Here is a 108,828-nt window from a genome sequence, read left to right as displayed (position 1 = left end):
GGTAAGGCGCAGCTCTCTCGATTGGACCCGCCGTCCTGCCGTACCGTTGCACCAGGATCGGGAACGGCCCCGGAGCCCGCCTCGTGAGCCGGGCTCCGCGACGGGCTCAGCGGCCCGACAGCAGCGGCGACCAAGTCGGGTCGGACGCGTAGGCGGGCGTCGGGACCGGCTGCTCCACCTTGCCGGTGATGTCGACCATGAACAGCTTGCCGCCGCCCTGGCCGCCCGGATCGCGGAAGAACAGCACGTACTGGCCGTTCGGCGCGAAGGTCGGGCCCTCGTTGTGGAAGCCCTCGGTGAGCACGCGCTCGCCCGAGCCGTCGGGCTTCGAGACGCAGATGGCGAAGCCGCCGTTGCGCTGGCGGGTATAGGCGATCAGGTCGCCGCGGGGCGAGAAGGCCGGCTGCGAGGCCGAGCCGGGGCCGAAGGTGATCCGGTGCGGGTTCGAGCCGTCCGCCCCCATCACGTAGACCTGCTGGGAGCCGCCGCGGTCGGACTCGAAGGCGATCTGCGACCCGTCCGGCGAGTAGGTCGGCGAGGTGTCGATCGCCATGCCGTTGGTGATCGAGCGCTGGGCCTTCGAGGCGAGGTCCATCGTGACGATGTCGGCGTTGCCGCCCTGCTGGACGCTCATCACGATCTTGCGGCCGTCCGGCGAGAAGCGCGGGCTCGCGCTCATCGAATCGACGTTGCCGAGCGCCTGGCGGGAGCCGGTCTCCAGGTTGATCATCTGCACCCGCGGCTGGTGGCCGGTGGCCTGGGCCATGAAGGCGATGTCCTGCGTGGCCGGCGAGTAGCGCGGGGCCACGATCGACATCTCGCCGGTGGTGATCGCCCGGACATTGGCGCCGTCCTGGTCCATGACCATCAGGCGCTTGCGGCGGTTCTCCTTGGGGCCGGTCTCGTCCACGAAGGCGATGCGGCTGTCGAACCAGGGCCCGAGGCCGGTGATCTTGGTGTAGACCCCGTCGGCGATCAGGTGGCCGGTGCGCCGGACGTTGGCGGCGTCGGTGCCGTATTGCTGGCCGGTCATCTGCTGGCCGTTGGTCACGTCCCAGAGCCGGAACTCGACCTTGACCCGGCCGCCCTCGCGGACGACCCGGCCGGTGACGAGGCCCTGCACGCCGGTGGCGCGCCACTTCTCGAAGTTCGGCGCGGCGTCGAAGTTCGGCTGCTCGGGGAAGCGGGCGTGGTCGAGCGGCGTGAAGTAGCCGGAGCGGCGCAGGTCGTTGGTGACCACGCCGGAGACGAGGCCCGCGAGGCTCGGGTCGCCGCCGAAATCCGCGATGGCGATGGGCATCGGCTGGAAGTTGCCGCCGCCGATGCGCAGCTGCAGCTGCGCCTGGGCCGGCCCCGCCAGGAGGCCCGTCAGCATCACGAGGAGCGCGAGCAGGCGCGCGGCATAGGACGTCGGGAGGCGCCCGACGGAGGGGAGGTGCAGCATGGTGGGTCGGATCCGAGTGACGATCAGACGGGAACGCGGGAGCGGCGGGACACTGGCTGGAAGACCTCAGGTCGCCGTGAACTCGAACTCCGCGTTGATGGCCTTCCAGTCGTTGTAGTACGGCGCGTAGGTGGCCGGAATGTTGTACGGCGCGCAGCGGCGGACCGCCCGGAGCGCGGCCTGCGCGATCGACTGGTCGACCGCGCTCGCCCCGCCGCGCATGATCCGCGGCTCCGTGCTGAGCGAGCCGTTCGGGTTCAGCCGGATGTCGAGAACCGGCAGGACCACGCCCTGGGCCGCGCCGGGGGGCGCCGAGTAGCAGCGCTCGATCTGCTGCTGGAGCAGGCCGACCAGGGCGTCGCGCAGCGACGGCGACAGGCGCTGCGCGTTGCCGGTCGCGGCGCCGAGCGCCGCCACCTTCTGCACCGCGTGGCCTGTGGCGCCGGTCGACTGCGACGGCGCCTTCGAGGCGAGCATCGAGCGGATGTCGCCGGCGTTGAACTTGTCGGCGAGTTCGGCCTGCTTGCGCGCCTTGGCCTCGGCATCGGCCTTGGCCTTCGCGTCCGCCATGGCCTTGGCCTTGGCCTTCGCGGCGGCCTCGGCTTTGGCGGCGGCCTCCGCCTTCGCGGCCTCGGCTCTCGCCTTGGCGGCGGCCTCGGCCTTCTCGCGCTCGGCTTCGGCCTTGGCCTCCGCGATCTCCTTCTGGCGCTCGGCTTCCGCCTCGGCCTTGGCCTTCGCGTCAGCGGCCTTCTTGGCCGCTTCCTTGGCCGCTTCGGCCTTCTTCGCGGCGGCGGCCTTCTGGGCGGCCGCCGCGGCCTCGGCTTCCTGCTTCTCGATCAGCTTCTCGAGCTGCTCGCGCTTCTCGGCCTCGGCCTTCGCGACCGCCTCGGCCTTGGCCTTCGCCTCGGCCTTGGCGGCGGCAGCCTTCTCCGCGGCGGCCTTCTCGGCCGCCTTCTCTGCTGCCTTCTCAGCCGCCTTGGCGGCGGCCTTCTCGGCGTCGCGCTTCTCCTGCGCGGCCTTCTCCGCCGCCTTGGCGGCCTGGGCCGCCTCCTGCGGATCGGGCTCGGCGCGCAGCGGCATCTCGTCCGCGTTGGCGAGCTTCATCTCGGCCGTGCGGGTCGGGGCGGTCGGCGCGTCCTGCTTGGAATTCTCGGGCTCGCGGTCCTCGAACTTCTCGGCCTTGCGGTCGGCCCGCGAGGTGGCGTTCGGCATCGGCTTGTCGGCCTGACGCTCGCCCTTTGTGATCTCGGAGAACTGGTTCTCGGTGATCACCTCGACGGGCACGCCCTCCTGGGCCTCCGGCAGGGCCGGGGCCGCGACGCTGACCAGCGCCAGCGCGAGGAGCGCGACGTGGGTGCCGGCGGAGATCCAGACACCCGGTTCCTTGCGGTCGAAGCGGAACTCCACGGGACGGCCCTACTGATGCTCAGGCTCGGTGACGAGGGCGACCTTCTTGAAGCCGCCGCCGGTCACGATCGCCATCACCTGCGCCACGCGGCCGTAATCGACCCGCTTGTCGCCGCGCACGAAGACGCGCTCCTCGGTTCCGGTCTTGGCGGTCTCCATGAGCTTCGGCACGATCGAGTCGTCGGTGAGCTCGTCCTCGCCGAGGAAGACCTGGCCGGTCTGGCGGATCGACAGGGTGATCGGCTTCACGTCGGAATTGAGCGGCGAGGCCTTGGATTGCGGGAGGTCGAGGGGCACGCCCACGGTCATCATCGGCGCCGCGACCATGAAGATGATCAGGAGCACGAGCACGACGTCGATGAACGGCGTCATGTTGATCTCGTTGATGGGTCCGCCGCGGCGGCCCCGGCGCCGGCGGCGCTTGCCGCCCTGCGATGCGCCCGCTGCCATGCCCATGGATCGGTCTCCTCTGGATCAGCCGGTTCAGGCGGCGAGCGGCAGCCGCTCGTCGATCTGGCGGGAGAGGATGGCGGAGAACTCGTCGGCGAAGCTCTCCAGCCGCGACTGCGCCTTGGAGACCTCGGCCTGGAGCTTGTTGTAGGCGAGCACCGCCGGGATCGCGGCGAACAGACCGATCGCGGTGGCGAACAGCGCCTCGGCGATGCCGGGGGCGACGACCGCGAGGGAGGTGTTCTTCGAGGCCGCGATCGAGGTGAACGCGGTCATGATGCCCCAGACGGTGCCGAACAGGCCGATATACGGGCCGGCCGAGCCGATCGAGGCGAGGAACAGCAGGCGCGACTCGAGCCGCTCGACCTCGCGGTGGATGGTGACGTCGAGCTGCTTCTCGATGCGCTGCGACAGCGACTGGATCTGCCGGCCGGAGCCCTCGAAGCTGCGCTTCCACTCCCGCATGGCGGCGACGAAGACGGCGGCGAGGCCCGTGGCCGGCCGGTCGTTGAACGAGCGGAACAGCTCCTCCAGGGAGCGGCCGGACCAGAACGCGTCCTCGAACGCGTCCATCTCGGCCTTGGTCCGGCGGAACAGCAGCGTCTTGTCGACGATGATCGACCAGCACCAGATCGAGGCGCTGAGCAGCCCGATCATCACGATCTTCACGACGAAGTGGGCCTGCAGGAACAGGCCGAGCAGCGTCATGTCGGCGACAGGCGCGGCCTGCATCGCGTCGGCTGGGTTCATCCGTCGAGGTCTCCTGCTCCGGATCGCGATGCGCCGGGCGAGGCCCGCGTCCGCCGGATCCGTGAGCGATATCAAGGCTGTCGCCCGCGAATCTGTCGAAAGTAAGGGCCGTCGACGGCCCCCGCGCCCCGCCGTGGCATCGCCTCCGTTAAGGGCGCGGCAGGGTTAAGGATCGGTTTCGATCCGGGCGATCCTGAGGCATGTGCCGCCGTCCGACGGGCCGTCCGGGCTGGACCTGCCGAAAGCGCCTCCCGTATGGTCGCGGCCCACGGCGCCGAGTCGACAGCCCTGAGATACGCAGGACGCGCATGACCCTCCCCGTTCCCAGCCTGCCCGATCTGCTGCCCACCGGCCCGGCCCGGTTCCTGGGCTGGTCCATGATCGCCGACCCGATGTTGGCCGGCTTCCTGGCGCGCGCCGGATTCGACGCCGTCCTGCTGGATCAGCAGCACGGCACCTACGACTACAAGACGTCGTGTGCGGCGATCACCGAGGTCGCCCTGGCCGGCAAATCGACCCTGGTGCGCGTGCCGGTGGGCGACTTCGCCATGGTCTCGCGGATGCTCGACGCGGGCGCCGCCGGCGTCGTGGCGCCGATGATCAACACCGTCGCGGATGCCGAGGCCCTGGCCGCGGCCGCGAAATTCCCGCCGGTCGGGCAGCGGAGCTGGGGACCGGACCGGGCCATGTGGCTTTCGGGGCTCCGGAACGGCGCGGACTACCTCGCGGGCGCCAACGATCGGGCGCTCACGATCGCCATGTGCGAGACCGAGGCGGGGATCGCCGACCTGGAGGCGATCCTCGCCGTGCCGGGCATCGACGGCGTCCTGGTCGGCCCCGCCGACCTGTCGATCGCCCTGTCCAAGGGGGCGGCCATCGACCCGCTGGGATCGGCGGTCACGGCGGCCCTCGGGGAGATCGCGCGCAAGACCCGGGCGGCGGGCAAGATCCCCTGCGCCTTCGCGCCGTCGCCGGCGCGCGCCCGGGAGATGGTCGGGATGGGCTACCAGCTCGTCTCGGTCGAGTACGACGCGCTGACCATCGTCAACGCCTTCGCGCGGGTGCTCTGCGAGGCCGACCCGGCGCGGGCCGGCTGAGGTCTAGGCGGCCTCGCCGGGCGCGAGCCGCCGCCGCAGCGCGTCCGGGAGGCGGACGGCGCGGCCGTCCCGCACGCAGGCGACCGTGACCTCCGCGGAGACCAGCACTTCGTCGCCCCGTCGGACATCCTGGGCGAGCTGCATCGACGCGCCGCGCAGGGCGCGCGTGCGGGTCACGACGGTGAGCAGGTCGTCCATCCGGGCCGGCCGGAGGAAATCGAGGCTCATGCGCCGCACCACGAAGACGAGGCCGCGTGCGTCGCGGTGCAGGTCCGACTGGTCGCCGGCGAGTTCCCGCAGCAATTCGGTGCGGCCGCGCTCGAGGAAGCGCAGGTAGCTGGCGTGGTAGACGAAGCCGGAGAAGTCTGTGTCCTCGTAGTAGACGCGCACGCCCATCCGGTGGGGCGGGGCACCGTCCTCCGCGGGTCCGTCACTGGCGGGCTCGATCGCGCTCATGCGCCCCTTTAGCGACGGGCGGTGCGACGGCGCAACACGACGAGGGCCGCCCTGGGGCGGCCCTCGCGCAGATCACGCCATGCGCGGCGCTCAGCCGCCGATGCGGGCCGCGAGGCTCGCCGAGTGGGCGTGCTCGTCGGCGATGTAGGGGAGGGCCTCGGTGGCGAACTTGCGGCCCTGGGCGTTGTCGCCCTGCTTGGCGTAGGCGTCGTAGAGCGCCAGGGTGCGGGCGTCCGAGCGGGCCTGCTGGTCGATGTAGGTCCGGTCGAAGGCCCGGCCGTTCGGGGCCGCCTGGAGCTGCGCCAGACGCGCCTGGCCGCGCTCGCCGAGGGCCACGCGGCGGCCCGGCTCGGCCGGGCTGTTGTCGACGATGCCGACCGCGCCGAGGGCGCCGCCGACGATGCCGGTGCCGATGTTGGCGGCCACCGTCACCGGCGCGAGCACGAGGCCGACCGGGTTGCTCAGGTCGGTGCGGATCCCCTGGTTGTCGGAGACCACCGAGCCGTTGCGGGTCAGGGAGGTGTTCGGCGGCAGCAGCGCGTCGGTGGTCGCCTTGCGCTCGACGAGGACGCGGTTGGCGTAGTTGCGGACCCGGGGGTTGCGCGACCGCTGGAGGGCGATCCGGCTCGCCTCGATGCTGGCGGCGTCCGAACGCAGCGCCTCGGCCCGGAAGGCGGGCGTCTCGGTCGCGGCGGCGCCGACGCCGTCCTGATTGGCGAAGGGCAGCACGCGGATCGGCAGGGCGTCCTGCGCGAAGGCGGGCGCCGAGATGGCGGCGACGGACAGGCCGAGCACGGCGAGCGTGAGTGTCTTCATGGCGGAAGTTTATCCCTGACGTTGTTCTTGAGATCGCGAAGATCTGCCGCGATCGGAGGGCAGGACCCTGATCGGGACAGCCTTGCCGGCGCCGAGCGGACCCGGCGCGGTCGCCTCCCCAACTGTCGCGTTTCGGCGCTGTTCCACGCGATCCGGCAGTTTTTACACTTACGTGATCGACGAGATCCCCTCCTAAGCTTGGCAATATTGTTCCGAGACGATCGACAAAACGGCTGTTACGGCAGCGACTTGCCGAGATCGCGACGCGGAACTCACCCGGCTGCCGCGCGCAGCATCGCGCGTTCCGCGCATGTGCCCGGTGAAATGCTGGTCCGAATTCAATGCATGGAGACGCGTTGACCGGTCCTCAGGGCTGTCCGTCACCGAAGAAGCCGAACTGCCCGGGCGTCTCGCGCTTCGGTTCCGGCATCTGCATGTGCCGGTAGGCGTGCCGGGTGAGGACGCGTCCGCGGGGTGTGCGCTGCACGAAGCCGCGCTGGATCAGGTAGGGCTCGATGATGTCCTCGATCGCGTCCCGCGGCTCCGACAGCGCCGCCCCGATCGTCTCGATCCCCACCGGCCCGCCCCCGAACGAGCGCGCGATCAGGCTCAGGTACTTGCGGTCCATCACGTCGAGACCCGCCCCGTCCACGTCCAAGAGCTGCAGCGCCCGGTCGGCGATCGCCCGCGTCACCGTCTCGGCCTCCGCCACCACCGCGAAGTCCCGCACCCGCCGCAAGAGCCGCCCCGCGATCCGCGGCGTGCCCCGCGCCCGCCGGGCGATCTCGTTGGCGCCCTCCGCCGACATGCCCAGGCCCAGCACCCGCGCGCCGCGCGCCACGATCTGCTCCAGCTCGTCGATCTCGTAGAATTCCAGCCGGATCGGGATGCCGAACCGGTCGCGCAGCGGCGTCGTCAGCAGCCCCGCCCGCGTCGTGGCGCCAACGAGCGTGAACTTCGGCAGCTCGATCTTGACCGAGCGCGCCGCCGGGCCCTCGCCGATGATCAGGTCGAGCTGGTAATCCTCCATGGCCGGGTAGAGGATCTCCTCGACCGCCGGGTTGAGCCGGTGGATCTCGTCGATGAACAGGACGTCGCGCTCTTCCAGGTTGGTGAGCTGGGCGGCCAGGTCGCCGGCCTTGGCGATCACCGGCCCGGAGGTCGAGCGGAAGTTCACGCCGAGTTCGCGCGCCACGATCTGCGCCAGCGTGGTCTTGCCGAGCCCGGGCGGCCCGACGAACAGCACGTGGTCGAGCGCCTGCCCGGTCTTCCTCGCCGCCTCGATGAACACCTGCATGTTCGCCCGCGCCGCCCGCTGGCCGATGAACTCGGCAAGGCTCAGGGGGCGGATCGTCTGATCGACGTCCTCGGTGCGCTTCTCCGGTGTCAGGAGCGCGTTGGTCGGAGGCTTCGACTTGCTCATGAACCCTGCTTCGTGGACCGTGCCGCGGCCCGCGATGGGCGGTCTCGCAGGACGGCTGGGCACCGGCGCGTCCGGTTTTGTTCTTCCTTACCCGTGAAAGCCGGGAAGTCTAAGCGCCGCGGCCGGGCAAGGTGGCCAAGTGTCGTGGCCAGGTGTCGTGGCCAGGTGTCGTGGCCGGGCGTCAGCCCGTGTGGCGCCACCGGCGATGTGAGCGAGCGCACGGGCCGTCGCGATCGACGCAACCGGGATGCAACCGAACCGCCGGCCCGCGCATTCCTGGACCAAACCTCCAAGCATGGCCGCAGGGCGCTTCTCCCCGATGAAACTCCGTACGATCGCTGCCGCCGCAGCCGGCACCGTCATGCTCGCCGTTCCGCTCGCGGCCCAGGCCGCCAACGGCCCAGCCGAGACCAAGGTCGCCGAGGCCAACCCGCAGGTTCATCCCGTCTCGGCGGAGCGGGAGGACGACGTCACATGCAGCCGGGCGCGCCGCCGTCTGTGGATCGAGGGCGAGGGCTGGGTGGTCCGGCGGATCACCACCTGCCGCTGACCGGTGCGCACCAGGGGGCCGATCGGCTGGGCATGACGGGACCGTTACGCACTCTGCGCGACTGGAGACGCGGAACGGCCAATGATCCGGTCTGTTGGCCCCGCACCCGGCGCGCCCCGCGCCCGCCGACACCCCTCGGAGCCGGACCCATGGCCAACCGGACGATCGTGACCCTGCTCGCTCTGGCGGCGGCGGCGCCCGCGTCGGCGCAGACCTTCCGGAGCGCCGATCCCTACGCTCCGGTCGCCTACGCGCCCGGCTACGCCGCCGATCCGGGCTTTGCCGGCGAGTTCGTGCGGGGCACCTATATCGGCGCCCCGCTGACCCGCGTGCCGCGCCCGACCCAGATCGTGCCCACGCCCTGGAGCTACGGCACCTACGGCGTCCCGACGGTGACCGGCATCCAGGCTGCTCCGGCGGCCGAGCCGACCCTGACGGTGATCAACGCCGCCCCCTACGGCCGCCGCGGCGCGCGCGCCGTCGGGGCCGACCCGGTCGCGGGGGCCCGGGTCATCGCGGTTCAGGTTCCCCGGCGCTGAGCGCCGCGAACCACGCCGCGTAGGGCGTGTTGCGGACGAGGTGCCGGTTGAGGTCGGGCGCGCCGTCCGTCCACCAGACCGGCCCGCGCTCGCCGAGTCCGACCTTCGCCGCATCGACCTCGGCCCTGGCGGCGGCGAGCGCCTCCGCGGCGCCGGTCTCGCCCGCGCGCTCGGCCCGCTTGGCCTCCTTCACGCCCCGGCGCGCCGCCATCAGGCGCTGCACCAGCGCGGCCCGACAGGTTTCCGACAGGTCGGGATTCGCGCGGCGCCACAGACGCGCCCGGACAACGATATAGCGCCGATCCGGAGTGGTAATGGCCACGCTCATACCGGGGTTCAGCTCCGTTGGGGGGCGGTTAAGCCTTCCAGCTTACACCGCGGATATCGGGTGCGGGTCACGCCATGCAGATCGTCATCGTCGACTCGAGCCGCGTCGTGCTGCAGATCATAGCCTCCCTGATCGAGCCGCGCGGCCACGCGGTGCACCCGTTCACGGATTCGGAGCGAGCGCTGGAGTTCCTGGCGGCGACGCCCGCGGTCCGAGTGCTCATCACCAGCCTGGAAGTGCGGCCGCTCTGCGGGCTCGAGCTCTGCTGGTCGGCCCGGCTCCTCGCCGAATCCCGCGGGCCGCTGCACGTCATCACCATGTCGTCGGCCCGCAACGTCCGCAGCCTGGCCGAGGCCCTCGACAGCGGCGCCGACGACTTCATCGAGAAGCCGCCGAGCGCCGAGGAGCTGAACGCGCGCCTGCGCGCGGCCGAGCGCCTGACCACCATGCAGGAGGAGCTGATCCGCCTCGCCGAGACGGACCCGCTGACCGGCTCCTACAATCGGCGCGCCTTCTTCAAGCGCGCGCGGGCCGCCGCGGCGCGAGACCCGAGGCCGGGCGCCGTCTCGGCGATCCTCCTCGACATCGATCACTTCAAGCGCATCAACGACGAGCACGGGCACGATGTCGGCGACGTGGCGATCAAGGCCGTGGCCGAGCTGATCGCCGGTGCCGGGATCGCGGGACGCCTCGGCGGCGAGGAATTCGCCGTCATCCTGCCCGGCCGCGGGCTCGCGGAGGCCGTGGCGCAGGCCGAGCGCCTGCGCGCCGACGTCCAGGCCCTGCGGATCCACGGGGCGCGGGGTCCGATCGCGCTGAGCTGCAGCTTCGGCGTCAGCACGTGGCACGACGGCGACAGCGTCGAGGCCCTGGTCAAGCGGGCCGATGTCGCGCTCTACGCGGCGAAGGGCGGCGGCCGGAACCGGGTGGTGCCGGATCAGAGCGAGGGTATCCGCGCCGTCGCGGGCTGAACCGGACCGCCCGTCCCGGATCGGCACAGTCCGTCGAGCGGTGTCCCACCGTCGTCCCAGATCGGCGCATTGATTCGCCGAGTATCCGTTTCTGGGGATCGATTCGGCCAATATAAAGCTTAATATTCGCGAGTTGTTGCTGGAACGGATCTTGGAACTTCGCCTTCGATCCCGGCCGCCTGTATCAAGCCGGGAGAGAGAGGTGCGAGGTCATGAGTACGGCCGTTGGCGTCCTGATCCTGGATGAGCCGGAGGACCTGAGCGCGACGGTTCGCGCCACCCTCGAGCACATGCCCGAATTCCACACCATCGGCGAGGCCGATCTCGACCGCGCCGACGCCGGCAGCAGCGTCGCCCTGGTCTTCCTCGACGAGATCCGGCTGGCCGACGGGATCGCCCGCATCGTCGCCCTGAAGGAGCGCCAGCCGGCGCTGCGCACGCTGGTCGCCTTCGGCGCGCTGACGGCGGACGACCTCCGCGCCCTGCTGGCGGCGGGCGCCGACGCCTTCGTGGCGCGCTCCAAGTCGCCGCGGGACCTCGGCGCGGCGCTGCTCGCCCTGGCGGAAGGCTCGGACGTGCTGGTCCCGCCGGAGCAGCCGGTGGCGATGCCGCCGGAGGCCGGCGAGAGCCTCGGGCTGACGCCCCGCGAGGCCGAGGTGCTGCGCTTCCTGAGTTCCGGGTTCAGCAACAAAGAGGTCGCGCGGCGGCTGGCGCTCAGCGTGCGCACGGTGGAGACCCACCGGCTCAACCTGCGGCGCAAGACCCAGACCGGCCGGCTCAAGGACCTCGTCTCGCTGGCCCGCCAGCTCGGCCTGGCCCCCGTGGTCGATTCCAGCGATCAGGTTCGGCGCGGCACCGACAACCGGTCCTCGGGCAACGACAACCAGTCCCGGCACTGAGAGGGGGATCGGGCGGTCTCGGCGAGACCGCCCCCCTAAGCGGCCGCGGCCGCCTTCCGGGCTCCGGACGCGCGCTTGGCCGCCGTCCCGCTCTTGGACCGCTCTAGCGCCTTCGCCCCGCGTTTCCGCGCGCCCGCCGGCTTGACCCGACCTCCGGCCTTGACGGCGTCCTCGGCGGCGGAGAGGCGCGCCTGCAGAAGTCCCAGCACCGCCGCCTCCTCGGGCCGCAGGCTCGACAGATCCTCGCTCAGCTCCGATTCGACCGCGTCCTTCACCTGCAGGAGCAGGCCGCCCTCCAGGTAGCAGTCGAGGATCTGCGGGTGGATGTAGCACTTGCGGCAGATCGTCGGCGTGTTGCCGAGGCGGCCCGCGACGTTCTCGATGGCCGCGCGGATGTTGCGCTTGGCCCCGGCCTCGCTGTCGAAGCTCTCGAACTCCCGCAGCGCCAGCGCCGCCAGCACCGTGCCGGCCCAGGTCCGAAAATCCTTGGCGGTGAAGTCCTCGCCGGTGATCTCGCGCAGGTACGCGTTCACGTCCGAGGAGGTGACGTCGCGCTGGGTGCCGTCCGGGTCGAGATACTGGAACAGCTCCTGGCCCGGCAGGTCCTGGCAGGCCTTGACGATCCGGGCGACCCGCCGGTCCTTTAGCGACACGTCCCAGGTCTTGCCGCTCTTGCCCTTGAACCGGAACGACAGGGCCGAACCCTCGATCCGGACATGGGGATCGCGCAGGGTCGTCAGGCCGTAGCTCTTGTTAGTCCGCGCGTAATCGTCGTTGCCGACGCGGATCAGCGTGGTCTCCAGCAGGTGGACCACGGTGGCCAGCACCTTGTCGCGGGGCAAGCCCGGCCGCCTCATATCGGCGTCGACGCGCCGGCGGATGCCCGGCAGCGCGTCCGCGAAGGCCATGATCCGCGAGAACTTGTTGGCCTCCCGCGCCTGCCGGAAGTCCGGGTGGTAGCGGTACTGCTTGCGCCCCTTGGCGTCGCGGCCCGTCGCCTGGACGTGGCCGTTGCGGCGGGGGCAGATCCAGACATCCGTGTAGGCCGGCGGGATCGCGAGGCCGCGGATGCGGGCCAGCACGGCCCTGTCGCGCACCGGCGCGCCCTTCGCGTCGCAGTAGCGGAAGCCGGTGCCGCTGCGGCGGCGGGTCAGCCCGGGCCGGCCGTCATCGACGTAGACGAGCCCGGCCTCCTCGGCCGCGGCGCGGAGGTCTCCGCCGCTCTCCGCCGTCTCGACGCACGCCATGAACAGCCCCTCCCATCGACGCCGCCGGGCTGCCTCGCCCGGCGAGAAGGCCTTGGACAACCGGCGGCACGGGATCGCCGTTCCGGGCCTGCACATCCGTCGCAGGACGGGCCCCGCCGCCGTGCTAGAGGGGACGGATGCAGTCCGATGCCGAACCCGGGAACCTGCCCGTTCCGATGCGCCGCCTGGTCTTCGTGGTGACCGAGGACTGGTTCTTCGCCTCGCATTTCCTTCCGATGGCCCGCGCCGCCGTCGGCATGGGTCTCTCGGTCGCGGTGGTGACGCGGGTCCGCCTCCACCGGGCCGCCATCGAGGCGACCGGCGCGCAGGTCGTCAACCTGGAGGCCGAGCGGGCGAGCCTCAACCCGATGGCCGCGGGCTACGCGGCCGGGCAGCTCGCCGCGATCCTGAAGGCGCTGAAGACCGACATCGTCCACTGCATCGCCCTGCGCGGCATCCTGGTCGGCGGCACGGCCGCCGCCATGGCGGGCATCCCGTCCCGCGTCTTCGCCCTGACCGGCCTCGGCCTCGTCGGCGCCCGGAGCGACCGCCTCGGCCGGGCGGCGCGCCTCGCCCTGCGGGCGCTGATCCGGGGGCCGCTGGCCTCGTCGCGGACGCGCTTCCTCTTCGAGAACCCCGACGACGCCCTGGCCCTGGGCCTGGACCCGCTCGACCGGTCGGTGACCGTGGTGGGCGGCGCCGGCGTCGATCCCGCGATCCTCGTCCCGCAGCCGCTGCCGCCGATGCCGCCGCTGCGGGTGGCCGTCGTCGCCCGGATGCTGTGGTCGAAGGGGATCGACGTCGCCGTCGAGGCCGTTCGCCTCGCCCGGAGCCAGGGCGCGCCGGTGGAGCTGGCGCTGTACGGCGCGCCGGACCCGTCGAACCGGCGGGCGATCGGCGCCGACACCCTGCGCGCCTGGAGCCGCGACGGCATCGTCTGGCACGGGCCGACGACCGACGTCGCGGGGGTCTGGGCCGGCCACCACGTCGCCTGCCTGCCCTCGCGCGGCGGGGAGGGCCTGCCGCGGACGCTGCTGGAGGCCGCCGCCTGCGGCCGGGCGCTGGTCGCGTCCGACGTCCCGGGCTGCCGCAGCCTCGTGCGCGACGGCGTCGAGGGCCTGCTCGTTCCCCCGGACGACGCGCCGGCCCTGGCCGCCGCCCTGGCGCGCCTGAGCGGCGATGCCGGTCTCGTCGCCGGCCTGGGCGCGGCCGCGCGGGCGCGGATCGAGACCGGGGGCTTCACCGAGACGGCGGTGACCGACCAAGTCCGCGCCGTGTGGCGCGACCTGCTGGAGGCCTGACCGTGCGCGCACCGGACGATCCCGCCGGCTTCATCCGCGCCAACACCCGCCTGCTGCCCGTCCCCCACGCGCCCGAGATCCGCCTGCACGTCGCCGACGAGGCGACCGATCTCTGGCAGCGGACCGAGGAGGAGTTGCAGGCGATCGGGCTGCCGCCGCCGTTCTGGGCGTTCGCCTGGGCGGGCGGCCAGGCGCTCGCCCGCTACGTCCTCGACAACCCGGACGTCGCGGACGGCGCGCGCGCGGTGGATTTCGCCTCGGGGTCCGGCCTCGTCGCGATCGCGGCGGCCCGCGCCGGGGCGCGCCACGTCGTCGCCAGCGACCTCGACCCCTTCGCCGTCGCGGCGATCGGGCTGAACGCCGCGGCCAACGGCGTCGGCGACCGCGTCGCCGCGATCGCCGACGATCTCCTCGCCACGGATCCCCGGGCCGATCTCGTCCTGGCGGCCGACGTGTTCTACGAGCGCGACCTCGCCGAGGCCGTGACCGCCTGGCTCGTTCGCCTGCAGGCGCGCGGCGTCACCGTGCTGATCGGCGATCCGGGCCGCACCTACCTTCCGCGGGACCGCCTCGACTGCCTCGCGACCTACGAGGTTCCGGTCTCGCGCGCGCTGGAGGATTCCGAGATCAAGCGCAGCCACGTCTGGCGGCTCCGCGGATGACGGATCCGCCGAGACGGTCCTGCCGGACCGCCGCCCGCGCGGCCGCGCCGAGGCTTTATCCGGCGCGGGAATGCGTTACCGTCGAATCGACCCGCGTCGCGTGCCGCGCATGCGCCAGGGTGTTCGGAGTCCCGGATCAGGGCGTGCTGCGGCGGAAGGTTTCGTGGTGAGTGTCGAGTCGAGTGTGAAGCCCAGCCGTGCCCGCGTCGTCGCCTTCTCGGGCAGCGCCAAGCGACCCTCGCGCACCCGCATCCTGGTCGAGGCCCTCGGCGCCGAACTCGGTCGCCTGCGCGGGATCGACCTCGCCGTGTACGACCTGATGGATGCCGGCCCGGGCCTCGGCGCGACGCAGCGGGACGACCTCTCGGCGCCCGCCGCGCGCCTCGTCGAGGCGATCGAGGCGGCGGACGCGCTGATCGTCGGGACGCCTGTCTACCAGGGCGGCTATGCCGGGCTGTTCAAACACGTCTTCGACTTCGTCGACCCGGCCCGGATGATCGGCATGCCGGTGGCGCTGACCGCGACGGGCGGGGGCCTGCGCCACGCCCTGGTGGTCGAGCACGGGCTCCGACCCCTGTTCGGCTTCTTCGCGGCCCACGTCGCGCCGACCTCGGTCTATGCCGGGTCCGACGACCTGGTGGACGGCCGCATCGTCGACGAGACCGTGGCGATCCGGCTGCGCGCCGCGGCCGCGGAACTCGCAGCCCTGCTCGACGTGTCGCGGACGGCCTCGTCCGGCGCATCCGGCTGACGGGAGACTCCCCCGGCCTGAGGCGGGCCCTAGATCGGAGGGGGACCACGCTCTTCCGCGAGGGATCATGTCAGGCTCTCCGCTCACGGCCGGCAAGGCGCCGACCGCGCTGCCCGCCACCTACGTCACGGCATCCGGACTGCCGCGCTACCACCCGGTCTCGCAGGCGCTGCACTGGCTGAACGCCGCCCTCGTCCTGGCGGTGCTGCCGCTCGCCTGGGTCGCGATCAGCCTGCCGCCGACACCCGCCAAGGGCAGCATGTTCGTGCTGCACAAGTCGGTCGGCCTGACGATCCTGGCGATCGTGGTCGTGCGCATCCTCTGGCGGATGATCCGGCCCGCGCCGCCGGACCCGCATGCGCCCCGGCTCCTGACGCTGATCGGGCGCGTCAACCACTTCCTGCTCTACGCGATCTTCCTGATCATGCCGATCAGCGGCTACCTGCTGAGCGCGCTGTCCGGGCGCGACACGCCGTACTTCTGGCTGTTCACGATCCCGGGACTGCCGAAGGACGACGCGACGCAGAAGATCTTCGAGTCGATCCACGTGTTCGGCCAGTGGCTCGTCTACGCCCTGGTCCTGCTGCACGTCGCCGGCACGGCGTGGCACTTGGTGATCCGCCGCGACGGTCTTCTGGAGCGGATGCTGCCGGTCCAGGACGGGCGCGGCTCGTCGCGCTGACGCGCCCGTCATCGAGCGCGCGGCCGTCGTCGCGCGGTGCGCTCAATCGACGCGGCGCAGGACGAAGGTGGTGCCGACCTCGGGATCGCGCCGCCACCGGCCGTCGCCGCTCGGGACGAGGTCGATGCTGTGGCCGCGCTTGGCGGTCAGCGTCATCCGTCCCTTCGCGTAGCGCCAGCGCACCGGATCGAACACCTCCAGGCCGCTGTCGTGGCAGCCGGGGACGATGTGCACGCCGCCGCCGACCCCGTCGAGGTTGATCCGGCAGGTATCGCGCTGCTGGAAGCGGTCGAGGGCGTAGAGCCCCGGCGCCGGCCCCGCCGAGGCGGTCGCGGCCGAGGCGGTCGGCGGCGGCTGCAGCTCGGCCGGCACCGGGGCCGCGGTCTGGAGCGGGGAGGGGGCCGGGCTCGCCGGATCCGCCGGCGCGGTCTCGGGCGCGGCGGCCGCGTCGGCCGGCCGCATCGCGACGATGTCGAGGGGAACGAGACTGTAGCGCTCGCCGCCCTCGGCCTGGGCGACGAGGCTGCGCTGGTCCGGCCGCTTGGCGAAATCGAGGACCGGGCGGACGTTGCGGTCAACGAGGCGGACGGCCCCGTCGACGAAGAGCCAGCCGGCGACCCCGTTCAGGACCGGCAGGGCCCTCCGGCATCCCGCCGGGAAGCGCAGCCGCTGCCCCGCCTCGCCGCTGTCGAGCACCAGCGTCATGACGCAGCGGCGGTTGGTGCCGTCCCGCGACAGGTCCCAGGTTCCCGGCACCTGCCCGAGCTTCTCGGGGAGGCTCGGCGGCGCGGTCGGAGCCGGGGGCGCCGCGAGCGTCTCCGCGGCCGGCGGAGGGGACGGCGGTGCGGCCTCGTCTGTGGCGGCGGGCACGTCCTGGGCGGCGGCCGGTCGGACGATCGCGGCGGTCGCGATCAGCGCCGATGCGGCCAGCAGGGCGGCCCGAGCCTGTCTCACGCGGTCGGTCTCCAGGGTGTCTCGGCGACGGGGGTCAGCGGACCCCGTCCCTCGAACCACGAGACGACGTTGTCGACCACGAGCTGGGCCATCGCCGCGCGGGTGTGCTCGGAGGCCGACCCGACATGCGGCAGCAGCACCGTGTTGTCGAGGGCGGCGAGATCCGCGGGCACGTGCGGCTCGTTCTCGAAGACGTCGAGGCCGGCGCCGAGGATCGTGCCCGCCTTCAGCGCCGCGGTCAGCGCCGCCTCGTCGACCAGGGTGCCCCGGGCGACGTTGATCAGGATGCCCTCGGGACCGAGCGCCTCCAGCACGGCCGCGTCCACGAGGTTGCGCGTGTCGGCGCCGCCGGGCGCCACCACGATGAGGATGTGGACCGCGCGGGCGAGGCCGATCAACGTATCGTGATACGTGTAGGGTATGTCGGCCTGCCGGCTGCGGCCGTGGTAGTCGATCGCGACGCCGAAGCTCTCCAGGCGGTGGGCGATCGCCCGCCCGATCCGGCCGAGACCGAGGATGCCGACCCGTCGCCCGCGCAGCGATGCCGTGAGCGGGAAGGGCGCCTTGGGCCAGTGGCCGTCCCGCAGGTAGCGGTCGGCCTGGGGGATCCGCCGCAGCGTGGCGAGGGTGAGGCCGAGGGCGAGGTCGGCGACCTCGTCGGTGAGGACGTCCGGCGTGTTGGTGACGACGATGCCGCGCCGCTGCGCCCCCGCGGCGTCGACGGCGTCGTAGCCCACGCCGAAATTCGCGATCAGCTCGAGGTTCGGCAGCCGGTCCATCAGCGCCCCGTCCACCCCGCCGCCGACGCAGAGCGCCCGGATCCGCGGGCCGATCTCGGCGAGCAGGGCCTCCGGGTTCGCGGCCTCCGCCAGCCGGTGGACCCCGTACCGCCCCGCGAAGGCCTTCTCCACCAACGGGTGCATCTTCCGGAGCAACAGGATCTCGACCGGGGCCTCAGCCATCGTTCACTCCCACGTTCGGCCGCGCGTCGGTGTCGGCCGCCTCCCCCGTCCCGGCATAGAGCCTGTGCGGGGTGGGGCGCCAGCGCGCAGGAGTGGCCGGCGGTGACAACCGCGCGGATCAGCCGGGCGGCCGTTCGGCCGGCACAGGGCTCGCCTCTTTCGAAAACCGCGCGCGATGCCTACTAAGGACCACGCATCATCGCGAGAGTTCTGCACCGACCCCAATCGCCGAAGACGAAGACCGATGACCAGCCCGCGCACCCTCTACGACAAGATCTGGGACGACCACGTCGTCGATGTCCAGCCGGACGGCTCCAGCCTCCTCTACATCGACCGGCACCTCGTCCACGAAGTGACGAGCCCGCAAGCCTTCGAGGGTCTTCGCGTGGCCGGCCGCAAGGTGCGCCATCCGGAGAAGACGTTGGCCGTCGTGGACCACAACGTCCAGACCTCGGACCGCTCGCAGGGCATCGAGGATCCCGAGAGCCGCACGCAGCTCGAGGCGCTCGCCGAGAACGTGCGAGACTTCGGCATCGAGTTCTACGACGCCCTCGACCGCCGCCAGGGCATCGTCCACATCATCGGCCCGGAGCAGGGCTTCACGCTGCCCGGCCAGACGATCGTGTGCGGCGATTCGCACACCTCGACGCACGGCGCCTTCGGGGCGCTGGCCCACGGCATCGGCACCTCGGAGGTCGAGCACGTGCTCGCCACCCAGACCTTGGTGCAGCGCAAGGCCAGGAACATGCGCGTCTCCGTCGATGGCACGCTGCCGCCCGGCGTGACCGCGAAGGACATCATCCTGGCGATCATCGGCGAGATCGGGACCGCCGGCGGCACCGGCCACGTCATCGAGTATGCCGGCGAGGCGATCCGCGCGCTCTCGATGGAGGGCCGGATGACGATCTGCAACATGTCGATCGAGGGCGGTGCCCGCGCCGGCATGGTCGCCCCCGACGCGACGACCTTCGCCTACGTGAAGGACCGCCCGAAGGCGCCGAAGGGCGCGGCCTTCGACGCGGCCCGCCGCTACTGGGAGAGCCTCGTCACCGACGCCGGCGCGCATTTCGACCGCGAGGTGCGTCTCGACGCGGCCAACCTGCCGCCGATCGTCAGCTGGGGCACGAGCCCCGAGGACGTGATCTCGATCCAGGGCCGCGTGCCGGACCCGTCCGAGATCGCCGACGAGAACAAGCGGCAGTCGAAGGAGAAGGCGCTCGCCTACATGGGCCTGACGCCGGGCACCCGGATCACCGACATCACCCTGGACCGGATCTTCATCGGCTCCTGCACCAACGGCCGCATCGAGGATCTGCGCGAGGTCGCGCGGGTCGTCGGCGACCGGAAGGTGCACGAGGGCGTCTCGGCGATGATCGTGCCGGGCTCCGGCCTCGTGAAGGCGCAGGCCGAGGCCGAGGGTCTCGACAAGATCCTGAAGGCGGCGGGCTTCGACTGGCGCGAGCCGGGCTGCTCGATGTGTCTCGGCATGAACCCGGACAAGCTGCGTCCGGGCGAGCGCTGCGCCTCGACGTCGAACCGCAATTTCGAGGGCCGCCAGGGTCCCCGCGGACGCACGCACCTCGTCTCTCCGGCCATGGCGGCGGCCGCGGCGGTCACCGGACACTTCGTCGACATCCGGGAGTGGCCGCAGGGCTGAAATCGCGATTGACGCCGGCGGCTCCGTTGCCTAAACGGAGCCGTCGCCGGCCGATGGCCGACGGCGAGCCCAGGTGGCGGAATTGGTAGACGCGCTGGTTTCAGGTACCAGTCTCGCGAGAGGTGAAGGTTCGAGTCCTTTCCTGGGCACCAAATGCCTGACAGCAGCCCGCCAACGCATTGGCGGGCTTTGTTGTTTCTGGGGTGCGGGATCCGCGGACCGAGGATGCGGGCGCCCGCCGCGACTCTCGGGCTTTCAAATCCCGACCCACTGTCCGCGTATCGGTCGCCCCGTTCGACCGACCGGCCCCGGCGCTGTGCCGCCGTTTCCTCAGATGTGGCGAGCCATGCGATCACGGGGCGGCGAGGAGGCACGGCGGTAGGAGTGGTCGTCCGGGCCTCAGGGGGCACCGTTCGACCTGGAGACCGGAACCGCGCTGCCATCCCGCGCGTAGACGAGGTCTCGACATTCCCCCAGCGAGATCACCTCGAACCGCCCGGCTCCGGCCGCGGCGGTTTTTTCGTGCCCCGCGCTGCGACAGCGCCGTGCTCGCGGCGGCGTGACGTCCCTTCGGGGATCCACGCAAACCCGCCGGCACGGCCGCGCCGGCTTCTCCCGATCACGCTGCGGTGACGCGCCGGTAGCTCGCCGCGAAAGCCTGGGCTTCCTCGTGCGTCAGGTCGGTGACCACCAGCCCCGGCGCGTAGACCGTCCAGCGGCCGTCGTTGTCCTCCGATATACGGATCTCGACCACCGCGGACCTCCTCGATTGCGAGTGGAAGCTCACCGCTACTCTCGCGAATTGTTGTCGGGGCGCAATACCTCTTAAGGTGCTGGGGTTTCCTCTGGCACGGAGACGCGGCAGCGTCCGCGGAAGCGCGTACCCCCGGCACGGGCTGCCCCGCGTGACCGCTACAGCCAGCGCTCGTCGAGATCCGTGGCGTTCCTGTCCGCGACGGGCTGCGTCTCGTCACCCTCGGCGAATACCACCACGTCGTCCGGCCCGACGTCGCGGGTCGCGTAGAAATCCCAGCGCCGGTGGATCACGCGCGGGCCGCCGAAGATCCGGTAGGCGTTCCAGTACCGGTCGTCCCGGAAGCCGACATAGTGGACGCAGCGGGTCGCCATCGGCTCACCGGAGGCGGGCCATCAGCCGGGCCAGGCGCGGCCGCAGCGGCAGCGACAGCCGGTAGGCCAGCTCGGCGACCGGCAGAATCGGCCGGACACCGAGGACGCGCAGGTCGACCAGGCGGCCGAGCCAGCGCCAGCCGGGCAGTGTCCGCCAGAGGCGCGCGAACGCGGCGGCGCCGGAGATCAGCTGCCCGTCCGCGGTCCGGACATGGAAGCGGCGCAGGGCCCGGGCTCGGTCGAGATCCGCGCCGAGCGCCGACTCGGGCGCGCCGGAGCCGACATCGACGAAGGCGAGCCGGTCCGCGCCGGCGCACCGGCGATACTGGTCGATCTCGGCGCGGCACAGCGGGCAGCCGCCGTCGTAGTAGACGCTGAGCCGCCCGTCGGAGCGATCCTCGGCCATGGCCGCGCCGGTGCTTAGGGGCTCAGTTCGCGGGCGGGCTCAGGACGAGCTTGCCCTTGAAGGGCGCGTCGGCGTTGCGCGTGCTGGTGCACGCGTACTCCTCCTGGCCGGCCTTCATCGTCCGCAGGCGCAGCGTGCCCCTGCCGTTCTGCTTGACCGTGTAGCCCTTCTCGCTGGCGACATGCACGAGGTCGCCGTCGGCGTGCAGCACGAGGCCGTTCTCGAACTGCCCGGGCGCGGTGATCGTCACCGGCGCGTCGGCGCTGCTCACGATCTTCAGCGCGACGTTGGTGTCGGCCGGAAGCTTGAGCTCGGCCGGGTCGCAGACCGGCTTGCCGTCCTTCAGGCTGATCGTCAGCTCCACGGGCGGCATCGCGTCGGTGGCGGGCGGCGGCAGGGGCTTGCCCTGAGCCAGGACCGGCCCTGCGGCCAGGACAGCGGAGAGAGCCAGGAGCGTCGCCGGTCCGCGCGCGAGTGTCAGCATGTCGATACGTCCGGATTGGAGGGGCAGCGCGCTCCGCCGAGCACACCGCCGGGAAAGGCGGCTCGGTCCGCGACGTTCCCGGGCGCAACGCCGCACCCGGTCGGATGCGAGCGATCCCGGTCGCGGCGGGAAGTTGCCCGCGGCCGCGGGCCCGGAAGCCGGGCCAGCCGGCATATCCCGGGCGCGTCGCGCGGTATAAGGACCCGCTTCGGTTTTCGGCGAGGTCGATTCGCGTGCGGTCCGGTACAAGGCTCTCCGAGCGCTGGTTCACGCTGGCGCTCTGGCTCGTCGCGCTGGTCTTCGCGTGGTTCCTGATCGGGCTCGGCTCGCTGGTCGTCGGCGATCTGCCGCAGGTTGAGCACCGCTACACTCTCGACCAGTTCCTCGACACCGACCAGGGCACGGCGTCGGCAGAGGCCCTCAAGCAGATCCGCCGGGAGCAGGACGACAACCGTCGGACGGTCGAGCAGGACCAGCTCGCCCTCGAGGCTGCGCAGGCCGCCTCCGAGGGCGCGCGCGAGACCTTCGCCAACTGGCTGAAGACCCGCGACGCCACGCAGCGGGTCGACCAAGATCCCGGGCTCATCGCGCGCACGCAGCAGCTCGATGCGCTGAAGGCCGCCGAGCGCACCATCGAGGAGCGGCTCGCGGCCCTGGCGCGGACGGGGCTCGACCTGTCGGAGCGTGAGGCGGCGCAGCTGCGCGTGGACACCGACCTGCGGGCCGCCGCGCAGACGCGCCTCGACGCGGCCGAGCGCGGCCAGGAGCTGCGCGTCTTCGGCTATCGCCTCGCCCTGACGCTGCCGCTGCTGGCCCTCGCCGGATGGCTCCTGCTCACGCGCCGCCGCACCCGCAACTGGCCCTTCGTGTGGGGCTTCGCCTTCGCGGCGGCCTTCGCGTTCTTCGTCGAGCTCGTGCCCTACATGCCGAGCTACGGCGGCTACGTGCAGTACGGCGTCGGCGTGATCGTCACCCTGGTCGCGGGCCGGGCGGCGATCAACGCGCTGCACGCCTACCGCGCCCGGCAGGCCGTGGTGGAGGCGCGCCCGGACGCCGAGCGGCGGACCGAGATCGCCACCGACCAGGCCCTGGCGCGCCTCGCCAAGAAGGCGTGCCCGGGCTGCGAGCGGCCAATCGCCCTCGACGACGCGAGCACGAATTTCTGCCCCCATTGCGGGCTCGGCATCTTCGCGCACTGCCCGTCCTGCGCGCAGCGCAAGAGCACCTTCGAGCGCTTCTGCCGGGCCTGCGGCACCCGGAGCCCGGATCTCGCGAGCGAGGCGCCCTGAGGCCGCCCGGGCACGCGGGCACGCCTCAGGCGTTGTCGCCCCGGATCGCCGCGATGACCGCGTCGGTGACCTGACGGGTCGTCGCCGTGCCGCCGAGGTCCGGCGTGTGCAGGTTCGGATCCGCGGTGACCCGCTCGACCGCGCGCATCAGCCGGTCGGCCGCCGGCTTCTCGCCGAGGTGATCCAGCATCTGGCACGCCGTCCAGAAGGTCGCGACCGGGTTGGCGATACCCTTGCCGGCGATGTCGAAGGCCGAGCCGTGGATCGGCTCGAACATCGACGGGTAGGTCCGCTCCGGGTTGATGTTGGCGGTCGGCGCGATGCCGAGCGACCCGGCGAGCGCCGCCGCGAGGTCCGACAGGATGTCCGCGTGCAGGTTCGTCGCCACGATCGTGTCGAGGGTCTCGGGCTTCGTCACCATGCGCATCGTCATGGCGTCGACCAGCATCTTGTCCCAGGTCACGTCCGGGAAGTCCTTCGCGACCGCGGCGGCGATCTCGTCCCACATCACCATGGCGTGGCGCTGGGCGTTGGACTTGGTGACCACGGTGAGCAGCTTGCGCGGACGGGAGCGGGCGAGCTCGAACGCGTAGCGGATGATCCGGTCGACCCCCGAGCGGGTCATCATCGAGACGTCGGTGGCGACCTCGTTGGGATGGCCCTGGTGGACCCGTCCGCCGACGCCGGCATACTCGCCCTCCGAGTTCTCCCGCACGATCACCCAGTCGAGCTCCGGACCCGAGACGTTGCGCAGCGGGCTGGTGATGCCCGGCAGGATCCGGGTCGGACGGACGTTGGCGTACTGGTCGAAGGGCTGGCAGATCGCGAGCCGCAGGCCCCAGAGGGTGATGTGGTCGGGCACGTCCGGCGCCCCGACCGCGCCGAAGAAGATCGCGTCGTGGTTCCGGATCTGGTCGCGGCCGTCGGCCGGCATCATCGCGCCGTGCCTCTTGTAGTAGTCCGATCCCCAATCGAAATGGTCGAACTGGAAAGCGAAGGAGCCGGTCTTCTCGGCCAGCGCATCGAGCACCTCGATGCCGGCGGCGATGACCTCGACGCCGATGCCGTCCGCGGGGATGGCCGCGATGGTGTAGGTCTTCGTCATGGGTGTCTTCTCGTGTGTCTTCGGTGGCGAGACGAGAAAGCGAGCGCGTGACGGTGGGCGCGGGCTCCGTGTCCGGATCGGGACGTGTAACGTTTTGTGACACTGTGCAGTTTCGCGTTGCCGTGCCGCCGGCCGCCCCTATGCTCGCCCCATGCACGAGGGCACCACCATCGCCATCGTCGAGGACGATCCCGACATCCGCGCCCTGCTCGCCGGCTACCTGGAGGGCGAGGGGTTCCGCGCCGTCGCCCTCGACGGCGGCGCGGCCCTCGACCGCCTGATCGCGGCGGGCCCCGCGCCCGACCTCGTCGTCCTCGACTGGATGCTGCCCGGCGAGGACGGCCTCTCCATCTGCCGCCGCCTCCGCGACGCCGGTGGCCCGCCCGTCGTGATGCTGACCGCCAAGGACGAGGACATCGACCGGGTCCTCGGCCTGGAGATGGGCGCCGACGACTACGTCTCGAAGCCGTTCAACCCGCGGGTCCTGCTGGCCCGGATCCGCGCGGTCCTGCGACGGGCCCACGGCGTCGGCGGCCAGCCGGCCGCGGCCGCCTCCGAGCGTCTCAGTGTCGCCGACCTCGTCGTCGATCTCGCGGCCCGCACGGTGATCACCGGCGATCCCGCCGCCGAGATCCCGCTGACCAGCGCCGAGTACGACCTGCTCCACTGCTTCGTCACCCGGCCGCAGCGGGTGCTCTCGCGCGACCAGCTCCTCGACTGGACCCGGGGCCGGACCGCCGACGCCTTCGACCGCACCATCGACGTCCAGGTCAGCCGCCTGCGGCACAAGCTCGACGCCTCGGGCAGTCAGGCCGCGTCCCTGCTCAAGACCGTGCGCAATGCCGGCTACATCCTGGCCGCCCCGGTCCGCTCCGGAACGCCGTGATGGGCCGCGTCGGGCTCCTCGGGCGCATCATGCTGCTCCTGCTCGGCGCCCTCTCCCTGCTCGTCCTCGCCACCGTGGCCCTGGATCACTGGCAGCGCCGGGAGGAGCGGCTGCCCGCGGGCTCGCGCTTCCCGCGGGTCGACCAGGCCGCCGGCATCATGACGCTGCTGCGCGACGCGGATCCCGCCCAGAGGCCGGCCATCCTGAAGGCGGTCAGCGGCGAGGTGCTGCGGGCCGAGATCGTCGACGCGCCGCCCGACACCGTCGACCTGATCCGCGAGCCCCGCCTGGAAACCCGGATCCGGCGGATGACGGCCGAGCCGGCCGACCGCGTCCAGGCCTACACCGATGCCGCCCTGCTGCGCCGCGGCGTCGATCCGGCCAACATCGCGCAGGCCGAGCGCACCGGGCCGGTCGGCCGCCTCGCGCTGGCGACCTACCGGCTGCCCGACGGCCGGTACGCGGTGATCAGCGCGGCCGAGCATCGCCGCTCGCTCATGCCGTGGCTGTTCGGCCAGCCGCTGAGCCTCTGGGTGGCGGTGCTCGGCGCCGCGGCGGCCGGTCTCGTCCTGGTCGGCACGCGCCACGAACTCGCGCCGCTGCGCCGCCTGACCGACGCGGTCTCCCGGTTCGACGGCCGCGCCCCGGAGCGGGTGAGCGCGCCCCGGGGGGCGCCCGAGATCCGGCGTCTCGCCCAGGCAGTGCAGGGCATGCAGGAGCGGATCGCCGGCCTCATGGCCGAGCGCTCGCTGCTGATCGGCGCCATCTCGCACGACCTCAAGACCTACCTGACGCGGCTGCGCCTCCGCGCCGAGGTGGTGGCGGAGCCGCTGCTCCGGGACAAGCTCGTGGCGGATCTCGACGCCATGACCGAGCTGATCGAGGCGTCCCTGGGTTTCGCCCGCGGCACCGCCGTCGAGGCGACCCGGGCGCCGGTGGATCTCGCCGATCTCGTCGCCGTCGAGGTGGCCGAGCACGCCGCCCAGGGCGCCACGATCAGCCTGACCGGCGAGGAGGTACGGGACGCCACCGTGGCCGGCGACGCGGTCGCCCTGCGCCGGGTCGTGGCCAACCTGATCGGGAACGCCGTCAAGTTCGGGCGCTCCTCGGTGGCGGTGGCGGTCAGCCGGGCCGGGACGGTCTGCCGGATCGTCGTCGAGGATGACGGGCCGGGCATTCCCGAGGCGGAGCGGACGGCGGTGTTCAGCCCGTACTACCGGGTCGAGCGCTCGCGCAGCCGGCAGACCGGCGGGACAGGCCTGGGCCTCGCCATCAGCCGGCAGATCGCCGAGGCCCACGGCGGCACGGTGGTGGCGGAGGCCGGCGCGGACGGCGGCGCGCGGCTCGTCGTGACCCTGCCGAGCCTGTCCTGACGGCGGGCCGCAACGGGCCCGCAACCGGCCGTTACACATCGTTACAGGACGGCGCTCCCCGGTCACATCCGGGCAGCGCGCGCCGACCAACCTTCGCTCACACGCCGCGGCGGATCCTCCGCCCCGGCGGCGGCGGCCGGCCCCGGGCCGGGCCGCCGGACCGAGCAGAAGGAGATCACCGATGCTGAAGGTTCTCGCTCCCGCCGCCCTCCTCGTGAGCCTCGCGGTGCCCGCCTCGGCGCTGCCGCTGGTGCAGGACGCCGTCTCCGACGGCGCCGACGGCGCCCGGATCACCCAGGTCTACGGCGGCTGCGGTCCCTACGGCCATCGCGGCCCGTACGGCGGCTGCCGCACCGGCGGCCAGTGGGGCGGCTACATCCGCGGCCGCTCGTGCCCGGCGGGCTTCCACATCGGCCCCTACGGCCGCCGCTGCTGGCCGAACTGAGACGCCGGGACGCTCGATCGCGTCCCCCGTTCCGCGTCCGGCCCCGCGGCCGGACTCCCGTGGAGACACTCCCGGAGTTGAGTCATGATCCGCACTCTCGTCCTGCCCGTGGCGCTCGCCGCGGGGGTCCTGTTGGCCGGCTCGAGCGCCGAGGCGCGCGACGGCTGCGGGCCCGGCTTCCACCGCAACGTCTACGGCTGGTGCCGGCCGAATCTGGGCTACAGGCCGTTCGTCTACGTCCCGGTCTATCCGCGCGTCGGCTACCGGTGGCACTACGGCTACCGCTGGCACCGACGCTTCGCGTGGGGCGGCGGCTATCGCTGGGGCGGCTTCCGCCATGCCGGCTGGCATGGGGGATGGCGCGGCGGCTGGCATCGGGGCTGGCACGGGGGCTGGCAGCACGGCGGCTGGCACCATCGCTGGTGAGCCCGGGGCGGATCCGGCCGCGCCCGTCCGCTACGGCAGGACCAGGCCGGAGGCCGCGTAGGTCAGGGCCGCGACAAGGGCCGCGGCCGGCATCGTGATCACCCAGGCGATCACGATGCCCTGCGCGACGTTCCAGCGGACCGCCGAGACCCGGCGCGCGGCGCCGACGCCGACGATGGCGCCCGTGATCGTGTGGGTTGTCGAGACCGGGATGCCGAAGGCCGTCGCGGCGAACAGCGTCGCGGCGCCGCCGGTCTCGGCGCAGAATCCCTGCATGGGCGACAGCCGCGTGATCTTCGACCCCATCGTGTGGACGATGCGCCAGCCGCCCATCAGGGTGCCGAGGGCCATGGCGGTCTGGCAGGACAGCACCACCCAGAGGGGCACGTGGAACGCCCCGCTCTCGCCGTGGGCGTAGAGCAGGGCCGCGATGATGCCCATGGTCTTCTGGGCGTCGTTGCCGCCGTGGCCGAGGGAGTAGAGCGAGGCCGAGACGAACTGCAAGCCCCGGAACACGCGGTCCACGGCGTGCGGCGTCGAGCGGACGAAGATCCACGAGACCGCCAGCATCAGCAGCAGCCCGAGGGCGAAGCCCAGGGCCGGCGAGAGGACGATGGCGGCGCTGGTGGCGATGACGCCGGGCCAGACGATCACGCCGACCCCCGCCTTGGCGATGCCGGCGCCGAGCAGGCCCCCGATCAGGGCGTGGGAGCTGGAGGACGGGATGCCGGCGTACCACGTGACCAGGTTCCACGTGATGGCGCCGCCGAGCGCGCCCATGATGACCCGGTCGTCCACCGTCGCGACGTCGATGATGCCCGAGCCGACCGTGCCGGCGACGTGCAGGCCGAAGACCAGGAAGGCCACGAAGTTGAAGAACGCCGCCCAGAACACGGCGTAGCGGGGCGCCAGCACCCGCGTCGACACGATCGTGGCGATGGAGTTCGCGGCGTCGTGCAGCCCGTTCAGGAAGTCGAAGACCAGGGCGAGGACGATGAGGACGACGAGGAGCGTCACGCGGCGACCTGCGGCTCAGACATGTTCGACGACGATGCTGCTGATCTGGTTCGCCACGTCCTCGAACCGGTCCATGACCTTCTCCAGGTGGCCGTACAGCTCGGACCCGACGAGGAAGGCCATGGGGTCCCGCCCCGAGGCCTTGAACAGGGCCTTCAGCCCGTCATTGTGCAGGTCGTCGGCCCGCCCCTCCAGCTCGATGACGCGCTCGGTCAGGCTGTTCAGCGCGGCGGCGTTCTCGCCGAGGGCGCGCAGCTTCGGCAGCGCCTTGGCGGTGACCTGCGCGGCCTCCTGGATGACCGCGCCCATCTCGCGCATCGCCGGCTCGAAGGTGGTCACCTCGAAGAGCTGGACCGCCTTGGCGGTCTTGAGCATCTGGTCGATGGCGTCGTCGAGGGAGCCGACCAGGGCCTGGATGTCGCCGCGGTCGAACGGGGTGATGAAGGTCCGGCGGACCGCCAGCAGCGCCTCGCGGGTGATCCCGTCGGCCGCGTCCTCGTGGGCCGCGATCGCCGCGTAGGCCGCCGGGACGGCCTGAGTCCCGTCGAGAAGGCCTCGCAGGGCGGCCGCGCCGTCCTCGAGCGTCCGCGCGTGACGCTCGAAGAGATCGAAGAACCGGTCCTCCCGCGGCATCAGGGCGCGAAACCAAGCCAGCATGGCGTGTCCGGATCGAGAGGTCGGCGCGGCGGCCGGGTGCGGCGGCACCCGGCAAGCACAACGGGCGAGAGCGCCGACCCGATCCGGGAGCCGGCAAACAATCTGCCGGCGGGGCGGCGCCGGCCGGCGCCGCTCAGCGGACCGGGCTGGCGGCGGCGTGGAGCCAGCCGAAATCCACCGGGTAGCCGAGCCCGTGCAGCATCTTGACCCGCTTCCAGGAGGCCGACCGCGCCGCGGCCGCGTCCTGCCCGGCGTCGATCTCGGCGCTCTCCATCTCCTGGAGCTCGCGGGTCAGCGACTCGCGCAGGCCTGCGGCCTTCATGTTGCCGAGCGCGGCGGTGAAGGCCTGCTCGGCGATCCGAACCTGATCACAAATCTGACGCACGCTCATCAGTACCGATCCCTCCAGCCCGGCGTGAACACTGCATTTCCGCAGTGAACAGGTAGCTATCACGCGCGCCGGCGGCGGGAGATGTACGTCTTTGGTGCAGCGCTAGTCACCGCATGGGGAGCAGGCCGGGGCGCCGCATCGTCCGCGGCGGACGCGCCCAGCGCCGCTTGCGCCCGAAGGTGCGGCGCGGATCGGCGAGGCGCGCGTCCATCTCCATCTTGCGACCCAACCGCGGCTGGACGCTGGCGCCGATCGCCACCAGCGCGGCCGAACCGATCAGCGCGACGAGTACCGCACCCCAGAACACGCTCTCGAACATCAGGCACTCCCGGTCTGGAGCCCCGCCGCGGACCGTTACGGACTGCGGACGATTGCTGATGAAGCTAGACCATTCCCGCGAATGTAATCAACGCCCTGTATCGCTGGGTATTCAACTGTCGACAACTGATTGCGCCCACCCGAGACATCCGCGCGCGTGACGGGCGTCCCGTCCTTGCGCGGGATCAATGCGCGCCCGGCCCCGGTCTCCCACGATCCCCGCGCCCAACCGGAGCCCGGACCATGCGCCTCTATCGCGTCACCTTCTACAAGACCGTCGCGGACGATACCGGCCACGAGCACCGGGTGCGGCAGCGCGCGATCCTGGTCCGGGCACAGTCGGAGGTGTCGGCCGTCTGGCAGGCCAAGGCGCTGCTCTGCGCGGGGGCCCGCGTGGTCGACTGGCGCCTGCGCGCCGACAGCTGCGAGGTCGCCGCCCTGCCGGCCGCCGCCTAGGTCGACCGGACCTGCCGGCGCCGGGAGCGGCCCGGATCCGCGCCGGCCATCGACGTCTCACCCGAGCCCGTCCCTCTCGCTTCCGGGACGTGCGGGTGGATCCGAGACGACGGGGTGAGGCCTCCGCGCTCGGCCTCGTGACCCGGACGGCGCCCCGGCCGAAGCGTCAGCGGGTGCGGCACCGCACGCCGCGGGACCGGGCCCGTCCCGCTGCGGCCCCATTCCGCTGCGACACGGCCCCGGTCGGCGAGGCGATCGCCAGCGCCCGCTCCCTCTGCCTCGCGGTGGCGGCGACGATCCCGACGCCGGACCCCGCTCCCCGCCGAGCCCGCCTCGGCGGGCCGGGCCGATCGGGGCGGATTTTACCAAGCGTTCATCCTCCGGGTGTCCGATCCGGAGGGTCACAGGCGGGAAAGCGGAAGCGATGCCGAGCGAGACGAACCGAGCGATTCAGGATGCCCCGGCGCAGGAGCCGATCCTGGAACTGTGGCGCATCCTCGCCCTGGCGCTCATCGTCGCGGCCGGCATGCTGTTCGTCCATCTGGTCGTTCCCGCCGAGGCCGACGCGTCGGCGGCACCGCTCACGACGGTCCAGAAAGCGGCCAGCCACAACCCGCGGTGAGGCGCGCGGCCCCGGAGGGCGACCGACGCGGCGCCTGAGCGACGCGGTCCGCTGAAACGGCGCGGCGGACGACCGGTCAGCCCGGACCGGGCATCACCCGGCGAAGCCTCGGCGGCGCGCGAGGCGCCGCGTCACTGCATCGGCAGCGGCACCGCCTCCACGGCGACGTCGCCGATGCCCCGGGCGGCGAGGGCCGCGCGCAGGGCGTCGGTCAGGCAGGTGCCGGCCGTGAAGGCGCCGAGCGCCGAGCCGTGCCGGTCCGCCTCGCGGGGGAGGGGGCCGATCAGCTGCACGACGCGCCGAGCGATGGCGGGCGCCGGGTCGATCCAGGTCACCGGCCAGGGCGCGACCGCCTGGAGGCGCGGCAGCAGCAGCGGATAGTGGGTGCAGGCGAGGCAGACCACGTCGGTGCGCCGCCCGTCCGCCTCGGTGACGAAGCAGGGGGCGATCTCGGCGGCGAGGGTGGCGTCGTCCACCGGCGCGCCCGCGAGCTCGGTCTCCGCGAAGCCGGCGAGGTTCTGCGAGCCGACCAGCGTCACCGCGCAGGAGCCCGCGTAGGTCGCGATCAGGTCGTGGGTGTAGGAGCGCGCCACCGTGCCGGGCGTCGCCAGCAGGGTCACGAGCCGCGAGCGCGTCGCCTCGGCGGCGGGCTTGATCGGCGGGACCACCCCCACGAAGGGCGTCGTGAAGCGCTGGCGCAGCGCCGGGAGCACCAGCGTCGAGGCGGTGTTGCAGGCGATGACCACGAGGTCGGGCCGGTGGGTCGCGACCAGGCGCTCCATCACGGTGAGGACGCGGGCGACGAGGGTCGCCTCCGAGAGCCGGCCGTACGGGAAGGCGGCGTCGTCGCCGACATAGACGTAGCGGGCATCCGGGCGGGCGCGCCGCACCGCGTCGAGGACGGTCAGGCCGCCGAGGCCGGAATCGAACACCAGGATGGTCGGCTCTGCGGCGCAGCGCAGAGCGGCGGCGGACAGGCTGGCCCCGGCCATCAGATCGATCCGCATGAGAACCCCGGACTCCTCGAAGAGCGTCCCAAAATCTCGGCAGCGAGGGTTAAGGCGGTGTCACTGCGGCGAGAGAAAGACCCGTGATCCCCAACCCGTTCCGTTAACCGGCGCGCCGACGCGGCGAAGAGGCCCGGTGGGCCGAGCGGCGACCGCGCGCCGACCAGGCGCACGCGAAGCCGCCGCGTCCGCTCTTGCAGAGGTTGTCGGAACACGGCCGGAACATATCTTCTGCGCGCCGGCCGGGGTCGAGAAGACGGTTCTCGGTCAGGCCCGAAAAAAGGGATCATCGTCATGGCAGCGACAGCCGCACTGCGCCCGGACGAGAGACGCGACCCCGCGGCACCGGCCTTCCCGCCGCCGCACGTCACGGCCCGGCCGATCGACCGGGCCGCCTGGATCGCCGCCTACCGGCAGGTCCGGAGCGAGACCGAGCGCCGCGCCGCGCCGCTCTCGCCGGAAGACCAGCAGGTCCAGTCGATGGCCGATGCCAGCCCGACCAAGTGGCACCGGGCGCACGTCACGTGGTTCTTCGAGCAGTTCCTGCTGCGGGAGCACCTGCCGGGCTACGCGATCTACGACGCGCGGCTGCACTACCTGTTCAACTCGTACTACGTGGCGGCCGGTCCCCGTCAGCCGCGCATCCAGCGCGGCATGATCACCCGCCCGACCATGGCGGAGGTCGCGGCCTACCGCGCCCATATCGACCGGGCGGTCGAGGCCCTGCTGGGCCAGGCCTCCGAGCGCGCGCTCGAGGCGGTGCTGCCGATCCTGGAGATCGGCCTCTACCACGAGCAGCAGCACCAGGAGCTCCTCCTCACCGACATCCTGCACGCCTTCGCGCAGAACCCGCTGAACCCGGCCTACGACCCGGACTGGCGCTTCCCGAAGGCGGCGGCGCAGGCCGGCCAGGTCGCCCTCGACCGCGCGATCGCGTGGATCGGGCATGCGGGCGAGGGGTTCTCCTTCGACAACGAGTCGCCCCGGCACGAGACGCTGATCCCGGCCGGCCGCCTCGACCGGGCGCTGGTGACGAACCGCCAGTGGCTCGCCTTCATGGAGGATGGCGGCTACGCCAAGCCGGAGCTGTGGCTCTCCGACGGCTGGTATGCCGGGCCGGCGGAGGGCTGGGAGGCCCCCGGCTACTGGCGCCGGGACGGGGAGGGGTGGGCGACCATGACGCTGGGCGGCGAGCGCCCGGTGGATCTCGACGCCCCCGTCACCCATGTCAGCTACTACGAGGCCGACGCCTACGCCCGCTGGGCCGGCCGCTTCCTGCCGACCGAGTTCGAGTGGGAGGTCGCGGCCCGCGACGGCGGCCTGCCGGACGCCTTCGGCCTCGTCTGGCAATGGACCCGCAGCGCCTACGTCCCCTACCCGGGGTACCGGCCGCTCCCGGGGGCTCTCGGCGAGTACAACGGCAAGTTCATGGCCAACCAGTTCGTGCTGCGGGGCTCGTCGGTGGCGACCCCAGAGGGCCATGCCCGGCTGCCGTACCGCAACTTCTTCTATCCGCACCAGCGCTGGCAGTTCACCGGCCTGCGCCTCGCCGACGCCGCCTGACGCGCCCCGGAGCCGCCCTTGACCATCAAGCCCACCTTCGCCGACGCGACGCCGGTCACGCTGGACGCGCCGCCGCTGAGCTTCCTCGACGACGTCCGCGCGGGCCTGTCCAAGCCCCAGAAGGCCCTGTCGCCGAAATACTTCTACGACGAGGCCGGGTCCGCGCTGTTCGAGGCGATCACCCGGCTCCCGGAATACTACCCGACCCGGACCGAGATCGGCATCCTCGACGCCTGCGGGCCCGAGATCGCCGCGCTGCTGCCGGCCCACGCGGCGCTGGTGGAGTTCGGCAGCGGCTCGACCGTGAAGCTGCGCCGTCTCCTGCGCCACCTCGACACCCTCGCGGCCTACGTGCCGGTGGACGTCTCCGGCGAGTTCCTGCGCGGGCAGGCGGAGGTCCTGCGGGGCGACTTCCCGGACCTGCGGGTCGAGCCGGTGGTGGCCGACTTCACCCGCGACTTCGACCTGCCGGACAGCCTGAACGGCCTGCCGCGCGCCGGGTTCTTCCCGGGCTCGACCATCGGCAACTTCGACCCGCACGAGGCCGAGGCGCTGCTGCGCCGGTTCGGGCGGATCCTGGGGCCGGGCGCCCACATGATCGTCGGCGTCGACCTCGTGAAGGACCCGGCGGTGCTGGAGACCGCCTACGACGACGCGCAGGGCGTGACGGCGGCCTTCAACCTCAACCTCCTGACCCGGATCAACCGGGAGCTCGCCGGCCGCTTCGAGCCCGGCGCGTTCAGCCACCGGGCGGTGTTCAACACCGACGCCTCGCGGATCGAGATGCATCTCGTCGCCCGCGACGCCCAGGCGGTGCGGGTCGGCGCCGACACCTTCGCGTTCGCAGCGGGCGAGACGATCCACACCGAGAGCAGCTACAAATACACGCCGGCCACGTTCCGCGCGCTGACCGAGCGGGCGGGCTGGACGTGGCTGACGGTCTGGACCGACCCGGACCAGCTGTTCTCGGTCCACGCGCTCCGGCTGGACTGAGCGGGGCCGGGCGGGGCACGCGAACCCATGCGCTTCGGCCCGCGCTGGTTCCTGCTGGTGGCGCCCGCCCTGGGGGCCCTGGCGGGGCTCCTCTACGGGGTGATCTTCGGGATCGCCCCGCTGACCGGGACGGCGATCCGCGGCGCGATCATCGGCACGCCGATCCTGCTCTACGAGCGCCAGCTGCTGGCGCCGCGCCTGCGCGACCGCATCCGCGGCCTTGCGACGCCGCTGTTCCTGCTCGCCACCGTGGCGCTCTACATCGCGCTGATCGTGGTCGGGAACGCGGTCGCCAGCACGGTGCTGAACCAGCTGTTCCGCTTCATGTACAGCGAGCGGAACGCGATGCTGATGTCGCAGTCCGGCCTGCTCTACGCGCTCGGCATCTCGGCCCTGGTGGTATTCGTGTTCCGGGTCCGCGACCTGATCGGCCCCGGCGTCTTCGCCAACCTGCTGATCGGGCGCTACCACCGGCCGATCAGCGAGGAGCGGATCTTCCTCTTCCTCGACGTGACCGGATCGACGCGCTTCGCCGACCGCCACGGCGACCGGGCGGCGCAGGCCTATCTCGGGCAGGTGTTCAACGCCCTGGCGCTGCCGGTGGCGCGCGCCCGCGGCTCCATCGACGACTACGTCGGCGACCTGGCGCTGGTGACCTGGACGATGGAGCGGGGCCTGCGCGACGCCGCCTGCCTGCGCTGCGTCTTCGCGTTCCAGGAGCGCCTCGCCGCCGAGGCGGAGAGCTGGCGCGGCCGCTTCGGGCAGGTGCCGCAGTTCCGCGCCGCGCTGCATTGCGGTCCGGTCGTGACCGCCGAGATCGGGCTGGAGCGGCACAAGATCGCGTATTTCGGCGACGTCGTGAACACGACGGCCCGGCTGGAGGCCCTGTCGAAGACCTTGGGCGTCGACGTCCTCGTCTCGGCCGACCTCCTCGCCCGGCTCGGCCCGCTGCCGGACGACCTCGTGGCGGAGGATCTCGGAGCCCACGCCCTGCGCGGCCGCGCCGAGCCCATGGCGGTGGCGGCGATCCGGCGCCGGGCCACCGTCGCGGCACCCGCGCGACCGCTGCCGAGCCGCGCCGCGACCGCGTGAACCGCCGCGGCGACGGGCCCGTCAGGCGCCGAGCGCCTTCAGCACCGCGCGGGCCGCGCGCTCGCCGTCGAGGGTCGCCCCGCCCACCGTCATGGCACCGCCGCCCGCCAGCGCCTCCCCGGCGAAGAACACGCGCCCGCCGACCGGCGCGCGCAGGCGGTCGCGGGCCTCCGCGTGGCCGGGGGCGGCGATCGAGTAGGAGCCCCGGGCGTGCGGGTCCGTCCACCAGCCGGCGAGGCTCCCGGCCTGGACGGCGCTGCGGGCGCCGCCGCCGAGGACCGCGACCAGGCGCTCGGTGGCGAGCGCCACCGCCTCCGTCTCTCCGGCCCGGCACAGGTCGCGCGCGAGGTCGCCGCCGAGATTGGCCACCGCCAGGGACCGGCCGAAGGGCTGCATCTCGAAGTAGATCGTCGGGCCGGCCGTCGCCACCGAGACCGCGTCGCCGAGGTCGGCGCCGTCGAGGCGCGCGGGGTCGAGGCGCAGGCCGATCTTGGTGTAGGCGCCCATCGACAGGCCGTCGAGCGCCGTCCGGGCGGCGTCCGGCAGGTCCGGCGCGAACGCCACGGCCCCGGCCTTCAGCACGCCGACCGGCACCGTGACGATGGCGGCGGCGGCCGCGATCGTGCCCCGCGCCGTCTCGACCCGGACCCCGCGGCCCGACCAGTCGATCGCCCGCACGGGGCAGCCGAGGCTGACCGGCAGGTCGGCGAAGTGCCGCGCCACGAGGTCGCCGTAGCCGTCGATCCAGAGGTCGGAGCCGGACCAGAGCCGGTCGTAGTCCACGGCCGAGACCCGCTCGGGATCCTCGCCGAGGGAGAGCCGGCTCAGGCCGGCCGCCGCCAGGGCGGCGTCGGGGCCGCCGGCCCGGGCCGCCTCCGCCAGGGACGGGTCGCCGCCCTTCGGGGCGAGCAGCGCGTCGAGGCCGGAGAAGCCGGCGCGCCGCTGCGCCGCCTCGGCGGCGGTGGCGGGACGGCCGTCGACGACGAGCCGGCGCGCCCAGCCGTCCTCGCGGGCGACGTGCGCCCCGGCCGCCCGGGCGATGGGCGCCCAGGGATTGCGCTCGGCCCAGTGGATGTACTCGGCGCCGGCGTCGAACCGGCACGCGGCGCCGAGCGCCCGGTCGGTGAAGGCGCGGCCTCCGATCCGGTCCCGGGCCTCGACGAGGGTGAAACTCTGCCCGGCCGCCCGCAGGAGGGCGGCGGCCGCGAGCCCCGCGGCCCCGGCGCCGACGACGACCACGGATCCGCCGCCGGCGCGGGCCCGGAGGGCCGGCATCGCCAGGAGGGGGGCGGCGAGCAGCGATCGACGGGTCGGTGTCATGGGCGCGCCCGCTCGGAACCGTCTCCGGAGGCGTCGCCTCCTGCGTCCGGACAGGGGCGGCGCGCTAGCCGCGCGCGCCCTGGGGACCCGAACGCTTCTCCATCATGGCCTTGACCTGCATCAGCTGGTCCCAGACCTGGCCCGGCGAGGTGCCGAAGAAGTCGAAGCCGGCGGCGATGCCCCAGTAGATGCCGAAGCAGATGAACGGCACGAGCACCCAGGCCAGCACCTCCTCGCCGCGGCGGCGCCGCTGGCGACGCCGGCGCCGCTCCTCGCGCCGGGTGAGCTTCTTGGGGGGCGCCGGCTGCGCGACGGGGGACAGAGGTCCCTCGTGCAGGTTGTCAGTCATCGGGCGCCTCCTCGCCGCGGCGCATGCGCGTCGCGGCGGTCATAGACCGGCGGCCCCCGAGTCCGGAAGGCCGCCGGCCGGCCTGCACACCATTAGGCGCGCACGAGTGGCACCTTCGGCACGGTCCGGACGCCGCCGCCCGAGCTGCCGCCGCCGCCCTTGTTGTCCTTCGGCGTCTTCTTCCGGGCCGCGGTGCGGGGCTTGGCGCGCTTGTGGCGCTTGGCGGCGTTGGTCACGTCCTTCTCGGGCTTGGGCGTCACGGGACCCGCCGGGAAGTCGAAGCCCAGGCTGTCCTTGGCGCCGGCCTTGGCCTCGCCGTCCTCCGGCTTGCGGACGACCACGCGGACCGCGCCGCCGTCTTTCAGCTTGCCGAACAGGACCTCGTCGGCGAGCGGCGTCTTGATGGTCGACTGGATCAGCCGGGCCATCGGGCGCGCGCCCATCGCGTCGTCGTAGCCGTGCTCCACCAGCCAGTCCCGGGCCTCGTCGGAGAGCTCGATCGTGACGTTGCGGTCGGCGAGCTGCGCCTCGAGCTGGAGGACGAACTTGTCCACCACCTTCGCCACCACGTCCTTCGGCAGGTGGCCGAACGAGATGATCGCGTCGAGCCGGTTGCGGAATTCCGGCGCGAACAGCCGGTTGATCGCCTCGACGTCGTCGCCGGAGCGCTTCGACTGGGTGAAGCCGTAGGCCGCCTTGGCCAGGTCCGAGGCGCCCGCGTTCGACGTCATGATGATGATGACGTTGCGGAAATCGACCTGCTTGCCGTTGTGGTCGGTCAGCTTCCCGTGGTCCATCACCTGCAGCAGGATGTTGAACAGGTCCGGATGCGCCTTCTCGATCTCGTCGAGGAGCAGCACGCAGTGCGGGTGCTGGTCGATCCCGTCGGTGAGCAGGCCGCCCTGGTCGAAGCCCACGTAACCGGGGGGCGCGCCGATCAGGCGGCTCACCGTGTGGCGCTCCATGTACTCCGACATGTCGAAGCGCAGCATCTCGACGCCGAGCGAGGCGGCGAGCTGCTTGGCGGCCTCGGTCTTGCCGACGCCGGTCGGGCCCGCGAACAGGTACGAGCCGATCGGCTTGTCCGGGTCGCGCAGGCCGGCCCGGGCCAGCTTGATCGCCGAGGTCAGGGCCTCGATGGCGTTCGGCTGTCCGTAGACCACGCGCTTCAGGTTCTCGGTCAGGTGCTGGAGCACCACCGCGTCGTCCTTGGAGACGGTCTTCGGCGGGATCCGGGCCATCGTGGCGATGGTCGCCTCGATCTCCTTGATGCCGATGGTGCGCTTGCGGCGCGCCTCCGGCACCAGCATCTGCGAGGCGCCGGTCTCGTCGATCACGTCGATCGCCTTGTCGGGCAGCTTGCGGTCGTTGATGTAGCGGGCCGACAGCTCCACCGCGGCCTTCACGGCCTCGGTCGTGTACTTGAGCTTGTGGAACTCCTCGAAGTACGGCCGCAAGCCCTTCACGATCTCGATCGTGTCGGGGATCGACGGCTCGTTGACGTCGATCTTCTGGAACCGGCGGACCAGGGCGCGGTCCTTCTCGAAGTACTGGCGGTACTCCTTGTAGGTGGTCGAGCCGATGCAGCGCAGCGTGCCGGACGCCAGGGCGGGCTTGAGCAGGTTCGACGCGTCCATGGCCCCGCCCGAGGTCGCACCGGCGCCGATCACCGTGTGGATCTCGTCGATGAACATGATGGCGTTCGGGTGCGCCTCGATCTCCTTCATCACCTGCTTGAGGCGCTCCTCGAAGTCGCCCCGGTAGCGGGTGCCAGCGAGCAGCGTGCCCATGTCGAGGGAGAAGACGGTCGCGTCGGCGAGCACCTCCGGCACCTCGTGCTGGATGATCTTGCGCGCCAGACCTTCGGCGATCGCGGTCTTGCCGACGCCGGGATCGCCGACCAGCAGCGGGTTGTTCTTCTGCCGGCGGCAGAGGACCTGGATCGTCCGCTGGACCTCGCTCTCGCGGCCGATCAGCGGGTCGATCTTGCCGTCGCGGGCCTTCTTGTTGAGGTTGACGCAATAGGCGTCGAGCGCGTCGCCCTTCTTCTTGGCACCGCGGGGATCGCCCTCGTCGCTCGGACGCTCGGACGCGCCCTCCTCGTCGGCACCGCGCACGGGCTTCGCCTCGGAGGCGCCGGGCCGCTTGGCGATGCCGTGGCTGATGTAGTTGACCGCGTCGTAGCGGGTCATGTCCTGCTCCTGCAGGAAGTAGGCGGCGTGGCTCTCGCGCTCGGCGAAGATCGCCACCAGCACGTTGGCGCCGGTCACCTCCTCGCGGCCCGACGACTGGACGTGGATCACGGCGCGCTGGATCACGCGCTGGAACCCGGCCGTGGGCTTGGCGTCCTGCCGGCCATCGCCGGTGAGGTTGGAGAGCTCGGTATCGACGTAGTCGACCAAGCTGCGCTTGAGCGTGTCGATCTCGACGTTGCAGGCGCGCATGACCGCGGCCGCGTCTTGGTCATCCACCAGGGCGAGCAGGAGATGCTCCAGCGTCGCGTATTCGTGCCGGCGCTCCCCGGCGAGCGCCAGGGCGCGGTGGAGGGCTTGTTCTAGGCTGCGTGAGAAGCTTGGCAAAGCTGGCCTCTGTCCTTCGTGCCTACCGCGAGCGGCGCCTATTTCTTTTCCATAACGCACTGGAGAGGATGTTGGTGTTTGCGTGCGAAGTCCATGACCTGCGTCACCTTGGTCTCCGCCACCTCGTAGGTGAAGACCCCGCACTCGCCGACCCCGTTCTGATGCACGTGCATCATGATGTGGTAGGCGTCCTCGTGGCTCTTGTTGAAGAACCGCTCGACCACCAGGACCACGAACTCCATCGGCGTATAGTCGTCGTTCAGAAGGAGTACCCGGTACAGACTCGGCCGCTTGGTCCGCGGCTTCGTGCGCGTGATGATCGCGGTGTTGGACCGGTCGTCGCCCCCGGGCGTGCGCGAACCGGATGCCGTGACCGCGATACGCGCCGGCCGGTGCTCCCTGGTCGAACTCGCGGTGCCCTGCATGGGGACCTGTCTCATGTGCGTCGAACCGATCCCTTGCTCGGAGCGGGCGCCGCCGGCCCTCACGGCCGATCCTGATCCTGGCCTGCCGGGAGCAGCGCTCAGCTCCACGCCGGTTAATCTACAGACGGTGAGCCGACTTCGCCAGACGCCTGTGCGCACTTGTCCGCCCTGCACCGCGCGTCCCCGGCGCATGATGGCCGACCCGCTAGCGCGCCGGGCCGGGACGGGCCGCGGCCGGCGCCACCGCCTTCGGCTGCAGGAACGCGCCGGTCAGGCCCAGCATCGCGTCGCCGGCGGCGGCCGAGCGGGCCGCGGCGCGCTCCCCGGCCCGCTGCAGGTACGCGGCCTGCACCGCCAGGATCTCGGTCGGGCTGCGGGCCGCCGCCAGCGCCCCCCAGGTCGCCCCGAGATCGTCGAGGGCCTTCTTGACCGAGTCGAGATACTCGATGCCGAGGGTCTGGGCCGCCCGGCTCGCGATCCCGAACCGCCGCAGGGGCGTCCCGAAGCCGGAGGCGACCGGGCTCAGGGGGAGGGCAGGGGGTCTCTGCATCGCCGATCTCCGGTCCGCCGCCGAGCCGGCCCGCCATCCGCGACCGACAGTTTCGGATCGCCGCGAGAGTGTGCGGCACGACAGCCAGCGTCAAGCTCGGGCCTGTAAGAGCGGCCGGCCGCGACCGGCACGGCATGGCCGACCGGCAACAGCGGGTCGGGAACGGCCGGTAAGCGGATGCCGGACCGGCACGATCCGGCACTCGCCGCGATCGCATTAACGGGCCTGTAACTGCACTTGCCTAACTCTCCACTGATGCAGCGGGGCCACGTGATCGGCGGAAGGCTCTGCAGGGGATACGACCGGCCAGATCCGGTCTCGCGAGGCAATCAGGCGTGATGCGTAGCGTAGTAGGCCGCTCCCGGACGATTCCAGCGCTCCCGGCCGCGATCCTGGCCGCCGCCGTCCTGACGGCCATGGCCTCACCGGCCGACGCCCGGCGCGGTCGGCACCACCACCATGCCCGCGCCGGCGGCGGCTACAACCCGCCCTACGCGGCGATGGTCGTGGACGTGAAGAGCGGCAAGACCCTGCACGCGGTGAACGAGGACGCCCTGCGGCACCCGGCCTCGATCACCAAGGTGATGACGCTCTACATGCTGTTCGAGCAGATGGAGCGGGGCAAGTTCGCCCTCGATTCCGACCTGACCATCTCGGCCCACGCCGCCGCCCAGGCGCCGTCCAAGCTCGGCCTGCGCCCCGGCCAGACCATCTCGGTCGAGGACGCCATCAAGGCGATCGTGACGAAGTCGGCGAACGACGTGGCCTGCGCCATCGGCGAGAACATCGCCGGCTCCGAGGAGCGCTTCGCCCAGATGATGACCGCGAAGGCCCACGCCCTCGGCATGAGCCGCACGCACTACGCCAACGCCTCGGGCCTGCCCGATCCGGACCAGCTGACCACCGCACGGGACCTCACCGTGCTGGCGCGGGCGATCCAGGACCGGTTCCCGCACTACTACCGCTACTTCCAAACCCGGTCCTTCGCGTTCCGCGGCCGGGTGATCGGCAACCACAACCGCCTGCTGGGCAACGTCCAGGGCGTCGACGGGATCAAGACCGGCTACACTCGGGATTCCGGCTTCAACCTGATGACCGCGGCGAAGTCCGAGGGGCGCCAGATCGTGGCGATCGTGCTGGGCGGCAAGTCCGGCGCGAGCCGCGACCGGATCATGGCCGACCTCGTCCGCGCCAGCCTGCCGCGCGCCTATGCCGGCGCCCGGATCTCGGCGCCGGTCACCGAGGTCGCCGAGCGCGCCCGCCCGGCGGTCGTCGCCGACGCGGTCTCGCGGACTCGCACGCAGGTCGCCTCGGCGGACGACGAGGACGTCGAGACGACCGGCACCACCGGCGAGCCCCTCGACCTGTCTCCCGCCAAGACGACGACGCCGGGCGGCACCTGGAAGCCCGGCCCGCAGGGCATCCCGAAGGCGGCCCAGGCCTATGCCGGCGGCGGCAACGCCCAGCCGCCCTTCCCGGGCGCGTCCAAGTCGACGGCCCGCGTGGCCTCCCTCGAGCGCGACGAGCCGCCGAAGGCGGTCTCCGGCGCCCGCGTCGTCCCGACCGCCTGGGTGATCCAGCTCGGCGCCATGGACGACGAGTCCAAGGCCCGGACGATGCTCTCGGAGGCGCGCGCCAAGGTCGGCGGCAGCCTGTCGAAGGCCGCGCCCTACACGGTCAAGGTCGAGCACGGCGGCACCACGCTGTTCCGCGCTCGCTTCTCGGGCTTCTCCGAGCAGGATTCCGCCCAGGAGGCCTGCTCGGCCCTGAAGCGCAGCGGCTTCAGCTGCTTCGCCACCCGGAGCTGAGACCCGCGAGACCCGTCGGCGCGCCCGCGCGCCGCGTTTCGCGAGCCACCGGCGCGCCCGCGCGCCGGATACGGAACGGCCGCGACCGAGTTCGTCCGCGGCCGACGATCGGTAACTCTCTGACAACGCGCGTGGAGTTCAGCGATGTCGGTTCAGAAGCCTGTCCCGGGCCGCGTTGACGCGCGCCGCGCCCTCGGCGCTGCCCCCCTGGTCGGGGTGGGCGCGCTTCATGAGAGACCGGTGGGCCGACCGGATCTCCTCAGCGGTCGCCCCGCGCTGAAGCCCCAGGATCTCGTACGCCTGCTCCTGCGTCATCGCCCCTGGATGCGGCGGACGGCGCGGCCGCGGGTCGCGATCGCCCTCAGCGTCTACACGCCATCCGGGCGCCCGGCGGTCGAGATACGGCTCTAGCAGGGCGGCGCCGGCGGCGTCGCGGATCCGGCAGAGCCGCAGCAGCTCGACCACGGCCCCGGTGGGCATGCTGTCGAGCCACGCGCCGGCGCCCGGCCCCGCGATGACGCGGCCCGTGCGCAGGCTGCCGTCCGGGCGCACGAGGGCGTCGATCAGGACCGTGCGGAAGCGGCGGTCCTCCGGGTCGCGCGGGCGCTCGCCGGATCCCGGCCGGATCAGCCGGCGCAGCCGCGCGGTCATGGCGGCCTGGCCCTCGATCATCCAGACGCCGCTCAGCCCGAGCAGTGCCGCGAGGACGAAGTTCCCGCGCAGGAGCAGGAACCCGGCCGCGAGCAGCGCGAAGGCGCCGAAGGTCGGCAGACGCGACCGCCCGAGGGCGGCGCCGAGGCCCGCCCGGAGACCGCCGCGGAGCCTCCGGCCGAGGCCGCCCGAGTTCTTCGACAGCCACCACAGGGTCAGGCAGGCGAGCAGGCCGGCGAACAGCACCATCGCTCAGCGCCGCACGCCGTAGAGGGCGGACGCGCTCCCGCCGATCTGGATGCTCGTCCCGTCCCCGAGATCGAAGTGGCCCGGCCGGCGCGGCGTCGGCGGGCGCACGCTCGCGTCGCAGCCGGGCTGCGGCGGGAGGCGCACGCCCTCGGGCAGGTTCTCCGGGCAGAGGCGCGCGCGCGTCGGCGCTTCGCCGGCCCGCGCGGCGGCGGCGAGGACGATCAGGGTCAGGAGGAGGGCCGCCCGCGTCATCGCCGGTTCTCCGCGACCTCGGCGGTGGTGACGCGGACCTGCCGGATCCGGCCGTCGCGCTCCACCTTGAGGGTCACGCCGGCGCCGAGGCCGGCCTCCTCGATGGCCGCGGTCAGGTCCGCGAGGCGGTGGACCGGGCGATCGTTGGCCTCGACGATCACGTCGCCGAGGTCGCCGGTCTGCGGGTCGACGCCGCGCAGCCCGGCCTGCGCGGCCGGGGAGCCGGGCAGCACCCGCACGATGACCACGCCGTCGATGCCGAGCCGCGCGGTGGCCGCCTCCTGGGCGGCGATGATGCCGATGCCGGGATTGCGCACGCGGCCGGCCTTGATCAGCTCCGGCACGATCCGGTTCACCACGTCGACGGGGATCGCGAAGCCGATGCCGGCGCTGGCGCCGGACGGTGACACGATGGCGGTGTTGACGCCGATCAGCCGGCCCGCGGAATCGAGGAGCGGGCCGCCGGAATTGCCCGGGTTGATCGCCGCGTCCGTCTGGATGACGCCGGACACTTCGCGGCCCTCGCTCGTCGGCATGCGGCGGCGCACGGCGCTGATGACGCCGGTGGTCAGCGTGTGGTCGAGGCCGAACGGGTTGCCGATGGCGAAGGCCGACTGCCCGACCTTGAGATCGGCCGAGGTGCCGATCGCCAGCGGCGGCGGCATGGTCCGCACCCGCCCCAATTGCAGGACCGCGAGGTCGTAGGACGGCGCCATCCCGACGAGGGTGGCGGGCACGACCTCGCCGTCGCTCATCCGGACCGAGACCGAGCCGCCACTCCGCGCGGCGTTCTGCACGACGTGGGTGTTGGTAACGATGTGGCCGGCGCCGTCCCACACGAAGCCGGTGCCGGTCTGCGTCCCGCCCTGCTCACCGCCCTGGTCGTCGAGGTCGAGCAGGTCGCGGTTCTGCGCGGCGCCCTGCGCGAAAACGTGAACGACGGACGGGCTCGCGCGCTCGAACAGCGCGACCGTCGAGGACTCGGCCGGCGCCAGATCGCCGCGGGCCGTGATCGCCCGGGGCGTGTCGGCCGCGTAGAGCAGCGGCTGCAGGTAGGGCTGGGCGACGTAGAGCGCCAGCAGGACCAGGACCGCGGCGAGGACGATGCGCACGGTACGATCCGGCACGGGTGACTCCGAGAGAAGCGCGTAGGCGGGCCCCGACGGGCCGAGCCTTAAGTGCGCGTTCAGGATCGGGGCGTCAACACAGAGAGGCGCCGCCGCCGACAGGCCCCTGACGTGTTCTGGCGCACGTCGGCGACCGGCGCAGACTGGCTAACGGAATGGTCATCATTCAGGAGCCACAATTCTCGCAAGTCCAGGGCAGCTCAGTCGCGCTCAATACGGACATGGAACACCGAACCGCGCCCGAACTCGTGCCTCGGCACCGGATGCTGGTTTCGAGAACCGCCCGAATTGATCGCAAAGCTGCCGCAGAGATGCTTGCATTGACGCTCAGACCATCGATCGCCGCAGCCCCTCGGCAGAGCCCGGCGGCGGCGATCTGAACGGTCCAAAACGGTTCGGAAGGACGAGTACCCATGGAAACCGAAGCTCTGGAACGGCCCGCGGATCTGACGATCTGGCGCACGGCCCCGGCGAGCGCCCCGCTCGCGCAGCCCGAGCGCTACCGGACCCTGCGGGAGGCGATCGCCGCCGCGGCCGGCGCCCTGGCCGACCCGGCCAAGCAGCCCTGGATCATCACCGAAGAGGGCGAGATCCTCTCGCCGAACTGGATCCGCACCTACCTGAACTGACGATCGATCACCCGGAGAACGGGGATACCGGGGACGGCGGCGCGAAGCCCCGCCCCGGTGCCCCGCGGGCTCACTCCGCGGCGTCCGACTGGCGGAAGCCCTCGATCCCGACCTGGTCGGGGTTGATCGCGTGCAGCGCCCGGCGGGCCGCCTCGAGGGGGTGCTCGGCCTCGATCCGGACCGAGGTCAGATCCGGGCTCTTGTAGACCGTCACGATCGTGTCCATCACCTCGGTCAGCGTCGTGCGCTTGTCCTCGGGGGCGGCGATCAGCAGCTGCAGCCCCCAGGCGCGGTAGAGATCGACCAGCGCCTGGCTGTTGCGCACGTCGAGCTTCGAGAACGCCTCGTCGAGCAGGCACAGGCCGAGCCCCGGATTCTCGTCGCCCGGCCGGTCGCCCGGGTAGTACGCGCTGGCGAGCGACGCGGCGATCGCCACGTAGAACGGCGCCTGCGCCTCGCCGCCGGAGCCGCGCAGCGCCCGGGCCGACATCGTGGTGCGGTTGCCCGCCCGGTCGCGCATGCCGATCTCGTAGACGAAGTAGTTGCGGTAATCGGCGAGCCGCGCCGCGTCGTCCGCGCCGGCGATCAGGGCGGTGATCTCCTCGAGCGCGGCCGCCATCGGCCCCTCCGCCTCGCCGGCGAGCAGCGCCTGCGCGGCCTCGGGCGAGCGGGCGGTCTCGGTGGCCAGCGCGTGGACGGCGGCGTAGCGGCGGTCCACCGCCGCCTCGAACGCGTAGGTCTGGCCGGTGAAGCTGCGCGCCGAGAGCCGCTCGTTCAGGGCCGCGAGCCGGGCATGGACCCGCTCGAATCGGTCGGCGAGGCGCGTCAGCAGGTCCTCGGTCATGAGGCGGCGCATCTCGGACTCGGCCCGCTCTGCCTGCGCCCGGTAGCGGCGCAACTCGTGCCCCTCGACCGCCTCGTATTCCCGGCGCACCCAGGCGAAGCCGTCGATCGCCGGGGCGTCCCCCGAGGCCAGCGGGTTCTCCACCCGCCAGGCGGCGCAGGCCTCCGCAAGCTCGCGCTCGGCGATCCGCCCGTGCGAGCGGGCGGCCTCGGCGGAATCCCGGGCGAGGCCGCGCTCGGCGCTCACCCGCGCCCCGGCCGCCTTGGCGTCGAGGCCGGCGAGCGCCCGCCGCGCCTCGGCGACCGCGCCGAGGTCGAAGGGCTCGGCGCGGGCGAGGCGCACCCGCGCCGCGTCGCCCGCGCTCAGCTGGCGCAGGGCCGCGCGGCGGGCCGACAGGGCGGCGCGGACGGCCTCGCGCACCGGCCCCAGACGGGCGCGCAGGGCCGCCTCGTCGGCGAGCAGGCGGTCGAGCTTCGGCTCCAGCTCCTCCGACAATTCCCGCAGGTAGCCGACCCGCTCGGTGGTCAGCGCGGCGATCTCGGCGGCGAGCCCGGCCGTGTCGCGCTTCTCGATGCCCTCCCGCTCGGTCTGGAGCGTGCGCCGCCGCCCCTCAAGCCCGTCGAGCTCGGCCCGCAGGGCCTCCACCGCGTCGAGGCCCCGGGCGACGCGGGCCCGGATCGCGGCGGCCGTCCGGGCGGCCTCGCGCAGGACCGCGGCCTCGCCGCGCAGGCGCCGCGCCTCCGCGACGGCGATCTCGTGGGCGCGGCGGCTGTCGGCGGTCGGCCCGCGATGGCCGCGGGTCATCAGCAGGTCGACGCTGCGGGTGACCGTGTAGGCCATGCCGGCCGTGGTCCGGCCGCTCGGCGCCACGGCCCGGGACAGGCGCGCCAGCTCGGCATCGTCCCGGGCGAGGTCGTAGCCGCCGAGCCGCACGCCGAGGAACGCCTCGGCGTGGGGGTCGCTGGTCTCGATCACGGTGAGCGGACCGTCGTCGTAGCGGCGGGCGCGCTGCTTGGCGGTGTCGGTGGTCTTGACCAGGATGCAGCGGCTGAAGCGGTCGCGGCCGGATTGCAGCACGCCGAGCGCCTCGCTCAGCCGGTCCGGGGCGACCACCAGGGCCTCGCGGGCGCGCCCGAGCAGCCCTTCGAGGGCCGGCCCCCAGGTCGGGTCGACGATCTCGGCCAATTCGCAGATCGGCAGCGCGTCGATGCCGCGCCGCTCCAGCTCGCCGCGGAACGCCACCGTGTCGGAGGACAGCCGCGCCGCCGGGCCGCCGCCGGTGCGCGGCGCCGTGCGCTCGGCCTCGCTCTCCTGCGCGCGGGCCTTGAGCGCCGCGTCCTCGGCGGCCCGCTCCAGGGCCTCGTCGAAGTCGGGCAGGCGCGCCAGCCCGTCGGCCAGCTCGGCCAGCGGGCCGTCGGGGCGCAGGATCTCCTCGGGCGAGGCGTCCCGGCGCAGGCCCGCCCGGGCGCAGGCCTCGGCGAGGCGGGCCGCCTGCGGGCAGCTCTGGCGCAGGATCGGGGCGACCGGCTGGAGCTTGGCCATCTGCCCGACGAGGGCGACGAGGTCGCCGATCCGGCCGATCAGTTCCTTGCGGTCGCGCTCCAGCATGGACAGGCCGAGCGTCGAGGCCGCGAGCCGGCCCTCGGCGGCGCCCGCGGCGGCCAGCGCCTTCTTCTCGGCGATCTCGCCGTCGATCTCGCGGACGTAGCCGCGGCTCGCCGCGACGCGCTCGCGGGCGATGCGCAGGGTGTCGGCGCCCTCGCGGAGGCGGCCCCGGACGGCGATGAGGTCGAGGCTGCGGCGTCGCAGATCGGCGCTGGCCGCCCGCAGCTCGTGCGTCGCGGCGGCGAGGACCGCCTCGCCCCAGGCCTCGTAGCGGTCGCGCAGGCGCCGCAGGCGCCCGAGCCGGGTCTCCAGCTCGGCGATGGTCTCCCGGAGGCGCCGCCAGTTGGCGATGGAGTGGCGCACGCGCTCGACGTCGAGGGGCTCCGGCTCGAGCACGAAGGCGCGCACGAAGGCGCTGGTGTCGAAGATCGGCTTGAACGCCACCGCGTTGGCGAAGCTGCGCAGGAAGTGGCGCGGCTCCGGCGCCGGCGCGCCCTCGCGCAGGGTCGCCAGCACGTCGGCCGTGAAGCGCTCGCCGGAGGTGCGGTACTCGGTGAAGCTCGACGCGCGGGCGCGCAGCTCCGCGGCGATCTCGCTCCAGGGCGCCGTGTAAGTGCCGCCGGGGGCGGTGCGGGCGTAGTCGGAGACCTCGAACCGGTGCCCGACCGCGATGAAGCGCGACAGCACGGTCTCCTTCGGCTCGGCGGCCCGGGCCGCCAGGGCGAGGCCGACCGAGACCACGCGGCCGGAATCGGGGTTCTCGAAGACCAGCACCAGCACGGTCTCGCAGGATTCCCGCGTCGGGCGGCCGCCCTCCGCCGGGTCGCTGATCCAGCCCAGGCAGTAGTCGCGCACGGTGCGGGCGCTGCGGCCGGAGGCCGAGGCGTTGAGGGCGAGGCGGCTGGCGTTGTTGCCGGCCAGCACCGTGCCGACCGCGTCGAAGATCGTCGACTTCCCGGCCCCCGTCGGCCCGACCAGCGCCGCGGCGCCGCGCAGGCGGATCTGCTCGCGGCGGATCAGGTACCAGTTCGAGATGGCGATGTCGGTGAGGACGTACACGGTATCGGTGGGTCGGTGGCGGGGAATGAGCGGCCCAGTTGGCCGGACTCAGCCGCGTATGCAAGCCGACACACGCGAACCCGTGAAGCCTGATCCTACCTCAGGTTATAACCCTGTTAGCACAAACTGTTCATGTCCTGCGGGTCTCGCCTGCACGACCGGAACCGACCGATGCGTCTCAGTCTCAAAGCAAAACTCAGCGGCCTCTTCGCCCTCCTGCTCCTGGCGGCGATCGTTCAGGGCGGCGTGACCCTCTACAAGATGCAGGCGGTCGACCAGCGGCTCGCGGAGCTGATCGACAACGCCGTGCCGTCGATCAACGAGGCCCAGGCGATCAACGCCCTCGTGATGCGCTCGCGACTGTGGCAGTTCCGCTACGTGACGGCGGATACTGACGCCGAGCGCGAGACCAGCCTGAAGAACGCCGACGAGATGATGCGGAACCGCCAGGCCAAGGCCGAGGCGTACCGCGGCCTGGTGGCGTCGAAGGAGGAGCAGGGGATCTACGACGACCTGCTCGCCAAGCTGGCGGTGCAGCAGGCCGACTGGACGCGTCTGCGCGCCTTCCCGGCCGACCAGCACGACCAGGCGCTCGCCTATTTCCGCGGTCCGATGAACGCCAACTACCTCGCGGCCTCCAGCGCGACCCGCGCCCTCGCCGACCTGAACATCCGGAACGGCGAGGCGGCCGGACGCGCGGCCCGCGACAGCCAGGCCGACGCGGTCCGGACGACCGTCGTGAGCCTGCTCGTCAGCCTCGTCATCGCGCTCGGCGCCATGCTGTACGCCTTCACGGGCGTGTCGCGGCCGCTTTCCGGGATGACGCTGTCCATGCGGCGGCTCGCCGACGGCGACACCCAGGCCGAGATCCCCTACGCGGCGCGGCGGGACGAGATCGGCGCCATGTCGGCGACCGTCGCGGTGTTCCGGGAGAACCTGCTGCACGCCCGCGCCCTCGAGGCCGAGACCGCGCAGGCCCGTGCCGGCGCCGAGGCGCAGCGCCGGCAGGCGACGCGCGAACTCGCCGACCGGTTCGAATCCGCGATCGGCGGCATCGTCGGCTCGGTGACGTCGGCGGCGACGCAGCTCCAGTCCACGGCCCAGAGCCTCACCGCGACGGCGACGCAGACGGCCGGCCAGTCCACCAGCGCGGCGGCGGCGGCCGAGGAGGCCTCCTCCAACGTCACCACGGTCGCGGCGGCGGCCGAGGAGCTCGGCTCCTCGGTCAACGAGATCGGCCGCCAGGTCGGCTCCTCGGCGGACCTGGCGCAGGCCGCCGTCCGCGAGGCCGCCGCCACGGCCGACCTCGTCCAGGCCCTGAGCACCGGCGCGCGCCGGGTCGGCGAGGTGGTCGACCTGATCTCGGCGATCGCCAGCCAGACCAACCTGCTGGCGCTGAACGCCACGATCGAGGCGGCCCGGGCCGGCGTCGCCGGCCGCGGCTTCGCGGTCGTCGCCACCGAGGTGAAGGCGCTGGCCGACCAGACCGCCAAGGCGACGGCCGAGATCTCGGCCCAGATCGCGCAGATCCAGGGCTCGACCGGCCAGGCCGTCCAGGCCATCGACGGCATCGCCGGCCGCATCCGCGAGATCAGCGGCATGGCCAACTCCATCGCGACGGCGGTGGAGGAGCAGGGCGCGGCCACGCAGGAGATCGTCCGCAACGTCGCCGAGGCCGCGACCGGGACCGAGTCGGTGACCGTCAATGTCAGCGGGGTCGCCGGCGCCGCCGAGGAGACCGGCGCGGCCGCCGCGCAGGTCCTGGCCTCGGCCTCCGAGATGGCCCGCCAGGCGGCCCATCTCGGCAGCGAGGTCGAGCACTTCCTGGCGACGGTCCGGGCGGCCTGAGCGCGGTCACGTGGGTTCGGCCGCACGTCGCGGTTGACGTATCTCACTCCGTCATCGCGAGCGCAGCGAAGTGACCCAGGGCAGCGCGACGCCGGCAATCGTGGCGCCGGCTGGATTGCTTCGCTCCGCTCGCAAAGACGGCGCCGAACTGGTCGACCGGACGGCGGAATCAGGCCTCGCCGGCCTCGGACCACGCCCGCAGGCGCTCCATCCAGGCGTCGGAGGCCAGCACCGTCAGCCCCGGCAGGAGCGACAGCGGCGTGACCCGCTCGACCCGGTCGCGCTCGCCGAGGCGCAGGCCGCCGCGCTTGGCGTAGAGGCGCAGGATGTCGGCGAGCCGGCCCTCCTCGGGGGGCTCGTTGCGCGCCACGGCGCGGATCTTCTCGACGATCTCGTCGGTGGTGCAGTCGACGATCCCGTCCGTTCCGGCCCGGTGGTCGCGCAGGCCCTCCTCGTAGAGGAGGCGGAGCGCCAGCAGCACCAGGGTCTCGTCCTTGCGCAGGCGCTCCGAGACGATGTCGTGGCGCGGGGCGTCGGCGGCCGGGCTCAGCGAGACCATCTGGTCGCGGTGCGAGACGGTCAGCGCGTAGCCGAGGCAGGCGAAGTAGTCGGTGAAGAACGGCGCGTAGTGCCGGGCGAGCTCGTAGGAGCGGCCGATGCCCTGCGTCTCGGCGTAGATCACCTGCCCCTTCAGCAGCACCTGGAGGGCGCGGCACAGCTCCTCGGCGTCCGGCGCCCGGGCGCCGGGCGGCGGCGGCTCGTCGCCGTCGATGATCGCGCGGAAGCCCTCAAGCACGGGGACGGCGCTCCAGCAGGAAATCCGGGCAGTCCAGCCAGCCGTTGACCACGCGCTCGGGCAGCCGGGTCAGGGCGTAGCGCGCGCCGAGCTTGGCGTCGAACAGCACGTCGATCTCGCGCAGGCGCTGGAACACGATGAAGTCGTCGACGCCCGCGATGACGATCTGCGACCCGCGCAGCCGCACCGCCTTGCCGAGCCGGGCCTCCACGAAGGCGCTCATGCTCTCGGGCGTCACGGTGGTGCGGCGCCGGAACTCCGCCTTGGCGGCCGCGAAGGCGTCGACCACGGGGTCGTCCTCGATGTCGGGCAGCGGCTCCATGTCGATGGCCGACTTGCGGGCGCGCGGCGCCTGGAGATGCGCGTGCCCGATCGGCGGCCGCAGCAGCGAGACGTCGCCCGGCACCTCGGGGGCGATCTCCGACCCGCCGACGGCGCGCAGCATCGCGGCGACGCGCTCGACGCCGCTCGGGTCCGGGCGGTCCATCACGTGCAGCGCGGAGGCGATCCGGCGCTCCAGGCGCGCCACCACGGCGTCGACGGCGTCGAGGTGGTTGTCGAGGCCCTCGAACACCGCGAGGATCTGGGCGAGATCCGCCCGGACGGCCCGCTGCGCCGTGTCGAGGTCGGCGCTCCGCCCCTCGCGGATCAGGCCCTCGGCCAGGGCCCGGACCGTGAGCGCGTCGCGCAGCGCCCGGCCGGCCTCGCGCACCACGCTGGCGCGGAAGCGGAACGGGTTGAAGCGGGTGTGCAGCGTCCGGTAGTCGCTGATCAGGTGGCGCTCGACGAAATCCTCGAAGAACAGCCGGAAGGTCTTGGCGCGGTCGGGCTCGCGCAGGATGCGCTCCTCGACCTTGCGCATGCCGGCCGCGAGGCCGCGCACGTGGGACAGGAAGGCGGCCGCGCCCCGCGCGGCGTTGGACAGCGCCTCGGATCGGTTCGCCGGGTCCGACAGGGCGCTCTCGAGCCCGCCCAGCACCTCCAGCACGGCCCCGCCGTAGGAGCGGGTCTCGCCCCGTTCCAGCCGCGACAGCTCCTCCAGGAGGAGGCGGGCCTCGGGGTCGAACTCCGCGACCGGGACGTAGCGCTCGCGGCGCTCGATCAGCCAGCCGGTGTCGAGGAGGCGCCGGTAGAGCGCCGTGCGGCGCTCGGCCGGGTCGGCCGAGATCGGCTCGTCGCCGCTGACCTCCGGGTCGCTCCAGCCGGCGGCGAAGTCGCCGATCTCGGCCAGGAGCTCGGCCTTGCGCACCGGCTCGGCCCCGAGGACGCGCCGGTGCAGGTGCAGGAGCAGGGCCGCGTTGAAGCCGCGGCTCGGCGAGGCCAGCGGCTTGAACAGCTCGTCGGACAGCTGCGCGAACAGCATCGTGTCGAAATTCCCGCCGTCGCGCAGCCGTGCCGCTTACTTCGCGCCGAGGAGCTCGACGTCGAAGATCAGCGTGGCGTTCGGCGGGATCACGCCGCCGGCGCCGCGGGCGCCGTAGCCGAGCTGCGGCGGGATGATCAGGGTGCGCTTGCCGCCGGTCTTCATGGTGGCGACGCCCTCGTCCCAGCCCTTGATCACCTGGCCGGCGCCGAGGGGAAAGCTGAAGGGCTGGTTGCGGTCGCGGGACGAGTCGAACTTCTTGCCCTTCTTGCCGCCCTCGTCGAGCCAGCCGGTGTACTGGACGGTGACCGTCTGGCCGGCCTTCGGCTCGGGCCCGGTGCCGACGACCTCGTCCTGATACTTGAGGCCCGACGGGGTGGTCACGGTCTCGGCATTGGCGGCTGTGGTCATGGCGATCAACGCGGCTCCGAAGAGGGGGGACAGGCGAGGCATGGTTTCTCCCTGGAGCCGGCGCCGTGCGCGCCGGCCGTCGGGAGGCCTTCTATCGCCTCGGACCCGTCCAGGCCAGGGAGGCGGCCGCGGCGCCCCCAAAGGGCGCCCCACGGCGCGCTTGGAGGCGCGCTCCGGGGACGCGCTCAGGCGGCCCGGACGCCGTCGAGGAAGCGGCCGACCTCTTCGGTCAGGTGCGCGGCCTGGGCCGACAGGGCGGCGGCGGCACCCAGAACCTCGCCCGCCGCCGCCTCGGTCGCGCCGGAGGCCGCGGCGACGCCGGCGACGTGGCCGGTGACCGCGGCCGCGCCCTGCGCCGCCTGGCCGACGTTGCGGACGATCTCGCGGGTCGCCGCGCCCTGCTGCTCCACCGCCGCCGCGATCGTGGTCGCCACGCCGTCGATGTCCCGGATGCGGGCCGTGATCGTCCCGATCGCCGCGACGGCCTGGCCGGTCGAGGCCTGCACCCGCCCGATCTGGCCCGCGATCTCCTCCGTGGCCCGGGCGGTCTGCTCGGCCAGCGCCTTCACCTCCGTGGCCACCACCGCGAAGCCGCGGCCGGCCGCGCCCGCGCGGGCCGCCTCGATCGTGGCGTTGAGCGCCAGCAAGTTGGTCTGGCCCGCGATGGTCGAGATCAGCCCGACTACGTCGCCGATCCGCGCTACGGCCTCGCTCAGGTCCCGGACCAGCGCGCCGGTCCGGTCGGCCTCCGCGACCGCCGCCCGCGCGAGGCCGGCCGAGCCGTCGACCTGCCGGCCGATCTCCTGCACGGAGGCGCCGAGTTCCTCGGCCGCCGCCGCCACGGTGCCGACGTTGCTGGCCGCCTCCTCGGCCGCGGCCGCGACGGTGGTCGACTGCCCCGCGGTCTCGGCCGCAATCTCCGTCATGCCGCGGGCCGTGGCCTGCAACGATGCGGCCGCCGTCGAGACCTGCGCGACGATCCCGCCGACGGCGTCGGCGAAGCGGTCGGCGACCTGCCGCATCGCGAGGCCGCGCTGACGCTCCGCGTCCTGCCGCGCCGCCTCGGCCTCGGCCTCCAGCTGCCGGGTGCGGATCAGGTTGTCCTTGAACACCTGCACGGCCGCCGCCATGGCACCGATCTCGTTGCGCCGCCGGAGGCCCGGGACGGCAACGGCGGAATCCCCGGCCGCGAGGGCCTCCATGGCTGCCGTGATCCGCCGGATCGGCCGGAGCACGCCGCGGAACAGGGCGAGCAGCCCGAGAGCGACGAGCAGCAGGGTCGCGACCAGGGCCGCCCCGTCGCGCCACAGGGTGCTCCGCGCCGCCCCCGACAGGGCCTCGGCCCGCGCGACCATCTCGTCGAGGCAGACGAAGGCGAGGTCGACGAGGGTCACCTGCTCGGGCGTGTCGAGCTTGCGCGCCTGGGCGAGCGTCAGGCCCGGCGGCGCGCCGCGAGCCAGGGCCTGCGCCACGGCGCGCCGGCGGGCGAGGGGGGCGCCCTCGAAATTGTTCTCCCGGGCTCGCCGGAACGCGGCCTGGACCGTCCCGGACGCCTCGGCCGCGGCCTCGATCGCCGCGTTCCAGGCCGCGTCGAGCCGTCCCCGCTCCTCGGCGGCCGCGACGGTCTCGTCCAGCGACCAGGACACCCCGGCCGCCAGGGATGTCTGCACGCGCAGCGCGACGGCGCCGTTGGCCATGCGCGTCGCCCACGCCGCCCGCTTCAGGGCGAGGTCGCGCCGGAGGAGCCCGTCGGACAGCGGGATCGCGGCGTCCACGGCGTCGCTCGTGGCGATCAGGGCATCGAGCATGGCCTGGAGGGCGGCCCTGGCCTCCGCCGTCACCGCGCCGTCGCGACGCGCGCCCGGCACGTCCAGGGCGGCGTCGACCCGCGGCCGGAGGCGGTCGAGGCGGCCGCTCGCCTCGTGCAGCCGGCCGACGGTCGCCGCCACGGCGGGGAGTTCGAGGCCGTCGAGGAGCGGCCGGGCCGCGGCGAGCCCCGCGATGGCCCGCTGCCGGTCGGCGTAGAGCGACGCGCGAGTCTCGGCCTCGACGGGCTCGGCGGCGGCGAGGAACTGCAGCGTCGCGCCCCGCTCGAACCGGGTCACGTTCAGCGTCTGGAGGAGGGCGCGGCTCGCCCGCACCAGCGCGATGACCCGCTCGGCCTCGGCGGCGTGCTGCCGCGCCTCCCGCACGGTGCCCGTCGCGAAGCCGAGCATGATCGTGGCCATGACGACGAGGACGAGGCTCATGGTCGTCCGGATGGACAGGTCCCCTACGCGCATCGTGCCTCGGCTCCGGCCGCCCGTTCGATCGGGCATGCCGGAGCATAGCAAGTTTTTCCCCGCACAGCCGGGACAATGCGGGCGGACCAAGGCACAGAACCGTCTTAAAATTTCCCTTTCCGAATTATTTTCCTGCCGAACGACTGGAAAATGATTGGTCATAGGTGCAGATATTTTCGGCCACCAATCAATCGAACGCGGATTTGTTGCAGAAACACTTTTATCTTCCCTGTGCGCAACGACACTCACGCTCGGAACGGCGCGCCGTCCGAGGGGTCTCGCGTCCCTCTCGGGGACGCCGCGTCAGCCGGCCAGAAGCGCGGCGAAATGGGCGACGAGCCGCCGGGCGACCTCGTCCTTGCCGAGGCGCGGCCAGGTCTCCACGGCGCCGTCCCGCCGGATCAGGTGCACCGTGTTGTCGACGCCGCCCATGACGCCGCCCTCGGCCGACACGTCGTTGGCCACGATGAGGTCGCAGCCCTTCCGGGCGATCTTCGCCCGGGCGTGCTCGACCACCGTGTCGGTCTCGGCCGCGAACCCGACCACGAGGGGCGGGCGCCCGGCCGGCCGGCGCGCGATCGTGGCGAGGATGTCGGGGTTCTCGACCAGCGGCATCGGCGCCGGCCCGGTTCCGTCCTTCTTGATCTTCTTGCTGCCCGCCTCCTGCTCCGGGCGCCAGTCGGCGACCGCGGCGGCGAAGACCGCGATGTCGGCCGGCAGCGCTTCCTCGACGGCGGCCAGCATCTGCCGGGCGGTCTCGACCCGCACGACGGCGACGCCCGGCGGGTCGGGGAGCGCCACCGGCCCGGAGACCAGGGTCACGGCGGCGCCGGCCGCGGCGGCGGCGGCCGCGATGGCGTGGCCCTGGCGGCCCGAGGAGCGGTTGGCGATGTAGCGGACGGGGTCGATCGGCTCGTGGGTGGGGCCCGAGGTCACGAGCACGCGCCGGCCGGCCAAGGGCCTGTCCCCGCTCGGGGTGCCGAGCATCCGCTCCAGCGCGTCGGCGATCTCGTTGGGCTCGGCCATCCGGCCGGGTCCGGATTCGGGCTCGGCCATCCGGCCGGCATTCGGCCCGACGATCCGGACGCCGTCGCCCTCCAGAACCGCGCGGTTCCGGCGGGTGGCGGGGTGCGCCCACATCTGGACGTTCATGGCCGGCGCGATCAGGATCGGCAGGGTCGTGGCCAGCAGGACCGTGGTCGCGAGGTCGGCCGCGTGACCGCCGGCCATGCGGGCCATCAGGTTGGCGGTCGCGGGCGCCACCACCACGGCATCGGCCTGACGGGCGAGCTTGATGTGGCCGATCTCGGCCTCGGAAGCGCGGTCGAACAGGTCGGTATGCGCCCGCTCACCGGCGAGCGCGGCCGCCGCCAGCGGCGTCACGAATTCCTGCGCCCCCGCGGTCAGGACCGGGCAGACGCTGGCGCCCCGCTCGCGCAGCCGCCGGATCAGGTCGAGGGCCTTGTAGGCCGCGATGCCGCCGCCGATGACGAGGAGGACGCGGCGATGGGCGAGGGTCTCGGTCATGCCGCCGACCCTCTGCGCGCCGGCGCGCGCGCGTCAAGCCGCCTCAGGCGGCGGCCGGGACGGCCGGCGCCTTCAGGCCGCCGAACCGGCGCTCCCGGCGGCCGAACTCGGCCACGGCCTCGGCGAGGTCGTCGGGCCCGAAATCGGGCCACATCCGCTCGGTGAAGAGCAGCTCGGCGTAGGCCGCCTCCCACAGCATGAAGTCGGAGAGGCGGCGCTCGCCACCGGTGCGGATCAGCAGGTCGACATCCACCGGCGAGCCGTGCATCGGACCGGCCACCAGCTTGCCGAAGCTCTCGCGCGTCGGCTCCTCGCCGGCGAGGCGCTGCGCCGCCGCGATGATCGCGTCGCGGGCCGAGTAGTCGACGCAGATCCGCAGATGCAGCCGGGTCCCCGCCGCCGTGGCGGCCTCGGCGGCCGCGATCGCCTGGGGGATGCCGTCGGGCAGACGGTCGCGCCGACCGACGACGCTGAGACGGGTGCCGGTGCGGGCGAGGCGCTGGGTCTCGTTGCGCAGGTACGAGCGCAGGAGCCGCATCAGGCCGCCCACTTCCTCGGCCGGCCGCTGCCAGTTGTCCGCCGAGAAGGCGTACAGCGTGAGCGTGCCGATGCCGTGATCCGGGCACGCCTCGGCGGTGCGGCGGATCGCCTCGACGCCCCGGTGGTGGCCGGCCAGCCGCGGCAGGCCGCGCTGCGTCGCCCAGCGCCCGTTGCCGTCCATGATGATCGCGGCGTGCAGGGCTCCCGGCACCGCTTCGCTTTGCATCGTAAAGTCTCCCGGCATGGGCGTGGCGTAGAGGTCTATCGAAACGGGATTAACATTCCCGGCGGGACGGGCGGTCTCACGCCGTTTTCGTGGCCGGATCGAGGCCGCGGACACCGGATTCGGGGCCGCGCTCGGCCGCCTCCGCGGCGTCGCGCACCACCTGCTCCAGCACGCCGAGATAACCGATGAAGCGCCGACGCCCGACCGCCGTGAGGCGGCAGATCGTCTGCGACCGGTTCTGCGCGAAGCGCTTCTCGAGGCTCACCAGATCCGCCTCGCTCAGAACGGCCAGGTGGCGGCTGAGATTGCCGTCGGTGAGCCCGCACAGCCGCTTGAGATCCGGGAAGGGCAGCCCCTTCGGGTGCGCCACCAAAGAGGTCAGCACGCTCAGGCGCGCCCGCTCGTGGATGATCCTGTCGAGCCCCTCGTAGGAGAAGCGCCCCTCGGAACGGTCAGCGGTCGTCATCGAAGGCCCGGGCCCCGTGATGGATGATCCCGGCCAGCCACGCCTGGCCGATCAGGAAGGGCAGGCCCATCGTCCAGGGCGACAGGGCCCGCGTCTCGGCCGAGACCGCCAGCACGGCGAGCCCGGCGAGCAGGTACCAGGCCCCGACGCCCTGGACCGCCCGGGGCAGGATCCGCGCCGAGGCGAACAGGCCGAGGCCGACCAGAACCTGCCAGAGACCCGGCAGCATCCAGACCTCGCCGGGGGCGAAGCGGGCGATGACCAGGGCGAGGCAGGCCCCCGCACCCGCGGCCGGCAGGAACACCTCGATGGCGTTCCACACCATCGCGTCGGCGAGGCCGGAATGCAGGCGCCGGCTGCGCCGGACCGCCTCGACGCCGATCATCGCGAAGGCCGCGAGGGCCGCCGCGATCCAGAGGCCGAAGAACAGGCCCGGCCGCGCCGCGGGATCGCCGAGCCACAGCGCCTGCCCCGCCGCGCAGGCGAGCGCGAGGCCGCCGGTGCCGGCGACCGTCGCCGCGCCCAAGCCGCGGAACGCCGTGTCGCGGGCGATCTGCGAGCGGATGGCCACGATGTCGGCCAGCGCCTTGTCCAGGTCCTGCATGTGCCTCAAGCCCCCGGCCGCAGCATGCCGCACACCCCACTTTGCACCGCAAAGTATCGACGGGGTCGGCCCACCGCAAGCCGATTTCCGCGCGCGCATGCCGATCTTCTCAGCATCCGGGACCGCGGTCGAGTTCGCCCCCGGGTGAATTCTACCTATCGGTTGTATTCGCCACACCGTCTTTAGTGGAACGCCACGGCGCTCCGCGGCCCGTCCTCGGCATGGCCGGCGGCGGACGAAAGCCGTCAAACCGCACCCGCGCAGGGTTTCTCGGAGCGCGATCCGGGCCCATATTGTTCTCATGCCCGCACCGAAGAAACCGCGCGCCGCCTCCGTGACGGCCACGTCCGCCAAGGCGTCGAAGCCCGAGCTGAAGCCCCTGGACACCTACCTGGCGGAGCTTCTGAACCCGGCGCTCAACCGGAACCGTCCGGCCGCCGTCGAGCCGCCCCCCGAGGCGCCGGCACGGCCGGGCCGCAAGGCGAGGGGCAGGAAGGGCAACCCCAAGGACGGGGTGCCCGCGGCCGCGACCCGGAGGGCCGAGATCGCCCGCGACGGCTTCGCGGAGGCACCCCAGGCCGGCTACGCGCTCGGCGACGCGGCCGATGTCGACCCCCGTCTGGCGCAGGCGCTCGGCCTGACGCCGCCCGAGGACGGCCCCGCGCCGGAGGGCGCCGAGCTGCCGGATCCCGGCGGCGACGGCGGCGCCTCGGCGACGGTGAGCGCGCTGGAGCGGCTGCTCACCGAGGGCAACCCGCTGTTCAAGGACGGCAAGACCTGGACGCCCCACCGGCCGGAGCGGCCGCAGAAATCCGAGGGTGGCGTCCGGTTCACGCTCAAATCCGACTTCACCCCGGCCGGCGACCAGCCCCGGGCGATCGCCGAGCTCGTCGGCGGCGTGCAGGCGCTGGAGCGCGACCAGGTGCTGCTCGGCGTCACCGGCTCGGGCAAGACCTTCACGATGGCCAAGATCATCGAGGAGACGCAGCGCCCGGCGCTGATCCTCGCGCCCAACAAGACGCTGGCCGCGCAGCTCTACGGGGAGTTCAAGGCGTTCTTCCCCGACAACGCGGTCGAGTACTTCGTCTCCTACTACGACTACTACCAGCCCGAGGCCTACGTCCCGCGGTCCGACACGTTCATCGAGAAGGAATCCTCGATCAACGAGCAGATCGACCGGATGCGCCACGCCGCCACCCGCGCACTGCTGGAGCGGGACGACGTGATCATCGTCGCCTCGGTCTCGTGCATCTACGGTATCGGCTCGGTCGAGACCTACACGGCGATGTCGTTCACGGTCTCCCTCGGCGAGCGGATCGAGCAGCGCCAGCTGATCGCCGACCTCGTGGCCCTGCAGTACAAGCGGATCCAGTCCGACTTCGCCCGCGGCACCTTCCGGGTGCGGGGCGACTCGATCGAGCTGTGGCCGGCCCACCTGGAGGATCGCGGCTGGCGGATCGGCCTGTTCGGCGACGAGGTCGAGAGCATCGTCGAGTTCGACCCGCTCACCGGCAAGACCATCTCCGAACTGAAGTTCGTGAAGGTCTACGCCAACTCGCACTACGTGACGCCGCGCCCGACGCTGCAGCAGGCGATCAAGGGCATCAAGCACGAGCTGAAGGGCCGGATCGAGGAGCTGACCAAGATGGGCCGGCTGATCGAGGCGCAGCGGATCGACCAGCGCTGCACCTTCGACATCGAGATGATCGAGGCGACCGGCGCCTGCAACGGCATCGAGAACTACTCCCGCTACCTCACCGGCCGGAAGCCCGGCGAGCCGCCGCCGACCCTATTCGAGTACCTGCCCGACAACGCTCTGGTCTTCACCGACGAGAGCCACGTCACCGTGCCGCAGATCGGCGGCATGTACCGGGGCGACTTCCGCCGGAAGGCGACGCTCGCCGAATACGGCTTCCGCCTGCCCTCCTGCCTCGACAACCGACCGCTGCGCTTCGAGGAATGGGACGCGATGCGGCCGATGACGGTCCACGTCTCGGCCACGCCCGGCAAGTGGGAGATGGAGCAGACCGGCGGCGTCTTCGCCGAGCAGGTCATCCGCCCGACCGGCCTCGTCGACCCGGTGATCGAGGTGCGCCCGGCCCGCAGCCAGGTGGACGACCTGCTGGGCGAGGTCCGGGAGGTGGCGCAGGCCGGCTACCGGACCCTCGTCACCACGCTCACCAAGCGCATGGCCGAGGACCTCACCGAGTACCTGCACGAGAACAGCGTGCGGGTGCGCTACATGCACTCCGACATCGACACGCTGGAGCGGATCGAGATCATCCGCGACCTGCGGCTCGGCGCCTTCGACGTCCTGATCGGCATCAACCTGCTGCGCGAGGGCCTCGACATCCCGGAATGCGCCCTGGTGGCGATCCTCGACGCCGACAAGGAGGGCTTCCTCCGCTCGGAGACCTCGCTGATCCAGACGATCGGCCGCGCGGCCCGCAACGCCGACGCGCGCTGCATCCTGTACGCGGACAATATCACCGGCTCGATGGAGCGGGCGATGGCCGAGACCGAGCGCCGCCGCGCCAAGCAGCTCGCCTACAACGCCGAGCACGGGATCACGCCGCAGAGCGTGAAGCGCGGCATCGCCGACATCCTGAGCAGCGTGTTCGAGCGCGACCACGTGCAGGTCGATACCGGGCTCGCCAAGGACGCGATCACGGTGGGCCACAATCTCAAGGCCGTGATGGCGGACCTCGAGAAGCGCATGCGGGCGGCCGCCGCCGACCTCGACTTCGAGGAGGCGGCGCGGCTGCGCGACGAGCTCAAGCGGCTCCAGGCGACCGAGCTGCTGGTCTCCGACGACCCGATGGCCCGGCAGGGCGACGTGGAGCGCGAGGCCGGCAAGTTCGGCCGGAAGCCGCCGCGCGGGGGCAGCCGCATCGCCAGGCCCGACCTCGACAATATGGGCCCGGGGACGGACCGAGAGCTGCCGGTGGGCGGCGCGGCACCGGTCTGGCAGGAGCGGCCGAAGCCGCGCTCGACGCAGGGGCTCGGCGGTCAGAAGCCCAAATATAAGGGCGGCGGTGGGCGACGGCGGGGCTGACCCGGCCGCCGGGGCCTCAGGCGGCCTCGCTGCCGCGGCCGAGGCCGTGTCCCGACCCGGCCTCGCCGGCATCGACGATGGCCTGCGCGATCCGGACCACGAGGACGTGGCAGGCCTCGTCGTAGGCGTGGGAATCCGCGCGGACCGCCGCCTCAACGACGGTCCCAGCCTGCTCGCGCACGATCTCGCGGGCGGTGCGCAGCGCGTCGGCGTAGGGCTCAAACGGTCGGGGCATCGTCGCGCTCCGGAGACGCCGGGCCTGGCCCGGATAGGCGGCTGGAACGAGCCGGGCGACGAAACTGTTCCCCCGGCCGCTGGACGTCGATGCCGCAGCGGCCCAGATCAGCCGCGATGAGTGACGAGCACGCGATGGCCTCAGAGACGAACCCGCCCCCGACCCTCGACGACGAGACCCTGGCCTTCGCGGGCCGGGTCTTCCAGTACGCGCGGATGGGCCACGCCGAGGAGCTCGCCGACCTGTTCGGGCAGGGGCTGCCGGCGAACCTGCGCAACGACAAGGGCGACAGCCTGCTGATGCTCGCCGCCTATAACGGTCAGGCGGAGGCCGCCCGGGTGATCCTGGAGGCCGGCGGCGACCCGGAACTCGCCAACGACCGCGGCCAGACGCCGCTCGCCGGCGCGGCCTTCAAGAACGACCTCGCCGTCGCGCAGCTCCTGCTCCGGCACGGGGCCGCGGTGGACGGGACCGGCGACGGCACCCGCACCGCGCTGATGACCGCGGCCATGTTCGACCGCACCGAGATGGTCGACCTGCTCCTCCAGCACGGCGCCGACCCGGATCGCCGCGACGCCTCCGGCCAGAGCGCCGCCGACATGGCCCGGGCCATGGGCGCCCAGGCGACGCCGGCGCAGCTCGACGGGGCGCCCCGGCGACAGGCGTGAGGCCGCGTCGCGAGAAGACCTGTTCGGGCGCGACGGGCGCCGCACACGGGAGCACAACCTTGTCGCGATGGATCGGGGCCGCCCTGCTGGCCTGCCTTGCCGGAACCGCCTCCCTCAATACGGCCTCCGCCGCCGAGACGCCCTGGCCGGCCTTCGGGCACGACCCGAGCAACCGCAACTTCTCCGAGCTGACCCAGATCAACCGCGACACGGTCGGCCGGCTGCGTCCCGCCTGGATCTTCCAGACCGGGGTCACCGGCTACTTCCAGGCCCAGCCGGTGATGGTGGACGGCACCCTCTACGTCTCCACGACGCAGAACAACGTCGCCGCCCTCGACGCGAAGACCGGGAAGCCGCTCTGGACCTACACCCACAAGCCGCGCACCGAGAAGATCTTCGGCCCGCCCTCCAACCGCGGGGTCGCGGTGTCGGGGGGCCTCGTCTTCGAGGCGACCATGGACGGGCAGCTCATCGCCCTGGACGCCAGGACCGGCCGGATCGTCTGGGAGAAGGAGGCGGTGCGCCCGGAGGAGGGCGAGACCGAGACCGCCTCGGGTCTCGCCGCGACCCTCGGCGGCAAGCCCGTCCAGGGTTCGAGCCGCCTCGGCTTCAAGATGCCGCCGCTCGTCGCCGACGGGCTCGTCATCGTCGGCGTCACCGGCGCCGGCTACGGCCTCCACATCGAGGACGAGGCGGGCGGCCTCGACGGCGGCTCGGTGGTCGGCATCGAGGGCGGATACGGGCGGCGCGGCTGGCTCGCGGCCTACGACGCGAGGACCGGCGAGGAACGATGGCGCTGGTACGTGACGCCCTCGGAGGGCTGGGAGGGCGGCTTCGTGGAGAAGACCGCCGACGGCACGCCGCTCCACCGCGACATCGCCGCCGAGAAGGCGGCGGCCCCCGCCAACCGCGATGCCTGGCGGGTGGGCGGCGGCTCCCTCTGGATGACGCCCGCCTACGACCCCGATCTCGGCCTGATCTTCCTCGGCACCGGCAACCCGGCGCCGCAGAATTTCGGCCTGTCGCGCCCGGGGGACAATCTCTACACGATGTGCCTCGTCGCCCTCGACGTGAAGACCGGGAAGCTGCGCTGGTACTACCAGCAGGTGCCGCACGACGAGTGGGGCTACGACGTCGCCGCGCCGCCCTTCCTGCTGGACATGCCGGGCGGCGCCAGGGCGGTGGCCTCGGCGAGCAAGACCGGCTGGATCTACGTCCACGACCGCGCCACGGGGAAGCTGCTCGCGCGCTCGGCCCCGCTGATCGAGCAGAAGAACCTGTTCGCGCCGCCGACCCCGCAGGGCACCGTGGTGGCGCCCGGCCCGCTCGGCGCGGTCTCGTGGCCGCCCACCGCCTATGACGGGACGCGCGCCTACGTGCAGGTCCGCCACGGGGCGACGACCTACACGGTGAAGACCGTGCCGGCCGCCGCGGGGCGTCCGGAGATCCGCTACACGGAGACCGGGGAGGCCAGGGGCGAGCCGTCCTTCAGCACGCTCACGGCCGTCGATCTCGCGGACGGCGGCCGGATCGCGTGGTCGGTGCGCGGCGCGAGCCGCCTCTCCGGGGGCACCCTGGCGACCGCCGGCGGGCTCGTCTTCTCGGGCGAGGAGGACGGCCATCTCGACGCCCACGACGCGCGGGACGGCCGGATTCTCTGGCGCTTCCAGTGCGGGGCCGGCATCAGCGGGCCGGCGATGACCTACGCGCTGGACGGCAAGCAGTACGTCGCGGTGGCGGCGGGCGGTGCCTCGTTCACCAGGGCGTCGGGCTTCGGAACCGGCGACGCGCTGCTGGTCTTCGCACTGCCCGATTGACCGCGGCCGGCCCACAGCGCGGACGGATGTCGCGGCGCGCCGGACTCGCGACGCTGCGGCGGGACGGGACGCCCCGGCGCGGTCCCTTGGCTAGTGGGCCACGAAGAGGGACAGCGCGCACAGGGCGCTCACGCCCAGCGCGAACGTCACGTCAGTCCAAGCGAAACGAGCCCTGCCCGGCATGCAGAATCTCCGCGCGAATGCCGACCAACAGTTTCCCGGACAAGTTGTTGCCGTCCGCTATCGGACAGAAGCCTCGCGGACGGGGGACGGAGACGTTCGAGGAGGCAGGCCGGGACGGGTACGCTCACGACGCGCGGCCTTCCGCGGCCGGCGCGTGATGTCCGGGCGCCCGGGGCGCTTCAGCCCGCCGCGACGGCGTAGCGGGTGCGCAGGCGCAGGCCGAACACCGCCATCATGAACATGCAGCAGGTGGCGTTGTTGCCGTTGTAGAGCACCGTCTCGAAGGAGGCCGAGACCAGCCCGAGGAACCACAGCCTCAGGAACAGCAGGGTCTCCGCGTCGAGGCGCGTCCCGCCGGCCACGCGCTGCAGGTCGCGCACCGGGGCGAGCACGAAGGCCACCACGGTCAGGGCGAGGAACGGCAGGCCGCCGATCAGCGCGGTGTCGAGATAGGCGTTGTGGGCGTGGTCGACGGTGTTGACCCAGGTCAGCGCTTCGGAGCCGGCATACATGGTCCGCTCGGTCATCCAGAAGGCGCCGATCCCCCAGCCGCGCCAGGGCCGGATCGCGATGTTGTCGATGGCGAATTGCCAGATCTCGCTGCGGCCCGTGAAGGTCGCGTCGGTGAGCAGCGAGCCCACCGCCTCCTGGATCGGCGGCGCCAGCACCGAGCCGATCGAGATCAGCGAGAACCCGATCACCGGGCCGAGGAGCAGCAGGCGGCGCAGGAACCCGCCGGTCAGGACCTGGCACAGGCCGGTCACGGCGAGGATCACCGGCAGGAGCAGGATCGCGGTCTTGGAGCCGCTCGCCACCAGGAACCCGGCTGCCAGGAGCACGATCGCCCAGCCGAGGACGCGGCTCGCCACCCTGGCGACGTAGAGGCCCACGATCACCAGGATCACCATGGCGGCACCGGCCTCGTTCTTCTGCGGGAAGATCCCGCGCCAGAGGCCCGGGTGGCTCGGATCGGAATTGACGTCGAAGGCCGAGTGGATCGCGAGGTTCGGCACGAAGGCGACCGCGAGGTAGGAGGCGAGCACGATGACCAGGGCGGACCCGGCCATGGTCAGCGCCAGCTGGCGGGGCGAGCGGGCCACGATCAGCACGCCCGCCGAGAGCATCGCCGCGATGGCGAAGAGCGCGAGCCGCCGCAGCGACAGGCTCGGCTCGACGGAGAGCAGCGCCGTCGCCCCGAGCCAGAGGGCGCAGAGCACGAGGGGACGGGTCACCAGGGGGCGGAGGTGGCGCACGCCGATCCGGTGGATCGCCGCCGCCATGGCGGCGCCGGCGCTGAGGAACAGGATCTGCGTCAGCAGGCTGCCGTCCTCGGAGGCCGCGAGCATCGACCGGTCGGACAGGTCCTTCAGCCAGACGTGGTTCCAGAGCAGGACGAAGACGGCGCCGTTCAGGAGCACGCGCAGAACGTCCGGCACGTCGCGGCCCGCGACGCCGCGCTGCCGCCCGTCGGCCGGGATCCCGATCGCCGCGTCCGCAGAAGCCATGCCGTCCCACCGCGAGGCCGCGCCGCGCGGCCAGGACCATTCTAGCGGCCCGCAGGTGCGGGGCGATGGAAAATCAGATGTTGCACCCCGCGATCGCGCGATAACCTTGACGCGGTGCCGGCGGGGTCAGCGCCGCATCGTGTACTGCGAGCGGCCGGCGGATTGCCGCATCAGGAAGGACGCCATCTCGGCCAGTTCCGGCGCCTTCGAGCGGAAGGTGACGGACAGCGCCAGCAGCGTGTCCTTGTGGTCGAGGCCCGGGTAGAGCCGCTCCTGGACCGGGACGTGCTCGGCCCGCAGCTTGGCGGCGAGGCTGACCGTGTGCCGCGGCTTCACCACGGTGTCGGCGTCGCCGGTCGCCAGGAAGGCGGGGGGCGAGAGCGGGCCCACGAAGGCGACGGGCTGCGTGGCCTCCGGATCGGGCGCCTTGCCGAACACCTTGACGGTGGTGTCCTGGTCGAACGGCAGGAAGTCGTAGGGGCCGGACAGGCCGGCGACGGCCTTGATCACCTTGGGATCGACCCCGGCGGCGATCACGTAGCGCGGGTCGAGGCCGAGCATCACGGCGTTGTAGGCGCCCGCCGAGTGGCCGGCGAGCACGATGCGGCGCGGGTCGCCGCCGTATCCGGCGATGTTGTCGCGCACCCACGCGATAGCCTCGGCGCCGTCCTCGAGGAAGCCGGGGAACGGCGCCTCCGGGTAGAGCCGGTAATCGGGCAGCACCGTGACGAAGCCCTGCGCCGCGAGGGCGTGCCCGACGAAGGCGTAGTCGTCCTTGGCGCCGCTCTGCCAGGAGCCGCCGTAGAAGAACACCAGGACCGGCGCGTTCTCGGCGCCCGCGGTGGGAACGTAGACGTCGAGCCGCCGCCGCGGACCCTCGCCGAAGGGCTGGTCCTTCGCGGCGAGCCGCCCCCCCGGATCGCGCGGGCCGATCGCGTCGAACAGCGCGAGCGGCGAGGCAGCGGTGAAGCCGAACGCGGCGAGCCCGAGGCAGAGGAGGCTAGCGAGCGCGGTGAGGAGACGTGTCATATCCCATCCGGTTGTCCCGACCGGGCCATACCGCACCGCCCTCGGGGCGGATTGATGACGCTCTCGGGGCGGATCACGAAAAATCAGGTCCGCAGCACGAAGCAGGCGCCGCCGACCTTGCGGATGCGGCCGCACAGGTCGTCGGCCGCCTGCCGGCTCTGCGCCGGGATGCGGATCCGGTAGAAGGCGCGGGTCCCGCGGTTGCGCAGGCGCGTGCCGATAATCATCGGCCGCACCTCGCCGATCACCCCCGCGTAGGCGCTCCGCGCGCGGTTGAAGCTCTGCAGCGCCAGAGCCTTGGAGAAGTTGCCGGCGAGCTGGATGCCCCAGGGAGCGGCCGGCCCCTCGTTGAGGCCGAGGGCGAAGCGGTCGCCGCGTGACGGGACGCGCAGGCTGGCGGTGACCTGCAGGCAGGTCTGCGGCGCTTCCGGCTTGGTCTCCCTCTTGGCCTCCCCCTTGGCCTCCTTCTGGTCCGTCGCGTCCTTCTGACCCTTTGCCTCGGACTTGCTCTCGGACTTGCCGTCGGACTTGGCGGGCGCGCCGCCCTCCGGGAACTCGATCGCCTTGCCGGGGCCGGTCCGCCAGTCGTCCACCGGCTGGCCGGTGATGTTGGCCACGTAGGCCCGCGTCTCGGCGGGCAGGCCGCCGTCGCCGGCGAGCCACTTGCTCACCCGCGCGGCGCCGCCGTTATAGGCCGCGGCGGCGAGGCCCAGATTGCCGAACTGGGTCCTCAGGTCGGCGAGCAGGTGGGCCGCGTGCGGGATCGCCTGCTCGGGATCGAACGGGTCGAGGAGGCCGCGCTCCCGGGCGGTCCCGGGCATGAACTGCGCGACGCCCTGCGCGCCGGCCGGACTCACCACCCCGACGCGAAAACTGCTCTCGCGCCAGATCAGGCGCGTCAGGAACGGTACCGGCAGGCCGCGGGCCTTGGCCGAGTCGTCGATGAGGCGGCACAGGGCCTGCTCGACGGTCTCGGTCGCCCCCTCGGACGGGGCGGCCGCGGCCGGCTGCGCGCAGGCGAGGGCGAGGAGAAGCGCGCCGAGGCGCAGGGGCGGGGCGGTCACGCCGCGCATGTAGCGACGCGCGGGGGCGGATCAATCCGCGCGGCCAACCTTCCTGGGGGAACATCCGGCCCCGGCGCGCGAGCGTTGCACCTTTGCACACTGGCGCGACCGGGCCGCGCCGTCGTAGCGTCCCGGGCTCAGAGAGCCGCCTCCGAGGCGGCCCCACGGGAGGAACCGCCGATGTCCGATCCGGCAACCCTGCGCGGCCTGTCCGGCCTGAGCCCCGCGCCGGCCCCGCTCAGGGGCTCGGCGCTCGTGATGATCGACCTGCAGCAGACCTACCGGGAGGGCGTGATGCGGCTCGACGGCGTCGAGCCCGCGCTCCGGGAGGCGGCGGCGCTCCTGCGACGGGCGCGCGAGGCCGGGATCCCGGTGATCCATGTCCGCCACGATGCCGGGCCGGGCTCGCCCTACGACGTGACCGCCCCGATCGGCCAGATCAGCCCGGAGGTGGCGCCGCAGGGCGACGAGCCGGTGATCACCAAGGCCTATCCGAGCTCCTTCGTGGGCACCGACCTCCAGGCGCGGCTCGAGCAGATCGGCGTGAAGGACGTCGTCCTGGCGGGCTTCATGACGCATATGTGCGTCAACTCCACCGCCCGGAGCGCCTTCAACCTCGGGTTCCGCCCCACCGTCGTGGCGGCCGCCACGGCGACGCGGGACCTGCCCGGGCCGGACGGCGCCGTGGTGCCGGCGGCCCAGCTCCAGGCCGCGAGCCTCGCGGCCCTCGGCGACCTGTTCGCCGTGATCGCGCGCGGGCAGGGCGATATCCCCGACTGAGACAGCGGACCGCTCCCGGCACCGGTCGAGGCCGCGCGATCAGGCCTGCAGCCGCCCGATCTCGGCGATCACCGCCCTGAGGCCCGGCCGCCCGTCGGGATCCGGCCCGGTGCAGGCCCGCGCCAGGGCGCGCAGGGAGTCCGGCGGCGCCGCGCATCGGTCGAGCAGCTCGCCGATCAGGATGCCGACGGCGCGGACCTCGACCCGCGCCAGGGCCGCGCCGAGCGGCCCGTCCGGCAGAGCCGAGGCGGCGCCGAAGTCGCTGAGCACGGCCGCGCCGGTCCCGGCATCCCAGAGCGTGTTGTGGGCGTAGACGTCGCCGTGCAGCAGGCCCCGCCCGTGCAGGTGCGCCACCGCCTCGGCCACGGCGCGGGCGATCCGCAGGACCGTGTCGGCGCCGAGGCGCAGGTCCGGGTCGTAGACGTCGCGGCTGCAGCTCGCGAGGCACGGCGGCCCGGCGAGCGCGCGCCAGTGCGCCGGCAGGAGCCGGAGCAGCAGGCCGCGGGCACCGTCGGGATGGCCCTCGAGCCGGCCGAGCGCGCCCGTGAGGGCCGGGTGCGTCCCGGCGGCGAGGCAGGCCGCCATCTCCCGCTCGGGCAGGCCGTCGCTGGTCATCGCGCCCTTGAACAGCTTCAGGGCCACGTCCTCCCCGCCGGCCGGCCCCCGCCACCGCGCCCGGTGGACGCGCCCCGAGGCGCCCTCGCCGAGCAGGTCGCCGACGGCGAGGTCGGCCCACGGCACCGCGGGGGCCGCGACCGGCGCCGTCGCCGGCTCGGCGGGGTTGCCGGCGTAGGCGATCCAGGCGAGGCGGGGCAGGCGCGCGAGCCAGGGCGGGATCGCCGCGAGACGGTTGCAGGCGAGCCGGATCAGCTCGAGGTCGTCCGCCCCCGACAGGCTGTCGGGCAGCGCCGTGAGCCGGTTGCCCGCCAGCATCAGCTTCTGCAGGCGCGGCCGCTCGCCGAGGGCGGCGGGCAGCTCCGCGATCGCGTTGTCGGTCAGGGTCAGCCAGCGCAGGTCGCGCGGCAGCGACACCGCCGGGACCTCGCGGATGCCGCAGCCGCGGAAGCCCAGCTGGCTCAGCGCCGGGCAGGCGCCGAGCACCGGCGGCAGGCGCGGGAACGGGTTGCCGGAGCAGAACAGCACGCGCAGGCGGTGCAGGCGGCCGAGATCGTCCGGCAGGTCGGTGAGGCTGCCCCGGCCGAGATCGAGCACCTCGAGGGTGTCGGCGAGCGCGAAGACCTCGCGCGGCACCTCCGTCAGGCCGTCGGGCAGCCGCAGCTCGCGCGCGCCGCCGAGATCGCCGCGCCGCAGGGCGGCGAGGATTTCGCGCCGGTCCAAGCCTCAGCCCCGCTTGAAGAAGGCGTCGGCCGCGCCCTGCGCCGCCTGCTTGGCGGCCCGCGCCGCCTCGAGCCGGGCGATCTCGGCGCGCAGGAGCGCGACGCGCTCGTCGAGATCCCCGAGCGAGAGCGTGTCGAGGGGCTGCCCGATCTCGTGGGCAACGGCCTTGCGCGGCCGGTCGTCGTCGTCCCGCACGTCTTGTCCTCCCTACAGGAACGGTGTTCCGGCCCCGTCCCAGGCGAGGCCGAGATGGGCCGCCACGGTGGCGCCGATATCCGCGAAGGTCTCCCGCCGGCCGATCGGCCGGCCGGCCACGCCGGGGCCGAAGGCCAGCACCGGGACCTGCTCGCGGGTGTGGTCGGTCCCGGTCCAGGTCGGATCGTTGCCGTGGTCGGCCGTGATCACCGCGAGGTCGCCCGGTGCCAGCGCCGCCAGGATCTCGGGGATCCGCGCGTCGAACGCCTCCAGCTCCGCGGCGTAGCCCGGCACGTCGCGGCGGTGGCCGTGCTCGGTGTCGAAATCGACGAGGTTGACGAAGATCAGGCCGCCCTCCGGCAGCGTCGCCAGCGCGTCGAGCCCCGCGGTCACGCAGGCCGCGTTCGGGCCCGGCCTGATCTCGCGCCCGGTGGCGCGGTGGGCGAAGATGTCGCCGATCTTGCCGACGCTCACCACCGCGCGGCCGGCCGCCTCGGCCCGGTCGAGCAGCGTGCGCCCGGGCGGGGCGACGGCGAGATCCTTGCGGTTGCTGGTCCGGCGGAAGCCGGTCTCCGGCGCGCCGACGAAGGGCCGGGCGATCACCCGGCAGACGCGGTAGGGGTCGCACAGGCGGCGCGCCACCCGGCACAGGTCGTAGAGCCGCTCCAGCCCGAACGCCTCCTCGTGGGCGGCGATCTGGAACACGCTGTCGGCCGAGGTGTAGCAGATCGGCCGGCCGGTCCGGAGATGCTCGGCGCCCAGCGCGTCGATGATCGCGACCCCGGGCGCGTGGCAGTCGCCCAGGATGCCCGGGAGGCCGCCCTCGGCGACGAGCGCGCGGACCAGCTCCGGCGGGAAGGCCGGCCGGGTGTCGGGGAAATGCCCCCAGGGCTCGGTCAAGGGCAGGCCGGCGATCTCCCAGTGGCCGGAGGGCGTGTCCTTGCCGGCGGCCGTCTCCACCGCGTGGCCGTAGGCGCCGCGCGGCGGGCCGGCCGGGGCGAGGTTCGGCGGGATCCGGCCCGAGGCCCCGGCGGCAGCCAGGCCGAGCCCGAGTTCGGCGAGGTGGGGCAGGCGCAGGGGGCCCGCGCGCAGCCCCGCCCGGTCGCCGCGGCCTTCCGCGCAGCGCTCGGCGATGTGCCCCAGCGTGTCCGACCCGGCATCGCCGTAGCGGTCCGCGTCCGGGGCCCCGCCGACGCCCACGGAATCGAGGACGATGATGAGGGCGCGCGCCACGGTCAGGCCGACTCCAGCTCGGCGGGGGCGTCGCTCTCGAGGGCGAAGGCGGCCTTGAACAGGGCGCGGGTGTAGGGCGTCTGGGGGCTCGCGAAGATCGTCTCCGCGTCGCCCTCCTCGACCACCCGGCCGTTCTGCATGACGATCACGTAGTTGGCGAGCGCCCGCACCACCTTCAGGTCGTGGCTGATGAACAGGTAGGCGAGGCCGCGCTCGCGCTGGAGGTCGCGCAGCAGGGTCACGATCTGGGCCTGGACCGAGCGGTCGAGGGCCGAGGTCGGCTCGTCGAGGACGACGAAGCGGGGATTGAGCACCATCGCCCGCGCGATGGCGATGCGCTGGCGCTGGCCGCCGGAGAACTCGTGCGGGTAGCGGTCCATGGCGGCGGGATCGAGCCCGACATCGGTGAGCGCCTTGGCGACCACGGCCCGGCGCTCCGCCCGGGAGCGCGCCGTGCCCTGGACCACCAGTCCCTCGGCGACGATGTCGGCCACCGACATGCGCGGCGACAGGGAGCCGTAGGGATCCTGGAAGACAACCTGCATGTCCTTCCGCAGCGGGCGCATCTGCGCCACGCCGTAGCCGTCGATCGCCTTGCCGAGGAAGACGATCGGCCCTTCCGAGCCCGTGAGCCGCAGGAGCGCGAGGCCGAGGGTTGTCTTGCCCGAGCCGGACTCGCCGACGACGCCGACGGTCTCGCCGGTCCGGACCCGCAGGGAGACGCCGTCCACGGCCCTGACGTGGCCGGTGACGCGCCGGAGCAGGCCCGACTTCAGCGGGAACCAGACCTTCAGGGGGCCGGCCTCCAGGAGCGGGGCGGCGTCGGCCGGGACGGGGTTGGCCCGGCCCTTCGGCTCGGAGGCGATCAGGCGGCGCGTGTAGGCGTGCTGCGGATCCGCGAAGACGGCCTTGGTGGCGCCGGCCTCCACGATCTTGCCCTTCAGCATCACGCAGACGCGGTCGGCGATCCGCTCGACGATGCCGAGATCGTGGGTGATGAACAGCATCGCCATGCCGAGGCGCTTCTGCAGGTCGGCGAGCAGCGCCAGGATCTGCGCCTGCACGGTCACGTCGAGGGCCGTGGTCGGCTCGTCGGCGACCAGGAGGTCCGGCTCGCAGGCGAGCGCCATGGCGATCATCACGCGCTGGCGCTGGCCTCCGGAGAGCTCGTGCGGGTAGGCGCCCATGCGCCGCTCGGCGTCGCGCAGGCCCACGAGTTCCAGAAGCTCCAGGATCCGGCGGCGGGCCGCCTTGCCGGCGAGGCCGCGGTGCAGGCCGAGCACCTCGCCGATCTGCCGCTCGATCGTGTGGAGCGGGTTCAACGAGGTCATCGGCTCCTGGAACACCATGGTGATGTCGGCGCCGCGCACGTCCCGCATCGCCCGCTCGGGCAGCCGCGCGAGGTCGCGGCCCGCGAACAGGATCCGCCCGTCCTGGCGGGCCGCGGGGTCGAGGAGGCGCAGGATCGCCAGCGCGGTCACCGACTTGCCGGACCCCGATTCGCCCACGAGCGCGACGGTCTCGCCGCGGCGGATGGTGAAGGAGACGCCGTCGACCGCCACGGTCTCACCCTCCCGCGCGCGGAACGCCACGGAGAGGTCCTCGACGGCGAGGAGCGGCTGGGGATCGGCCTCTGACATGGACCCCTTATAGCGCGCCCGGCCCCGGACCCTAGCCCGCGCGGACGCCGCACGGGGCGGGCTGGCACGACGCGGCCGGACGGGCGGGCCGGCGGTCCCGGAAGGTCGGCCCGGCGCTCCAGCGCGCCACGGACCTACCGGATCGGCGCCCCGGGATCGATCGCCGGCAGCTCGTTCGCCGGGAGCCCCGTTCCCGCCTGAGCCTGCGGTCCGGCGGCGCCGCGGGCGCGGTTGGCGAGGGCGACAGTCAGGCGCTCGGCGGTCTCGGGCTGCATCACCGCCAGGACCTCGGACATCTTGCGGGGGTTCATGGCCAGCACGATCGGGACCAGCACGTCGAGCCCGAGCCGGTCGAAGACCCGGGCTGCGTCCTTGGGCTTCATCGCCTCGTACATCGTGACGATGTTCTTCAGGGCCTGCTTCTCGGCGTCCTCCTTCGCTTTCGCGACGGCGTCGACCTTGTCCTCGGCCTTCTTGAGGTCGCCGAGCCCGGTCTCGAGCTTGCGCTCGGCCTCGCCCAGCATCTTCTCGCGCAGCTCGAGCTCGTCGCTCTTCTGACGCAGGGCGTCGCGCCGGGCACCGAGCTTCTCAAGGAGCAGGCGCTCGGTGGGCGAGGCCGAGCTCCCGGCCGCGGGCGGTGCGGACTGGGCCGGGGCCAGGGGAGGGGCCGACGGCTGCTCGGGCGCGGCTGCCGGCGCCTCCTTGGCGCCCACCGAACCGGTCGTCACCGGATCGAAGGGCTCGAAGCCGGTGCGCGCCCGGGCGACCGCGCGCCCGTATTCCGGCAGCGCCGCGCTCTCCGGCAGGCCGGCCTGCAGCAGGCTGAGCAGCTTGAGCACGAGCAGCCCACCGGCCGCGAGCGCCACGGCGTCGATGAGGCGCAGCCGAAACTGCCGGACGGGCTTCCGGCGCGCGCGCCGCTCGGGCGTCGCGGCGCGGCGTATCCGCTCCTCGGGATCCGGCTTCGGCGGCGGGATCTTCGGGGCCTTGACCCCGGTCACGCGGCGCGCGCCCGGACGCGGGCGAGGGCGCGCTCGCTCATGGCGAGGGCCGCCGCGGCCGCCACGCCGAGGCGCTCCCCATTCGGGCTGGCGTGCTCCGGCCGGCGCTCGGCCGGGATCTCCGGCGCGCGCGCCGGCTTGGGGACCGCCTGCGGCGCGGGCCTCGGCTCCGGCGCGGGCTCGGGACGGACCGGCACGGCGCGCATCTGCGCCACGATGGCGCCGATGCGGGTGATCACGCCCTCGCCGGCCTCGACCTGCAGCCGCAGCTCGCCGGCGCGGATCGTGGCGGTCTCCAGGCTCGCGTTCAGGGTGCGGTCGCCCTCGTCGATCGCCGCCCGCAGGCCCGCGATGGCCCGCTCGGCCGTGCCGGTCGCGACCATCAGGTCGCCGATGGTCTGGCGGAGGGCGGCCTCGTCGCCCTTCATCTGGCCGATGCGGCGCGAGAGCCGGAGGGACGTGACGATGGTCGCCGCCAGGAGGACGGCGACCAGGATGTCGGCCGCGAGGGTGACGAAGAGACTCATGACCGGACCCTCATCGGCACTAATTGTCCGAGCGGTTGTTCATCGAGGCCTCGTAGGCCTGGATCGTCGTGCGCGAGCGGCGCAGCGGCCGGGTGACCTGGACGGCGATGTGGCCGTCGACCCGGCCGATCCGCCCCTGCGTCAGCGCCCAGTCGCCGCAGCGCACGGTGATGAGGTCCGAGGGCTTGGCCTCGAACATCAGCGTCTCGCCGACCTTCAGGCTCATGACCTGCTTCAGCGGCAGCATCATCTCGTGCAGCACCGCGTCCATGGTCACGTCGGCCTGCCAGATCTCGGTGGCGAGATGGCCCTCCCAGACGTGGTCGCGGCCGAGCTTCTCGCCCATGAAGCTCTGGGTCAGCAGCTCCCGGATCGGCTCGATCGTCGCGTAGGGGAACAGGATCTGCAGCATGCCGCCGCGCCCGTCGACGTCGAGGCGCAGGCTGATCAGGATCGCGGCGTTGCCCGGCCGCGTGATGGTGGCGAAGCGGGGGTTGGTCTCGATCCGGTCGATGCCGAAGCTCACGGGCGAGAGCGGCTGGAACGACATCTCGAGGTCGCCCAGCACGATCTCGACGAGGCGGCGCACCAGCGTCATCTCGATGGCGGTGAAGGGCCGGCCGTCGAGGCGGCTCGACGAGCCGCCGCGCTTGCCGCCGAGCAGCAGGTCGAAGGTCGCGTAGGCGAGGTTCGAGTCGACCGTGACGAGGCCGGAATTCTCCCACTGCTCGGCCCGGAACACGCCCAGCAGCGTCGGCAGCGGGATCGCGTTCAGGTAGTCGCCGAAGCGCACCGAGGTGATGTTGTCGAGGGTCACCTCGACGTTGTCCTGGAACAGGTTGCGCAGGGAGGTCGACAGCAACCGGATCATCCGGTCGAAGACGATCTCCAGCATCGGCAGGCGTTCGTACTGGACGACGCCCGAATCGACGATGGCCTGCACGCCCCCGGCCCCGGAGGCCGAGAGCTCGCGCATGGAGAAGCCGAGGACGCCGTCGATCTCGTCCTGGTTGAGCACCCGGTCGTTGCCGGCGAGTTCGGGGAGGTTGTCGCTCTCCCCGTCCTCGATCATCGTCGCCCATTCGGCGGCGACGTCGCCCGCGTTGCGCGTGGTGCCCTGCTCGGCGAGCGCCGCGCCCCACTCCTCGGCCAGCGACGTGTCGCCGCCCTCGGCCCCCTGCTCCAGGAGGGCTGCCGACCAGTCGTCCTCGGGGAGTTCGTCCTCGGGTTCCATCAGGCGTGCTCGATCGGGGCCCGGCGCGGCGCGGCGCGCGATGGACGGGGCAGGGTCGCGGGCGCGCTCACTGGACGATCACGTCCTTGAACAGCACCGCGTCGACCTTGGCGGGGTACAGGGCGATGTTGATCCGGCGCAGAAGCTCCTCGCGCAGCCGGAACAGGCCCATCGAGTTGGTGATGTCGCTGGCGCGCAGCTCGCGCATGTAGACCTGCAGCGCGTCCTCGACCCGCGGCATCAGGGGCTTCACCTCCTCCTCGACCTTGGCGTCCTTCAGCTCCAGCGAGATCCGGACCTTCGCGTACTTGGCCTTGTCCTGGGGCAGCTCGGGAGAGAGGTTGAGGAGCATCTCGCGCACGTCGACGAAGACTACGGCCTTCTTGGCGTCCGGACCGGCGCCCTTGGCGTCGCCGTGCCCGCCGCCATGGCCGCCGCCCTGCGCGGCTTCCTTGCCGTCGCCCTGGCCGCCGCCGCGCATCATCAGGAAGGCGCCCGCGCCGCCGCCCGCGATCAGGACCGCGAGGGCCACCATGATCATGAGCTTCTTCTTGCCCTTCGGGGCGCCCTCGGCTTTGGCCTCGCCGTCCTCGGCGGAGGCCTTTTTCGGCGTCTTGGCCATGGAATAATGCTCTCTCGCGGGAGACCGCGCGCCAGGTACACCTGGATATCGGAGCATCACGGTTAACGCGCCGTTAAGGAGGCAATTCCTGCCGGGTCAGGTTTGCCGCGGCGCAGCCCCCGCGCCGCCGCGACACGCGAGCGTCGCTAACCAAGTCCCTGTCACAACGCTAAAATTTGCCGCAGACGGGTTTGGCACAGCGGATGCTGAATGGATCGTTGCCGCCTCCGCGGCCCGCGAGTCCCAGAGTCCACGATGCAGAATGCCCTCTTCGTCGGCGTGTCGAGCCAGATGGCGCTCCAGCGGGAGCTGGACGTGATCGCCAACAACATGGCGAACGTCTCGACCACGGGCTTCAAGGCGCGGAGCACCCGCTTCGAGGAATACCTGATGCCGGTGGCGAGCGCGGATTCGTTCGCCCGGCCCGACCGGCGCCTGTCCTACGTCATCGACCAGGGCACCAGCCTCGACCTCGGGCAGGGCCCGATCGAGCAGACCGGCAACCCGCTCAACGTGGCGGTCAAGGGCTCGGCCTTCATCGCCGTGCAGTCGCCCCAGGGCGAGCGCTACACCCGGAACGGCGCCTTCGAGCTCGACGCGCAGGGCACGCTCGTCACCAGCGACGGCTACAAGGTCGTGGGCGAGGGCGGCCCGATCAGCATCAACCCGCAGGAGACCGGCCTCGCCATCGGCCCCGACGGCACCGTGTCGACCAACCTCGGCATCCGCGGGCGGATCAAGCTCGTCACCTTCGCCAACCCGCAGCGGCTGACCAACGAGGGGACCAACCTCTACGCCTCGCCGGAGCCCGCCCGCCCCGCCGGGATCGACGGGCGCCTGGAACCCGAGTCGCTGGAGCGCTCCAACGTCCGCCCGGTGATCGAGATGACCCGGCTCATGGACGTGAACCGGACCTACGCCATGGTGTCGAGCATGATCTCGCGCCTCGACGACCTGCGGGGCACGGCGATCCGCCGCCTCGCCGACGTCGCCTGAGGAGGCCTGACCGATGCGCGCCCTCTACTCCGCCGCCACCGGCATGGCGGCCCAGGAACTCAACGTCCAGGTCATCTCCAACAACATCGCGAACCTGCGCACCACCGGCTACAAGCGCCAGCAGGTGCACTTCCAGGATCTGCTCTACCAGAACATGCGCCGGGCCGGCGCCTCGACCTCGCAGCAGAACACCCAGCTCCCGGCGGGCCTCAGCCTCGGCTCGGGCGTGAAGACCACCTCGACGGCCCGCGTGATGTCGCAGGGGACGCTGTCCTCGACCGAGAAGGATTACGACGTCGCGATCCGCGGCGACGGGTTCTTCCGGGTGACGCTGCCGGACGGCCGGACCGCCTATTCCCGCGACGGCTCCTTCGACCTCTCGGCCCAGGGCCAGCTCGTCACCCGCGACGGCTACCTGCTCGATCCGGCGATCACCGTGCCGCAGAACGCGACGTCCGTGACGATCAGCGCCACGGGCGTCGTGCAGGCGAACATCCCGGGCCAGACGGCGCCGCAGGCGCTGGGCCAGTTCCAGCTCTCGCGCTTCGTCAACAAGGTCGGCCTCGAGTCGATCGGCGACAACCTGTTCGTCGAGACCGCCGCCTCCGGGCAGGCGATCAGCGGCCTGCCGGGCGCCGACGGCTTCGGCAACCTCCAGCAGAGCTACCTGGAGGAGGCGAACGTGAACGCCGTCACGGAGATCTCGTCCCTGATCGCCGCGCAGCGCGCCTACGAGATGAACTCGAAGGTCGTCACCGCCGCCGACCAGATGCTCTCCACCACAACGCAGATGTTCCGCAGCTAACCGCGCGACCCGCACCCCGCTTCAGGTCCCTGAACATGTATGCCGGCATGCATCCCGACCCGCTCGATCCCGACTTCGGGACCCTCGACCTGCCCCGCATCGCCGCGGGGGCCGGGGACGACATCAGCCCGATCGTGCGGCGCGTCCCGCGGCGGGTGATGCCCCTCGGCGCCGCCGTCATCCTGCGCGCGCTGCTGGCCTTCCTCACCTTCGCGGCCCTCGGCGCCCTGGCGATCCCGGCCATGGCGCGGGCGGAGGGCCTGCGGCTGCGCGGCGACGTCACCGCCCGCGGCGACGTCCTGACGCTCGCCGATCTCGTCGAGGGCGCGCCCGAGCGCCTGGCCACGCGCCCGCTGTTCCGCGCGCCCAGCCTCGGCGCCACCGGGACGATCCAGACCCGCCGCATCCTCGACGCGGCCTCCGCCCTGGGCCTCAGCGGCCTGGAGACCGGCGGCCGGCTGCAGATCGCCGTGCAGCGCGCCGCCCGCCGCCTCGGGCCGCCGGAGATCGAGGCGGCGCTCAAGCGCGGCCTCGAGACCGGCTACGGGCTCAACGCCCAGAACATCGCGGTCCGCCTCGACGGCGACGGGCCGACCCTGCTGGCGCCGGTGGACCTCGAAGGGCAGGCCGCGGCCCTGGACCTGACCTACGATGCGCGGACGCGCCGCGTCGCGGGCCTCGTCACCCTCGGCGAGCGGCAGGTCTCGCTGCGCGTCTCCGGCGTGGTCGTGGAGCTGCGCGAGGTGGCGGTGCTCACCCGGAACCTCAACCGCGGCGAGCCGGTCAGAGAGGGCGACGTCGCCCTGGAGCGGCGCCCGCGCGAATCCGTCGCCCCCGACGCGCAGGGCAGCGCCACGACCATCCTCGGCGAGGTCGCGCAGAACACCCTCACGGCCGGCACCGTGCTGCGGGTCACCGACACGGCCCCGCCCGACCTGGTCGCCCGCGGCGAGAACGTAACCATCGTGTACGAGACGCCGAGCATCAGCCTGTCGATGCGCGGCCTGTCGAACGATTCCGGCCGCATGGGCGCCGTCGTCAACGTCGTCAACGTCGCCTCCAAGAAGGTCCTGCAGGCCACCGTGATCGGCCCCGGCCGGGTCTCGGTGAGCCCCAGCCCCGCGGCCCGGCAGGCCGCCGGCGCCGCCCCCGTCCAGGCGACCGCCTCCCTGCGCTGACCGCCCGCCCTGCACGCGTCGAAGAGTGATAGCCCGATGGCCCGTCGCACCGTCCTGAACCCGCTCGCCGCCGCCCTGATCGCCGGCGCGCTCGGCGCCTGCAACACCGCCGACCGCCTCTCGCAGGTCGGCCTGACCCCGGCCCTGTCGGCGATCGAGGACCCGACCGCGCAGCCGGGCTACAAGCCGGTGCGGATGCCGATGCCGGACGTGCAGCCGGTCTCGTACGCGCCGAACTCGCTGTGGCGCACCGGCTCCCGCGCCTTCTTCAAGGACCAGCGCGCCGCCAAGCTCGGCGACATCCTGACCGTGAAGGTCAAGGTCACCGACCAGGCGAACATCAGCAACGAGACCAAGCGTTCCCGGGCCAACACCGAGAGCTTCGGCCTGCCCAACGCCCTGGGCCTGGAGAACAACGCGGTCGGCAAGTCCTTCGGCGTCGGAAGCACCGCGCTGCTCTCCGCCACCTCGGCCATGGCCAATGACGGGGCCGGCTCGGTCCAGCGCACCGAGTCCGTCCTGACGAACGTCGCCGCGGTGGTGACCCAGGTTCTGCCCAACGGCAACCTCGTGGTCGAGGGCAAGCAGGAGATCCGGGTCAATTTCGAGGTGCGCGAGATGATCGTCGCCGGCGTGGTGCGGCCGGAGGACATCGAGTCCGACAACACCATCGACTCGGCCAAGATCGCCCAGGCGCGCATCGCCTACGGCGGCCGGGGCCAGATCACCGACGTGCAGCAGCCGCGCTACGGCCAGCAGCTCGTCGACATCCTGCTGCCGTTCTGAGGCACCTCAGGACGGCTCCTCCGGCTCCGGCCCGCGCGTCACGTCGAGGCCGGAGCCCGCGCCGGGGGGCGGCCCGACCTTGACCGGCGCGCCGGTGCGGGCGGCCTCGTAGATCGCCTCCATCAGGACCTGGTCCTGAAGCCCCTCCTCGCCGGGGGTGCGGGGCCGCAGGTTCTCCTGGATGCACCGCGCGAAGTGGTCCAGCTCCAGGGCGAACTGGTTCTTCGGGCTCAGGACCTTCTCGTCCCGGGCGGCGTTCCTGCCGTCGCGGTGGCCGATGTAGAGACGCTGGCCCTGATAGGCGAAGGCGTTCTGGAGATCGACGGAGGCTGTCCCGGTGTGCAGGGTCAGGCTCCGCGCCTCGTAGACCCCGTAGCTCGTCAGGCACTGGGCGATCACGCCGGACGGGAAGTGGAGGGTGAAGCTCGCCGTCTCCTCGACCTCGCGGTACTTGGGATCGTCCGGCGGCGAGTGGATCTGGGCCTGGATCAGGTTCGGCTCCTCGCCGAGAACCGCGCGGGCGGTGTTCAGGCAGTAGAGCCCGATATCCGGCAGCGAGCCGCCGCCCGCCAGCGCCTTGCGCAGGCGCCACTGCTCCGGAAGACCCGTGGTCTGGCCGTTGAACGCCTGGATCAGCCGCGGCCGGCCGAACTCGCCCGAGCGGGCGAGCTTGATCACGGCCCGGTTGTGGGGCTCGTACTGGCACCGGTAGGCGATCATCAGCTTGACGCCGGCCTTCGCGCAGGCCGCGATCATCTCCCGGCACTCGTCCGAGGTCACGGCCATCGGCTTCTCGCAGAGCACCTGCTTGCCGGCCGCGGCGGCCGCCACGACGTTGTCCCGGTGCACGCCGTTCGGCGTGACGATGTAGACCGCCTGGACGTCGGGGTTCGCCTTCAGGCGATCCCACGCGTCGTAGCCGTAGACGGCGTCGTCCGGCAGCCCGTACTGCCGCGCCACGAGCTTCGCCTTGTCGGGCGAGCCCGACATCACCGCCGCGAGGCGGGCGCGCTTGCTCTCGCCGAACGCCGGGAGGATCTCGTCGAGGCTCAGGCGCCCGAGACCCACCACGCAGTAGCCGACGCGCTGACCCGGCGGCTGCGGCGCCGGACTCGGGGCGGGCGGCCGGTCGCCCGGCCCGCGCCAGTTCGGGAACATCACCTTTCCGCCCTGCACGGCGCCGGTATCGGCCGGGACCGAAGGGGCCGGCGGGGCGGCCGGCGGGGCGGCCTGCGCGCCGCCGCCGGCCGCGGCGCCGGCCAGGGCGCCCCCGGCCGCGAGGAGAGTGCGTCGTGAGAGCCGGGTGTCGTCCGCCATGTGCCTCGCCGTGTCGCCGGATCGGGAGGGCCGCGCCCGGGGCGCCGCCCGCGCCGGGAGCCGCCGGATGGCGGGACCGCGCCCTCAGTGAACGCGACCCGGCTCCGGGCTGTTTCCGTCGAGGAGCGCGGCGCGCAGACGCGCCACCTCCGCCTCGCTGGCGGCGAGCCGGCGCGCGACCGCCTCGGGCTCCGTCGCCGCGCGGGTCTCGGCGAAGCCGAGGCCGACCGACTCGCCCGCGCGCCAGGCCACGAAGGCGCGCCGGATCTCGCCGCGACAGGGGATGAACAGCTCGACGCAGTCGGGGAGCACGGCCTCCGACGGCAGCCGGACCCGCGCCCCGTCGAGGGACACGTCGCGGACCGTGCAGTCGATCTCCGGGAGGAAGGCCGCGACGCGCAGCCGCCCGCCCAGGCAGACGCGGCGTCGGGCAGTGCGGCGGCGCTCGACCACGATCGTCTGACCCTGACGGTTTCGGTTGCGGGGACAACCGCCATCCAGCCCGGACCGCCCCCGCCCGTCCACCTTAACCGTCTGTTTACCTTAACGGCGGCCTCAGGCGGGCGGCGGCGGGTCGGGCGCCTCGACCTCGCCGCGGCGCTGCAGCTGCAGGGCGACGAACCAGCACAGGGATGCCCAGGCAGCGCCGATGCACCAGCCGGCCAGGACGTCGCTCGGCCAGTGCACGCCGAGATAGATGCGGCTGATGCCGACGAGCAGCGTCACGCTCACCCCGAGCGCCAGGACCAGCGCCTTGGCGCGGCGGTTGCGCTCGATCCGGGCGATCAGGGTCGCCAGGGTCAGGTAGGCGATCGCCGACATGGTGGCGTGGCCGCTCGGGAAGCTCGCCGTGAACACCTCCATGCCGTGGGGCACGAGGTCCGGCCGGGGCCGATGGTAGAAGATCTTCAGCACCGTCGAGACCAGCTCGCCGCTCCCCACCGCGGCGAGGACGTAGAGACCGATGCGTCGGCGCCCGGACACGCCGAGATAGGCCGCCACCGCGCAGGTCAGGAACAGCACGGTGAAGACGCTGCCGAGCCCGGTGATGTCGCGCATCGCCTCCTCGAGCCAGGGCGGCCCGATGGGGTCGGCGAGATCGGCGGGGTTGCGCAGGGCGAGCAGGATCCGCCGGTCGAGGGCCGCGGTGGAGCCCTCGCCGACCTCGTGGGCGAGGTAGAAGAACCCGTAGCCGAGGATGCTCAGGCAGAGCAGGGCGACGAGGGGACCGACCTCGTTCAGGCGCAACCGCAGCCACACCGCCATCGCGGGCTCGATCAGCCGGTTCTGCCGCAGGTTGCCCGGCGCCCTCATGGCGCGGTCTCCCGGTGCGCGTCGACATCCATCAGGCATTCTCTCCGAAGGGCAGGCGGGCGACGGCGTCCCAGGGGCCGCCGCGGTAGCGCCAGAGCAGGGTGCCGGGGGCGGTGAACCGGAACGGCACGAACCCCGCCGACAGGTCGGCGTGCAGCGCCTGGGCCGTGTCCGGCGACACCTTGTTCTGCACCGTGACGTGCGGGCGCCAGCCCTGCCGGTCCTGGGCGGTGAGGTGGGCCGCGAATTCCTGCGCGAGGCGGCCCCGGAAGCGCACCAGCGCGTCGGAGTCGAGCGCGTAGGCGACGCCGCGGCCGGTGAAGCGCAGGCCGGTCACCGCGACCTCCGGCGGCGGCACCGTGCGGGCGAGGGCGGTGATCGCCTCGATCACGCCCCGCTCCCGGTCGCCCGGCAGGTGGTGGAACAGGGTCGCGTGCGCCGGGATGCGGTTGAGGGCTTCCGGGAAGTGGCGGCGCCGCTCGCCGTCGAACCGCGCGAAAGTCGGTTCGTCGAAGGCGAGCGTCAGGATCAGGGGGTCCGCGTCGATCATCGGGGCCAGATGGCGCCCGCGGGCGCTCAGGTCCAGTACAGGATCCGAGCGGCCGGCAGGTCGCGGGCGAGACAGGCGGTGAGATGGGCGCGCATCGCCTGCATCAGGGGCTTCGGGAAAACGTGCTTCACCGAGCCGAACTTGGTGCGCTTCTCGACGCGCTCCGCCTCGTCCAGCGGCAGGTCCGAGCCGGGATACCAGCCGCGCAGCACCGCCTTCGAGCCCGGCGTGAACCGGTGGGTGATGAGTTCGGCGGTGAGGTCGAGATCGGGCACGCCGGCCAGCGCGTCGGCGGCGGCGCGGACCAGCCCGGCATAGGCGTCCTCCCAGTCCGGAACCGGCAGGATCGGCGCGACGGTCAGGCCGACCGGGTAGCCGGCCCGCGCCGCCGCCGCCAGGGCGGCGAGCCGCGCGTCGAGGGGATCGGTGCCGCCCTCGTAATGCGCGGCCGCCCGCGGATTGACCGAGAAGCGGATGCGCGTGCGCCGGTTGTGCGGCAGGTCGAGGAGCGGTTCGACCGCGGCGAACTTGGTGGTGAAGCGCAGCTGCACCGGCGCGTCCCAGGCGCCGAAATGCCGGATCGCCGCCGAGAGCGAGCCGGTCAGGTGCTCGATGCCGAGGGGATCGGTGTAGCAGGACGCCTCGAAGGTGGTCCCCTCCCGCGCCCGCTCGGCGGAGGCCGACGTCACCGCGCCGCGCCCCGCATAGTCCGCGAGGTTGTCTAGGATCGTCGCCAGATTGGCGTAGGCGCGGGTCACCGGCGGCCCGGACAGAGAGCCCGCGAGGTAGCAGTATTGGCAATGGGCCGGGCAGCCCTCGGCGAGGTCGAAGCGCCAGTCGGCCGAGGGCGGGATCGGCTGCAGCCGCAGCTTGGTCGGCGGGGCGACCGTCAGCGCGAGGGTCGCCTTGGCGGCCGCGTAGGCGCGCCGAGGATCCGGCTCGCGCGGGCTCGGCAGGCGGTTGGACGCCAGCCGCTCCACCGGCAGGCCCAGCGCCTCGGCGCGGGCCAGCATGGCCCGCCCGTGGGCGTGCTCCAGGGCGGCGGGCATGACCAGCACGCGGCGCGGGCGCCACAGCCGCGCCGGGCGGGCGGGCTCCGGGCGGATGGGCTCCGGGCCGCCGGCATGCTCCGGGCGATCGCGGGTCTGGACGGCCGGTGCGGGCGAGGGCGTCATGCCTGACGAACGCGCGGTCCCGGTGCCGGGTCCGGCCTAGTCGCCCGCTCGCGGTGCGGCTAAAGCACCGTCATGTCTGCAGGCAGGGAGAGCGTACATGTCGGCCGCGACGGCTGGTTATTCCTCACGGGGGGGACCAACCGGGTCATGGACCGGTATCGCGGCGGCCTGCGGCACTGGCTGCTGCTGCGCGGCTGGACACGGCTGATCAAGGCCCGCGCGCGGCGGGCCGAGAGCCTCGGCATCCGCTGCCTGCACGTGATCGTGCCGGAGAAGCTGTCGGTCTACGACGACAAGACCGACGGCCTGCGTTACGCCCCCGGCAAGGCCTCGACCCGGCGGCTGGCCCGCAGCCTCGCCCGGCATCCGGCCTATCTCGACCTTCTCGCCCCGCTCCGCGCCGCCCGGAACGGGCCGGTGCCGCTCTACCTGCGCACCGACACGCACTGGACCGCGCAGGGCTGCCTGCTGGCCTACCGCGCGATCATGCGGGCGCTCGGGGCGATCCCGCCGGCCGACATCGGCGCGCGTCCGGGCATCGTCTCGGACCAGCTCATGGATCTCGGCGAGAAGCTGCCGGAGCGGCCGCGCGAGCGCCTGGAACGGTTCATGCTGCAGCGCGACGCGTCGCGGGTCGAGACCGGGCCGCTGCTCGCCGCCTACGAGGCGGAAGGGCGCGACCGGGAGGTGCATGTCGGCGCGCATGTCGTCTACCGGAACGCGTCACCGGCGGCCGATCCGCGCCGGCTCGTCCTGTTCGGCGATTCCTGCGCCCATTTCGACCCGTTCCTGCTGACCGGGCTACTCGCCGAGAGCTTCAGCGAGGTGCACTTCGTCTGGTCGTCGAGCCTCGACTGGGCCTATATCGAGCGGGTCCGCGCCGACATCCTTCTGTTCGAAATCGCCGAGCGCTTCCTCGCCAAGCTCCCGAAGGACGATTTCGACGTGGCCGTCGCCGGCCAGCGCGGGACCGGCGGCCGCTTCGCGAAGCTCCGGACCGGCGGCCTCGACGCCGTCGGCCACGGGGCGAAGCCTCAGTAGATGGCCTGATCCAGGCGGGCGAAGTCGGCGACGCTCGCCGCCTGATACTTCGCGAAGGATTCCGGCGCGCAGGCGATGCCGATCATCAGGACGAGGAGCGTCGCGAGGCACGCGAGCGTCGCGGTGACCAGGTCGGCGTGGCGCCGCAGGGCGTGGATCACCAGGCACCCGAACGTGAACAGGGCCGCCTCGGCGACGGGCACCAGCGCGAACGACATCACATCACCTCCATCGATCCCCCACCGGGTCGGGCAGCTGCGGCACGCGCACGGCGACGGGTGGGTGACGCGAGACATGGCGGACTTTGCTGCACCGCAACAGACAGGCGGGCGCAGGCCTGCCTTGCGTGGCGTTCGCGGGCGGACGCGTCCCTTCACACCGACCGCGCGAGGCCCATCTCGGTCGGACCTCTCGGACAGGCGGAGACGACGATGGGCTTCCTCGTAGACGGCATCTGGCGCGACCAGTGGTACGATACCGCCGCCACGGGCGGCCGCTTCGAGCGCAAGGCCTCCGCCTTCCGCAACTGGGTCACCGCCGACGGGTCGGCGGGCCCCTCCGGCGCGGGCGGCTTCCGCGGCGAGCCGGGGCGCTACCATCTCTACGTGTCCCTGGCCTGTCCGTGGGCGCACCGCACACTCATCGGCCGGACCCTGAAGGGGCTGGAGGACGCGATCTCCGTCTCGGTGGTCGACCCGCACATGGGCGCGGAGGGCTGGGTCTTCGGCGACACGCCGGGCGCGACGCCCGACCCGATCCACGGCGCCCGGCGCCTCTACGAGGTCTACCTGGCGGCGGACCCGTCCTACAGCGGCCGGGTCACCGTCCCGACCCTCTGGGACCGGGAGCGCGCCACCATCGTGTCGAACGAATCCGCCGAGATCCTGCGGATGCTGAACGACGCCTTCGGGGGCACCGGCCCCGACCTCTATCCCCCGGACCTGCGCGCCGAGATCGACGCCGTGAACGGCCGCGTCTACGACCGCGTGAACAACGGCGTCTACAAGGCGGGCTTCGCGACGACGCAGGAGGCCTACGCCCAGGCCTTCGAGGCGCTGTTCGCGGAACTCGACGCGCTCGAGGCGCGCCTCGAGCGGAGCCGCTACCTCTGCGGGGACCGGCTGACCGAGGCCGACATCCGGCTGTTCACGACGCTGGTGCGGTTCGACGCGGTCTATGTCGGGCACTTCAAGTGCAACAGGCGCCGGATCGCCGACTACCCGAACCTGTCGAACTACCTCCGCGACCTCTACGCGCTGCCGGGCGTCGCGCCGACCGTGAACCTCACCCACATCAAGCGGCACTATTACGAGAGCCATCCGACCATCAATCCGACGGGGATCGTGCCCCTCGGGCCCGACCTCGACCTCGCCGCGCCGAACGACCGGGCCCTGCGGTTCGCGGGCTAGCGGGCCGCCCCGCCCGGCGTCCCTGCCGCGCCCGTGCGGGTGGGTTGAGGGCGTCCGGCGCGTCCGCGACCCACCTCCCGTCGCGCCGGTCCGGGGGCCGTGCCCCTCGACGGCGTGCGCGGCGCGCCTAGTTCGGCTCTCAACCGGAGGATGCCCGACACGCCATGACCAACAGCCTGCGCCTCGCGCTGCTCTGCGCCCTCGTCAGCCTGCCCTCGGCGGCCCGCGCCCAGGCGGCACTGCGGCTGGAAGGGACCTGCGAGAAGCTCGTCATCGGCACGCAGGACCTGAGCGCGGCCTGCAGCAACGTCCTGACGAACGCGGTGAGCCGCAACCGCACGAGCTTCGACTTCACGACCTCCGACGGTCAGACCCTCAGCTTCAGCGGCAACGGCGCCCAGCAGGAGGCCACCGAGGAGACCGATCCGCTGCAGCCGATCAACGTCGTCACCACGGGCAAGGACGGCGCCCCGATCCTCGCGATCGGCGCCTGCCGCTTCTCGACCCCGGAAGCCGGGCGCACCGCGATCACCTGCGAGGCCAGCACCGCCGACGGGCGTCCCTTCGCTGGCACGTTCGTGACCGCCGCCAAGGCGGCGGCGGGCGCGCCGGCTGCCGCGCCGCCGCGCTGAGGATCCAGGCCTCCGGGCTGGTCAGACCGGGGCGGAAGCCCCATTTAAGGCGCTCCACGAAAAAGGTTCCGAAGCCAGACCGATGCTCAACGACACCCTCGCCGCGGGCGGTACCCCGGCCGGCGACACCGGCTCCCTCATCAAGGACACGACCACCGCGAGCTTCCGTCAGGATGTCATCGCCGAGTCGATGAACCGGCCGGTCCTGGTCGATTTCTGGGCACCCTGGTGCGGGCCCTGCAAGCAGCTCACGCCGGTCCTGGAGAAGGTCGTCCGGGAAGCCGCGGGCGCGGTCGTCCTCGCGAAGATGAACATCGACGAGCATCCCTCGATCGCCGGTCAGCTCGGCATCCAGTCGATCCCGGCGGTCATCGTCTTCCAGAAGGGCCAGCCGGTCGACGGCTTCATGGGCGCGGTCCCGGAGAGCCAGATCAAGGAGCTGATCGCGCGCGTGGCCGGTCCGCAGCAGGACCCGCTGGAGGCGGCCCTCGCCGACGCGGCGGCCCTGATCCAGGAAGGCGACCTCGCCGGCGCCGCCGAGATCTACGCGGCCGTGCTGGAGCAGCAGCCCGACAACGTCACCGCGCTGGCCGGCCTCGCCAAGATGCAGCTCGACGCGGGCGAGATCGAGAACGCCAAGCGCGTCCTGGCGATGGTTCCGGAGGCGAAGGCCGGCGACCCGGCGCTCGTCGGCATCCGCGCCGCCCTGGAACTCGCCGAGCAGGCGGCGTCGCTGGGCGACCTCGCGGGCCTGCAGCGCGAGGTCGAGGCCAACCCGGACGCCCATCAGGCGCGGTTCGACCTCGCACTCGGGCTCGCCGCCCGGGGGGAGCGCGGCCAGGCGGTCGATCACCTGATCGAGCTGCGCAAGCGCGACAAGGACTGGAACGAGGACGGTGCGCGCAAGCAGCTGCTGCAATTCTTCGAGGCCTGGGGCGTGATGGACCCCGACACGATCCGCGGCCGGCGCAAGCTCTCGGCACTTCTGTTCTCGTGAGGCACCGGCTCGCGCGCCGGCCCACCGATCGGCCCCTCTGGGAGGCGCCATGAGCACCCATGCGAGCTACAAGGGCCCCGCGGATTGCCCGGCCGTGATCCCGGTCTTCCCGCTGTCCGGCGCGCTGCTGCTGCCGCGGGGACAGATGCCGCTCAACATCTTCGAGCCGCGCTATCTCGCGATGGTGGACGATGCCATGCGGACGGACCGGATCATCGGGATGATCCAGCCCGACCCGGAAGGGTCGGGCGGATCGAATCCGAAGCTCTACCGCGTCGGCTGCGCGGGCCGCGTCACCCAGTACGCCGAGACCGGCGACGGCCGGTACCTGATCTCGCTCACCGGCGTCACCCGGTTCCGGGTCGAGAGCGAGCTGGCCTCGATCGGCCCCTATCGCCGCTGCCACGTCTCCTACGACGAGTTCGCGGTGGACTTCGAGCCGCGGGCGGGCGAGGAGCAGGTCGACCGCGAGGGCGTCCTCAAGGCGCTGCGCGATTTCGTGGAGTCGAACGACCTCAAGGTGGACTGGGCCGGGATCGACGAGGCGCCCGACGAGGCGCTGGTCAACGCCCTGTGCATGATGAGCCCGTTCGGCGTGCGCGAGAAGCAGGCGATGCTGGAGGCTCCCGACCTGAAGACCCGGGCCGAGATCCTGATCGCGGTCACGCAGATGGAACTGGTTCGCGGCTCGGGTCCCGAGTCGCCGATGCAATAGGTTGCCCTACCGATGTCCAACGATCTCACCGCCCCCGTCGAGGCGACCCGCGTCGACCCGAAGCTCCTGGAGATCCTGGTCTGCCCGCTGACCAAGGGCACCCTGGAATACGATGCGGCCCGGCAGGAGCTGATCAGCCGCTCGGCGAAGCTCGCCTACCCGATCCGCGACGGGATCCCGATCATGCTGCCCGAGGAAGCCCGGCCGCTCACCGACTGAGCACCGCGAGTCGCTCCGGCCGTCCCGCGCGGCCCGTCACAACCCGAGAGGGCGGCGCGGCGCGCTGGTCGGCTGCCCGCGCCCGCGGACGGATCCGATCATGGATCCCGCCCGGCCCGATCGAGGCCGGTTGCTCGATCGCCGGCCCGCCCCGAGGCGCCCGAGGCTCTCCCGCGCGGGCAGGTTCGGCCGCGGTCTCGCGGGCGCTTTCCCGCGGGTCCGGCGATCCTCGACAGGCGCGTGCAGGACCTCGGCCGCCTCCGTCTCCTCCGTGATGAGCGGAGACTTGGACGCTCCGGTCGGCAGATCAGTCCACAGCATCGTCCGCAACGAGCTTGACTATTGGTCGGGAGACTGTCGGCCGTAATCTATCTTGAACAGGCGGGAGGCAGCCATACTCTTGCCGCTTCCATCGTTCAGCGTCGAGTCATCCTCGATCGATGATTCTGACCGTGCACGCCGCTTCCGGCGGTGTCCGCTTCGCTGAAAGATTGCATCGCATGACCAAGCTGACCGCGGTCGCGGCCCTCGCCGCCGGCCTTCTCCTCCCGACGTGCCTGCCCGCCAGCGCGGGGCCGAGCGCGCATAACGGGCGGTGGTCGGTGGAGCTGGTGACGGAGAGCGGCCTGTGCAGCGCCCGCTACACCTACGCGCTCGCGATCCGCGAGGGGCAGGTGCAGCTCATTTCCGGCAGCGCCGGGGCGCAGGTCAACGGCCACGTGCGGCCCGACGGCAGCGTCGGCATCACGGTCAGCAACGGGACGGCGAGCGGCACCGGCACCGGCCGGCTCCAGGCCGGCAGCGGCGCCGGCACCTGGAAGGTCTCGTCCCTGTGCTCGGGCCACTGGACCGCGCGGCGCAGCGACACCCGCACCGCGCAGGCCGACTGAGGTCGCTCAGGCGGCCGCGGCGAGCCAGCTCCGCGCCTCGTCGATGCGGGCGCGCTCGAACACCTTGATCTGGGTCGGCGACACGAAGTTGAAGGTCTCGGCCAGCGCCTTCAGCCAGGGCGCGTCCGTCACCAGGGCGACGTGGCTGATGCTCTTCATCATCGAGATGCCGAAGCGCGGGTCCTTGAAGAAGGCCGCGGGCTCCATGCCCTCGAAGGCGCGGATATCCTCGAGCAGCTTGATCTTGCCGCCCTTGTCGAGGTCGGCCTTCATCGCGGTCATCGCCGCGTTCATCTCCTCGTCGGTGATCTTCCCGTCGACCACGATCTCGGCGACATTCGAATCCGGCGTCTTGGTGTAGGTCAGCACTGATCGCTCCTCCGGGAACCGCATGCGTCCCGTAGCCGGTCTCCGACCAGGGTCCGCCGCCCGTGACCTGAGCCATACCCGATCGCGGGACGAACCGGTATGGCTCCGGACCCTCGCTCTGACATGCCTCCCGACGGCGAACCGGCGTTCACGAGACCGGGAGGCCCGCGAAGTCTCCTACAAAAAGCTCTGCGGGTCGACATCGATGGCGACCCGGACGTTGCCCCGCACCTTCGGTCCCCGGGTGATCCAGGCGCGCAGGTAGGCCTGGAGATCGACGTTGCGCTCGGTCTTCACGAGCAGCCGGAACCGGTAGCGGCCGCGCACCAGGGCGAGGGGCGCCTCGGCGGGGCCCAGGACCATCACGCCCTCCGGCGGCTCGGAGGCGCGGGCGAGCGCCTGCCCGTGCGCCTCCGCGACCTCGCGCTCGCTCGCCGAGACGATCAGGGCCGCGAGCCGCCCGAACGGCGGCAGGCCGGCCGCCTCGCGGGCCTGGATCTCCTCCGCGTAGAAGCGCTCGGCGTCGCCCGAGAGGAGCGCCGCGATCACCGGGTGGTCCGGCTGGTAGGTCTGGACCAGGGCGCGCCCGGGCTTCTCGCCGCGTCCGGCGCGCCCGGTGACCTGCTGGAGCAACTGGAAGGTGCGCTCCGCCGCCCGCGGGTCGCCCGAGGTCAGGCCGATATCGGCGTCGAGGACGCCGACCAGCGTCAGGAACGGGAAGTTGTGGCCCTTGGCCACGAGTTGCGTGCCGATCACGACGTCGCACGCGCCGGCCGCCACCGCCTCGAGTTCCTGGCGCAGACGCTCGGCGCCGCCGGGAAAGTCGCTCGACAGGACGACGATGCGCCGGTCCGGGAACATCTCGGCGGCCTCCTCGGCGATCCGCTCGACGCCGGGCCCGCAGGCGGTGAGATTGTCGAAGGTCCCGCACTCGGTGCAGGCCTCCGGCCGGCGCTCGGCGTAGCCGCACTGGTGGCAGACCAGCGCCCGGCGGAACCGGTGCTCCACGAGCCAGGTCGAGCAGTTCTTGCACTGGTAGCGGTGGCCGCAGGCGCGGCAGAGGGTCAGCGGCGCGTAGCCCCGGCGGTTGAGGAACAGCAGCGCCTGCTCGCCGCGCTCCAGGGTGCTCTTCACCGCGTTGACCAGCGGCGGGCTGAGGAAGCGGCCGCGCTCGGGCTGGTCGAGGCGCATGTCGATCGCGGCGATGTCGGGCAGGCGCCGGCCGCCGAAGCGCTCGGGGAGCAGGACGTGCCGGTAGCGCCCCCGCGCGGCGTTGACGCGGGTCTCGATCGCGGGCGTCGCCGAGGTCAGGACGACCGGGCAGCCCTCGAGGCGTCCGCGCACCACCGCCATGTCGCGGGCGTGGTAATGGACGCCGTCCTCCTGCTTGTAGGCGGTCTCGTGCTCCTCATCGACCACGATCAGGCCGAGCCGCGCGAAGGGCAGGAACAGGGCGGAGCGCGCGCCGACCACCACGAGCGCCTCGCCCTCGGCCACGGCGGCGCGCAGGCGCTCGCGCCGCTTGCCGCCGATCCCGGAATGCCACGCCGCCGGCCGGACCCCGAACCGGGCGGCGAACCGGTCGAGGAACTGCGCCGTCAGGGCGATCTCGGGCATCAGGATCAGGGCCTGCCGCCCGGCCCGGACGCAGGCGGCCACCGCCTCGAAATAGACCTCGGTCTTGCCGGAGCCCGTGACGCCCTCCAGCAGGACCGGGCGGAGATCGTCGGATTCCCGCGGCTGCGGCCGGTCCCACGGGAAGGGGGCGACGAGGGCCGCCACCGCCTCGGCCTGGGCGGGCGAGAGCGGCGTCCGCGGGAAGTCCGGGTCGGGCCGCGGCGCGACCGGCTCCGGCTCGACCGCGACGGTCTCGAGGACGCCGTCGTCGATCAGCCCGTCGACCACCGAGAGCGAGACGCCCGCCTCCTTGGCGAGCGCGCTCTTGCCGCGCAGGGCGCCGTCGGCCGCCGCGGCGAGCACCTTGGTGCGGGCCGGGGTCGGCCGGGACGGGGGCTTGTCGGTGAGGCGCACGGCGACGCGGGCGGTCTCGCCGGCGGCCGCCTCGTCGGGCAGCCGCAGGACCATGGCGAGTGCCGAGCCCTTCGGCGCCAGCGTGTAGCGGGCGATCCAGTCGACGAGGCTGCGCAGCGGCTCCGACAGGGGCGGGAAGGGGAGGCGGCCGGTCACGGGCCGCAGGTTCGAGCCGCCGGGCGTCTCGGCGACGCCCCAGACCACCCCGACGATCTCGCGCGGGCCGAGGGGCACCTGCACCACGTCGCCCGGGGCGAGGTCGAGCCCGGCCGGCGCCACGTAGCTGTAGGGCGTATCGAGGGCGAGCGGGATCAGGATCTCGGCGACGGCGGGCATGCGGGGCTTTTCGGGCGGGTCCGTTCCGGGTCCGTACCATAGGCGCGGGAAAAGAACCCGCCGCTTCAGCGATCCCGCAGCGCCGGCACGAGCGGCAGGGCCGCGAGACTCAGCGCCGCCATGGCCCAGAAGGCCGAAGCGCCGAACGCCCCGTAGAGCGCCCCGGAGGCCAGGGTCGCGGCCACCCCCGACAGGCCGAGGCCCAGCGTGCCGTAGAGCGCCAGCGCGGTCGTCCGGAGATCGGCCGGCGTCGACGCCTCGATGAGCCCCAGGCAGGCGAGGTGAAGGAGGGCGAAGCTCAGCCCGTGCAGGGACTCGGCGGCGGCGAGCCAGGGAAGCGCGGTCGTGGATGCCAGCACCGCCCAGCGCAGGGCGCCCGCGCAGGCCGCCACCGCGATGCCGGTCGCCGGGCCGATCCGCGCCAGCAGGGGCGGTCCGACCAGCAGGAAGACCAGGACCTCCGCGGCCACCGAGACCGACCAGAGCAGGCCGGCGGTGGTCGCCGGGATCCCGGCGGAATGCCACAGGATCATGGCGAAGCCGTCGTGCATCGCGTGCGCGCCGATCACCAGGGCGGCGACCAGCACCGTGCGGCGGAAGCGCGGCAGGGCGACCAGGGCGCCGAAGCCGTGCCACGGCGCCCCGGCCTCGGCCGCGCCGCCCGGAGCGGCGGGCAGCGGCAGGGTCGCCGCGCCGGCGGCCAGGAACAGGCCGCCGCTCGCCACGAGGGCGGCGGCGAGGCCGTGGAGGCCGATCAGCCAGCCGGCCGCGGCGGTGCCGACGATGAACGCGGCCGAGCCCGCGCCGCGGACCCAGCCGTACTGGAACGCCGCGCCGCCGCGCGCGGCGGCCAGGGCCAGCGCGTCGGCGAGGGGCGCCGGGGCCGCGGTGCCCGCCGCGTAGAGGAGCGCCGGCCCGATCAGCTGCGCCAGCCCGGCGCCCGGCAGGTGCGCCAGGGCGCTGAGCCCGGCCAGCGCGAGGCTCGCCGCCAGGACGGATCGGCCGGCCCGGTGGCGGTCGGCGAAGGCGCCGGCCAGGGGCCCGACCGCGAGACGCAGGGCGCCCGCGGCGGCGAGGAGGAGGCCGATCTCGCCGGGCGTCAGGCCGCGCGCGGCGAGGAAGCCCGGCAGGACCGGCGACAGCACCCCGTAGGCGCCGTAGAGCGCCGCGTAGAGGACGAGGAATCGGGCGAGCCCGCCCCACCGTCCCGCCCCTGTCGCCCGCCGCTCCATCGGCGGAGCGTAGCACCGGCGGGCGTCCCGGTGTCAGGTCCGCGCCGGGCTTTCGTCAGCAGGGTCGGCGGACGGCGTAGCGGTAGCGCCGCCCCTGCGCGTCGAGCAGCTCGCTGTCCGGCCCTTCCTGCCACACGACCTCGTCCTCGGGACGGGCCGCGTCGGTCAGGGTCGCCCCGCGGACGATGTCGAGGCTGAGGCCGAACCCGTAATTGGTCGCGGTCGCGTCGGTGATCGCGGCCGAGATGTCGGCCTCGTCGGGCAGGCAGGCGAACAGGACGCCGTCGGCGATGGCGAGGGTGTAGGTTTGCACGGATGGCCTCCAGGAGGCTCGAGGAGCGTGGACCGGCTGCGAGGGGCCGAACCTAGGCATCGCGGCCCGGATGTGAACCCTCTCCACCGAGATGCTGCATTGCACCATTTCGTGAGCACGAGCTCCGCGCGAGCCCGATCCGCCGCGCCTCAGCGACCCAGATGATCGTCGAAGAAGCGCGCCATTTCTCCGAAGACCTCCCGGGTTTCGGGCGCGTCCGGCGTGAACAGGTACTGGGCGTGGGACATGCCCTCGAACACCTGCAGCGACGCCTCGATCCCGGCGGCGCGCAGCTTCCGGTGGGTGCGCACCGTGTTCGACAGGAAGAGGTCGCGGGTGCCGGTGACCAGGATCGCGGGCGGGAGGCCGGCGAAGTCGCCGTAGATCGGCGAGAGCTGCGGCTCCTTCAGGTCGCGGCCGGCGGCGTAGAGCTTGGCGGCCGGCGTCAGGTAGCCGGAATAGCTGACGAGCACGTTGTCGAGCCACTCGTTGGTCCGGTAGCTGTCGCCGGTCTCGGTCATGTCCGACCAGGGCGTCCCGAGGCCGATCGCCGCGGGCAGCGCCAGCCCCTCGGCCTTGGCGCGGAGCATCAGGGCCAGGGTCATGCCGCCGCCCGTTGAGGTGCCGAACACCGCCATGTTCCGCGGCTTCTGCATGGACAGCATGGCCCGCCACACGGCGGTCGCGTCGTCCATGGCGGCCGGGTAGGGCGCGTCCGGCGGCATGCGGTAATCCACCGAGATGACCTTGTAGCCGCCGAGGCCGGCCATCAGGATCGCCTCTAGCGTTCCTGCCTCGCCGGGATTGTAGACGTAGCCGCCCCCGTGGATGTGCAGGAGCAACCGGTCGCGGTTGGCCTCGGGGATCTGCCGGGGCTGGATCACGAAGGCCTTCACGCCGCCGATCACCGCGGCCTCGCTGGTGACGCCCAGCTTCTCGCGGAGCGCCGGCAGGGTGGCGGCTCCGGCGGCGGCGAGCTTGTCGACCAGCGCCTTCCAGGCCGCGGCGTCCGGCGGGTTCGCGTTCCAGGCCGGCACCCGGTAGGGCGCCGCCACCGCGGTGCGGAATTGCGGGCTCGTCGTGTCGGGGACCGGCACGACCTTGGCCGGCACCGTCCGCGGTCCCGGGGCGGCGTTGGCCGCGCCCATCTCGGCCTCCAGCTGGGCGAAGCGCGGCACGGCCCGCTCCGCGGGCGCGGCCTGCCCGAAGGCGGCCGGGGTGCCGCAGGCGATCATCAGCAGCGCGGACAGGCTCAGGCGCATCTCGATTCCTCCCGCGGCAGCCCGTTCCGCGACCCGTCTCGGCGGGTGCCGGGCGCGCTCGGCCGATACCTATCGGAGCGGGCGGCCCGCGACAGCCGCCCGGGTGACGATCGCGGCCGCGCGGTCACGCACCGAGCCGCGGGAGCGCGGCCGGCGTCTCCGGCTCGACCACCAGGGTCGCCGGCACGGCGCCGTCGCCGGCGAGGGCCTCGGCGATCGCCTCCGGCCCGATCGGGTCCTCGGCCGCGTCGGCGACGCCCGACGGTTCCGGCGTGATCCGGGCGGTCTCCCGGCGCGGCCCGGTCTCGGCCGCCGCCGCGTGCTCGTCGGCGACGCCGGTCACCGCCCCGGGCGCGATCAGCCCGATGGCGGCCGCGTGCTCGGCCATGGCGACGCTGTCGGCGGCGAGCACGAGGCTCGATCCGGCCCGGGCGACGGCGCCGGCGAGCCGGACGATCTCCTCCACCCGCGCGGAGCCGCGGGACACGTTGCGGATGTAGACCGCCAGCACCCGCCCGGGATTCTCCTCGACGATCTGCGCGTAGACCTCCGGGTCGTGCTGGCCGCTGTCGCCGATCAGCACGAAGGGCAGGTCGCGGTAGAGGGCGAGCATGTGGCGGATCAGCGCGTGCTTGTGGTCGGTGGCCCGGCGCGGCAGCGGGTGGGTCCAGGAGAGGCCCCATTCCCGCAGGAACAGCACCGGGCCCGCTGGGATGCCGTGGCGCTGGAAGAACTCCGAGAGCATCTCGTAGAGACCCCAGGGCGCGCGGGACACGTAGAGCATCGGGTTGCCCTCGTCGCCGCCGGCGCCCGCGTGGAGGGCGCGGTAGAGGGCGGCGACGCCCGGGAAGGCGACCCGGCTCTCGGCATCCTCCACGAACAGGCGCCAGAGCATCTTGAGCTTGTTGGCGACGCCGGTGCGCATGACCGTGTCGTCGATGTCGCTGACCACGACGCAGCGGCAGCGGTCGGGCGGGATGAACACCGCGCCCTCGGCGGGGATCGGCGGATCGGCCTCGAGGCGGAGTTCGACCGCGTGCCAGTCACCCGTCTCGGCCGGAGGCGAGCGCGGGTGCAGGTGAACGCGGAAATAGCCGTCCCGGTCGGTCTCGACCCGGACGGCATCGTCGCCGAACCGGGCGGTGACGGCCGCACCGGCGATCGTCCGCCGGGCGATGCGGCGGCGGAGGTCGCGCCACTGCGCCCGCAGGGATTCGGGATCCTCGCCGGGTATCCCCGGCGACTGCCGGAAGACCCGGCCGATCAGGAACACCTCGTCCCGTGACCCGTAGCCGCGGTAGGGCTCGACCACGAGCCCGCCGCGGCCCTTGCCGCCATGGCCCTGCGCGCGGCGGACCGGCCGCGTGAGGACCCGCAGCGCCTTCGTGGCGCCCCTGCGCGCGCGCGAGGCCATGGCGACCGGCCCCCGTCCGGGCGCTCAGGCCTGCGGCAGTTCGGGGCTGAGCCCCATCGCGTCGAGGCCTTCCTCCAGTAGGTCGCCGGCGTCGGGAGAGCCCAGCAGTTCCCGCGCGGCGCCCTCGCCGGCGGCCTCGCGCTCGCGGGCGAAGCGCACCGCCTCGCTCCACTCCTCCGGCTCCATGTCGCCGCGCCCGACGTAGAGGAGGGCGAGCAGCTCGGCGCGCGAATCGTCGTCGAGCCCGGCGATCAGGCCGCGGACCTCGGACTCGGTGGCGTCGTCGGTGCCGGAGACCAGGACGTCGGTGGCGCCGTCGTCGATCGGGTTCGAACCCGAATCCGGGTCGGTGTTGCCCTCCTTCACCTCGATGGCGCGCAGCCGCGTGACGATGTCGGTGACGGTTTCGACGGCGATGTCCATGCGCTGATCTCCGGGCGCTGAAAGGGTCGGGCCAGCGGGGCCCTCAAGCCGCGACAACGGGCGAGCGGGCGCCGGGTTCGCCCCGTCCCCATCGAAGGGGGCTTGCGTGGTCCGCGCCACTTTCCGGCTCAGCGACCGTGAGTTAGAGGCTGCGAGACTGTTCCGACATCCGGATCGACATCGGCGATAGACGTGATTTCTACAAAGACTGCCACGACATCGCCTGCCGATACCGTCATTCCCCCCGCACGCGACGCCGCGTCCCGGCGCTCAGGCCGGCGCTCAGGCCGGCGCTCGGGCAGGCGCCTCGCGGCCCTCGCGGCGCTCTCGGCGCTGGCCGGATCCGCGCTGATCGGGACGCGCCCCGCCGAGGCCCGGCCCGCGGGCTACGAAGGCAGCGCCCCGAGCTGCTTCCTGACCGGGGGCGGCGCGCTGGAGATCTGCCGCGAGGGCTCGGAGGCCGAGGGCGTCCTCATCGCGCCGGCGCCCTGCGCCTTCGTGCGCGGCGTGCAGATCCTGCGGCTCGCCCGCTCCGAGGCGCCCGGCCCGCTCCAGGCCGTGTTCCAGGGCCAGACACCGGTGGCGTCCCGCCGGGACGAGCCGTGCCCGGAGCGGCGCGCCACCGACAGCCGCGACGGCGGCGCCCTGCGCACCGGCCGCACCTTCGAGGCCCTGGTCACGACGCTGCCGCCCTCGGCCGACCGGTTCTGGGTCGACCTGCCGGAGGAGCGCGCGCGGACGCGCGGCTGGTCCGAGCCGACGCCGTCCGCGGAGGGCATCGGCCCGCGCGACCCCATCGCCGTGACGGGCCGGACCTGGGCCGGCGAGGCCTACAGCTACGTCTTCCTGCTCGGGCAGGAGCGCGTGGGCGTCACCGGCGGCGACGCGGCCGAGCCCGAGCGCCGCGGCCGGCGTCGGCGCCGGCGGGCGGAACCGGACGCGCCGGCGACGGGCCCGGCCGACGTCCGGCGCCGCGTCCAGATCGAGGCGCGCACCCTCGACTTCCAGACCTTCGAGATCCGGACCCGCACCGCCGACGGCTACGGGCTGGCCTGGACGCCGTTCGAGGCGGGCGCCGGCCGCGGCCGGCGCGCCGACCCGCCCGTCCCCGCCGCGGTGGTCGACGAGGCGGGCAAGCCGGTCACGTCGGCCTGCACGGCGCCGGCCTTCGAGACCCACGGGCTCGCCGGCTCGATCAGCGTCGTCGACCGCACCTATCACTACGTCTACACCGACGTGCTGCCCGAGGATTGCGGCCTCGCCCCCGAGAAGCGCCGCACCGGGCTGTTCCTGCGTACCGCGCAGGACCTGTCGGGGCCGAAGGTCTGGTCGACGGCGCGCAAGCTCGCAGGGCCGCTGCCGCCCGGAACCCTCGTGCGGGTGGCCCGCGCCAAGGGCATGCCGCGCTGGGCGGTCTCCTACACGTGCCAGCGGCCCGCCAACGCCCCGGGCGGCCCGGTGGCGGATATCTGCCTGCAATACACGGCCGACATGAACCTCGACGGGATCGGCGCCCTCAAACTCTACGCCGATCCGGTGGAGGCGGGCCGCTCCTCCGCCTATCTCGGGCTGCGCTCGGGGGGCGACGGCAGCGGCCGGTACGACCGGAGCGCGCATTTCTGGATGACCGACGCGGAGGGCAACCTCGACACGCCGGCGATCTACCCGAACAAGGCGGGCTTCCTGACCTGGCTCGACCGGCTCGCCCCGACCGCCTCCGGGCGCGACACGTCGAGCCTGTACGGGCGGCCCGTCTACTGGGCGACGTGGACGGTGCGCCCGATCGGCGCGCAATAAGTCGCAGGAGGCGCTATATGGGCGGCCGACAAGCCGCGCGAGGCGTGCCTGACGGACCCGATGGAAACCCATATCGACCTGTGGTTCGCCGCGAGCATCGTGGCGATCTCGCTGCTGCTCTCGGCCTTCTTCGCGGGCGCGGAGACGGCCTTCACCGCCGCCTCGCGGGCCCGGATGCACGCCCTCGAGCAGGCGGGCGACCCGCGCGCCGCGATCGTCAACCGCATCCTGGCGATCCGCGAGCGCTTCATCGGCGCGATGCTGATCGGCTACAACATCGTGGCGATCGGCGCCTCGGCCTTCACCACCAGCGTGCTCACGGCGCTGTTCGGCAAGAGCGGCGTCATCTACGCGACCGTCGGCATGTCGGTGCTGGTCATCGTCTTCGCCGAAGTGCTGCCGAAGACGCTGGCGATCTCCAAACCCGACAGGGCCGCGCTGCTCACCGCCCGCCCGGTGGCCTTCGCGGTGGCGCTGATGGGCCCGCTGGCCATCGCCATCGAGCACGTCGTGCGGGTGATGCTGAAGCCGTTCGGCGTCACCATCGGCGAGCACCAGTCGATCCTCACCGCCGCCGAGGAGCTGCGCGGGCAGGTGGCGCTGATGCACCGGGAGGGCGGCGTCGCCAAGGCCGAGCGCGACATGCTGGGCGGCCTCCTCGACCTGTCGGACCTGTCGGTCTCCGACGTGATGGTCCACCGCACGAAGATGCGGGCGATCGACGCCGACCAGCCCTCCGAGGACATCGTCCGGGCGGTGCTGGCCTCGCCCTACACCCGCATGCCGCTGTGGCGCGGCACGCCCGAGAACATCGTCGGCGTCCTCCACGCCAAGGACCTGCTGCGGGCGCTCGACGCCGCGGGCGGCGACGCCTCCGGCCTCAAGGTCGAGGCGCTGGCCCTGGAGACGTGGTTCGTGCCGGGCACGACGTCGCTGCGCGCCCAGCTCAAGGCCTTCCTGACCAAGAAGACCCACTTCGCCCTCGTGGTCGACGAGTACGGCGAGGTGATGGGGCTCGTGACCCTGGAGGACATCCTGGAGGAGATCGTCGGCGACATCGCCGACGAGCACGACGTCACCGTCTCGGGCGTGCGCCCGCAGGGGGACGGGTCGGTGAACGTGGACGGCGGCGTGCCGATCCGCGACCTGAACCGGGCCATGGACTGGGACCTGCCCGACGAGGAGGCGACCACCATCGCCGGCCTCGTCATCCACGAGGCGCGGACCATCCCGGACCAGGGCACCGCCTTCAACTTCCACGGCTTCCGCTTCCAAGTGCTGCGGAAGGCCAAAAACCGGATCACCACGCTGCGCATCACGCCGCTGACCGCGGCGGGGCTGCAGACGGCCGCGCTGCCGGACGCGTCGCGCGACGCGGTGTGACGGCGGCAGGCGACCGCCGCGGCCGGGGTCCGCGCCCGCGCCGCGACGCGCGCGGGGCGGTCCTCAGCCCGGCATCGCCTCCAGCCCCTCGGCGCGGATCCAGTCGCGGGTCCGGTCCAGGGCCCGCCCGAGCCGGTCGAACAGGGCGTCGATCTCGTCCGGCGCGATGATCAGCGGCGGGCAGACGGCGACGCGGTCCCCGGCAAGCGCCCGCACGATCAGCCCCTCGCCCTGCGCGAAGGCGACGCAGCGGGCGGCCACGCCCTTCTTCGGGTCGTACTGCCGCTTGCTGGCCTTGTCGGCGACGATCTCCAGGCCGCCGATCAGCCCGAGGCCGCCGGCCTCGCCCACGATGTCGTGCCCGGCGAGCGCCGCCAGGCGGCGCTGGAACTGCGGCGCCTTCTCGGCCGCGCCCTCGATCACCCGGTCGCGGCGGTAGATCTCGATCGCCTTCAGGGCCACCGCGGCGGCCACCGGGTGCCCGGAATAGGTGGTGCCGTGGCCGAAGGTGCCGATCTTCTCGCTCTGGCCGATCAGCGCCTCGTAGAGCGGTTCGTCGATGCTCACGCCGCCGAGCGGCATGTAGGCCGAGGTCAGGGCCTTGGCGAAGGAGATCGAATCGGGCCGGGCCCCCAGCGCCTCGCTGCCGAACCACGTGCCGAGCCGGCCGAAGCCGCAGATCACCTCGTCGGCGATGAAGCGGACGTCGTACTTGGCCAGCACCGCCTGGATCGCCGCGAAGTACCCCCGCGGCGGCACGATCGCGCCGCCCGCGCCCATCACCGGCTCGGCGATGAAGGCCGCGACCGTCTCGGGCCCCTCGCGCAGGATCGTCTCCTCCAGCTCGGCGGCGAGGCGCGCCGAATAGGCCTCCTCGCTCTCGCCCGGCTCGGCGCCCCGGTAGTGGTGCGCGGGCGAGACGTGCAGGAAGCCCGGCAGCGGCAGGTCCCAGTCGGCGTGGTTCGCGGCGAGCCCGGTCATCGAGGCGCTCGCGACCGTGACGCCGTGGTAGCCCTTCTGGCGGGCGATGATCTTCTTCTTCTGCGGCCGACCCAGGGCGTTGTTGTAGTACCAGGTCAGCTTGACCTGCGTGTCGTTGGCCTCCGACCCCGAGGAGGTGAAGAAGATCTTCGAGGTCGGGACCGGCATCAGCTCCTTCAGCGTCTCGGCGAGCTCGATGCCCGGATCGTGGCTGCGGCCGGAGAACAGGTGCGTGAAGGGCATGCGCGCCATCTGCGCCCGGGCCGCCTCTACGAGCTCCGCGTTGGAGTAGCCCAGCGCCGTGCACCACAGGCCGGACATTCCCTCGATGTAGGAGCGTCCCTCGGTGTCGTAGACATGCACGCCCTCGCCCCGTTCCAGCACCAGCGGGCCGGTCTGTCGGTGCGTCGACAGGTTCGTGTAGGGATGGAGGAGGGTTTCGACGTCGCGGGTCGCGAGGTTCGAGAGCATGGTTCGCAAGGTCCTCGTGCGCGGGTGACCGCCGCCACACTACCGACCCGATGCCCCGTCAGGTAGCCCGGAGGATCCGCGTCCGGCCGTTGCCGGACGCATGCCGCCAGCGCTACTCCAGCACCGCCCCTCGCCGCGCCCGACCGATGCTCAATCCGGAAGCCTACGTCGCCCAACCCGCCCCCGGCCGCGCCTGCGGCGCCTGCACGCTGTGCTGCAAGGTCTACGACGTGCCCGCCGTCGAGAGCGTCGCGGGCCAGTGGTGCCGCCATACGAAGGCCGGCCAGGGCTGCGCCATCCACGCCACCCGCCCGGACCATTGCCGGGCCTTCCACTGCCTCTGGATGACGGAGGGATGGCTCGGCCCGGAATGGAAGCCGGACCGCGCCAAGATGGTGCTGAGCCTCGATCCGCTCACCCGCAACATGAACGTGCAGGTCGATCCCGGACAGGCGAACGCGTGGCGGCGCGAGCCCTATTACGGGCAGCTCAGGCGCTGGGCCGTGGCCTCGGTGCCCCTGCGCCGGCACGTGCTGGTCCACGTCAACAAGAGCACCACCGTCATCCTGCCGGACCGCGACGTCAGCCTCGGCATCGTCGGCGCCGACGAGCGCATCGTCACCACCGACCGGATGACGCCCCAGGGCCCGAGCTTCGACGTCCGGAAAGTGCCGGCCTGAACCGGGCGACCGGCCGGACCCGGGGCCGGCTCAGCGCTCGGTGCCGGAATGCCGCCGCATGACCGGGGATTCGACCACCAGGAACGTCATCTGGAACAGGATCAGCCCCGTCTGGTCCGTCACCTCGATCCGCCAATCCTCGCCGAGGGCGATGCGCTGGGCGTCCTGCTTCAGGATGTCGCCGGCGCGCCGGACGGCTTCGAGCCGGGCGGATTGCCAGTCCGGCAGCTCCGTTCCCGCGCCGTCCAGGATCGTGGATCCGTCGTGTATGTTGAAGTGATAGCGCGGCATCCACACGTCCCGGTCGGGTCCAGGCGGGGGATGCGAGTACCCCTCACTCGCGGCCGTGCCGAGTCTCGTCGCCGCGATTGACGGACTCGTTACGCCACGCGCGCCGGCTCGGCCATATACGGGGTTAGAGTCGCGGCCGGGATCGCCGGGCCGCGCCGCGGGCCGACGCCATGTCGCGACGCGCGAGCCTTGCGGATCCGGCCGGTTTGCCCGAGTGATCGGCCATGACGACCGTTCACGATTTCAGCGTCTCCGCGGCCGACGGAACGCCGTACCCGCTCGCGCAGCACCGCGGTCAGGTGCTGCTCATCGTGAACACGGCCTCCCGCTGCGGTTTCACCCCGCAATACGAGGGGCTCGAGGCGCTCTGGCGCCGGCACCGGGATGCGGGCCTGACGATCCTGGGATTTCCCTGCAACCAGTTCGGCGCGCAGGAGCCGGGCGACGCCGCCGAGATCGCGAGCTTCTGCGCGCTGCGCTACGACGTGAGCTTCCCGGTGCTCGCCAAGGTCGCGGTGAACGGGTCGGGCGCCGATCCGCTCTACGCCCATCTCACCCGGGCCCGGACCGGGCTGTTCGGCACGCGGGCGGTCAAGTGGAACTTCACCAAGTTCCTGGTGGGACGCGACGGCCGGGTCGTCGCCCGGTTCGCACCCGGGACGAAGCCCGCGGCCCTGGAGGCGAAGATCCAGGCTGCCCTGGCCGAGCCCGCCTGAGCCGCGCCCGCGTCAGACCGCGTCGAGATCCGCGGCCTCGGCGGAGACCGCGCGGCGCGCGTCGATCCGTTCGCGCACGCGCAGCACCGTCCGCAGGGGCGCGATCGGGAACGGGCGCACCGACTCGCGCAGGATGCCCGCCAGGAACCGGATCTCGGCAATCTTGCGCAAGGTGAGAGCGGGCGCGCCGGCGCCCTGTGCTCGGCGCTCGAGGTCCGAGAGGGCGTCGAACAGCGCGTAGCGCCCGTCAAGATCGCGGGAAAACTGTTTCGACGCGATCAGATTGGCCAGTTCGCCTTCAAAACTGCAACGGACAGGCTGATCGGAACGCATCGTCGACTCGAACACAATGTGCGTCGAACCCTAAAACAGTGTTCGCGCTTTGTCAGCCGCCGACGCGGGGCGGGCGCCGCGAATGCGGGATTGTTGCGCAATTGCATCTGCGCGACCGCGCCGAGTCGCGGCCCGGGCTCAGCCGCCGGCCGCGACGAACGCGGCGGCCGCCTCGAACTCCGTCCGGCGCGCCTCGAGGCGGGCCTCCGCCTCGGCGTCGCGCCCCCAGACGGCGGCCTGATAGGTCTCGTCCACGTGGGCCGCGGCCCAGGCCTCGGCCGGCGTCAGCCGGCCCTCGAGAACCGCCAGGGCGATCAGCAGGGAGCCGGTCAGCGTGGTCAGGGTGTGCAGGCCCGCCAGCCGGAACGGGTCGGTCACCGCATTCACCGCAGCGGAGAGCGCCTGGATCGTGTCGGCCGGCTGCGCGACGTGCATGACGCCCTCGCTCAGGATCACCCGCGCACCGAACGCGTCCCGTGCCCAGGCGAGAATCGGATCCCAGGCCTCCGCCTGGGCCGCCACGAGGCGCTCCGGATCCCCGGCGCGGTAGGCCACGAGATCGGTGCCCGCGTAGGCGCAGAGATCCGCCGCGACCTCGGCGAGGCGGGGCGTGACGCCGTCGATCGCCGTGTTGGCCAGCCGGGTCAGGGGCATCCGCGCGGGGTCGATCGCCGTGTCCTGGGCCTGCCACTCCGCCGCGACGCGCTCGGCCAGGGTCCGGCTGGGGAGACGCAGCGGGTTGCGGGCCGGCGTGTTGGCCGGACGTCCGTCCAGGGTCAGCCGGAACCCGTCGTCATCCTCGGAGAAGCCGGCTTCCTTGTAGAAGCGGTGGGGCAGGGTCGGCTTGGCGTGGCCGCGGGCGGCCCGGACCGGATCGGGCCTGTCACCGTCGCTCGGTTGCCCGAGCCAGTCTGTCGTCTGATCGCTCATGGAGGCGAGATAGGCGCTTCCGGCCCCGCGCGCGAGCCTCCCGCGATCAGGAGCCGGTCGCGAGCCCCTCGAGGAGCAGCGCCTCCAGCGCGGCGGCACTCGGGACCACCGTCACGGCCCCGGCCCCGTAGAGCGCGTCCGGCGGATGGTAGCCCCAGGCGACCCCGACGGCCGTCGCACCGGCCGCCACGCCCATGGCGATGTCGAAGGTGGTGTCGCCGACCATCACGGTGGCCTCGGGCTCGCAGCCGGCCTCGCGGATCGCCTGCTGCAGCATGGTCGGATCCGGCTTCGACGGCGCGTCGTCGGCGCTCTGGGTCGTGGCGAACCAGTCCGCCCAGCCGTAATGCGCGATCAGCCGGTCGACACCGCGCCGCGACTTCCCGGTGGCGAGGCCGATCAGCACGTCGGAGCGCCCGTGCAGCCGGGTCAGCAGGTCGGCCATACCGGGGAACAGGGGTTCCTCGTGGGCGGGGTCGAGCCGCAGGCGGTTGTAGGCCTGCTTGTAGCTTTCCGAGAGTTCCGCGACCGGGCCGTCCTCGCCGACGAGGCGCCGGAAGGCCTGCGGCAGCGACAGGCCGACCACCGACAGGGCCTCCCGCCGTCCGGGCGCCGGCAGGCCGTTCTCCGCGAACGCCACCTCCTGGGCCGCCACGATCAGGTGCTGGCTGTCGACGAGGGTGCCGTCGACGTCGAAGACGACGAGCCTCATCGCGACCGACGCGCAGGAAGTCGCGCCGCGAGCCGCCCCGACGGCGCGGGTGAAAGGAGGCGGGTCCCCGTCACGGCTTCCGGCCCGGCTGGGCCGGCGCGGCCGCGGCGGGCTGGCCGCCGGGGATCCGGGTCCGCTCGTAGCCGAGCCGGCACCGGATCAGGAAGCGCCGGCGCTTGCCGCCGCGCAATCCGCGCTGATGCGAGGCGCGGTTGCAGGCCGCGTAGGAGCGCCGCCGGCGCTCCGCGCGGGCACTGTTGGCGGTGCGCGGGGCGGCCTGCGCGGGCGCAGCGCCCGGGGTGGGCACCGGGGCCGGATGCGGGGCCGCCGTCTCGGGGGGGTGGGTGCCGTTCGCCGTCGGCGCCGCCCTGGTCGTCTCGCCCGGCGCGGCATGCGCGATCGGCCCGGTGAGGCACAGGGCGGCGAGGCAGGCCAGCATCGCGAGCTTCATGTGTCAGGGTCTCGAACCGCCGGGAACAGGCCCCGCGGCGGATCGGCGGGGCGCGGGGCAGCATATGAGGCGGCGCGGCCGGTTGCCAAGGCATGCGCCGCGCGGGACGCCCGGACCGCACCCGACTTTCACCGGAGATGCCGCGACGCTGACGGACGCTCGCGTGACGGTTATCTGGGGGACGGGAAGGGTGATCCGGCGATGAACCTCGTGCTGCTGCCCGGCTTCATGACCGATGCCGACCTCTGGTCCGACGTGGTCGCGCGCCTCGCCGAGGTGGGGCCGATCACCCACGGCGACCTCGCGGGGGACGCCGCCATCGCCGACATGGCGCGCCGCGTCGTCGCGGAGGCGCCGCCGCGCTTCGGGCTCGTCGGCTTCTCCATGGGCGGCTACGTCGCCCGCGCGGTCGCCCGGCTCGTGCCGGACCGGGTGGAGGCGCTGGTCCTCGTCGCCACTTCGTCGCGGGCCGACACGCCGGCCCAGGCGCGCCGGAAGGCCGCCGCGGTCGCCCATATCCGCCAGCAGGGCTACCGGGGCCTCAGCCGTGCGGCGATCCTCCAGTCGGTGCACCCGGACCGCGCCGGCGACGGCGCCCTCCTGAGCCGGATCCGGCAGATGGGCGACCGGCTCGGCGGAGAGGTCTTCCTGCGCCAGGCCGGGCAGGCGCGCGAATCCGATGACGACCGCCTCGGCGCGATCGGCTGCCCGACCCTGGTCGTGGCGGCGGCCCAGGACGCCCTGCGCAGCCTCGACGAGGCGCGGGAGCTTCGCGACGGCATCCCGGGCGCGACGCTGAGGGTGATCGACGGGTCGGGCCACATGCTGCCGCTCGAGGCCCCGGACGCGCTGGCGGACGCGATCGTGCCCTGGCTGCGGGCTCAGGCCTCCGGAGCCTCGACGATCGGGTCGTAGCGGGCGGCGTCGAAGCCCAGGAGGTTCCAGCTCTGCGCCATGTGGGGCGGGAGCGGCGCGCTCACGTCGACCGGCTTGCCGGTCCGCGGGTGCGGGATGACGATCCGCCGGGCGAGCAGGTGGAGGCGGTTCTGGATGCCGCCCGGCAGCTCCCAGTTCTCGACGGAGAAGTATTTCGGGTCGCCCACGATCGGGTGGCCGATATGGGCCGCGTGGGCGCGCAGCTGGTGCGTGCGGCCGGTGACCGGCTTGAACGACAGCCAGGACAGCTTCTGGGCCGCCTGATCGACCATCGCGTAGTAGGTCAGCGCGTGGCTCGCGCCCTCGTCGCCGTGCTTGGCGACCCGCATCCGCGCGTCCGCGTCGGTGGGCTCCTCCTTGGCGAGGTAGGTCGAGACGCGCCCCTGCCGGACCCGCGGCACGCCCGCGGTGAGCGCCCAGTAGATCTTCCGCGCCGCCCGGGACCGGAAGCTCTTGGCCAGCGTCGCGGCGGCGAGCCGGGTCTTGGCGATGATCAGGCACCCGGCCGTGTCCTTGTCCAGCCGGTGGACGAGGCGCGGCTTCTGGCCGTCCGGCCCCGTGAGGGCGGCGAGCAGGCCGTCCACGTGCCGGACCGTCCCCGAACCGCCCTGGACCGCGAGGCCGAAAGGCTTGTTGAGGATCATCATGTCGGCATCCTCGTAGAGGATCAGCGACCGGATGAAGGCGGCGTCGTCCTGCTCGCGGGCGGCGCTGCGCGGCCGCTCGGTGGGCTGGTCGAGGCGCAGCGGCGGCACGCGCACGCTCATGCCCGGCTCCAGCCGGTCGTTCGGCTTGGCGCGCTTGCCGTCGACCCGCAACTCGCCCTTGCGGACGATGGTCTGCACGCGGGTGAAGGGCAGGAGCGGGAAGCGGGCGGTGAGGAAGCGGTCGATCCGCATCCCGGCCTCGTCCGGCTCGACGGTCAGGGTCTGCACGCCGGAGGCGAGGGTCGCGGAGGCGGCGGCGCGCTGCTCGCGCCGGGTCGGACCGGGCGCGGGGGCAGAGGCGAGGGCCGGGGAGGGGGCCGCCGAGCGCATGGCCGGCGGCCGGCCGCCGGGCTTGCCCGCCGCGGCGTCGCGCGGTGCGGCGTCGCGCGGTGCGGC

Annotated in this window: 113 protein-coding genes and 1 tRNA gene; 44 read left to right on the top strand and 70 right to left on the bottom strand. The window is 73.0% G+C overall.

Annotation, left to right across the window (positions count from 1 at the left end):
• Positions 1-106: 106 nt before the first annotated feature.
• From tolB to tolQ, 4 genes are all read right to left on the bottom strand, one after another.
• Complete coding sequence (gene tolB / locus ACLBYB_RS00570) at positions 107-1,444, bottom strand: Tol-Pal system beta propeller repeat protein TolB (protein ID WP_091976958.1); 1,338 nt, start codon at positions 1,442-1,444, stop codon at positions 107-109.
• A 66-nt stretch (positions 1,445-1,510) separates the two neighbouring features.
• Positions 1,511-2,851, bottom strand: coding sequence for a cell envelope integrity protein TolA (tolA, locus tag ACLBYB_RS00565; RefSeq protein ID WP_447697517.1), 1,341 nt, complete (start codon positions 2,849-2,851; stop codon positions 1,511-1,513).
• A 9-nt stretch (positions 2,852-2,860) separates the two neighbouring features.
• Positions 2,861-3,307 carry an ExbD/TolR family protein gene (locus ACLBYB_RS00560; protein ID WP_020093363.1) on the bottom strand — a complete coding sequence of 149 codons (447 nt, stop codon included), beginning with the start codon at positions 3,305-3,307 and terminating at the stop codon, positions 2,861-2,863.
• Positions 3,308-3,334: 27 nt separating this feature from the next.
• Positions 3,335-4,051: a protein TolQ gene (tolQ, locus tag ACLBYB_RS00555; protein WP_012317751.1), complete on the bottom strand. Its 717-nt coding sequence runs from the start codon at positions 4,049-4,051 to the stop codon at positions 3,335-3,337.
• Between the two features lie 308 nt (positions 4,052-4,359).
• On the opposite strand from tolQ, the gene ACLBYB_RS00550 reads away from it, so the two are divergent.
• Entirely contained in the window at positions 4,360-5,148 is a 789-nt protein-coding gene (locus ACLBYB_RS00550) for an HpcH/HpaI aldolase family protein (protein WP_020093362.1), read from the top strand.
• Positions 5,149-5,151: 3 nt separating this feature from the next.
• Here the strand turns inward: ACLBYB_RS00550 and ybgC are convergent, their stop codons facing one another.
• From ybgC to ruvB, 3 genes are all read right to left on the bottom strand, one after another.
• The gene (gene ybgC / locus ACLBYB_RS00545) at positions 5,152-5,604 is read right to left on the bottom strand and encodes a tol-pal system-associated acyl-CoA thioesterase (RefSeq protein WP_042669272.1); all 453 of its coding nucleotides are present in this window, start codon (positions 5,602-5,604) and stop codon (positions 5,152-5,154) included.
• 90 nt (positions 5,605-5,694) lie between these two features.
• The gene (locus ACLBYB_RS00540) at positions 5,695-6,420 is read right to left on the bottom strand and encodes a DUF4142 domain-containing protein (protein WP_447697516.1); all 726 of its coding nucleotides are present in this window, start codon (positions 6,418-6,420) and stop codon (positions 5,695-5,697) included.
• Between the two features lie 367 nt (positions 6,421-6,787).
• Entirely contained in the window at positions 6,788-7,843 is a 1,056-nt protein-coding gene (ruvB, locus tag ACLBYB_RS00535; RefSeq protein WP_447697515.1) for a Holliday junction branch migration DNA helicase RuvB, read from the bottom strand.
• Between the two features lie 319 nt (positions 7,844-8,162).
• Between ruvB and ACLBYB_RS00530 the strand changes: the two genes are divergently transcribed.
• On the top strand, positions 8,163-8,393 hold the full coding sequence (locus ACLBYB_RS00530; RefSeq protein ID WP_026605348.1) for a hypothetical protein: 231 nt from the start codon (positions 8,163-8,165) through the stop codon (positions 8,391-8,393).
• A 149-nt stretch (positions 8,394-8,542) separates the two neighbouring features.
• Positions 8,543-8,932, top strand: coding sequence for a hypothetical protein (locus tag ACLBYB_RS00525; protein WP_020095852.1), 390 nt, complete (start codon positions 8,543-8,545; stop codon positions 8,930-8,932).
• On the opposite strand, the gene ACLBYB_RS00520 is transcribed toward ACLBYB_RS00525, so the two are convergent.
• On the bottom strand, positions 8,904-9,260 hold the full coding sequence (locus tag ACLBYB_RS00520) for a hypothetical protein (protein WP_447697514.1): 357 nt from the start codon (positions 9,258-9,260) through the stop codon (positions 8,904-8,906). The two genes, ACLBYB_RS00525 and ACLBYB_RS00520, sit on opposite strands and share 29 nt — an antisense overlap.
• 74 nt (positions 9,261-9,334) lie before the next feature.
• Here ACLBYB_RS00520 and ACLBYB_RS00515 point away from each other — a divergent pair, with 74 nt between their 5' ends.
• Together ACLBYB_RS00515 and ACLBYB_RS00510 are read left to right on the top strand one after the other, a co-directional pair.
• On the top strand, positions 9,335-10,231 hold the full coding sequence (locus ACLBYB_RS00515; RefSeq protein WP_447697513.1) for a GGDEF domain-containing protein: 897 nt from the start codon (positions 9,335-9,337) through the stop codon (positions 10,229-10,231).
• Between the two features lie 212 nt (positions 10,232-10,443).
• A complete protein-coding gene (locus ACLBYB_RS00510; protein WP_020095849.1) occupies positions 10,444-11,130 on the top strand; it encodes a LuxR C-terminal-related transcriptional regulator in 687 nt (228 codons plus the stop codon).
• 35 nt (positions 11,131-11,165) lie between these two features.
• On the opposite strand, the gene ACLBYB_RS00505 is transcribed toward ACLBYB_RS00510, so the two are convergent.
• Entirely contained in the window at positions 11,166-12,377 is a 1,212-nt protein-coding gene (locus ACLBYB_RS00505; protein ID WP_447697512.1) for a DNA topoisomerase IB, read from the bottom strand.
• A 137-nt stretch (positions 12,378-12,514) separates the two neighbouring features.
• Between ACLBYB_RS00505 and ACLBYB_RS00500 the strand changes: the two genes are divergently transcribed.
• From ACLBYB_RS00500 to ACLBYB_RS00485, 4 genes are all read left to right on the top strand, one after another.
• A complete protein-coding gene (locus ACLBYB_RS00500) occupies positions 12,515-13,678 on the top strand; it encodes a glycosyltransferase (protein ID WP_447697511.1) in 1,164 nt (387 codons plus the stop codon).
• A gap of 2 nt (positions 13,679-13,680) precedes the next feature.
• Entirely contained in the window at positions 13,681-14,340 is a 660-nt protein-coding gene (locus tag ACLBYB_RS00495) for a class I SAM-dependent methyltransferase (RefSeq protein WP_020095846.1), read from the top strand.
• A 184-nt stretch (positions 14,341-14,524) separates the two neighbouring features.
• Positions 14,525-15,091: an NAD(P)H-dependent oxidoreductase gene (locus ACLBYB_RS00490; protein ID WP_020095845.1), complete on the top strand. Its 567-nt coding sequence runs from the start codon at positions 14,525-14,527 to the stop codon at positions 15,089-15,091.
• Positions 15,092-15,158: 67 nt separating this feature from the next.
• Positions 15,159-15,773 carry a cytochrome b gene (locus ACLBYB_RS00485; protein WP_447697510.1) on the top strand — a complete coding sequence of 205 codons (615 nt, stop codon included), beginning with the start codon at positions 15,159-15,161 and terminating at the stop codon, positions 15,771-15,773.
• Positions 15,774-15,815: 42 nt separating this feature from the next.
• Here the strand turns inward: ACLBYB_RS00485 and ACLBYB_RS00480 are convergent, their stop codons facing one another.
• Together ACLBYB_RS00480 and ACLBYB_RS00475 are read right to left on the bottom strand one after the other, a co-directional pair.
• Complete coding sequence (locus ACLBYB_RS00480) at positions 15,816-16,727, bottom strand: AprI/Inh family metalloprotease inhibitor (protein ID WP_447697509.1); 912 nt, start codon at positions 16,725-16,727, stop codon at positions 15,816-15,818.
• A complete protein-coding gene (locus ACLBYB_RS00475) occupies positions 16,724-17,689 on the bottom strand; it encodes a 2-hydroxyacid dehydrogenase (protein WP_447683647.1) in 966 nt (321 codons plus the stop codon). Before ACLBYB_RS00475 ends, ACLBYB_RS00480 begins: the two co-directional genes overlap by 4 nt.
• A gap of 244 nt (positions 17,690-17,933) precedes the next feature.
• On the opposite strand from ACLBYB_RS00475, the gene leuC reads away from it, so the two are divergent.
• Entirely contained in the window at positions 17,934-19,346 is a 1,413-nt protein-coding gene (gene leuC / locus ACLBYB_RS00470; RefSeq protein ID WP_042673866.1) for a 3-isopropylmalate dehydratase large subunit, read from the top strand.
• A 67-nt stretch (positions 19,347-19,413) separates the two neighbouring features.
• Positions 19,414-19,498: transfer RNA gene (locus ACLBYB_RS00465), tRNA-Leu, on the top strand.
• Between the two features lie 467 nt (positions 19,499-19,965).
• On the opposite strand, the gene ACLBYB_RS00460 is transcribed toward ACLBYB_RS00465, so the two are convergent.
• The 4 genes from ACLBYB_RS00460 to ACLBYB_RS00445 form a co-directional block, all read right to left on the bottom strand.
• Positions 19,966-20,100: a hypothetical protein gene (locus ACLBYB_RS00460; protein WP_267965754.1), complete on the bottom strand. Its 135-nt coding sequence runs from the start codon at positions 20,098-20,100 to the stop codon at positions 19,966-19,968.
• Positions 20,101-20,258: 158 nt separating this feature from the next.
• On the bottom strand, positions 20,259-20,474 hold the full coding sequence (locus tag ACLBYB_RS00455) for a hypothetical protein (protein WP_012317770.1): 216 nt from the start codon (positions 20,472-20,474) through the stop codon (positions 20,259-20,261).
• A gap of 4 nt (positions 20,475-20,478) precedes the next feature.
• Positions 20,479-20,880: a thiol-disulfide oxidoreductase DCC family protein gene (locus ACLBYB_RS00450; protein WP_447697508.1), complete on the bottom strand. Its 402-nt coding sequence runs from the start codon at positions 20,878-20,880 to the stop codon at positions 20,479-20,481.
• Positions 20,881-20,902: 22 nt separating this feature from the next.
• On the bottom strand, positions 20,903-21,364 hold the full coding sequence (locus ACLBYB_RS00445; RefSeq protein WP_447697507.1) for an anaerobic typically selenocysteine-containing protein: 462 nt from the start codon (positions 21,362-21,364) through the stop codon (positions 20,903-20,905).
• Between the two features lie 233 nt (positions 21,365-21,597).
• Here ACLBYB_RS00445 and ACLBYB_RS00440 point away from each other — a divergent pair, with 233 nt between their 5' ends.
• A complete protein-coding gene (locus tag ACLBYB_RS00440) occupies positions 21,598-22,653 on the top strand; it encodes a serine endopeptidase (RefSeq protein WP_447697506.1) in 1,056 nt (351 codons plus the stop codon).
• Positions 22,654-22,678: 25 nt separating this feature from the next.
• Here ACLBYB_RS00440 and ACLBYB_RS00435 read toward each other — a convergent pair whose 3' ends face one another.
• The gene (locus ACLBYB_RS00435; protein ID WP_447697505.1) at positions 22,679-23,758 is read right to left on the bottom strand and encodes a tartrate dehydrogenase; all 1,080 of its coding nucleotides are present in this window, start codon (positions 23,756-23,758) and stop codon (positions 22,679-22,681) included.
• A gap of 151 nt (positions 23,759-23,909) precedes the next feature.
• Between ACLBYB_RS00435 and ACLBYB_RS00430 the strand changes: the two genes are divergently transcribed.
• The 4 genes from ACLBYB_RS00430 (at position 23,910) to ACLBYB_RS00415 (ending at position 26,888) form a co-directional block, all read left to right on the top strand.
• The gene (locus tag ACLBYB_RS00430; RefSeq protein WP_354455823.1) at positions 23,910-24,644 is read left to right on the top strand and encodes a response regulator transcription factor; all 735 of its coding nucleotides are present in this window, start codon (positions 23,910-23,912) and stop codon (positions 24,642-24,644) included.
• Complete coding sequence (locus ACLBYB_RS00425) at positions 24,644-26,017, top strand: sensor histidine kinase (RefSeq protein ID WP_447697504.1); 1,374 nt, start codon at positions 24,644-24,646, stop codon at positions 26,015-26,017. Before ACLBYB_RS00430 ends, ACLBYB_RS00425 begins: the two co-directional genes overlap by 1 nt.
• A gap of 181 nt (positions 26,018-26,198) precedes the next feature.
• Positions 26,199-26,462: a GCG_CRPN prefix-to-repeats domain-containing protein gene (locus tag ACLBYB_RS00420; RefSeq protein WP_447697503.1), complete on the top strand. Its 264-nt coding sequence runs from the start codon at positions 26,199-26,201 to the stop codon at positions 26,460-26,462.
• 84 nt (positions 26,463-26,546) lie between these two features.
• Complete coding sequence (locus ACLBYB_RS00415; protein ID WP_447697502.1) at positions 26,547-26,888, top strand: GCG_CRPN prefix-to-repeats domain-containing protein; 342 nt, start codon at positions 26,547-26,549, stop codon at positions 26,886-26,888.
• A 30-nt stretch (positions 26,889-26,918) separates the two neighbouring features.
• On the opposite strand, the gene ACLBYB_RS00410 is transcribed toward ACLBYB_RS00415, so the two are convergent.
• The 4 genes from ACLBYB_RS00410 to ACLBYB_RS00395 all read right to left on the bottom strand — a co-directional run bounded on the left by ACLBYB_RS00410 (position 26,919) and on the right by ACLBYB_RS00395 (position 29,272).
• Positions 26,919-27,905 (bottom strand): inorganic phosphate transporter, encoded by a 987-nt coding sequence (locus ACLBYB_RS00410; RefSeq protein WP_020095831.1) that lies wholly within the window; start codon positions 27,903-27,905, stop codon positions 26,919-26,921.
• Between the two features lie 15 nt (positions 27,906-27,920).
• Complete coding sequence (locus ACLBYB_RS00405; RefSeq protein ID WP_447697501.1) at positions 27,921-28,562, bottom strand: DUF47 domain-containing protein; 642 nt, start codon at positions 28,560-28,562, stop codon at positions 27,921-27,923.
• Between the two features lie 133 nt (positions 28,563-28,695).
• Positions 28,696-28,953 carry a hypothetical protein gene (locus tag ACLBYB_RS00400; RefSeq protein WP_042673854.1) on the bottom strand — a complete coding sequence of 86 codons (258 nt, stop codon included), beginning with the start codon at positions 28,951-28,953 and terminating at the stop codon, positions 28,696-28,698.
• Between the two features lie 106 nt (positions 28,954-29,059).
• The gene (locus ACLBYB_RS00395; protein ID WP_020095828.1) at positions 29,060-29,272 is read right to left on the bottom strand and encodes a hypothetical protein; all 213 of its coding nucleotides are present in this window, start codon (positions 29,270-29,272) and stop codon (positions 29,060-29,062) included.
• A 242-nt stretch (positions 29,273-29,514) separates the two neighbouring features.
• Here ACLBYB_RS00395 and ACLBYB_RS00390 point away from each other — a divergent pair, with 242 nt between their 5' ends.
• Both ACLBYB_RS00390 and ACLBYB_RS00385 read left to right on the top strand, forming a co-directional pair.
• Positions 29,515-29,727 (top strand): hypothetical protein, encoded by a 213-nt coding sequence (locus tag ACLBYB_RS00390; protein WP_427509305.1) that lies wholly within the window; start codon positions 29,515-29,517, stop codon positions 29,725-29,727.
• Between the two features lie 424 nt (positions 29,728-30,151).
• A complete protein-coding gene (locus tag ACLBYB_RS00385; RefSeq protein WP_447697500.1) occupies positions 30,152-30,349 on the top strand; it encodes a hypothetical protein in 198 nt (65 codons plus the stop codon).
• A 131-nt stretch (positions 30,350-30,480) separates the two neighbouring features.
• On the opposite strand, the gene murI is transcribed toward ACLBYB_RS00385, so the two are convergent.
• Positions 30,481-31,356, bottom strand: a complete 876-nt coding sequence (gene murI, locus ACLBYB_RS00380; protein ID WP_205833387.1) for a glutamate racemase — start codon at positions 31,354-31,356, stop codon at positions 30,481-30,483.
• Between the two features lie 294 nt (positions 31,357-31,650).
• Between murI and egtB the strand changes: the two genes are divergently transcribed.
• From egtB to ACLBYB_RS00365, 3 genes are read left to right on the top strand one after another with little or no spacing between them, the layout of a single operon-like run.
• On the top strand, positions 31,651-32,919 hold the full coding sequence (gene egtB / locus ACLBYB_RS00375) for an ergothioneine biosynthesis protein EgtB (protein WP_447697499.1): 1,269 nt from the start codon (positions 31,651-31,653) through the stop codon (positions 32,917-32,919).
• 18 nt (positions 32,920-32,937) lie between these two features.
• Complete coding sequence (egtD, locus tag ACLBYB_RS00370) at positions 32,938-33,912, top strand: L-histidine N(alpha)-methyltransferase (RefSeq protein ID WP_100253524.1); 975 nt, start codon at positions 32,938-32,940, stop codon at positions 33,910-33,912.
• 27 nt (positions 33,913-33,939) lie between these two features.
• Positions 33,940-35,004, top strand: a complete 1,065-nt coding sequence (locus tag ACLBYB_RS00365; protein WP_447697498.1) for an adenylate/guanylate cyclase domain-containing protein — start codon at positions 33,940-33,942, stop codon at positions 35,002-35,004.
• A 21-nt stretch (positions 35,005-35,025) separates the two neighbouring features.
• Here ACLBYB_RS00365 and ACLBYB_RS00360 read toward each other — a convergent pair whose 3' ends face one another.
• From ACLBYB_RS00360 to ACLBYB_RS00340, 5 genes are all read right to left on the bottom strand, one after another.
• Positions 35,026-36,324, bottom strand: coding sequence for a flavin monoamine oxidase family protein (locus ACLBYB_RS00360; protein WP_447697497.1), 1,299 nt, complete (start codon positions 36,322-36,324; stop codon positions 35,026-35,028).
• Positions 36,325-36,388: 64 nt separating this feature from the next.
• A complete protein-coding gene (locus ACLBYB_RS00355; protein ID WP_020095819.1) occupies positions 36,389-36,673 on the bottom strand; it encodes a hypothetical protein in 285 nt (94 codons plus the stop codon).
• Between the two features lie 92 nt (positions 36,674-36,765).
• Complete coding sequence (clpA, locus tag ACLBYB_RS00350; RefSeq protein ID WP_026605345.1) at positions 36,766-39,252, bottom strand: ATP-dependent Clp protease ATP-binding subunit ClpA; 2,487 nt, start codon at positions 39,250-39,252, stop codon at positions 36,766-36,768.
• A 38-nt stretch (positions 39,253-39,290) separates the two neighbouring features.
• A complete protein-coding gene (clpS, locus tag ACLBYB_RS00345) occupies positions 39,291-39,677 on the bottom strand; it encodes an ATP-dependent Clp protease adapter ClpS (RefSeq protein ID WP_447683660.1) in 387 nt (128 codons plus the stop codon).
• A 205-nt stretch (positions 39,678-39,882) separates the two neighbouring features.
• Positions 39,883-40,227, bottom strand: a complete 345-nt coding sequence (locus ACLBYB_RS00340) for a phasin family protein (RefSeq protein WP_447697496.1) — start codon at positions 40,225-40,227, stop codon at positions 39,883-39,885.
• Positions 40,228-40,565: 338 nt separating this feature from the next.
• On the opposite strand from ACLBYB_RS00340, the gene ACLBYB_RS00335 reads away from it, so the two are divergent.
• Positions 40,566-42,035, top strand: a complete 1,470-nt coding sequence (locus tag ACLBYB_RS00335) for a D-alanyl-D-alanine carboxypeptidase (RefSeq protein WP_447697495.1) — start codon at positions 40,566-40,568, stop codon at positions 42,033-42,035.
• Between the two features lie 138 nt (positions 42,036-42,173).
• Here ACLBYB_RS00335 and ACLBYB_RS00330 read toward each other — a convergent pair whose 3' ends face one another.
• Genes ACLBYB_RS00330 through ACLBYB_RS00320 form a run of 3 tightly spaced genes read right to left on the bottom strand, consistent with a single transcriptional unit; the run spans position 42,174 to position 44,314 of the window.
• A complete protein-coding gene (locus ACLBYB_RS00330; protein ID WP_447697494.1) occupies positions 42,174-42,935 on the bottom strand; it encodes a J domain-containing protein in 762 nt (253 codons plus the stop codon).
• Between the two features lie 3 nt (positions 42,936-42,938).
• A complete protein-coding gene (locus ACLBYB_RS00325; protein WP_447697493.1) occupies positions 42,939-43,187 on the bottom strand; it encodes a hypothetical protein in 249 nt (82 codons plus the stop codon).
• Positions 43,184-44,314 (bottom strand): S1C family serine protease, encoded by a 1,131-nt coding sequence (locus ACLBYB_RS00320; protein ID WP_026605342.1) that lies wholly within the window; start codon positions 44,312-44,314, stop codon positions 43,184-43,186. The genes ACLBYB_RS00325 and ACLBYB_RS00320 overlap by 4 nt, the downstream gene beginning before the upstream one ends.
• Positions 44,315-44,727: 413 nt before the next feature.
• Here ACLBYB_RS00320 and ACLBYB_RS00315 point away from each other — a divergent pair, with 413 nt between their 5' ends.
• A complete protein-coding gene (locus ACLBYB_RS00315; protein WP_042674010.1) occupies positions 44,728-44,943 on the top strand; it encodes a hypothetical protein in 216 nt (71 codons plus the stop codon).
• A 70-nt stretch (positions 44,944-45,013) separates the two neighbouring features.
• On the opposite strand, the gene ACLBYB_RS00310 is transcribed toward ACLBYB_RS00315, so the two are convergent.
• The gene (locus ACLBYB_RS00310) at positions 45,014-48,451 is read right to left on the bottom strand and encodes an SbcC/MukB-like Walker B domain-containing protein (protein ID WP_132366881.1); all 3,438 of its coding nucleotides are present in this window, start codon (positions 48,449-48,451) and stop codon (positions 45,014-45,016) included.
• Positions 48,452-48,622: 171 nt separating this feature from the next.
• Here ACLBYB_RS00310 and ACLBYB_RS00305 point away from each other — a divergent pair, with 171 nt between their 5' ends.
• Complete coding sequence (locus tag ACLBYB_RS00305) at positions 48,623-50,299, top strand: methyl-accepting chemotaxis protein (protein WP_447697492.1); 1,677 nt, start codon at positions 48,623-48,625, stop codon at positions 50,297-50,299.
• A gap of 169 nt (positions 50,300-50,468) precedes the next feature.
• On the opposite strand, the gene ACLBYB_RS00300 is transcribed toward ACLBYB_RS00305, so the two are convergent.
• From ACLBYB_RS00300 to ACLBYB_RS00265, 8 genes are all read right to left on the bottom strand, one after another.
• A complete protein-coding gene (locus ACLBYB_RS00300; RefSeq protein WP_020095807.1) occupies positions 50,469-51,095 on the bottom strand; it encodes a DUF4194 domain-containing protein in 627 nt (208 codons plus the stop codon).
• On the bottom strand, positions 51,088-52,458 hold the full coding sequence (locus tag ACLBYB_RS00295; RefSeq protein WP_091679805.1) for a Wadjet anti-phage system protein JetA family protein: 1,371 nt from the start codon (positions 52,456-52,458) through the stop codon (positions 51,088-51,090). Before ACLBYB_RS00295 ends, ACLBYB_RS00300 begins: the two co-directional genes overlap by 8 nt.
• Before the next feature lie 36 nt (positions 52,459-52,494).
• On the bottom strand, positions 52,495-52,911 hold the full coding sequence (locus ACLBYB_RS00290; RefSeq protein WP_026605341.1) for an FKBP-type peptidyl-prolyl cis-trans isomerase: 417 nt from the start codon (positions 52,909-52,911) through the stop codon (positions 52,495-52,497).
• A gap of 143 nt (positions 52,912-53,054) precedes the next feature.
• Positions 53,055-55,151: a methyl-accepting chemotaxis protein gene (locus tag ACLBYB_RS00285; protein WP_447697491.1), complete on the bottom strand. Its 2,097-nt coding sequence runs from the start codon at positions 55,149-55,151 to the stop codon at positions 53,055-53,057.
• Between the two features lie 303 nt (positions 55,152-55,454).
• A complete protein-coding gene (coaBC, locus tag ACLBYB_RS00280) occupies positions 55,455-56,678 on the bottom strand; it encodes a bifunctional phosphopantothenoylcysteine decarboxylase/phosphopantothenate--cysteine ligase CoaBC (RefSeq protein WP_100252648.1) in 1,224 nt (407 codons plus the stop codon).
• Between the two features lie 43 nt (positions 56,679-56,721).
• The gene (locus ACLBYB_RS00275; protein WP_020093610.1) at positions 56,722-57,444 is read right to left on the bottom strand and encodes a di-trans,poly-cis-decaprenylcistransferase; all 723 of its coding nucleotides are present in this window, start codon (positions 57,442-57,444) and stop codon (positions 56,722-56,724) included.
• 76 nt (positions 57,445-57,520) lie between these two features.
• Positions 57,521-57,910, bottom strand: a complete 390-nt coding sequence (locus ACLBYB_RS00270) for a transcriptional regulator (protein ID WP_020093611.1) — start codon at positions 57,908-57,910, stop codon at positions 57,521-57,523.
• Entirely contained in the window at positions 57,897-58,514 is a 618-nt protein-coding gene (locus ACLBYB_RS00265; RefSeq protein WP_056525429.1) for a hypothetical protein, read from the bottom strand. The genes ACLBYB_RS00270 and ACLBYB_RS00265 overlap by 14 nt, the downstream gene beginning before the upstream one ends.
• 301 nt (positions 58,515-58,815) lie before the next feature.
• Between ACLBYB_RS00265 and uvrB the strand changes: the two genes are divergently transcribed.
• Positions 58,816-61,569, top strand: coding sequence for an excinuclease ABC subunit UvrB (gene uvrB, locus ACLBYB_RS00260; protein WP_447697490.1), 2,754 nt, complete (start codon positions 58,816-58,818; stop codon positions 61,567-61,569).
• A gap of 16 nt (positions 61,570-61,585) precedes the next feature.
• On the opposite strand, the gene ACLBYB_RS00255 is transcribed toward uvrB, so the two are convergent.
• The gene (locus tag ACLBYB_RS00255; RefSeq protein ID WP_042674712.1) at positions 61,586-61,804 is read right to left on the bottom strand and encodes a hypothetical protein; all 219 of its coding nucleotides are present in this window, start codon (positions 61,802-61,804) and stop codon (positions 61,586-61,588) included.
• A gap of 134 nt (positions 61,805-61,938) precedes the next feature.
• Here ACLBYB_RS00255 and ACLBYB_RS00250 point away from each other — a divergent pair, with 134 nt between their 5' ends.
• Positions 61,939-62,472 carry an ankyrin repeat domain-containing protein gene (locus ACLBYB_RS00250; protein ID WP_020093615.1) on the top strand — a complete coding sequence of 178 codons (534 nt, stop codon included), beginning with the start codon at positions 61,939-61,941 and terminating at the stop codon, positions 62,470-62,472.
• Positions 62,473-62,531: 59 nt separating this feature from the next.
• A complete protein-coding gene (locus tag ACLBYB_RS00245; protein ID WP_447697489.1) occupies positions 62,532-64,289 on the top strand; it encodes an outer membrane protein assembly factor BamB family protein in 1,758 nt (585 codons plus the stop codon).
• Positions 64,290-64,651: 362 nt separating this feature from the next.
• On the opposite strand, the gene ACLBYB_RS00240 is transcribed toward ACLBYB_RS00245, so the two are convergent.
• From ACLBYB_RS00240 to ACLBYB_RS00230, 3 genes are all read right to left on the bottom strand, one after another.
• Entirely contained in the window at positions 64,652-65,977 is a 1,326-nt protein-coding gene (locus ACLBYB_RS00240; protein WP_447697488.1) for an O-antigen ligase family protein, read from the bottom strand.
• 126 nt (positions 65,978-66,103) lie between these two features.
• Complete coding sequence (locus ACLBYB_RS00235) at positions 66,104-67,006, bottom strand: alpha/beta hydrolase (RefSeq protein WP_042674716.1); 903 nt, start codon at positions 67,004-67,006, stop codon at positions 66,104-66,106.
• Between the two features lie 83 nt (positions 67,007-67,089).
• A complete protein-coding gene (locus tag ACLBYB_RS00230) occupies positions 67,090-68,079 on the bottom strand; it encodes a lytic transglycosylase domain-containing protein (RefSeq protein WP_100252654.1) in 990 nt (329 codons plus the stop codon).
• Positions 68,080-68,250: 171 nt separating this feature from the next.
• Here ACLBYB_RS00230 and ACLBYB_RS00225 point away from each other — a divergent pair, with 171 nt between their 5' ends.
• On the top strand, positions 68,251-68,850 hold the full coding sequence (locus ACLBYB_RS00225; protein ID WP_103985426.1) for a cysteine hydrolase family protein: 600 nt from the start codon (positions 68,251-68,253) through the stop codon (positions 68,848-68,850).
• 39 nt (positions 68,851-68,889) lie between these two features.
• Here ACLBYB_RS00225 and ACLBYB_RS00220 read toward each other — a convergent pair whose 3' ends face one another.
• From ACLBYB_RS00220 to fliL, 8 genes are all read right to left on the bottom strand, one after another.
• Positions 68,890-70,188 (bottom strand): leucine-rich repeat-containing protein kinase family protein, encoded by a 1,299-nt coding sequence (locus ACLBYB_RS00220; protein ID WP_447697487.1) that lies wholly within the window; start codon positions 70,186-70,188, stop codon positions 68,890-68,892.
• Positions 70,189-70,191: 3 nt separating this feature from the next.
• A complete protein-coding gene (locus ACLBYB_RS00215; RefSeq protein WP_012317818.1) occupies positions 70,192-70,383 on the bottom strand; it encodes a DUF1192 domain-containing protein in 192 nt (63 codons plus the stop codon).
• Between the two features lie 12 nt (positions 70,384-70,395).
• Positions 70,396-71,616, bottom strand: a complete 1,221-nt coding sequence (locus ACLBYB_RS00210; protein ID WP_447697486.1) for a phosphopentomutase — start codon at positions 71,614-71,616, stop codon at positions 70,396-70,398.
• A 2-nt stretch (positions 71,617-71,618) separates the two neighbouring features.
• The gene (locus ACLBYB_RS00205; protein WP_447697485.1) at positions 71,619-73,256 is read right to left on the bottom strand and encodes an ABC transporter ATP-binding protein; all 1,638 of its coding nucleotides are present in this window, start codon (positions 73,254-73,256) and stop codon (positions 71,619-71,621) included.
• A gap of 134 nt (positions 73,257-73,390) precedes the next feature.
• Complete coding sequence (locus ACLBYB_RS00200) at positions 73,391-74,257, bottom strand: MotE family protein (RefSeq protein WP_244539974.1); 867 nt, start codon at positions 74,255-74,257, stop codon at positions 73,391-73,393.
• A complete protein-coding gene (locus ACLBYB_RS00195) occupies positions 74,254-74,784 on the bottom strand; it encodes a DUF6468 domain-containing protein (protein WP_447697484.1) in 531 nt (176 codons plus the stop codon). Before ACLBYB_RS00195 ends, ACLBYB_RS00200 begins: the two co-directional genes overlap by 4 nt.
• A 19-nt stretch (positions 74,785-74,803) precedes the next feature.
• Complete coding sequence (gene fliM, locus ACLBYB_RS00190) at positions 74,804-76,021, bottom strand: flagellar motor switch protein FliM (RefSeq protein ID WP_091681367.1); 1,218 nt, start codon at positions 76,019-76,021, stop codon at positions 74,804-74,806.
• A 64-nt stretch (positions 76,022-76,085) separates the two neighbouring features.
• Positions 76,086-76,640: a flagellar basal body-associated protein FliL gene (gene fliL, locus ACLBYB_RS00185; RefSeq protein ID WP_020093627.1), complete on the bottom strand. Its 555-nt coding sequence runs from the start codon at positions 76,638-76,640 to the stop codon at positions 76,086-76,088.
• Between the two features lie 255 nt (positions 76,641-76,895).
• On the opposite strand from fliL, the gene flgF reads away from it, so the two are divergent.
• From flgF to flgH, 4 genes are read left to right on the top strand one after another with little or no spacing between them, the layout of a single operon-like run.
• Positions 76,896-77,636 (top strand): flagellar basal-body rod protein FlgF, encoded by a 741-nt coding sequence (gene flgF / locus ACLBYB_RS00180; RefSeq protein WP_042671790.1) that lies wholly within the window; start codon positions 76,896-76,898, stop codon positions 77,634-77,636.
• A gap of 13 nt (positions 77,637-77,649) precedes the next feature.
• Positions 77,650-78,441 carry a flagellar basal-body rod protein FlgG gene (gene flgG, locus ACLBYB_RS00175; protein ID WP_020093629.1) on the top strand — a complete coding sequence of 264 codons (792 nt, stop codon included), beginning with the start codon at positions 77,650-77,652 and terminating at the stop codon, positions 78,439-78,441.
• Between the two features lie 35 nt (positions 78,442-78,476).
• Entirely contained in the window at positions 78,477-79,619 is a 1,143-nt protein-coding gene (gene flgA / locus ACLBYB_RS00170) for a flagellar basal body P-ring formation chaperone FlgA (RefSeq protein WP_447697483.1), read from the top strand.
• Positions 79,620-79,655: 36 nt separating this feature from the next.
• Positions 79,656-80,405: a flagellar basal body L-ring protein FlgH gene (flgH, locus tag ACLBYB_RS00165; RefSeq protein ID WP_020093631.1), complete on the top strand. Its 750-nt coding sequence runs from the start codon at positions 79,656-79,658 to the stop codon at positions 80,403-80,405.
• 6 nt (positions 80,406-80,411) lie between these two features.
• Here the strand turns inward: flgH and ACLBYB_RS00160 are convergent, their stop codons facing one another.
• The 5 genes from ACLBYB_RS00160 to ACLBYB_RS00140 form a co-directional block, all read right to left on the bottom strand.
• Positions 80,412-81,722 carry a Gfo/Idh/MocA family protein gene (locus ACLBYB_RS00160; protein WP_427508119.1) on the bottom strand — a complete coding sequence of 437 codons (1,311 nt, stop codon included), beginning with the start codon at positions 81,720-81,722 and terminating at the stop codon, positions 80,412-80,414.
• 84 nt (positions 81,723-81,806) lie between these two features.
• A complete protein-coding gene (locus ACLBYB_RS00155; protein ID WP_447697482.1) occupies positions 81,807-82,175 on the bottom strand; it encodes a PilZ domain-containing protein in 369 nt (122 codons plus the stop codon).
• Between the two features lie 102 nt (positions 82,176-82,277).
• Positions 82,278-83,036 carry a phosphatase PAP2 family protein gene (locus ACLBYB_RS00150; RefSeq protein ID WP_020093634.1) on the bottom strand — a complete coding sequence of 253 codons (759 nt, stop codon included), beginning with the start codon at positions 83,034-83,036 and terminating at the stop codon, positions 82,278-82,280.
• A 31-nt stretch (positions 83,037-83,067) separates the two neighbouring features.
• Positions 83,068-83,586: a 2'-5' RNA ligase family protein gene (locus ACLBYB_RS00145; protein WP_447697481.1), complete on the bottom strand. Its 519-nt coding sequence runs from the start codon at positions 83,584-83,586 to the stop codon at positions 83,068-83,070.
• 26 nt (positions 83,587-83,612) lie between these two features.
• Positions 83,613-84,635 carry a spore photoproduct lyase family protein gene (locus ACLBYB_RS00140; RefSeq protein WP_447698122.1) on the bottom strand — a complete coding sequence of 341 codons (1,023 nt, stop codon included), beginning with the start codon at positions 84,633-84,635 and terminating at the stop codon, positions 83,613-83,615.
• A gap of 198 nt (positions 84,636-84,833) precedes the next feature.
• Here ACLBYB_RS00140 and ACLBYB_RS00135 point away from each other — a divergent pair, with 198 nt between their 5' ends.
• A complete protein-coding gene (locus ACLBYB_RS00135) occupies positions 84,834-85,802 on the top strand; it encodes an alginate O-acetyltransferase AlgX-related protein (protein WP_447697480.1) in 969 nt (322 codons plus the stop codon).
• Here the strand turns inward: ACLBYB_RS00135 and ACLBYB_RS00130 are convergent.
• On the bottom strand, positions 85,796-86,020 hold the full coding sequence (locus ACLBYB_RS00130) for a hypothetical protein (RefSeq protein WP_447697479.1): 225 nt from the start codon (positions 86,018-86,020) through the stop codon (positions 85,796-85,798). The two genes, ACLBYB_RS00135 and ACLBYB_RS00130, sit on opposite strands and share 7 nt — an antisense overlap.
• A 213-nt stretch (positions 86,021-86,233) precedes the next feature.
• On the opposite strand from ACLBYB_RS00130, the gene ACLBYB_RS00125 reads away from it, so the two are divergent.
• The 6 genes from ACLBYB_RS00125 (at position 86,234) to ACLBYB_RS00100 (ending at position 90,664) form a co-directional block, all read left to right on the top strand.
• Positions 86,234-87,211, top strand: coding sequence for a glutathione S-transferase family protein (locus tag ACLBYB_RS00125; RefSeq protein ID WP_447697478.1), 978 nt, complete (start codon positions 86,234-86,236; stop codon positions 87,209-87,211).
• Positions 87,212-87,375: 164 nt separating this feature from the next.
• A complete protein-coding gene (locus ACLBYB_RS00120; protein WP_020093640.1) occupies positions 87,376-87,843 on the top strand; it encodes a hypothetical protein in 468 nt (155 codons plus the stop codon).
• Positions 87,844-87,925: 82 nt separating this feature from the next.
• Positions 87,926-88,840, top strand: coding sequence for a thioredoxin (gene trxA, locus ACLBYB_RS00115; protein WP_020093641.1), 915 nt, complete (start codon positions 87,926-87,928; stop codon positions 88,838-88,840).
• Positions 88,841-88,889: 49 nt separating this feature from the next.
• Positions 88,890-89,555 (top strand): LON peptidase substrate-binding domain-containing protein, encoded by a 666-nt coding sequence (locus ACLBYB_RS00110; RefSeq protein ID WP_020093642.1) that lies wholly within the window; start codon positions 88,890-88,892, stop codon positions 89,553-89,555.
• 12 nt (positions 89,556-89,567) lie between these two features.
• Positions 89,568-89,774: a Trm112 family protein gene (locus ACLBYB_RS00105; protein ID WP_042671780.1), complete on the top strand. Its 207-nt coding sequence runs from the start codon at positions 89,568-89,570 to the stop codon at positions 89,772-89,774.
• Between the two features lie 500 nt (positions 89,775-90,274).
• The gene (locus ACLBYB_RS00100; RefSeq protein ID WP_020093644.1) at positions 90,275-90,664 is read left to right on the top strand and encodes a hypothetical protein; all 390 of its coding nucleotides are present in this window, start codon (positions 90,275-90,277) and stop codon (positions 90,662-90,664) included.
• Positions 90,665-90,670: 6 nt separating this feature from the next.
• Here the strand turns inward: ACLBYB_RS00100 and ACLBYB_RS00095 are convergent, their stop codons facing one another.
• The 7 genes from ACLBYB_RS00095 to ACLBYB_RS00065 form a co-directional block, all read right to left on the bottom strand.
• Positions 90,671-91,033, bottom strand: a complete 363-nt coding sequence (locus ACLBYB_RS00095; protein WP_020093645.1) for a SpoIIAA family protein — start codon at positions 91,031-91,033, stop codon at positions 90,671-90,673.
• 177 nt (positions 91,034-91,210) lie between these two features.
• A complete protein-coding gene (locus ACLBYB_RS00090; protein WP_447697477.1) occupies positions 91,211-93,400 on the bottom strand; it encodes a primosomal protein N' in 2,190 nt (729 codons plus the stop codon).
• A 65-nt stretch (positions 93,401-93,465) separates the two neighbouring features.
• Positions 93,466-94,632 carry an MFS transporter gene (locus ACLBYB_RS00085; RefSeq protein WP_447697476.1) on the bottom strand — a complete coding sequence of 389 codons (1,167 nt, stop codon included), beginning with the start codon at positions 94,630-94,632 and terminating at the stop codon, positions 93,466-93,468.
• Positions 94,633-94,687: 55 nt separating this feature from the next.
• Positions 94,688-94,945 (bottom strand): hypothetical protein, encoded by a 258-nt coding sequence (locus ACLBYB_RS00080; RefSeq protein ID WP_020093648.1) that lies wholly within the window; start codon positions 94,943-94,945, stop codon positions 94,688-94,690.
• 149 nt (positions 94,946-95,094) lie between these two features.
• Positions 95,095-96,207: an alpha/beta hydrolase gene (locus ACLBYB_RS00075; protein ID WP_447697475.1), complete on the bottom strand. Its 1,113-nt coding sequence runs from the start codon at positions 96,205-96,207 to the stop codon at positions 95,095-95,097.
• Positions 96,208-96,331: 124 nt separating this feature from the next.
• A complete protein-coding gene (locus tag ACLBYB_RS00070) occupies positions 96,332-97,621 on the bottom strand; it encodes an App1 family protein (protein ID WP_447697474.1) in 1,290 nt (429 codons plus the stop codon).
• A gap of 24 nt (positions 97,622-97,645) precedes the next feature.
• Positions 97,646-98,044 (bottom strand): DUF3775 domain-containing protein, encoded by a 399-nt coding sequence (locus ACLBYB_RS00065; RefSeq protein WP_042671771.1) that lies wholly within the window; start codon positions 98,042-98,044, stop codon positions 97,646-97,648.
• Between the two features lie 192 nt (positions 98,045-98,236).
• Here ACLBYB_RS00065 and ACLBYB_RS00060 point away from each other — a divergent pair, with 192 nt between their 5' ends.
• Both ACLBYB_RS00060 and ACLBYB_RS00055 read left to right on the top strand, forming a co-directional pair.
• Positions 98,237-99,841, top strand: a complete 1,605-nt coding sequence (locus ACLBYB_RS00060) for a hypothetical protein (protein WP_447697473.1) — start codon at positions 98,237-98,239, stop codon at positions 99,839-99,841.
• A gap of 60 nt (positions 99,842-99,901) precedes the next feature.
• Complete coding sequence (locus ACLBYB_RS00055; RefSeq protein ID WP_447697472.1) at positions 99,902-101,224, top strand: HlyC/CorC family transporter; 1,323 nt, start codon at positions 99,902-99,904, stop codon at positions 101,222-101,224.
• Positions 101,225-101,287: 63 nt separating this feature from the next.
• Here ACLBYB_RS00055 and ACLBYB_RS00050 read toward each other — a convergent pair whose 3' ends face one another.
• A complete protein-coding gene (locus ACLBYB_RS00050) occupies positions 101,288-102,676 on the bottom strand; it encodes an aminotransferase (RefSeq protein WP_056525505.1) in 1,389 nt (462 codons plus the stop codon).
• 146 nt (positions 102,677-102,822) lie between these two features.
• Here ACLBYB_RS00050 and ACLBYB_RS00045 point away from each other — a divergent pair, with 146 nt between their 5' ends.
• The gene (locus ACLBYB_RS00045; protein ID WP_042671766.1) at positions 102,823-103,356 is read left to right on the top strand and encodes a hypothetical protein; all 534 of its coding nucleotides are present in this window, start codon (positions 102,823-102,825) and stop codon (positions 103,354-103,356) included.
• Positions 103,357-103,386: 30 nt separating this feature from the next.
• On the opposite strand, the gene ACLBYB_RS00040 is transcribed toward ACLBYB_RS00045, so the two are convergent.
• Positions 103,387-103,647 (bottom strand): DUF6894 family protein, encoded by a 261-nt coding sequence (locus ACLBYB_RS00040; protein WP_042671770.1) that lies wholly within the window; start codon positions 103,645-103,647, stop codon positions 103,387-103,389.
• A 224-nt stretch (positions 103,648-103,871) separates the two neighbouring features.
• On the opposite strand from ACLBYB_RS00040, the gene ACLBYB_RS00035 reads away from it, so the two are divergent.
• Positions 103,872-104,363, top strand: a complete 492-nt coding sequence (locus tag ACLBYB_RS00035) for a glutathione peroxidase (protein WP_132366862.1) — start codon at positions 103,872-103,874, stop codon at positions 104,361-104,363.
• A 12-nt stretch (positions 104,364-104,375) separates the two neighbouring features.
• Here the strand turns inward: ACLBYB_RS00035 and ACLBYB_RS00030 are convergent, their stop codons facing one another.
• The 4 genes from ACLBYB_RS00030 to ACLBYB_RS00015 all read right to left on the bottom strand — a co-directional run bounded on the left by ACLBYB_RS00030 (position 104,376) and on the right by ACLBYB_RS00015 (position 106,789).
• Positions 104,376-104,696, bottom strand: a complete 321-nt coding sequence (locus ACLBYB_RS00030; RefSeq protein ID WP_331298521.1) for a hypothetical protein — start codon at positions 104,694-104,696, stop codon at positions 104,376-104,378.
• Positions 104,697-104,834: 138 nt separating this feature from the next.
• Positions 104,835-105,626, bottom strand: coding sequence for an ATP12 family chaperone protein (locus ACLBYB_RS00025; RefSeq protein WP_447697471.1), 792 nt, complete (start codon positions 105,624-105,626; stop codon positions 104,835-104,837).
• A 46-nt stretch (positions 105,627-105,672) separates the two neighbouring features.
• Positions 105,673-106,338, bottom strand: coding sequence for an HAD-IA family hydrolase (locus ACLBYB_RS00020; RefSeq protein WP_020093660.1), 666 nt, complete (start codon positions 106,336-106,338; stop codon positions 105,673-105,675).
• Between the two features lie 70 nt (positions 106,339-106,408).
• Positions 106,409-106,789 (bottom strand): hypothetical protein, encoded by a 381-nt coding sequence (locus ACLBYB_RS00015; RefSeq protein ID WP_447697470.1) that lies wholly within the window; start codon positions 106,787-106,789, stop codon positions 106,409-106,411.
• A gap of 201 nt (positions 106,790-106,990) precedes the next feature.
• Here ACLBYB_RS00015 and ACLBYB_RS00010 point away from each other — a divergent pair, with 201 nt between their 5' ends.
• The gene (locus ACLBYB_RS00010; protein ID WP_447697469.1) at positions 106,991-107,704 is read left to right on the top strand and encodes an alpha/beta fold hydrolase; all 714 of its coding nucleotides are present in this window, start codon (positions 106,991-106,993) and stop codon (positions 107,702-107,704) included.
• Here the strand turns inward: ACLBYB_RS00010 and ACLBYB_RS00005 are convergent.
• Positions 107,671-108,828 (bottom strand): RluA family pseudouridine synthase (locus ACLBYB_RS00005; RefSeq protein ID WP_447697468.1); only part of this gene is annotated, 1,158 nt, incomplete at its 5' end. The two genes, ACLBYB_RS00010 and ACLBYB_RS00005, sit on opposite strands and share 34 nt — an antisense overlap.

The organism is Methylobacterium sp. D54C, from assembly GCF_053345595.1.
The sequence above is the reverse complement of the archived record's forward strand: the minus strand, read 5'-3'. Positions and strand labels throughout refer to the sequence as shown.

Excerpts from the sequence above, each read along its gene's own strand:
- ACLBYB_RS00395 (WP_020095828.1), bottom strand. The coding sequence starts at position 29,272 with ATGTTCGAGAGCGTGTTCTGGGGTGCGGTACTCGTCGCGCTGATCGGT.
- ACLBYB_RS00035 (WP_132366862.1), top strand. The coding sequence starts at position 103,872 with ATGACGACCGTTCACGATTTCAGCGTCTCCGCGGCCGACGGAACGCCG.
- ACLBYB_RS00270 (WP_020093611.1), bottom strand. The coding sequence starts at position 57,910 with ATGACGACCGCTGACCGTTCCGAGGGGCGCTTCTCCTACGAGGGGCTC.
- ACLBYB_RS00415 (WP_447697502.1), top strand. The coding sequence starts at position 26,547 with ATGATCCGCACTCTCGTCCTGCCCGTGGCGCTCGCCGCGGGGGTCCTG.
- ACLBYB_RS00255 (WP_042674712.1), bottom strand. The coding sequence starts at position 61,804 with ATGCCCCGACCGTTTGAGCCCTACGCCGACGCGCTGCGCACCGCCCGC.
- ACLBYB_RS00315 (WP_042674010.1), top strand. The coding sequence starts at position 44,728 with ATGGAAACCGAAGCTCTGGAACGGCCCGCGGATCTGACGATCTGGCGC.
- tolQ (WP_012317751.1), bottom strand. The coding sequence starts at position 4,051 with ATGAACCCAGCCGACGCGATGCAGGCCGCGCCTGTCGCCGACATGACG.
- egtB (WP_447697499.1), top strand. The coding sequence starts at position 31,651 with ATGGCAGCGACAGCCGCACTGCGCCCGGACGAGAGACGCGACCCCGCG.
- ACLBYB_RS00265 (WP_056525429.1), bottom strand. The coding sequence starts at position 58,514 with ATGCAGGACCTGGACAAGGCGCTGGCCGACATCGTGGCCATCCGCTCG.
- ACLBYB_RS00125 (WP_447697478.1), top strand. The coding sequence starts at position 86,234 with ATGGGCTTCCTCGTAGACGGCATCTGGCGCGACCAGTGGTACGATACC.
- leuC (WP_042673866.1), top strand. The coding sequence starts at position 17,934 with ATGACCAGCCCGCGCACCCTCTACGACAAGATCTGGGACGACCACGTC.
- ACLBYB_RS00325 (WP_447697493.1), bottom strand. The coding sequence starts at position 43,187 with ATGACGCGGGCGGCCCTCCTCCTGACCCTGATCGTCCTCGCCGCCGCC.
- ACLBYB_RS00530 (WP_026605348.1), top strand. The coding sequence starts at position 8,163 with ATGAAACTCCGTACGATCGCTGCCGCCGCAGCCGGCACCGTCATGCTC.
- ACLBYB_RS00385 (WP_447697500.1), top strand. The coding sequence starts at position 30,152 with ATGCCGAGCGAGACGAACCGAGCGATTCAGGATGCCCCGGCGCAGGAG.
- ACLBYB_RS00330 (WP_447697494.1), bottom strand. The coding sequence starts at position 42,935 with ATGGTGCTGTTCGCCGGCCTGCTCGCCTGCCTGACCCTGTGGTGGCTG.
- ACLBYB_RS00225 (WP_103985426.1), top strand. The coding sequence starts at position 68,251 with ATGTCCGATCCGGCAACCCTGCGCGGCCTGTCCGGCCTGAGCCCCGCG.
- ACLBYB_RS00540 (WP_447697516.1), bottom strand. The coding sequence starts at position 6,420 with ATGAAGACACTCACGCTCGCCGTGCTCGGCCTGTCCGTCGCCGCCATC.
- ACLBYB_RS00205 (WP_447697485.1), bottom strand. The coding sequence starts at position 73,256 with ATGTCAGAGGCCGATCCCCAGCCGCTCCTCGCCGTCGAGGACCTCTCC.
- uvrB (WP_447697490.1), top strand. The coding sequence starts at position 58,816 with ATGCCCGCACCGAAGAAACCGCGCGCCGCCTCCGTGACGGCCACGTCC.
- ACLBYB_RS00445 (WP_447697507.1), bottom strand. The coding sequence starts at position 21,364 with ATGCTGACACTCGCGCGCGGACCGGCGACGCTCCTGGCTCTCTCCGCT.
- ACLBYB_RS00235 (WP_042674716.1), bottom strand. The coding sequence starts at position 67,006 with ATGACACGTCTCCTCACCGCGCTCGCTAGCCTCCTCTGCCTCGGGCTC.
- ACLBYB_RS00275 (WP_020093610.1), bottom strand. The coding sequence starts at position 57,444 with ATGCAAAGCGAAGCGGTGCCGGGAGCCCTGCACGCCGCGATCATCATG.
- trxA (WP_020093641.1), top strand. The coding sequence starts at position 87,926 with ATGCTCAACGACACCCTCGCCGCGGGCGGTACCCCGGCCGGCGACACC.
- ACLBYB_RS00075 (WP_447697475.1), bottom strand. The coding sequence starts at position 96,207 with ATGCGCCTGAGCCTGTCCGCGCTGCTGATGATCGCCTGCGGCACCCCG.
- fliL (WP_020093627.1), bottom strand. The coding sequence starts at position 76,640 with ATGGCCAAGACGCCGAAAAAGGCCTCCGCCGAGGACGGCGAGGCCAAA.
- ACLBYB_RS00015 (WP_447697470.1), bottom strand. The coding sequence starts at position 106,789 with ATGAAGCTCGCGATGCTGGCCTGCCTCGCCGCCCTGTGCCTCACCGGG.
- ACLBYB_RS00550 (WP_020093362.1), top strand. The coding sequence starts at position 4,360 with ATGACCCTCCCCGTTCCCAGCCTGCCCGATCTGCTGCCCACCGGCCCG.
- ACLBYB_RS00240 (WP_447697488.1), bottom strand. The coding sequence starts at position 65,977 with ATGGCTTCTGCGGACGCGGCGATCGGGATCCCGGCCGACGGGCGGCAG.
- ACLBYB_RS00355 (WP_020095819.1), bottom strand. The coding sequence starts at position 36,673 with ATGACTGACAACCTGCACGAGGGACCTCTGTCCCCCGTCGCGCAGCCG.
- ACLBYB_RS00455 (WP_012317770.1), bottom strand. The coding sequence starts at position 20,474 with ATGGCGACCCGCTGCGTCCACTATGTCGGCTTCCGGGACGACCGGTAC.
- ACLBYB_RS00405 (WP_447697501.1), bottom strand. The coding sequence starts at position 28,562 with ATGCTGGCTTGGTTTCGCGCCCTGATGCCGCGGGAGGACCGGTTCTTC.
- ACLBYB_RS00105 (WP_042671780.1), top strand. The coding sequence starts at position 89,568 with ATGTCCAACGATCTCACCGCCCCCGTCGAGGCGACCCGCGTCGACCCG.
- ACLBYB_RS00285 (WP_447697491.1), bottom strand. The coding sequence starts at position 55,151 with ATGCGCGTAGGGGACCTGTCCATCCGGACGACCATGAGCCTCGTCCTC.
- ACLBYB_RS00135 (WP_447697480.1), top strand. The coding sequence starts at position 84,834 with ATGTCTGCAGGCAGGGAGAGCGTACATGTCGGCCGCGACGGCTGGTTA.
- flgA (WP_447697483.1), top strand. The coding sequence starts at position 78,477 with ATGTATGCCGGCATGCATCCCGACCCGCTCGATCCCGACTTCGGGACC.
- ACLBYB_RS00305 (WP_447697492.1), top strand. The coding sequence starts at position 48,623 with ATGCGTCTCAGTCTCAAAGCAAAACTCAGCGGCCTCTTCGCCCTCCTG.
- ACLBYB_RS00340 (WP_447697496.1), bottom strand. The coding sequence starts at position 40,227 with ATGCAGAGACCCCCTGCCCTCCCCCTGAGCCCGGTCGCCTCCGGCTTC.
- clpS (WP_447683660.1), bottom strand. The coding sequence starts at position 39,677 with ATGCAGGGCACCGCGAGTTCGACCAGGGAGCACCGGCCGGCGCGTATC.
- ACLBYB_RS00010 (WP_447697469.1), top strand. The coding sequence starts at position 106,991 with ATGAACCTCGTGCTGCTGCCCGGCTTCATGACCGATGCCGACCTCTGG.
- ACLBYB_RS00560 (WP_020093363.1), bottom strand. The coding sequence starts at position 3,307 with ATGGGCATGGCAGCGGGCGCATCGCAGGGCGGCAAGCGCCGCCGGCGC.
- ACLBYB_RS00400 (WP_042673854.1), bottom strand. The coding sequence starts at position 28,953 with ATGAGCGTGCGTCAGATTTGTGATCAGGTTCGGATCGCCGAGCAGGCC.
- ybgC (WP_042669272.1), bottom strand. The coding sequence starts at position 5,604 with ATGAGCGCGATCGAGCCCGCCAGTGACGGACCCGCGGAGGACGGTGCC.
- ACLBYB_RS00150 (WP_020093634.1), bottom strand. The coding sequence starts at position 83,036 with ATGAGGGCGCCGGGCAACCTGCGGCAGAACCGGCTGATCGAGCCCGCG.
- ACLBYB_RS00290 (WP_026605341.1), bottom strand. The coding sequence starts at position 52,911 with ATGCCTCGCCTGTCCCCCCTCTTCGGAGCCGCGTTGATCGCCATGACC.
- ACLBYB_RS00070 (WP_447697474.1), bottom strand. The coding sequence starts at position 97,621 with ATGGCCTCGCGCGCGCGCAGGGGCGCCACGAAGGCGCTGCGGGTCCTC.
- ACLBYB_RS00510 (WP_020095849.1), top strand. The coding sequence starts at position 10,444 with ATGAGTACGGCCGTTGGCGTCCTGATCCTGGATGAGCCGGAGGACCTG.
- ACLBYB_RS00450 (WP_447697508.1), bottom strand. The coding sequence starts at position 20,880 with ATGGCCGAGGATCGCTCCGACGGGCGGCTCAGCGTCTACTACGACGGC.
- ACLBYB_RS00120 (WP_020093640.1), top strand. The coding sequence starts at position 87,376 with ATGACCAACAGCCTGCGCCTCGCGCTGCTCTGCGCCCTCGTCAGCCTG.
- ACLBYB_RS00250 (WP_020093615.1), top strand. The coding sequence starts at position 61,939 with ATGGCCTCAGAGACGAACCCGCCCCCGACCCTCGACGACGAGACCCTG.
- ACLBYB_RS00025 (WP_447697471.1), bottom strand. The coding sequence starts at position 105,626 with ATGAGCGATCAGACGACAGACTGGCTCGGGCAACCGAGCGACGGTGAC.
- ACLBYB_RS00195 (WP_447697484.1), bottom strand. The coding sequence starts at position 74,784 with ATGAGTCTCTTCGTCACCCTCGCGGCCGACATCCTGGTCGCCGTCCTC.
- ACLBYB_RS00485 (WP_447697510.1), top strand. The coding sequence starts at position 15,159 with ATGTCAGGCTCTCCGCTCACGGCCGGCAAGGCGCCGACCGCGCTGCCC.
- ACLBYB_RS00045 (WP_042671766.1), top strand. The coding sequence starts at position 102,823 with ATGCTCAATCCGGAAGCCTACGTCGCCCAACCCGCCCCCGGCCGCGCC.
- ACLBYB_RS00230 (WP_100252654.1), bottom strand. The coding sequence starts at position 68,079 with ATGCGCGGCGTGACCGCCCCGCCCCTGCGCCTCGGCGCGCTTCTCCTC.
- murI (WP_205833387.1), bottom strand. The coding sequence starts at position 31,356 with ATGCGGATCGATCTGATGGCCGGGGCCAGCCTGTCCGCCGCCGCTCTG.
- ACLBYB_RS00130 (WP_447697479.1), bottom strand. The coding sequence starts at position 86,020 with ATGTCGTTCGCGCTGGTGCCCGTCGCCGAGGCGGCCCTGTTCACGTTC.
- ACLBYB_RS00295 (WP_091679805.1), bottom strand. The coding sequence starts at position 52,458 with ATGCTGTTCGCGCAGCTGTCCGACGAGCTGTTCAAGCCGCTGGCCTCG.
- ACLBYB_RS00100 (WP_020093644.1), top strand. The coding sequence starts at position 90,275 with ATGACCAAGCTGACCGCGGTCGCGGCCCTCGCCGCCGGCCTTCTCCTC.
- ACLBYB_RS00525 (WP_020095852.1), top strand. The coding sequence starts at position 8,543 with ATGGCCAACCGGACGATCGTGACCCTGCTCGCTCTGGCGGCGGCGGCG.
- coaBC (WP_100252648.1), bottom strand. The coding sequence starts at position 56,678 with ATGACCGAGACCCTCGCCCATCGCCGCGTCCTCCTCGTCATCGGCGGC.
- ACLBYB_RS00500 (WP_447697511.1), top strand. The coding sequence starts at position 12,515 with ATGCAGTCCGATGCCGAACCCGGGAACCTGCCCGTTCCGATGCGCCGC.
- tolB (WP_091976958.1), bottom strand. The coding sequence starts at position 1,444 with ATGCTGCACCTCCCCTCCGTCGGGCGCCTCCCGACGTCCTATGCCGCG.
- ACLBYB_RS00505 (WP_447697512.1), bottom strand. The coding sequence starts at position 12,377 with ATGGCGTGCGTCGAGACGGCGGAGAGCGGCGGAGACCTCCGCGCCGCG.
- ACLBYB_RS00475 (WP_447683647.1), bottom strand. The coding sequence starts at position 17,689 with ATGGCTGAGGCCCCGGTCGAGATCCTGTTGCTCCGGAAGATGCACCCG.
- ACLBYB_RS00140 (WP_447698122.1), bottom strand. The coding sequence starts at position 84,635 with ATGCCCGCCGCCCTGGAGCACGCCCACGGGCGGGCCATGCTGGCCCGC.
- ACLBYB_RS00390 (WP_427509305.1), top strand. The coding sequence starts at position 29,515 with ATGCGCCTCTATCGCGTCACCTTCTACAAGACCGTCGCGGACGATACC.
- ACLBYB_RS00360 (WP_447697497.1), bottom strand. The coding sequence starts at position 36,324 with ATGACACCGACCCGTCGATCGCTGCTCGCCGCCCCCCTCCTGGCGATG.
- ACLBYB_RS00085 (WP_447697476.1), bottom strand. The coding sequence starts at position 94,632 with ATGGAGCGGCGGGCGACAGGGGCGGGACGGTGGGGCGGGCTCGCCCGA.
- flgG (WP_020093629.1), top strand. The coding sequence starts at position 77,650 with ATGCGCGCCCTCTACTCCGCCGCCACCGGCATGGCGGCCCAGGAACTC.
- ACLBYB_RS00430 (WP_354455823.1), top strand. The coding sequence starts at position 23,910 with ATGCACGAGGGCACCACCATCGCCATCGTCGAGGACGATCCCGACATC.
- ACLBYB_RS00110 (WP_020093642.1), top strand. The coding sequence starts at position 88,890 with ATGAGCACCCATGCGAGCTACAAGGGCCCCGCGGATTGCCCGGCCGTG.
- ACLBYB_RS00335 (WP_447697495.1), top strand. The coding sequence starts at position 40,566 with ATGCGTAGCGTAGTAGGCCGCTCCCGGACGATTCCAGCGCTCCCGGCC.
- ACLBYB_RS00425 (WP_447697504.1), top strand. The coding sequence starts at position 24,644 with ATGGGCCGCGTCGGGCTCCTCGGGCGCATCATGCTGCTCCTGCTCGGC.
- ACLBYB_RS00030 (WP_331298521.1), bottom strand. The coding sequence starts at position 104,696 with ATGCGTTCCGATCAGCCTGTCCGTTGCAGTTTTGAAGGCGAACTGGCC.
- ACLBYB_RS00040 (WP_042671770.1), bottom strand. The coding sequence starts at position 103,647 with ATGCCGCGCTATCACTTCAACATACACGACGGATCCACGATCCTGGAC.
- flgH (WP_020093631.1), top strand. The coding sequence starts at position 79,656 with ATGGCCCGTCGCACCGTCCTGAACCCGCTCGCCGCCGCCCTGATCGCC.
- ACLBYB_RS00515 (WP_447697513.1), top strand. The coding sequence starts at position 9,335 with ATGCAGATCGTCATCGTCGACTCGAGCCGCGTCGTGCTGCAGATCATA.
- ACLBYB_RS00020 (WP_020093660.1), bottom strand. The coding sequence starts at position 106,338 with ATGAGGCTCGTCGTCTTCGACGTCGACGGCACCCTCGTCGACAGCCAG.
- ruvB (WP_447697515.1), bottom strand. The coding sequence starts at position 7,843 with ATGAGCAAGTCGAAGCCTCCGACCAACGCGCTCCTGACACCGGAGAAG.
- ACLBYB_RS00435 (WP_447697505.1), bottom strand. The coding sequence starts at position 23,758 with ATGACGAAGACCTACACCATCGCGGCCATCCCCGCGGACGGCATCGGC.
- ACLBYB_RS00145 (WP_447697481.1), bottom strand. The coding sequence starts at position 83,586 with ATGATCGACGCGGACCCCCTGATCCTGACGCTCGCCTTCGACGAACCG.
- ACLBYB_RS00050 (WP_056525505.1), bottom strand. The coding sequence starts at position 102,676 with ATGCTCTCGAACCTCGCGACCCGCGACGTCGAAACCCTCCTCCATCCC.
- ACLBYB_RS00160 (WP_427508119.1), bottom strand. The coding sequence starts at position 81,722 with ATGGCGGACGACACCCGGCTCTCACGACGCACTCTCCTCGCGGCCGGG.
- ACLBYB_RS00420 (WP_447697503.1), top strand. The coding sequence starts at position 26,199 with ATGCTGAAGGTTCTCGCTCCCGCCGCCCTCCTCGTGAGCCTCGCGGTG.
- ACLBYB_RS00055 (WP_447697472.1), top strand. The coding sequence starts at position 99,902 with ATGGAAACCCATATCGACCTGTGGTTCGCCGCGAGCATCGTGGCGATC.
- ACLBYB_RS00065 (WP_042671771.1), bottom strand. The coding sequence starts at position 98,044 with ATGGACATCGCCGTCGAAACCGTCACCGACATCGTCACGCGGCTGCGC.
- ACLBYB_RS00365 (WP_447697498.1), top strand. The coding sequence starts at position 33,940 with ATGCGCTTCGGCCCGCGCTGGTTCCTGCTGGTGGCGCCCGCCCTGGGG.
- flgF (WP_042671790.1), top strand. The coding sequence starts at position 76,896 with ATGCAGAATGCCCTCTTCGTCGGCGTGTCGAGCCAGATGGCGCTCCAG.
- ACLBYB_RS00090 (WP_447697477.1), bottom strand. The coding sequence starts at position 93,400 with ATGCCCGCCGTCGCCGAGATCCTGATCCCGCTCGCCCTCGATACGCCC.
- ACLBYB_RS00520 (WP_447697514.1), bottom strand. The coding sequence starts at position 9,260 with ATGAGCGTGGCCATTACCACTCCGGATCGGCGCTATATCGTTGTCCGG.